The organism is Thalassovita sp. ABM4_323 (assembly GCF_056158665.1).
The window spans coordinates 845148-956988 of the sequence record NZ_JBSWTS010000007.1 but is presented as its reverse complement, the minus strand read 5'-3'; the positions used below and the strand labels follow the sequence as shown (position 1 = coordinate 956988).

The following is a 111841-nucleotide window of genomic DNA, read 5'->3' as shown; positions in this document are numbered from 1 at the left end:
GCAAAAGACTGACGAATTTGTCATAGGGAATGCGCCCCAGGAAATGCACGTTGTCCCAAAGAGGGGTCGGGATGCGCCCCCGGACCTCGTCGATGAAGATCTGCTTCCACGTCTTGCCCTTGGGGGCCCGAGCGCCATAGCTGACCTCGTCCCCGCCCACGATCAGCACCTTGGCCTTGGGCCGTTCTTTCAACAGCCGGGGCAGCGCACGCATGAAGATATGATAGCCCCGGTAGGGTTCGAGGTTGCGGTTCACAAAAGTGATCACCTCATCGTCGCGTGTCACCACCGAGCCATCGGGCAGCTCGAATCGGGCGGCGTCGTTGCGCACCAACATATTGGTGTTGATGCCGTCATGAATGACGCTGATTTTCTTGCGCCATTCGGGCGGGAAAGTCCCCGCCTGGAACTGCGTTGGCGACAGGCCCATATCGCCCACCGGGAAATGCACCAGGTTGTTGAGGTTTTTCAACCGGATGCGCAAAGCCTCGGCTTCGCCGGTCTTGGGCTGAAACTCGGGGTCAAAGCCAACATGATTGGGGCCGGACAGATGATACAGCTCGCAATACAGCCCGATCCTGGCCGAGGGCCACACATCGCGCAGGAACATCAATTCCCCCAGCCGGGATGCGCGACAATGATATCAGGGGTAAACCCCTGAGCCCGCAGCTTAAGTGCGGCGGCAAAGCACGCCTCGGCGCGGATCACCTTGGTGTCGAAATCCTGCACCCAGGGGTGGATGCCTTGGCCTTGTCGGCGCTGAATGCCATAGGGCAATACACGCACGCCCTGCCAGGTGGTTGGCTTTTTCACTCGTAGCGTCAGGGCAACGCAATGATGACCCTGTGCAGCCAGAGCCGGGGCCAGATTCTTGTACTGCCCTGGAAAGTTCTGATGAATAAAAAGGATTTTCATTAACAATACCGCCTCACTGATAGCGAGTATAAACGTGAGTTTTCCGGGGATACAGACCCGGTTTTCCTGACTACCCCCTAGACCACAAGCCCGCGTGGGCCTATCACCCCTTCCGACACAGCGAATTCACGCTTTAGGAAAGGTCCGCCCGATATGACGCGCTATTCTGCCGGCGAAATCGAAGCCAAATGGCAAGAAGCCTGGGACAAGGCTGAAACCTTCAAGGCCGTCCGCAGCGACGACAAGCCGAAATACTATGTGCTAGAGATGTTCCCCTACCCCTCGGGACGCATCCATATCGGGCACGTGCGCAACTACACCATGGGCGACGTGATCGCGCGCTATAAGATGTCCACCGGGCACAACGTGCTGCACCCGATGGGCTTTGATGCCTTCGGGATGCCTGCGGAAAACGCGGCCATGGCCAGCGGTGGGCACCCCAAGGATTGGACGTACGACAATATCGACACCATGGTCGGCCAGATGAAGCCGCTGGGCTTTGCGCTGGATTGGACCCGGATGTTCGCGACCTGTGACCCGGAATACTATGGCCAGCAGCAATCGATGTTCATCGACTTCATCGAAAAGGGTCTGGTGTATCGCAAAAACGCCGTGGTGAACTGGGACCCGGTCGACATGACCGTTCTGGCCAACGAACAGGTGATCGACGGCAAGGGCTGGCGCTCGGGCGCCGAGGTAGAGCGCCGCGAGCTGACCCAATGGTTCTTCAAGATCTCTGATTTCTCTGAAGAGCTGCTGGACGCGCTGGACGGACTGGATGACTGGCCCGCCAAGGTGAAACTGATGCAGGCCAACTGGATCGGTAGATCGCGCGGGCTGCAATTCAGCTTTGAACGCACGGATGGGGGCGAGATCGAGGTCTATACCACCCGTCCCGACACGCTGATGGGCGCGTCCTTCGTGGGCATCTCGCCCGATCACCCGCTGGCCAAGGAACTGGAGGCCCAGCGCGCCGAGGTCGCGGAATTCTGCGCCGAGGCCCGCAAAGGCGGCACCACCGCCGAGGCGATTGAAACCGCTGAAAAGCTGGGCTTTGACACAGGGCTGACTGTCAAACACCCGCTGGACCCGAACTGGGAACTGCCGGTGTGGATCGCCAACTTCATCCTGATGGATTACGGCACCGGCGCGATTTTCGCCTGCCCGGCGCATGACGAACGCGACTTTGAATTCGCCACCAAATACGATCTGCCGATCATCCCGACCTTTGAACCCATCGAGGGCGACTATCCCGAAAACGCCGCCTTTGTGCCGGTGAAAACCGACAAAGTCCGCTATGTCAAAGGTTTCGCCGGGGCCGAGCTGCAAACCGGGGACGAGGCCGTGATTGCCGCCGTGGACCACTGCGAGGCGAACGGCATCGGTCAGGGCGTGACGAAATTCCGCCTGCGCGACTGGGGCCTGTCGCGTCAGCGCTATTGGGGCTGCCCCATCCCTGTTGTCCATTGTGATGACTGTGGCGTGGTGCCCGAGAAAAAGGAAAACCTGCCGGTTCGCCTGCCCGATGACGTCAGCTTTGACATCCCCGGGAACCCGCTGGACCGTCACCCGACGTGGCGCGATTGCACCTGCCCCAAATGCGGTAAGCCTGCGCAGCGCGAAACCGACACGATGGACACGTTTGTGGACTCCAGCTGGTATTTCGCCCGCTTCACTGCCCCGCGTGCCGACACGCCCACCGATCTGGCGGATGCGGAATACTGGATGAACGTCGATCAGTATATCGGCGGTATTGAACACGCGATTCTGCACCTGCTGTACTCGCGCTTCTTTGCCCGCGCGATGAGCATCTGCGGCCACCTGCCCGAGAAATCCAAAGAGCCGTTCAACGCCCTGTTCACCCAAGGCATGGTGACCCACGCGATTTACAAGACCACCGGCGCCGATGGCCGCCCCGTGTATCACTATCCCGAAGAGGTGACGCTGCGCGAGGGCAAGGGCTATCTGGAGGACGGGACCGAGGTGTCCATCGTGCCCTCGGCCAAGATGTCCAAGTCGAAAAACAACGTCGTGGACCCGGTGCAGATCATCCAGCAATACGGCGCCGATACCGCGCGCTGGTTCGTGCTGAGCGACTCGCCCCCCGAGCGTGACGTGGAATGGACCGCCGCAGGGGCCGAGGCTGCGGCCAAGCACCTGGCGCGTGTTTTCCGGATCGCCAATGACGTCGCGGGCATGGACGCCGCCGACAACGCCAAAGAAGACGAGGCCCTGCTGCGCGCGATGCACAAATGCATCCACGATGTGACTGGCGGGATCGAAAGCTTTGGCTTCAACGCCTCGATCGCGAAGCTCTATGGCTTCACCAACACCTTGGCGAAATCCAAGGCGGGCAAGGGCGCGAAAACCCAGGCTGCGCGGGTTCTGGCGCAGCTGATGTCGCCCATGACCCCCCACCTGTCCGAGGAAATCTGGCAGCTTTTGGGGGGTGAGGGCCTGATCGCCACCGCCGCGTGGCCCGTCGCGGATGAAAAGATGCTGGTCGATGATGCAGTCACCCTGCCGATCCAGATCAACGGCAAACGCCGCGCGGAAATCAGCGTGCCCAAGGATATGCCCAAGGAAGAGGTTGAAAAGCTGGCGCTGGCGCAGGATGCTGTGGTCAAGGCTCTGGATGGGGCCACACCGAAAAAGCTGATTGTTGTGCCCGGACGCATCGTGAATGTGGTTGTCTAAACGCCTTGCCTTGTTGATCTGCGCTGCGGCCGTTGCGGGCTGCGGCTTTGCCCCGGCCTATGGGCCCTCGGGTGCGGCCAGCAAACTGCAATCGCAAATCACCGTGGATGCGCCCAGCGACCGCGATCAGCAACTGCTGGTGCAAGAGTTGGAAAACCGGCTGGGGCGCGCGGCCTCGGGGCAGTATCAGCTGAGCTATGATTTGACCTATGATCAGGAACGCATGGCCGTGTCTGCGGACAACACCACCACGCGGTTCAACATCGTGGGTCAGGCCGACTATGCGCTGCGCGACGGGTACAGCCAGCAGGTGCTGACCCAGGGTACGGTTACGGGCTTTACCGGCTATTCCACCACGTCCAGCACCGTGGCGACGCGGGCCTCGGAACAAGACGCGCGGGAACGGCTGGCGGTGATGTTGGCTGATCGGATCGTGACCCGGTTGATCGCCGCCTCGCCGGAGATCGCGGAATGAAACTGTCGGGCCGCGAGGCCGCGCGGTATTTCTCGGCCCCTGACGCGGGCAAAACCGGGCTGTTGATCTATGGCGGTGATGCCATGCGAGTGGCCCTGAAACGCCAAGAAGTCATCGCCGCCCTGATTGGCCCGGCTGGCGAAGAGGAAATGCGCCTGACCCGTATCCCCGCTGGTGATCTGCGCAAAGATCCGGCCCTGTTGCTGGATGCGGTCAAAGAGATCAGTTTTTTCCCCGGGCCCCGTGTCGCCTTTGTCGAGGATGCCACGGACGTCAACGCCGCCAAGGCGATCCTGCAAGCGCTAGAGGACTGGGCCGAAGGCGACGCCCAGATCATCGTCAGTGCGGGCGCGCTGAAACCGGCCTCGAAAATCCGTAAGGCCTTCGAGGGGCACCCGAACGCTTTTGCCGCTGCCCTGTATGACGATCCTCCCACCCGCGAGGAAATCGAGGCCGACCTGGCGCGCGCCGGGCTGACCAAACTGGACAATGGCGTGATGCAGGATCTGACTGCTCTGGCCCGAGATCTGCCGCCCGGGGATTTCCGCCAGACACTGGAAAAACTGGCGCTCTACAAACGCGGCGATGATACGCCCGTGTCACCCGAGGATGTCAGTGCCTGCGCCCCTGCCTCGACCGAGGCCGCGCTGGATGACGTTTTGAACATCGTCGCCGAGGGCCGCACGGCCGAGCTGGACCCGGTGCTGAAAAAGATGCAGGCGCAGGGGGCCAACCCGGTGTCCTTGTGCATCGGCGCCACCCGGCATTTCCGCACGCTTTATGCCGTCGCCGCCAACCCCGGCGGCCGCGTGTTCATTCCCGGCAGCTTCAAACAAAAGGAACGGATGCAGCGCCAGGCGCAGGGCTGGGGCGCGGCCAAGCTGGAAAACGCGCTGACCATCCTGACGGACACCGATCTGAAACTGCGCTCGGCCGGGCAAACGGCACCGGCTATGGCGCTGGTAGAACGCATGTTGATCCGTTTGGCGATGCTAAGCCGACGTTAGGTTATTCTGGATATTTTCCGCCACTTTACCTTTCCTAGGGGGCGGAGAACGCGACAGCAGGGAGAACTCAATGTACCAAGTCATCGGCGAAACCTACAGCCGCGCCGCACGTGTCATGTGGATGCTCGAAGAACTGGGCCAGCCATATGAACAGATCAAGGTGGCGCCCCACTCTGAAGAAGCCTATGACCACAACCCCTCGGGCAAAATCCCGGCGCTGATCGACGGGGGAGAGGTGCTGACGGATTCAACCGCGATCCTGACCTATCTGGCCGACAAACATGGCGGTATGACCTATCCTGCTGGTACAATCGAACGGGCGCGCCAGGACGGCCTGACCAACATGATCCTGGACGAGCTGGATGCCGTGCTGTGGACCGGCGCGCGCCACAGCTTTGTCCTGCCCAAGGACAAGCGCCTGCCCGAGGTCAAAGAGAGCCTGAAATGGGAATATGCCCGCAACTGTGACCGGCTGGCGACCTATCTGAAGGGGCCGTTCCTGATGGGCGACAAGATGACGATCCCCGATATCATCGCGGTACATTGCCTGAACTGGGCGTTCTCGGCCAAGTTCCCGATGGAGAATGAAAAGCTGCTGGCCTATGCCAAGCAGTTGCGCGGGCGCGAGACGTTCCGGCGCGCGATGGGCAAGGCCTGAGTTGGAGGGGGGCGCTGCCCCCCGTCGCCTGCGGCGCCGTCCCCCGGAGTATTGTCAGAGCAAAGAAGGGCTTTGTGCAAGGGCATTTGCGGCGTGATCGCCCGCCCATTTTCCCGTGGCCAGGCAAGCGGTCAGCAGGTAGCCGCCCGTCGGGGCCTCCCAGTTCAGCATTTCGCCAGCCGCGAAGACGCCGGGGTGGGATTTGAGCATCAACTGAGGGGTAAGCGCGTCGAGGCGCAGGCCGCCGGCGGTGGAAATGGCCTCGTCCATTGGATAGGCGACCGACACAGGCAGGGGCAGGTTTTTCAGGGTCGGCGCCGGGTCCTTGGGCAGAGGGCGTGCGCATTCCATCACCAGCGCGCGTTTGACCGGGTCATGCAGAAGTTTGCGCAACCGGTTCGAGGTGCTTTGCTTGGGGTTGATTGCTGCGAATTTCCTGCGGATCTGATCCTCGGTCAGGTCGGGCATCAGGTCCAGCGTCAGCGCTGCGCCCTCTCGGATTGGTCGCGATACGGCATAGATCCCGCCGCCTTCGACACCACGCGATGACAGCACGAATTCAGCGCGGATATGGGTCTTGCCCGCCTTCAGGATCACGTTCTTCACGGGCTGTCCGAATTGCGGGATCATATGGTTTGACCAGTCCACATGAAATCCCATATTCGCCGGTTGAAAGGGGCTTAGAGTATCCGCGGGCAAGTGTTCGGACCATACCCCATCAGAGCCTAACCTTGCCCAACTCGCCCCGCCGCAGGCCAGGATCAGCACGTCGGGCCGTAGGGTTCGCGGGCCCTCAGGGGTGTCGAAAACGGGGCGTTCCAGCCCACTGACCCAGCGCCACCGCGTATGCAACACGACCCCTTGCGCGTCCAGGCGCCCCAGCCAATTGCGCAAAAGCGGCGAGGCTTTCATCACCTTTGGAAACACCCGGCCGGATGAGCCGGTGAAAACCTCTTGATCCAGCGCTTTGGCCCAGCGCCTCACGGCCTCGGGTGGGAAATCCCCAAGCATCGGGCGCAAGAACGGTGCGGCCTCGGCATAGGCGCTGAGAAACGTTTCAAAGGGTTCGTCCTTGGTCAGGTTCAACCCGGATTTCCCTGCCATCAGGAACTTGCGCGCCGGGCTGGGTTTGGCCTCGGCGACGGTCACGCGATGCCCGGCACGCGACAGCCGATCCGCCGCCATCAACCCCGCCGGCCCGGCCCCGATGACCAACGCTTGGCTCATTCCGGCAGGCCGTTTTTGAATTCGACCACACGATGCGGATAGGGAATTTCGATCCCGTTTTCTTTCAGCGCATTCCAGATCGCGAACAGCACTTTCGAGGTGTATTTGTTGCGCCCGTCATCAATGCCGTTCACCCAGAATTCCAGACAGAAATCCACACCGCTGTCGCCGAATCCGCGCAGCTCGCAATCGGGTTTTTCGGGGTCCGTCAGCACGAAGGGCAGCTTGGCCACCGCCGTTTCAATGATATCAGGAATGGAATTGATATCAGTGTCATAGCTGACGGAAAACGCTGCCTCATAGCGGTTGGCACTGCCCTGATCCGAGTAATTCACGACGCGGGTGGTGATGAAATCCTCGTTCGGGACAACAATCCAACGGCCATCAAAGGTTTCCAGAATCGCGGCGCGGGCGGTCATTTTGACGATGGTTCCGGCCTCGCCCCCGTCCAGTTCAACGTAGTCGCCAACCGTGGCCTGGCCCTCCAGCAACAGGATCACGCCCGAAATGAAGTTCGACGCGATTTTTTGCAGACCGAAGCCCAGACCAACGCCCACCGCACCGGTCAGCACCGCCAAAGAGGTCAGCGGGATGCCCATGATGTTCAGGAAAATCAGGAAGGCGACGCCGAAAATCCCGATCTCGGCCGCTTTCACCGCCAATTGTCGGGTCGCGGGGCGCATGGCCTCTTGTTTCTGGATCAGATTGACGGATTGGTCGTTCGACCACCGCCCCAGCCAGAAAATCACGCCCCCGACGACGACGAACCGGATCAGATCAAGCAGCGAAAACGATAGATTGCCAAGTGGCACCACTGCCCCGTCCAGCTTGGTCGTCGCCACCTCCAGCAGGCCCAGCGTATAGACCGCCGCAATCGGCAGCATCACATAGCGCCCCAGCAGCTTAAAGAACGCATCCTGAATGATCTCGCGTACCAGCAGACGCACCGCGATGAACAGAAAGACCCGTTTGCCAAAGGCAATCACAGCACCGCTGTCGAAAATCGACCGGACGACGCTTTCACCAATCCCGGTGAAAATCCACGCCAGCAGCGGCAGCAACAAGGGCAGGAACTGATGCAAAAACAGACGCGCCTTGGCAGTATAGCCCCCCTCGGCCGACGGGCTCAGGAACCGCGACAGGATCGGCTGCAAGCGCTTGTTGGCAAAACGCGCGGCAAACCAAGCCACCAGCAACAGGCCGAATTGCGACCATGCCTCGGGGCTCAACAACCAGCTTTGCGCCAGATCCCACAGCTGCAAGGCGTAGCCCGCAATCTCTTGCACGATCTCAGGCTGGTCCGACAGATCAAATTCCATACCGCCTAACTCCTTGAAATCCGGTACACTCGGTTCAAACCGTCATGCCGTGACATCCCACGCAACACAAGTGTTCCCATGAATTCAGCGCCCACCTGCCCGTTTTGCAACCGCCCAATCCCGCCAGGAGCGAAACAAAGCCTGCATCACCTCATCCCCAAGCTGAAAGGTGGCAAAGGCGGGCCCACGGTCCTGTTGCACCAGATTTGCCACAACGAGATCCACGCAGCCCTGACAGAAACAGAACTCGCGCGCGACTATTGCACGATCGAGGCGCTCAAATCGCATCCGCGCCTGGCCCGGTTCATCAACTGGGTCCAAAAACGTCCACCCGATTTCCATTCCAAAACCCCCGGCCCGCGCAGGGCCAAACGCAATCGCTAATTCTTCTTTTTCTAAATATCCCGGGGAGTTGCGCAGCGACGGGGGCAGAGCCCCCACTCACGCTCAACCTGCGAACCTTCTGGCCAAATACCCAAGAACTGATCAGCGGCACAACTCTTTGATCCCGGCTGCAATCTCGGGCTTGGCCGCCAGCGTATCTGCGGCAATCTCGCGCGCGGCGGCCACCACATCCCCCTCGATCACCCGATCCACCAGGCCAAAGCTCAGCGCTTCCTCGGCCAGGATCTTCTGCCCGCCCATCAGGATCAGCTTTGTGCGCGACGGCCCGATCAGCGCCGACATGCGTTTTGGATCCGAGGGCTGGGGCAGATATCCCAGCTTCATCACGGGATAGAAAAACTTGGCACCCGGCACGGCCAGCCGGATATCGCAGGCCAGCGCCATGCCGTTGGCCCCCCCTGCCAACGTGCCGTTCAGCGCCGCGATGGTCAGCCCCGGCAGAGCAGCCACGGCACCCGACAGACGCTCCCACAAAGGCGAGACCGCCAGCCCGGCGCGTGCCTCATCCAGATCCGCCCCGGCGCTGAACACCTTTCCAGCCCCGGTCAGGATCACCACGCGGGCCTCCTGCGCCTCCTCAAAGATCTCACACAGGCGTTCCAGCATCGCACCGGTCAGCGAGTTCGCCTTTTCCGGCCGGTTGATCGTCACGATCCACAGCCCGTCGTCCTTGGTCAGATCGATCATATCAGCCCCACCTCGCGTCGCACGTTCTCATCCCGCAATGAAACCTCTTGCCCGCACAGCTTGTCCCCTGCCGGGCCAGACATCCACAGCAGGCATTTGGCGACCCATTCGGGGGGGATGTGATCCTCCCACTCCAGTTGCGCCACCGGGCCCACGCCGCTGGCCTTGATTTCGCGTTGCATCTGGGTGGCCACGGTGCCGGGCGACAGGCCCATGATGCGCATGCCCTTATCCTGCATCTCGCGATCACCGCAGCGGGTCAGCATCGCCGCCCCGGCCTTGGAACTACAATAGTGGCTCCACCCGACCAGCGCGTTGTGCGCCGCGCCCGAGGAAATGGTGATTACCGTGCCGCCGCCATTCGCCATCATCGCCGGGGCCGCCGCGCGCATGCCGTAATACGGCCCCTTGAGGTTCACGTCGATCACGGCACCCCAGGCCTCGGGGTCTGACTCGGCCAGATCGGCCACGGGTTCGATCACTCCGGCATTGTTGATCAGGATATCCAGCCCGCCAAAGGTTTCGACCGCTGTTTGCACAGCGCGTTCAACATCTGCATAGACCGCCACATCACCCACGACTGCAGCACCCCCGATTTCCGAGGCAATCGCCTGGATCCGCTGACCCGAGCGCGCCATCAGCACCACATTTGCCCCGGCATGGGCGAAATCCCGCGCAGCCATCTCTCCGATTCCGCGGCTGGCGCCGGTGATCAGAACCGTCTTCCCTTTAAAATCGGCCATGTGCCCTCCATCTGTTGAACATGTGGTAAACTGCTGATCTGCAAGGGTCCAGCCGCTTGGGCCTTGACCCCCGGCGGCAATACTCAGAAGCTAGGCGCAATTTGATAAAGAGGAGGTTCAGTATGAAACATTGGACTGTTTTGAAATCCGGCACAGCTCTGGCAATTTGCATGACCGGATCGGCAGCTTTTGCCGATGTCACAGCCCAGGATGTCTGGAGCGCCTGGAAACAACAGATGACACAAGCGGGCTATGCCCTGTCCGCAAATGAATCCCTGTCGGGCGGCACACTGTCCGTGTCCGACATTTCCATGGACATCACCCTGCCCGAGGACGACGGCACCGTCAAAGTTACCCTGGATCGGTTCGAGTTTGTCGAAAACGGAGATGGCACCGTCAGCGTCAACCTGCCCAGCGTGATGCCGATTGGCGTGAATGTCGACTCCAAGGCCGATGGGAACGTGATCGCCAAGGCTGAGTATCGTTCGACCGGGATGACCTGGACCGTTGCCGGGAACCCGGACGCGATGACCCATATGCAAATGGCGCCCGGCGTCACCATTGCTTTTACCGGGTTGGAGGTCGACGGAGAATCCATTGACCTGGGTCAGCTGGAAATGACCCTGAACGACGTCAGCTTTCAATCCACCATGGCGATGGCCGGGACCATCACCCAAACCCAGATCGGTTCTGCCAGCGGGTTGACCTATGTGATCGACATGGAGGACCCCGAAGGCTCGGGCGACCGCATCAACCTGAGCGGTGGGATGAAAGACCTGGCGTTCAACGCCACATCCCAGACCCCCGAAGGCGTAGACATGCAGGACTTCGCGGGTGCCTTGGCAGCGGGCTTTGGCTTTGACGGCTCGTTTTCGCATGGCGGTGGCAACACCCATATCGAGGTGATGGGCGAAGGCGATGAATTCCGCGCGGACACGTCCTCGACCGGGGGCTCGGGCCGCGTGGCCATGGACTCGGGTAAACTGGTCTACGACATCAACGGCAGCGGGCTGAAAGTGGATGCCTTTACCTCGGAAATGCCGTTGCCGATCTCGTTTGAAATGGTCGAAAGCGCCTTCCGCCTGGTGATGCCTCTGGCAAAATCCGATGCCATCCAGGGTGTCGAGCTGGCGTTGAAACTGGGCGAATTCACCATGGCGGATATGCTGTGGGGTATTTTTTGACCCGACCGGCCAATTGCCCCGTGATCCGGCCACGATCGAGCTGGACCTGACCGGCGAGGTCAAGCTGACTCAGGACCTGATGGACGAAAAAGCCATGGCGCAGATGGGCGACACCCCCCCGGGCGAGCTGCATTCGGCCAAGGTCAACACCCTGACCGTGCGCGCTGCCGGGGCCGAGCTGACGGGCGATGGCGCCTTTACCTTTGATAACACTGACCTGACCAGCTTTGATGGGTTGCCCCGGCCTCAGGGCGTGCTGAACCTGATGCTGGTCGGCGGCAATGGCCTGCTGGATAAGCTGGTCGCCATGGGCTTTGTCCCCGAGGATGACGCCATGGGGGCCCGCATGATGATGGGCCTGTTTGCCGTGCCTGCGGGCGACGACGTGCTGACCTCGACCATCGAGGTGAACGAACAGGGTCACGTGCTGGCCAACGGGCAGCGGCTGAAGTAAGCTGCCCCCCAAGTGAATGCGACCGCGGGTCCCGGTGGCCCGCGGTTGTTTTTTGTCCCGTTGCTTGCACAGTGGTCCTGCGCGGATTACCTGAATGGCGCAGGAAAGAAAGAGCCCGAATGACCGACACGCTGGACATGTTGACCCAATCCTTGCTGGACGCCGCCAAAAAGGCTGGCGCTGATTCAGCCGACGCCATGGCCTTGTCCGGGACATCCCTGTCCATCGACGTGCGCGGGGGCGTGTTAGAGCAGGCAGAACGCTCCGAAGCGACGGATATCGGGCTGCGCGTTTTCATCGGGCAGCGCCAGGCAAATGTGTCGGCCTCGGACACGCGACCAGACACGATTGCAGCGATGGCCGAACGCGCGGTGGCCATGGCACGCGAAGCCCCCGAGGACCCACATATCGGCCTTGCAACACCCGATCAGCTGGCCGAAAACTGGGATCTGGACGCGCTGGAACTGTGCGACCCGACCCCCGAGCCTGAACCCGCAGATCTGCAATCGGATGCGCAAGCGGCCGAGGCTGCAGCCCTGTCCACGGACGGTGTAACCCAGGTCAGCGGTGCCAGCGCGGCCTATGGCAAACGGTTGATTCACCTGGCCACGTCGAACGGATTTTCGGGCGGCTATGCGCGCACGGATCGGGCGACCAGCTGTGTCGCCATCGCAGGCCAGGGCACGGGAATGGAGCGTGACTATGACGGCGATTCCCGCATTTTTCAGGCTGATCTGCGCGCCGCTGCCGATATCGGCCAGTCAGCCGGCCAGCGGGCCGTCGAACGGCTGAACGCCCGCAAACCGCAAACCGGCACCTATCCGGTTCTGTTTGATGAACGCATTTCTTCGTCGTTGATCGGCCACCTGCTGTCGGCCATCAATGGCAGCGCGATTGCGCGGGGCTCGTCCTGGCTGATGGACGCGATGGACCAGCAGGTTCTGCCTGCGCATCTGTCCGTGACCGAGGACCCCCACCGCGCCCGAGTACCGGCCTCGCGCCCGTTTGATGCCGAGGGCCTGCCAACCCAGAAACGCCAGATTGTCGAAAACGGCGTCCTGACCGGCTGGACACTGGACTTGGCCACTGCGCGCAAGCTGGGGCTGCAATCCACCGGGAACGCCGCGCGCGGGGTCTCGGCGCCGCCCTCGCCCTCGGTCTGGAATATCGCGCTGACGCAAGGCGACCAGACCCGCGCCGATCTGATCCGCGATATGGGCACCGGGCTGATCGTGACCTCGATGATTGGAGCGACGATCAACCCAAACACCGGCGATTATTCCCGCGGAGCCGCCGGGTTCTGGGTGGAAAACGGCGAGATCCAGCACCCCGTCAACGAATGCACCATTGCGGGCAACCTGCGCGATATGCTGCTGCGGATCATTCCTGCGAATGACGCCCGTTTGCACCTGTCCCGCGTCGTCCCCTCGCTGTTGATCGAAGGAATGACACTTGCCGGAGACTGATCTGGATCTGCTGACCGCTGCCGCGAAAGAGGCCGGGCGTATCGCCACGCGCTATTCCGGGAAGACGGCCAAGACCTGGCACAAGCCCGATGACCTGGGCCCTGTGACCGAGGCCGATCTGGCGGTCAACGACATGCTGCACGCCACGCTGGGCGGTGCGCGTCCGGACTACGGCTGGCTTTCCGAAGAAAGCGAAGACAACGAGACCCGCCTGACCCAAAACAAGGTGTTCATTATCGACCCGATTGACGGCACCCGCAGCTTTATCGAAGGCGCGGACACCTGGGCGCATTCTCTGGCCATTGCCGAAAACGGTGTGGTGACGGCGGCAGCGGTCTATCTGCCCTTGAAGGGCAAGCTGTACAGCGCGGCGGCGGGGCGGGGCGCGTTCCTGAATGGCGCGCCGATCAAGGCCTCGGATCGCAGCGACCTAAGCGGCGCCACCATGATCGCCGCCAAGCCCAACTTCCACCCAACCAACTGGCGTGGCCAGAAAGTGCCTGACGTGAAACGGGCCTATCGACCCTCGCTGGCCTATCGCCTGTCACTGGTGGCCGAGGGGCGCTTTGACGCGATGCTGACCCTGCGCGACAGCTGGGAATGGGACATCGCGGCCGGAGATCTGATCCTGCGCGAGGCCGGGGCAATCACCAGCGACAAACGCGGCGCTGCCTTGCGGTTCAACAACCCCTTTCCGCAGGTCAAAGGCGTGGTCGCGGCGGCCCCGGCCCTGCACGCGGATCTGGCCGGACGCCTGGCGCAATGGCCCGATTGATCCATATGGGGGCATAGATCATGGCTCGTTCGCTTAGCCTGACGGCCTATCTGGCGCTCAGTCGACGCGCCGCCCGCGCCCCGGCCAGATACCACGATCACCGCCCGGACGGCCCGGTCATTTGGGGGCATGCGAATTCGGCCTCCAAGGCGGCCTCATTGGTGCAGCTGGTGCGGCGTTTGCGGGCGCAGGGCACGTCCGTGTCGTTGATCCTGACCACCCCTGCGGATGTGCCTCGGCCTGACCATCTGAAATCCTATGTGATCTGGCAACACGCCCCCGAGGAGGTCAGCAGCGAAATCCGCCGTTTCCTGACCCATTGGGCGCCGGATCTGATGATCTGGTCCGGAGGCGGATTGCGCCCGGCGCTGCTCAACGCGGCCCATCGGCGCGAGATCCCGATGTTCCTAGTCGATGTGCGCGCCGATGCGTTCGAAAATGCTCGGTTTCAATGGTTGCCCGATGTGACCCGCACGGTTCTGGCCATGTTCGGTCAGATCATGGCCGTGGATGAACCCGCCCGCCGCAGATTGGGGCGCCTGGGTGTCCCCGGGGCCAAGGTCCTGGTCACCGGGCACCTGCAAGAGGCCGCCACAGCGCTGGACTGCGATGAACAAACCCGCGATGATCTGGCCGAGATGCTGGCGGGTCGCCCGATCTGGCTGGCGGCAATGGTGCAACCCGAAGAGCTGGACACCGTCCTGCAAGCACATCGCGCCACCCTGCGATACGCCCACCGACAGCTGTTGATTCTGGTGCCCGACGACGAAACGCGCGGTCCTAACTTTGAGGCCCGACTAGAGGCCGACGGCTGGCGCACCGCGATCTGGTCGCATGGGGACGAACCCGACGAAAACACGCAAATCCTTTTGGCCGATACACGCGGTGAGATGGGCCTGTGGTATCGAATGGCCCCCATCACCTTTATGGGCTCATCCCTGATTGCGGGCCATGGGGGGCGCGACCCGTTTGAACCGGCGGCCTTGGGCTCGGCCGTACTGTATGGCCCGAATGTCAGCCGCTATCTGCATGCCTATTCCCGCCTGGCCGAGGCCGGCGCCGCGCGGATCGTACGTGACGGAGAAACCCTGACAGGGGCCATTACCCGCTTGTCCGCCCCCGATCAGGCGGCCATCATGGCCCATGCTGCCTGGCAGGTCTGTTCAGACGGGGCCGAGGCGACAGATGAGTTGATGGCGCAGATCCAGGACATCCTGGATGAACAAGGGACGATGTGATGCAGCCTCCGCAGTTCTGGTACAGCCCGCCGGATCGCCCCAAATGGCAGGCGCGCCTGCTTGCGCCTTTGGGTCAGCTGTATGGGTATCTGACTCGGCGACGGCTGGCCAAGGGCACACCATATCGGGCGGGTATCCCCGTCATTTGCGTAGGCAATCTGAACGCAGGCGGCACGGGCAAGACCCCGACCACGATCGAGATCGTGCAGCGTTTGCAGGCCATGGGCGCGGTGCCCTGCGTCGTGTCGCGCGGCTATGGTGGCACGTTTGAGGGTCCGGTCGAGGTCAACCCCAATCAACACGGCGCCGGGGATGTTGGCGACGAGCCGCTGCTGATGGCGGCTTTTGGCCCGGTGATCGTCGCCAAGGACCGTGCAGCAGGCGCGCGTTTGGCCGAGGAAAAAGGCGCGGACGTGATCGTGATGGATGACGGGTTTCAAAACCCCGCGTTGGCAAAGGATCTGTCGATCATCGTGGTGGATGCCCATAAAGGGTTCGGGAATGGCCGTTGCATGCCAGCGGGCCCGTTGCGCGAGGGTGTCGCCGAGGGCTTGAAGCGGGCCGATCTGGTCTTGTCGATTGGCGACAGCGCTGCGCAGGACGGTTTTAGCAAGACCTGGTCCGATGCAATAATCGACCTGCCACATGTAACCGGCCATCTGGCGCCATTGGAAACCGGCATGGATTGGACGGATACGCCGTTTCTGGCCTTCGCCGGTATCGGCCATCCGGAAAAGTTCTTTCGGACCTTGCGCGCCTTGGGTGCGAATGTGATCCGCGCCGAGGCGCTGGATGATCATCAGGCCCTGACACCGGCCCTGATGGCGCGGTTGGAGAACGAGGCGATGCTGCGTGGGGCTCAGTTGGTGACGACCGAAAAGGACGCGGTGCGTCTGCCTGCGGATTTTCAGCAGAAGGTGATCACGCTGCCGGTGCGATTGCAGGTGGCGCAAGGGGATGCGTTGGACGCGGCTTTGCGGGCGCTGTTGTAGGGGGCGCTGCCCCCGGCCTGCGGCCTCCCCCGGAGTATTTTGCGAGCAAAGAAGCGGGTCAGCGGATGATCAGGCGGCTGGTCGTGCGCAGATTTTGGGTGATGAAGTGCAGGTGGGCGCGGCTGAAGGCGACGCAGCCAGCCGTGGGCCAGCCGGGGCGGCGCCATTGGTGCAGGAAGATGGCCGAGCCTTTGTAGGGCGTTGCGCTTGGGTAATTCCAGCCGGTCACGAGGATGAGATCATACATCGGGTCTGCGCGGCGCATCTGTTCGTGGCTATGGGGATAGGGCGCGCGGATTTGGCTGTTATAGGCCGGATCTGTGGGCGCATCGGACCACAGATCGCGCGGGCCTATGGGTTTCGCCTGCGGGGTCGGAGCGCTGAGGCGGTCCGCGCGATAGTAGATGTCGACGATGCGGTGGGTGCCGCGGGGGGTGGCACCGTCGCCCTCGGCCTTGGTGCTGGTCAGGCCGGCGCGCCCGATCGTGCAGGGAAAGCGGCGGTTCAGGAACCGGACATGGGTGGGCGTCAGGACAAGATCGTAGGCGTTCATCTGGGTCAGAGCAGGTGGCCGGACTTGGCGGCCTTGGTGGCCAGGTAGCCGCGATTGAAATGGGTTTCGCCGACCTTTAGCGGGACGCGGTCGGCGACGGTGATACCGTTTTTCTCCATCATCGCGATCTTGCGGGGGTTGTTGGTCAGCAGGCGGACGGTGCTGAAGCCCATGGATTTCAGGATTTGCGCGCCCAGTTTGAAATCGCGCTCGTCATCCTCGAAGCCCAGGCGATGATTGGCCTCGACGGTGTCAAAGCCCTGGTCCTGCAGAGAGTAGGCGCGCATTTTGTTGGCCAGGCCGATGCCACGGCCCTCTTGGTTCAGGTACAGCAATACGCCGGCGCCCTCGGTGCCCATCTGATCCAGAGCGGCGTGCAGCTGGGGGCCGCAATCGCATTTCAGGCTCCCCATCACATCACCGGTAAAGCAGGCCGAGTGCAGACGGGCCAGAACGGGTTTGTCCCGCGCGGGGGCACCGATTTCAAAGGCGTAGTGTTCCTCGCTGCCGTCCTCGGGGCGGAAGATATGCAGGCGGCCTTTTTCATGCGCCTCGACCGGCAAGCGGGCGCTGACCACAGGGTTGGGCAAGGGCGAGGCCGCAAGCAAGGGCTCGGCCAATGCGGTCTGCACCACCGTCAGCGCGTTCTGCCCGGCGAACCCTTCTGGATCTGACAAGGGCAGCATCACCACGGCGGGCAGCAAAAGCGCCGATTTGGCGAGGTTGATGGCCAAACGATGCGCCGAGACATCGCCCCCGCGTTGGGTGAACAAAGGCCCCTTCATCGGGGTTTTCAGATCATCCGCCGGGTCGGCCACGCCGTTGATCCACGACAGCGACACATCGGGTGGCAGGATCACGCGGGCCAGATCCACGTCATAACAGCGCGCCTTGAGCGTTTCAGCGCGGCGCGCGGTGATAGCCAGAACGGGCTCGCCGCCCAGCGCACGCAAATCGGCCAGGCGCTGCGCGGTCAGGGTTTCGGCCGCAATCACCAGCATTCCTTGCGCGCCAGACAGCACAACAGGCACCCCCATCCGCAGATCAGCGCGGGCGCGGGCCAGGATTTCTGTTACATCGGGCGCAAAGCTCATGTCGTGTTTCCGTCAATTTCCCCGAACATGTACGTCTTTTTCATGTGATTTGAAACATTTCCCGGGCGATAAACACGAGGCCGTGAGAGTTTTGCAGCATAACTTGTCGGAACAATTGTGTGACCTCATCTTTTTGTCATGAACCAAGGAGGGTCCGAACATGGGACAACTCAAGAAAATCCTGCTCGTCGATGATGACGAGGATCTGCGCGAGGCGCTGAGCGAGCAACTGGTCATGACCGAGGACTTTGACGTCTTCGAAGCCGGCGACGGCACCGGGGCCATGCAGAAAACCAAGGAAGGCCTGTATGACCTGATCATTCTGGACGTCGGCCTGCCCGATACGGACGGTCGCGAGCTGTGCCGCCTGATGCGCAAACAAGGAGTGAAAGCTCCTGTCTTGATGCTGACCGGCCATGATAGTGACGCCGATACCATTCTGGGGCTGGACGCGGGGGCGAATGATTACGTCACCAAACCGTTCAAATTCCCTGTCCTTCTGGCCCGCATCCGCGCCCAGCTGCGCCAGCACGAACAATCCGAGGACGCCGTGTTCCAGCTGGGGCCGTACAGCTTCCGCCCGTCGATGAAACTGCTGGTGACGGATGACGAAAAGAAGATCCGCCTGACCGAGAAGGAAACCAATATCCTCAAGTTCCTGTACCGGTCGACCGAGGGCGTCGTGCCCCGTGATGTGCTGCTGCACGAGGTCTGGGGCTATAACGCAGGTGTCACCACCCACACGCTGGAAACCCATATCTATCGCCTGCGCCAAAAGATCGAGCCCGATCCCTCGAATGCGCGACTTCTGGTCACCGAATCCGGGGGCTACAAACTGGTCGCCTGACGATTTGAGCCAGATCAAAGAAGCGCTTTTCGCGATTACGGTATAGATCATGCAACCCGTCGCATATGCGGGACATCATGTGCACCTCCCTGTTGGACTGACCCGGGTCATCGCCCGGGTCTTTTTTTGTTTTCAGCCGCGATCTGGATTGATCTAATGGTCCAAGCGAACAACAGGGCGGAACGGGCATGTTTGACACGGCCGAGTATGTGAAACTGATTGTGGCTTTGGTCGCGATCATTGATGTGCCGGGGAATGTACCGGTGTATCTGCAGCAAACCGGGCAGCTTTCCCCTGCGGGACGGCGATTGACGGCGGTGGTCGCGTCTGTCGCTACGGCTGCGATCCTTTTGTGTTTTGCATTGGTCGGCGAACAAATTCTGCAAAGCTTTGGCATCTCGATCGCGGCCTTCAAGATGTTGGGGGGCATCGTTGTTTTGCTGATTGCCCTGGACATGTTGGGGCTGACCGGCAGCGAGACTCCCGAAAACACCCGAGCAGTCGGTGACAATCCCGTCACAATTGGCGTCTTTCCCTTGGCTGTTCCCCTGTTCGCTGGACCGGGTGCGATCACGGCGGTAATGGTCTACGCACACGAGGATTTTCACACGCAGGCGGGGATGCATGACGTGCTGGTCGTTGCCGTGATCCTGACGGCGGCGGTTGTCATGCTGGTAGGGCTGTTGATGGCCTCGGCCCTGGGGCGCTTGATTGGTCCCGTGACGCAGGTCGTGCTGAACCGCCTGCTGGGCATGATCGTTGGCGCGCTGGGGGTCGAGTTCATCCTAGAGGGCGTGGCCGAGTTCTTTCCCACGCTTGCTGGTGCTGGATAGCAGCCTGTGCTAGGCCCAAATTGAAACAACCGGAGTCCCCAAATGCCCTTCACGCTTGCCACTTGGAACATCAACTCGGTCCGTCTGCGCGAACCGATCGTTTGCAAGCTGTTGGCCGAGGAAGGCCCCGATATCCTGTGCCTGCAGGAATGCAAAAGCCCGGTGGAAAAGATCCCGCTCGAACAGTTCCACGCGCTAGGCTACACCCACATGGTGGCGCGCGGGCAGAAGGGATATAACGGCGTCGCGATCCTGTCCAAACTGCCGATCGAGGATGCCGGCGATCAGGATTTCGCCTCTCTGGGCCATGCCCGTCACGTTGCCGGACGGCTGGAAAACGGGGTGACGATCCACAATTTCTATGTCCCTGCAGGCGGCGATAAACCCGACCGTGAAATCAACGAGAAATTCGGCCAGAAACTGGACTACCTGACCGAGATGCGCGACTGGTTTCATTCAGACGCACCGGAAAAATCCATCCTGGTCGGGGATCTGAACATCGCCCCGCGCGAGGATGACGTGTGGTCGCATAAACAGCTGCTGAAAATCGTCAGCCACACCCCGATCGAGGTGGACCACCTGACCGATGTGATGGAGGCCGGAAAATGGGTCGATATCACCCGGCAAGACATCCCCTCGGGGCAGCTGTATTCGTGGTGGTCCTACCGCGCCAAAGACTGGAGCGCCGCCGACAAGGGCCGCCGTCTGGATCATGTCTGGGCCACGCCCGACATTTCCAACGCCGCCCACGGCAGCCGCATCCTGCGCGACGCCCGTGGCTGGGAAAAACCCAGCGACCACGCCCCGGTCTTTGCCACGTTCGATCTGTAACTGACGGGTTGTTCCCGGCCCGTGCAGGCCTCATATATGTCCCAACTCAATCCGTAAGGACGATCTGACATGCTGGAACTTGGACAAAACGCTGCCCCTGCGGGCGATCTGATCAAGGACGTGACCGAAGAAAACTTCATGGCCGATGTTATCGAGGCCTCGAAAGACGTACCGGTGATCGTCGATTTCTGGGCCACCTGGTGTGGGCCCTGCAAAACCCTGGGCCCGATGCTGGAGGAGGCGGTCACCCGCGCCAAAGGCGCCGTGAAAATGGCCAAGATCGACGTGGACCAGAACCAACGGCTGGCGCAGGCGTTGGCTCAGCAGGGTCTGCCTTTGCAATCGATCCCGACCGTCGTGGCCTTTGTGAAGGGGCAGCCGACTGATATGTTCCAGGGCGCTGTTCCGGCCTCGGAAATTGAGGCCTTTATCAAACGCGCCATCGAGGCCGCAGGCGGGGATGCCAGCGGTGGTCTGGATGATGCGCTGGCCGCAGCCGAAGAAATGCTGGCCGAAGGCGCTGTGGAAGACGCCGCGCAGGTTTTTGCCGCCGTGCTGCAAGAGGATCTGGAAAACGCCGAAGCCTATTCCGGTCTGGTCCGCTGCCACTTGGCCGCCGGAGATCTGGATCAGGCCGAGGTCGCACTGAACGGTGTGCCTGCCACTCTGGCCAATGCGGCCCCGATCGAGGCCGCCCGCGCCCAGCTGGAGCTGGCCCGTCAGGCCGCAAACTCCGGCCCGCTGGACGAATTGCGCGCCGCGCTGGAGGCAGACGCCGCAAACCATCAAGCCCGGTTCGATCTGGCGCAGGCCCTGCACGCTGATGGTCAGATCGAAGAAGCCGTCAACGAACTGCTGGAGCTGTTCCGCCGCGATCGTGAATGGAATGACGGCGCGGCCAAGGCCCAGCTGTTCACGATCTTTGATGCGCTGCCGGCGAACGACCCTGTGGTCTTGAACGGTCGGCGCAAGCTGAGCTCTTTGATATTTGCCTGATCCGCTTGGCGGGCTAATTATGGCGTCATGGCTCTGAATTTCGACCTTCCCGCGATCCTGCCGGTCTTTCCCTTGTCCGGGGCGCTGCTGCTGCCCCGGTCACGCTTGCCGCTGCACATCTTTGAACCGCGTTACCTGGCGATGCTGGATGACGCGCTGAAAACACCCGAGCGGCTGATCGGCATGATCCAGCCTTGTATTGATTGCGGACCGGGCGAGCGTCTGCACCAGATCGGCTGTGCGGGCCGGGTCACCCAGTTTTCCGAAACCGAGGACGGGCGGTATATGATCACCCTGTCTGGCATCTCGCGCTTTCGCGTCATCGAAGAGCTGGAGGGCTTTACCCCCTATCGCCGGTGCCGCGTGATTTGGGATGATTTCTCCCGCGATCTGGGCCCCGAGGAAAAGGATACCGCCTTTGATCGGCCCGTTTTTCTGGAGTCACTGTGCCGGTATTTCACCAAACAAGGATTGGAAACCGACTGGGACACGCTGGAAAACGCGGATGACGAGCTGCTGATCAACTCGTTGTCCATGCTGCTGGACCTGGACGCCGAGGACAAGCAAGCCCTGCTGGAAGCCCCGTGTTTGGAAACCCGTCGTGAAACTCTTGTCACGCTGATTGAATACGCGCTACGTGGCGGTGACGGAGAGGAAATTATGCAATGACCGACACCCCCTTTGACCGCCGTATGCTCGAGGCGCTGATCTGCCCGGTGACCCACGCCAAACTGACTTATGACGTCGAGGCGCAGGAATTGATCAGCAAGTCCGCCAATCTGGCCTTTCCGATCCGCAATGGCATCCCCGTGATGCTGGTCGACGAGGCCCGCGCGCTGGACTGATCCGTCTGAACTTCATGTAAAATCGTCTGCTGCCCCCTTGTCTGGGCGGTTTTGTCTCGGTGGCTCTTTTCCAACCGCGCGACTTTGGGTAAGGAACCACCAAAGGAGCGCCCCATGAGCATGAATTCTTTCGGTCATCTTTTCCGCGTCACCACCTGGGGCGAAAGCCACGGGCCTGCCTTGGGCGCAACCGTGGACGGGTGCCCTCCGGGGGTCGCACTGACACCCGAGATGCTGCAACACTGGCTGGACCAGCGCAAACCGGGCACCAGCAAATACACCACCCAACGACGCGAGCCCGACCAGGTGAAAATCCTGTCCGGCATGTTCGAAGGCCAGACCACGGGCACGCCCATTCAGCTGATGATCGAAAACACCGATCAGCGCTCGAAGGACTACGGCGATATCGCCGAAAAATTCCGCCCTGGCCACGCTGACATCACCTATTGGCAGAAATACGGCATTCGGGACTATCGCGGTGGCGGGCGCTCGTCTGCTCGTGAAACCGCGGCCCGCGTGGCCGCCGGTGGTGTCGCGCGCGAGGCGATCAAGGCCATGGTGCCGGGTGTGGAAATCAAAGGCTACATGACCCAGATCGGCCCGCATGGCATTGATCGCGACCGTTTCGATTGGGATCAGATCGATCAGAACCCGTTCTGGTGCCCCGACGCCACTACCGCCGGTGACTGGGCCGATTACATGGACGCGCTGCGCAAATCCGGCAATTCCGTCGGCGCCGTGGTCGAGGTTGTCGCCAAAGGCGTGCCCGCCGGTCTGGGTGCGCCGGTCTATGGCAAAATCGACACCGATCTGGCCGCCGCGATGATGTCGATCAACGCTGTGAAGGGCGTTGAGATCGGCGAGGGCATGAACGCCGCCTGCCTGACTGGTGAAGAAAACGCTGACGAGATCTTCATGGGCAATGACGGTCAGCCGGTTTACTCGTCCAACCATGCGGGTGGCATCCTGGGCGGTATCTCGACCGGGCAGGACCTGGTGGTGCGCTTTGCGGTGAAACCAACCAGCTCGATCCTGAAAACCCGCCAGACCATTACCAAATCGGGTGAAGCCGCCGAGATCATCACCAAGGGTCGCCACGATCCTTGCGTCGGTATACGCGCCGTTCCCGTGGGCGAGGCGATGATGGCCTGCGTGATCCTGGATCATTTGCTGCTGCATCGCGGACAGATCGGCGAAAACCGGGGCAAAATCGGGTGAGCGAGCCCCTGCGCCAACAGCTCCGCCATATTGCGGCGGCGGAGATGGCGCAGGACGCAGCGCATGATCTGGCGCATCTGGATCGGGTCTGGCTGACCTGCATGGAAATCGCAGACACCATGGATGTTGACGAGGTGCCGCTGATGGCCGCCGCCTATCTGCACGACCTGATTAACCTGCCCAAGGACGCGCCGAACCGGGCGCAGGCCTCTACCCTGTCCGCACAGGCCGCCGCGCCGCATATGCGCGCCTTGGGGCTGACGGACGCTCAGATCCTAAGCGCCCAGCACGCCATCGCCGCACATAGCTTTTCCGCTGGAATAGAGCCTAAATCAGACACTGCGCGCATCCTGCGAGATGCGGATCGGCTGGACGCCCTGGGCGCGATCGGCATCGCGCGCACCTTTGCCGTTTCGGGGCAGTTGGGGCGCAGCTTCTATGACCCCGAAGACCCGTTCGCCACAGCGCGCGATCTGGATGACGGTCAATTTGCGCTGGACCATTGGCCAGCCAAGCTTCTGCGGTTACCCCAAGACATGCTGACCAAGCGCGGTCGACAAATTGCCCAGGCGCGCGCGTCGACCATGCTGGATTTCATTTCACATCTCGCGGCAGAAATTGGCGCCGCGCCGCCGTCTCGTTGGAGCTGACATGCTGGACATCCTAACCATCACCTTTCCCATTTTCGCGGCCATCGGGCTGGGCTTTGCTGGTGTGAAATACCAGCTGTTTGCGCAGTCCGAAATGCGCACCCTTGGGAAATACGTGATGAATATCGCGCTGCCTGCGCTGCTGTTCAGCGCCGTCGGGCGCCGGGACCTGTCCGAAGTGCTGAACTTCAGCTATATGACCGCCTTTCTGGCCGGTGGGGTGGTGACAATTGCCGTAATCTATTCGGTGCTATGGGTGCAGGGCGTAGGGCCGGCGCGGCGCGGCATCGGGGCCCTGGGCGCGTCGAGCCCGAACTCGGGCTATGTGGGATATCCGGTCATGTTGCTGCTGTTCCCGGATCAGGCTGGCGTGATCCTGGCGCTGAACTTCGTGATCGAGAATTTCTTTATCATCCCCATCTGTCTGGTCCTTATGGAACTGTCGCGCAAAGAGGAGCACGCCTCTTTGGGGCGGATGCTGGGCAACCTGTTCCTGTCGGTGATCAAACGCCCGATGGTGCTGGGTCTGTTGGGGGGTTTTGCGCTGATGCTGTCGGGGATCGAGCTGCCCTCGGGGGCGGATCGCTTGCTGGATATGCTGGCGGCGTCGGCCTCGGCGCTGGCGCTGTTCGTAATCGGTGGCACGCTGGTGGGGCTGCCCATTCGCGGGAACACCGGGCTGGCCGCTCAGATCATGGTGGGCAAGCTGATCCTGCATCCCGCGATGGTTTTTGCGGCCGCTGCTTTGGTTCCGCTTTTGGGGCTGCCCGCGCTTGGGGCCGACATGCACAGTGCGGTCGTCCTGTCCGCAGCCATGCCGATGTTTGGGATCTACACCGTTCTGGCGCAGGAATACGGGCACGAGGGCGTGGCCTCGATTGCCTTGCTGGGGGCGACATTCGGCGCGTTCTTTACCCTGTCGGCGCTGCTGGCGATCCTCTAGGCCGTCTGCTGCTTGGACAGCTGCACCGCCAGGATGCCCAGCGCAATGGCAGCAACGCCGACCACATCCAGCAGACCCAGGCTTTCCCCAAGCAGCACCGCTGCGACGGCCACCCCGAAGAACGGGTTCAGAAAGTGGAAGGTCGAGGCTTTGACTGCGCCAATCCGGTTCACCAGCCAGAACCACACCCAGGTGGCCGTCAGGCCGGGCACCAGCGTCGTATAGATAAAGGCGACACCCAGCTGCCAGGTCAGATCAAACGACAGGTCCTCCATCAGCGCAGCCGGGACCGCCAGGATCACCGAACCGACCAGCATTTGCAGACCGACGATCATCATCACATTGCCGCCCGAGGACGCACCGCGCACCGACAAAGTCGCCACGGTCAGCGCGATTGCCGCGATAAAGCAAAGCGCCAGCCCGACGCGATCCACCTCGCCCTCGAGCCGCGCGCCCATGATCACGATCACCCCGACCACACCAAGCACCAACCCGGCGACACCCATCTTGGGCAGCCGATCCTGAAAGATGATCCACCCGGCCAGCGCGACCATCAACGGCATCGTCGAAGCCACAATCGAGGCCAGGCTGGCCTCGATCGTCTGCATAGCCACAAAGTTCAGACCCAAATACAGCGCGTTCTGACAGATGCCGAACAGGATCGTCGCCTTCCATTGCGCGCGGGTCAGGCGAAATCTTTGGCCCAGCGCCAAGGCGATCCCAACACCAATCAGACCCGAGATCAGGAACCGCAGTGACAGCGACCCCATGGGCGGGGCATATTGCACGATCACCCGCGCCGAGGTGAACGCCGAGGACCACATGAACGCAAAGGCCATGCCCAAACCGATTGCTCTGATATCCACCCGTGTTCTCCTGAAATTGAAAAGGGCCGCCCCATCAGGACGACCCTTTCCGAAACTTTGATCAAATGCAAGATCAGGCGTTCACGCTGTCCTTCAGCGCTTTGGCGATGGTCATCTTGACCACCTTGTCGGCCTCTTTCTTGATTTGCTCGTTGGTGGCGGGGTTGCGCACCATGCGCTCGGGGCGTTCGCGGCAATAGATTTTGCCAACGCCGGGCAGGGTCACCGCACCACCGCCGGAAACTTCACGGGTGATGATGGTGGTCACGGCTTCAAGCGCGGCACCAGCGGCCTTTTTGTCCACGCCCATTTCTTCGGCCAGTGCAGCAACCAGCTGAGTTTTGGTCAAAGGTTTGGTCATTCTTGTTGTTCTCCTTCATTTGCCCGATTTCTAGGGCCTCATTGCGCGGCATTTAACTGTATGTCGTGGGCGAACACAACGAATTGTGTCTTTGAACCCTATAAAAACATACGTTTTGTGGCATCTGACGCGAAGTCACAGGAAGGCGGTCTCGTCGAAACTGCGCAGCTTCCGGCTGTGAATACGCTCCAGCGGCATGTCTCTTAACCGCTCCATCGCCCGAATGCCAATCAGCAAATGGCGCGAAACCTGCGTTTTGTAGAAATCACTGGCCATTCCCGGCAGTTTCAGCTCTCCGTGCAGCGGTTTATCGCTGATGCAAAGCAAAGTGCCGTAGGGCACGCGGAACCGGAACCCATTTGCGGCAATCGTTGCGCTTTCCATGTCCAGAGCAACGGCGCGCGATTGCGACAGGCGCTGGACCGGGCCGGTATGATCGCGCAGCTCCCAGTTTCGGTTGTCCAGGCTGGCGACGGTGCCGGTACGCATCACGCGTTTCAGATCATAGCCCTCGAGCGTGGTTTCATCCTCGACCGCTTGTTCCAGGGCGATCTGGATCTCGGCCAGCGCGGGCACGGGCACCCAGACAGGCAGGTCATCATCCAGCACCTTGTCCTCGCGCAGATAGGCATGCGCCAGCACGAAATCCCCAAGGCTCTGGCTGGAGCGCAGCCCCGCGCAATGCCCCACCATGATCCACGCATGTGGCCGCAGCACCGCGATATGGTCGGTCGCCGTTTTCGCGTTAGACGGACCCACCCCGATATTCACCAATGTGATCCCGGCGCCATGTTTGCGTTTTAAATGATAGGCCGGCATCTGGGGCATCTTGTCGGTCGCGGGCAACGGATCATCCGGGCCGGTGATCTGGACATTCCCGGTGCTGACAAACGCGGAATAGCCGCTGTCCGGATCGGCTAGCATCCGGCGGGCATAGGCCTCGAATTCGGACACATAGAACTGGTAGTTGGTGAACAGCACGTGGTTCTGAAAGTGATCCGGGTCGGTGGCGGTGTAGTGCGACAGCCGCGCCAGCGAATAATCTACCCGCTGCGCCGTAAACGGGGCTAAGGGGCGCGTGCCATCGGGTGGCACCGAATAGGTGCCATTCACGATGTCATCATTGGTGGTCCCCAGATCCGGCACATCGAACACATCGCGCAGGGTAAAGGCCGCCGCGCCTTCCTGCGGCACGGTCGCGCCTCCGACGGCCATCGCGAAATGCACCGGCATCGGGGTGGTTGACACGCCAATCACCACCGGCACCCCATGGTTTTCAATCAGCAGACCGATCTGCTGTTCTAGGTAATGGGAAAACAAATCAGGTCGGGTGATCGTTGTCGCATAAGTCCCTGGTTCCGCAACGTGACCAAAGCTGAGACGCGAATCAATCTGGGCAAAGCTGGTCGTGGTGATCCGAACCTCGGGATAGAACGCCCGAAAGCGCACTGTCGCATTCCCATCGCGCATGGCTTGGGCGAACCTCTCTTGAAGAAAGTCCACCGCGCCTTGGTACAGCTCTTGCAGGCGCGTCACAGCGGCCTTGGGGTCGTCAAAGACCTGCGCAATCGGCAAATCAGGGGTTTCGATCATGGGGTCCTGTGCGGTCGGGGTCATGTGCGCCTCTCTTTTCGAGGACGTTGACACGACCACGACCCACGTTCAAGCCGCGTGGCGCCTTGGAGGCAGCCGCAAAACCACCCCCAAGCCTGCCTGCAGCGAAACTCAGGCTGCGTCGAAGTCCAGCACCAGTTTTTCACTGGTCGGGCGCGCCTGACAGCCCAGCGTGAACCCGGCCTTCAGCTCCCAGTCTTCCAGTGAATAGTTCACGGCCATTTCTGCGCTGCCTTCTTCGACTTTGCAGCGGCAGGTGCAGCACATGCCGCCCTTGCAGGAATAGGGCAATTCCAGCCCCTGACGGGCGGCGGCATCCAGGATCGTGTCATCCTGCGCATCGAATTCGAACACCCGGCGCGTGCCATCCAGAATGACCTCGACCGTGACCCCCTGCTCGGCTGCGGCCTGAGCAGCGGCCGAGGCCGGGGCCTTGGGCGCTTCGCCTTCGTAAAAGCGTTCGAAATGAATTGTGTCCTTGGCCACGCCCTCGGTTTCCAATGTGGCCGCGACATCGTCGATCATGTCGCCAGGCCCGCACAGATACACGCCATCCGCCTGCAGATCGATCGCACCGGCACGCCCCAACGCAGCGATTTTTTCTCCGGTGATGCGGCCATTCAGCAAATCCACGTCTTGCGGTTCCCGGCTGAGGATATGGATCAGGGTGAAACGATCGGTATAGCGGTCCTTCAGCGCATCCAGCGCCTGGCGGAACATGATGCTGTCGGTCCGGCGGTTGCCATAGACCAGCGTGACCTCGTGGCCCTGCGCCAGCTGGTCCGCGGCGATGGACACCATTGGGGTGATGCCCGACCCGGCCGCGATCAGGATCAGTTGCTTTTCACCATTGGGCGTAAACCGTCCCTCGGGGGGCATGACCTGGATCGTGTCACCCGCTTGCAGGCCCTGCGCAAAGGTCGAGAATTTGCCCTCTTCAACCCGTTTCACCCCAACCGTCAGCGGTCTGCCGGGCAGGCTGGCAATGGAATACGAGCGGCGCAGGTCCTCGCCTTCGATCTCGGTGCGCAGGGTCAGGTATTGGCCCGGTTTCCAGTCAAAGGCACCGTCCAGATCACTAGGCACATCAAAGGTGATCGCCACGGCATCGGGCGTTTCATGGGTCACAGTCTGGATCGTCAGCTGGTGGAACATCTTGCTGGTCCTCTCAGATACATTTGAAATAGTCGAAGGGTTCGGCACAGGCGGTGCAGCGGTATTGCGCCTTGCACGCGGTCGAGCCGAACTCGGATAGTCGTTCTGTTTGCGTCGAGCCGCAGCGCGGGCAGGTCACCGTGGTCTCACCGAACAGCATCAGGCCTTTGCCGGTCGCCTCTTCGGGCGGTGCGATGCCATAGTCCCGCAGTTTCTCACGCCCTTCGGCGCTGATCCAATCGGTGGTCCAGGCAGGCGATAGGATGCGTTCGATTTGTACCTTGTCAAACCCGGCCTCGCGGATCGCGGTTTCGATGGCCAGCTCGATGGCCAAGGTCGCCGGACAGCCCGAATAGGTGGGCGTGACCCCGGCCTTTACGACACTGTTTTCGACCCGAACCCAGCGCAAAATGCCCAGATCCGCGACGGTGACGCAGGGCACCTCGGGATCAGGCACTTGCGCTGCGGCGTCCCAGGCGCGCGCCTCCTCTTGCGCGGCCCGGGACATTACCAGCTGGCCCCAGGATGGGCGCGATACAGCGATTGCATCTCGGCCAACAGATGGCCAAGGTCCTCGCCATGCAGGCCCTCACGGCCGCCGGTGTGGGGATAGTCGACGCTGGGCATATCCAGCACCGCCTGTTCGAAAATCTGGGCAATCACCACACCAAACGCAGCCCGCATATCAGCGCGTTTGGGCAGAATGCCCGCCGCTTCGGCCTCTTGCGCGGCCTCGGAACTGACGAACAGCTCATCGACATAGATCGAGAGCGCCTCAACAGCCTCCTGCATCCGGGAGGCACTTTCCTCGGTGCCATCACCCAGGCGGACCACCCACTCACCCGCATGACGGATGTGATAGGCCATCTCTTTCACAGCCTTACCAGCGACCCCACGGATCACCTCGTCGGTGCTGCGAGCCGCGGCGTCCCAATAGGGCTTCATGAAAGCCGCGAAATACAGCTGGCGCAGCATGGTATGGGCGAAATCTTCGTTGCGACGCTCGACCAGCAGACAGTTGCGATACTCGCGCTCCCCGCGCAAATAGGCCATGTCGTCCTCGGATTGGCCTTTGCCCTCCAGGTTTGCGGCATGTTCGTACAGCGTCCGCGCCGTCCCGATCATGTCCAATGCCATGTTCGGCATCGCCAGATCTTCCTCTAGCAAGGGCGCATGTCCGCACCATTCCGACACCCGATGCCCCAGCACCAGATTGTCATCCGCCAGCTCCAGAATTGCCTGATAGATGGCCATCACATATGCCCCACTTCTTCGGGGATGTCATAGAAGGTCGGATGACGGTAAATCTTATCCGCTGTCGGCTCGAAATTCTCACCGGCCTGATCAGGATCGCTGGCCACGATGTCGGCCGAACGCACCACCCAGATCGAGGTCCCCTCCCCCCGGCGCGTATACACATCACGGGCGGCCTGCACGGCCATCACCTCGTCTGCGGCGTGGATCGAGCCCACATGCTTATGCGACAGCCCGTTTCGCGGGCGAATGAAAACTTCCCAAAGCGGCGTGGTGCTTCCCATCTCGCTCTCCTCTCAATTCTCGTGAATCCCCAAAAGGGACGGTGGGCGGGGCGATGTTGCCAACGGCAACGAGCGTCGTCCCGCCGGTCCAAAACCTCAGCCCGAATTACTCCGCAGCCATCTTGCGTGCCTGGCGCTTCTCGGCATGAGCCAGCGCAGCCTCGCGCACCCAGGCCCCATCATCCCAGGCCTTCTTACGGTCGCGAATGCGATCCCGCGCCATCGGGCCATGCCCTTTCACCACGCGCCAGAATTCGCTCCAGTCGATCTCGCCATGGTCGTAGCCGCCTTTCTCCTCGTTCCATTTCAGATCAGGATCCGGGATTTTCAGGCCCAGGTATTCTGCCTGCGGCACGGTCGCGTCGATGAATTTCTGGCGCAGCTCGTCATTGCTGAACCGCTTAATCTTCCACGCCATCGACTGGTCCGAGTGCTGGCTGTCCGCGTCATGCGGCCCAAACATCATGATCGAGGGCCACCACCACCGGTTCAGACTGTCTTGCGCCATTTCCTTCTGTTCGGGCATGCCCTGGGCCAGCGTCATCACGATCTCATAGCCTTGACGCTGGTGAAAGCTCTCTTCCTTGCAAACACGGATCATCGCGCGGGCATAAGGCCCAAAGGAACAGCGGCACAGCGGGATCTGGTTCATGATCGCAGCGCCATCCACCAGCCAGCCGATGGTGCCGATATCGGCCCAGCTGAGCGTGGGATAGTTGAAGATCGAAGAATACTTGGCCTTACCCGAATGCAGCTCTTCGGTCATTTCCTCGCGGCTGACCCCTAGCGTTTCGGCAGCTGAATACAGGTACAGCCCATGCCCGCCTTCGTCCTGCACTTTGGCCAGCAGCGCAGCCTTGCGGCGCAGCGTGGGCGCGCGGGTGATCCAGTTGCCCTCGGGCAGCATCCCCACGATTTCCGAATGCGCGTGCTGACCGATCTGACGCACCAGGGTGCGGCGATAGCCTTCGGGCATCTCATCCGTCGGCTCGATTTTTTGTTCGGCATCAATACGCGCCTGGAACCTGTCCAGAAACTCCTGAGTCTCCTGGGTGCTGCCATCAGCCCCAATCAAACCTTGCGAATACATGGCTGGGTCTCCTCCTGTCGCTTAACGCGTTATATGTTACAAAAATCCTAAAAGAAACATTTTTCGTAACACTTGTGGTCAGAAAAGTTTCAGCGCAGGGTAATCTTATGACTAAGACATTGATCTCATTCGGGCATGGCTACTCTGCTGCTGCCTTGGCTCAGCGACTGATCGCCCAGGATTGGCAGGTTTTTGGCACGACCCGCAGCCCCGACAAGGCCAATGCGATTCGGGAAACCGGCGTCATGCCGATCGTTCTCGACGATACGGATACAGAGATTGAGAACGCCTTGGCAAAGGCGACGCACCTGTTGATCTCGGCCGGTCCGGACACGGACGGAGACCCCACCCTGCGCCGCTTTGGCGCCCAGATCGCCGCTGCTAAGCATCTGCAATGGGTCGGCTATCTGTCCACCACCGGGGTATACGGCGATCATCAAGGCGGCTGGGTGGACGAAACCACACCGCTGACCCCCTCGACGAAACGCGGTCAATGGCGAGTCGCAGCCGAACGGGACTGGCAGTCGCTCGACCTGCCTTTGCATATCTTTCGTCTGGCCGGAATCTATGGCCCCGGTCGCGGACCCTTTGCCAAGGTGCGCAACGGCACCGCGCGGCGGATCATCAAGGAAAACCAGGTGTTCAGCCGCATTCATGTCGAGGATATCGCGCAGGTCCTGCACGCCTCGATCCAGCGTCCAAATCCCGGAGCGATCTACAATGTCTGTGACGATCTGGCCGCCCCGCCCGAAGACGTGATCGCCTATGCGGCTGGGTTGCTGGACCTTCCGGTGCCCCCAGCCATTCCAATCGAAGAGGCCGAGATGACTCCGATGGCCCGCAGCTTCTATGCGGAATCCAAACGCGTTCGCAACGACCGGATCAAGGATGAATTGGGGGTCAGACTGCGTTACCCGGACTATCGGACCGGGTTGCTGGCGCTGTTAAACAGCGCGATGTAAGTGGCCCATGGCTCAGGCCACCCACAATTTTTTCGGGAAATCCCAGATTACTGGATGCCCAGTGCGATCAGCACGCTCATCAACAGAAAAACCGCATAGTCTGCACCGCCCGAGCTGGTGGCCTCGGCGGCGATAACAGCGGGTTCCATGGCAGCCGACCCGGCACTACCGGCCAGGGCGGGGGCTGCGGTCAACATCAGAACCAGCGGGAATGCGATAATTTTTTTCATGCTCTTTTTTCTCCGATTTGGGATATTCCCAGAATATCCAGTACTTTTGCCTGTATTTTGGGCGCGTTCAAGCCTGCGACCTCATACATATCGGCTGGACTTGCCTGATCAATGAAAATATCGGGCAAAACCATGGATCGGAACTTTAAACCGCAGTCAAAAACACCCTCTTCGGCCAGCAATTGGGCGACATGGCTGCCAAAACCTCCGATTGCACCCTCTTCAATGGTGATCAGGGCCTCGTGATCGGCGGCGAGTTGGAGAATCAGGTCACGATCCAGAGGTTTGGCGAATCGGGCATCGGCCACGGTGGGGGTAATCCCCTGCGCCTGAAGCAATTCACAGGCGGCCATGACCTCGGACAGGCGCGTACCAAAAGACAGGATCGCGACTCGGCTGCCCTCTTGGATCATACGGCCTTTGCCGATTTCAATCGGTTCGCCACGTTCGGGCATATCCACGCCAACCCCTTCGCCGCGCGGATAGCGGAAGGCGATCGGGCCCTCGTCATGGGCCGCAGCGGTGGCGACCATGTGGACCAGCTCGGCCTCGTCTGCGGCGGCCATCACCACGATACCGGGCAGATTGGCCAGGAACGCTGTGTCAAAACTGCCCGCATGGGTGGCGCCGTCAGCCCCGACCAATCCGGCGCGATCAATCGCAAAGCGCACGGGCAGGCGCTGGATCGCCACGTCGTGCACCACCTGATCATAGCCCCGCTGAAGGAAGGTGGAATACAGCGCGCAGAACGGTTTCAATCCACCCGCAGCCAGCCCGGCCGCAAAGGTCACCGCATGCTGTTCGGCAATACCCACGTCAAAACACCGGCTGGGATAGCGTTCGGCCATCAGGTTCAGCCCTGTGCCGTCCGGCATCGCGGCGGTCACCGCGCAAATCTTGTCGTCCTGGGCGGCCATGTCCACCAAGGTCTTGCCAAATACACTGGTATAGCTGGGCGCGTTCGAGGGCGCCTTTTGCTGCTTGCCGGTGATCACATCGAATTTTGCGGTGGCGTGTCCACGGTCGATGGCCTGTTCGGCGGGGGCGTATCCTTTGCCCTTTTTCGTGATCACGTGGATTAGGATGGGGCTGTTTGCCCGCGCCTTGACGGTGCGCAGAACCGGCAGCAGCTGATCCAGATCGTGGCCGTCAATCGGGCCGATATAGGAAAAGCCCATCTCTTCGAACAACGTCCCACCAACGGTCATGCCCTTCAGCATTTCCTTGGCGCGCTTGGCGCCTTCGCGGAAAGGTTCGGGCAGCAGGCTGACCGCACCCTTAGCGGCGGCTTTGAATTCCTGGAACGGCTCGCCCGCATACAAACGGCTGAGATAGGAGGACAGCGCGCCAACCGGCGGCGCAATCGACATATCGTTGTCGTTCAGGATGACAATCAGGCGTTTCTTCAGATGGCCCGCGTTGTTCATCGCCTCGAACGCCATGCCCGCGCTCATGGACCCGTCGCCGATCACGGCGATCGCGTCACCCAGCCCGCCCTCGGCAGTGCCACCCAGATCACGGGCTACGGCGAAACCCAAAGCAGCGGAGATTGAGGTCGAGCTATGCGCTGCGCCGAACGGATCAAACGGGCTTTCCGAGCGTTTGGTGAAGCCCGACAGCCCATCCTTTTGCCGCAGGGTGCGGATACGGTCGCGCCGGCCGGTCAGGATCTTGTGCGGATAGCATTGGTGCGACACATCCCAGATCACCTTGTCCTTGGGCGTGTCAAACACCGCATGCAGGGCGACGGTCAGTTCAACCACGCCCAGACCGGCGCCCAAATGCCCCCCGGTTTCGGACACGGCGCTTACGGTTTCGGTGCGCAGTTCGTTGGCCACTTGATGCAGTTGCGCGTCGCTGAGCCCTTTCAGGTCAGCGGGGACATTGACTTGGTCCAGCAATGGCGTGTGCGGTCGGTCCGACATGGGCCCTCCGGGCGGCTGTTAGCTTGCACGCGAAATAACGAAGCGAGCGGCCTCTCGCAAGGTGTCCGCCTGATTACCGTACACAGCTAGGGCGTCGCAGGCCTGTGTCACCAGCCCTGATGCGCGAGCTTTCGCCGCATCCAGGCCCAAAAGGGACACGAACGTGGCCTTACCCGCATCTGCGTCCTTGCCCACGGCCTTGCCCACGGTTTCGGCGTCGCCTTCGATATCCAGCACATCGTCCCAGATCTGAAAGGCGAGGCCCAACGCTTGTGAATACGCCGTCAGAGGGGCGGCATCCGCCCCCGCCATGATCGCGCCAGCCGTGGCGGACCATTCGATCAGGGCACCGGTTTTGCCCGCCTGCAATTCGGTGATCTGGTCCAGCGTCAGCGGTTGAGCCGCCGTTTCAGCGGCGATGTCCATTTCCTGACCGCCCACCATACCAGCGATCCCGGCAGACTGCGCAAAGCCATGGATCAACGCAACTTTGTATTCGGGGGCGCATTCAGTCTGACACAGCGCCTGAAACGCCAAGGATTGCAACGCGTCCCCGGCCAGAACTGCGGTGACCTCGTCCCATTTCACATGCACAGTGGGTTGGCCGCGTCGCAGCTGGTCATTGTCCATGCAGGGCATGTCATCATGAACCAACGAATAGGCGTGCATGCACTCGATCGCCGCCGCTGCCGGAATGGCAGATTGCTGCGAAATCCCATGCAGGCGGGCGCTATCCAGCACCAGAAACGCGCGCAGCCCCTTGCCGCCGATACAGGCATATTCCATCGCTTGGGCGACGGGGCTGTTTTGCCCGGCCAAAGCCTGACGCACCCATCCTTCGGCAGCGTCGCGGGCCCCTGCCAGCGCGCCCTGCAAATCGACTTGGCTCATGGGTGCCTCTACAGACCTTCGACCGGCTTCAGCCCGGCAGCGTTGCCATCCCCATCCAGAGTGATGGCGGCAACCTTTTCCTCGGCCTCTTTCAACTTGGTCTCGCAGCGCTTTTTCAGCTCGGCTCCGCGTTCATACAGCTTGATGGAATCATCCAGCGCCACGTCGCCGCGTTCCAGCTGGCCGACAACCTGTTCCAGCTCGGCCATGGCTTCTTCGAAACTCATTTCGGATACGGGGCGGTCGGTCATCGGGGGCTCCTATCAGGGCAGTTGCGGCGCCACCTTATCCGCGCCCGAACGAAGGTTCAATTCAGTTGACGCTTACCGGGCGCTGACAGATAGTACCGCAAATGAGTGTCGTCACCTCCAGCAATATCATGCTTTATCCGGCCCAAGCTGTGGCCGCGCATGAACATGCTTTGGAACTCGCCAGTACTGCGGGCTTACAGGTTACCGACGGCGAGACTCTGCGCTTTGTACCCGATATGCGGATCATTGTACGCGCGACGCTTGAGGGCCGAGACGTGGTGTTGCGCGCGCCACTTTCTGAGGCGGGACAGGAACCGATGGCGAAGGAATGGGCCGAGCTGAAACGCACCCACGCCTATATGTCCGAAGGCCCCAATCAGGTGGTTGAACCAATCTATTTTGACGAGGAAACCGGCCTGACCGTCATTGCCTTCGTGCCCGGTCGTCCCTTGATGTCACATCTGTCCAGGCTTCCAAGGGAAACACGCGCGCAAACCTACGCGCTGGCCGGGACCTGGCTGGAGGCCTATCTGGCCCCCACTTTGACCATGCAGCCCGCCAACACGCGGCGCTGGCTGCGCAGAGCCAAAGAGGCCATGGCCACGCAGCCGCATGAGAAACTGCGCGAGGTCGAACAGCGTGTTTTTCGCAAGATGCGGCATCTGTCCGAGCAAATCGGTACCGAGCCCTGGCCCGTGGCGATCACGCACAGCGATTTCCACCCCAACAACCTGATCCTGACCGAACAGGGCTTGACCGGAATCGATTGCGGTGGATCTGGCCGCGCGCCTGTGGCCAAGGATCTGGCGCGCTCGCTCACCCATATGGCCCGGCGGGGCATTCTGTTTGGCAAAGAGCGTCATTTTGGAGTGGACGCGGCGGCCTTTCACGCCTTGCAATCGCACATGGATTTTGCGCCCGAAATGTGGACCCGGCACCTGCCCTTCATGCTGTGTTTCGAGACTCTGATCCGGGTCGAGCATCCTGAAATGCCTGCCGACAGGGTGGATCATGCGTTCAACATGACGCGCGGTTTGTTGCGGGGTCTGCGCAAGATCACCTAGGCCATGTGTTTGGCTGATGCGTTGCAGTGAGTATTTGCAGGAGCAAAGAAAGAACGGTCAGGCGCCTGCCAGAGACGACACATGCGCGGCGGTGCTGGCGGCGAGGGCTGTGAGATCATACCCGCCCTCGAGCGTCGAGACGATGCGCCCGTCACAATGCTGATCAGCCAGGTGCATCAGCTGTTGGGTGAGCCATGTGAAATCCTCGGTGCCCCAGTTCAGCTGCGCCAGCGGGTCGGCCATATGGGCATCGAATCCGGCCGAGATCAGGATCAGTTCGGGCTTGTAGGCGTCAATCATCGGAAAGACGCGGGCCTGATAGGTTTGGCGCATTGTGCGGCCGTCCGAATGGGGCGGCAGAGGCAGATTGACGATCTGGTCATGGGCGCCGCGTTCGTTTTCGGATCCAGACCCAGGCCAGAGTGGGGATTGGTGGGACGAGAAGAACAGGATGCCGGGTTCGTCCCACAGCAGGTCTTGGGTGCCGTTCCCGTGATGGACATCGAAATCGACGATGGCGATGCGTTCGAGCCCCTTGGACAGCGCGTGTTTCGCCGCAATCGCCACATTTCCAAAGAGGCAAAACCCCATCTGGGTATCCGTTTGGGCATGGTGGCCAGGTGGACGGGTGGCAACAAAGGCGTTTTGAACCGCACCCGCAAGAACAGCGTCGACCGCGGCGATATTGGCTCCGACGGCGCGACGGGCGGCCTGCAACGAGCCCGGGGACATATGCGTATCGGCATCCAAGGCGACAGTGCCTGAGGACGGGACGCTTGCGGTGATCTTGTCCAGATAGGGCTGCGGATGGCACAGCAGGATATCGCGATCTTCACATAGCGGGGCCTGGTGGCGGGCAAGCTGGAGCGGGGCGAGCGCGCTTGAGATTGCCTCGAGCCGGGCGACTTGCTCGGGGTGACCGGGCGGGGTGATGTGATCCAGGCAGTCGTCGTGCATATACAAGGCCGTGGTCATACAACACCCCTTTTTCAATGTTTGGTCCGATGTCTGGCTAGCCTTGTTCCTCTTGGCAGGTCAGGGCAGTGTCCAGCGCCACCATCGTGCCCGTCAGGTCAATGGCCATGACTTCTCCGTACTCATTGAATAGCGTCATGGTCTGCCGCGCGGCAATATCGAACAGGAAATCGGGGTTATCGAAATAGATATCTGCCCCTGGAACGTCGGCCAGGTACAATCCACGGGCGACGCCCTCGTAGGTTTGGCCATCCAGATCGAACAGGATGTCATAGCTGGCGCCTTCTTCGATATCGCCCCAATTGTCGTGGAAGGCCGTGACATAGCCTCCGCCTTCGATCCGGTCAAAGCCGACCCGGACAACAACGCCATTGGTGAACTCGGCCTGGATCAGGCAGCCATTGCCCAAGCTCGGATCAACAAGGATATCCCATCCCCCGGCGCCGTCCCAATAGACCAGTTCCTGCGCCATTGCAGCAGGTGCGAAACAGGCGGCGCACAGGGCCGCATACAGAATTTTCATGATGTCCTCCCCAGTCGGGCAGTGGGTGCCCTGGGGTCAGGCTAACACGTGAAGCAAAAAATTCCACTTGTTTTCTGAGACTTAAGAATCGCTCGACGCGTATACTCAATCCGGGGCCAGCATATACCCCGCCCCGCGCACCGTTTGCAGATAGCGCGGCTGCTTGGGGTCAGCCTCGATCTTGCGGCGCAGACGAGTGATCTGCACATCCACTGCGCGTTCTTGCGCCTGCCCCCGATCGCGGCCCAGATCCTCGACCAGTTTGCTGCGCGAGATGGCTTCGTGTGGCAGCCCCGAGAAGATCTTCATCAGCTGGCTTTCGGTCGCGGTCAGCCGGACCAGTTCGTCGCCATGCCACAGCTCTCCGCGTTCCGTGTCATACCGGATATCCCCCAAGGACAGCACCTTGGGGGCTGTGTCCACGGCTGTGGTTTCGGGCATACGCCGCAGGATGGCGTTGATCCGCAGCAACAGCTCTTTGGGCTCGAACGGTTTGGTCAGATAGTCATCCGCCCCGGCCTCAAGTCCCGCAATCCGGTGTTCGGTTTCCCCCCGCGCTGTCAGCAAAAGGATCGGGGTCGCAATGTCCTGGCGCAGTGATTTCGTGAGGCTGATCCCATCCTCGCCCGGCATCATCACGTCCATCACGATCAGATCGAACTCTAGCCCCGACAGCAACCGCCGTGCATGGGCCGCGTCACGCGCGGCCGACACCAGGAATCCGTTCTTCATCAGGTATTTCTGCAACAGCCCGCGGATGCGCTCATCATCATCGATGATCAGCAGATGGGGATCGACGTCGCTCATGCGCCATTCTCCTTCAGCGCGTGGTAGCGCCGGCGCATTTCAGGGTCCATCATCGCCTCGAGCACCTGACGAAAGCCCGCCACTGCCTGCGGCCCGGCCGCGCGATAGGCCGCGCGCATCCGGGCACGCTGGGCATCAGACAGTTTGCGTTCCAGCGCCGCGCCATCCTCGGTCAGGTACAGATGACGTTCGCGTTTGTCGGCCACGCCCACGCGGCTTTCGACAAGGCCATCCTCGATCAGAGTCCGCAAGACGCGGTTCAGGGACTGCTTGGTCACACCCAGCAGGATCAGCAGGTTGTTCACAGTCGTGCCCGGCGCCCGATTGATGAAGTGAATCGCCCGGTGATGCGCCCGCCCATAGGCCATACCTGCCAGAATGCGGTCAGGATCAGCGGTAAACCCCCGATATGCAAAGAACATTGCCTCGATCCCTTGGCGCAGCTGTTCATCGGTCAGGAACAGCAGGTTCTCTCCGGTCGTCACGTCAGACATGTCATCCCCTTACAAATCGTTATCAAAATGCCCGCTATTGCAGCAGCTTAAGTCAGTCTTATTGACATTCCAAGGGCGAACTGATACCGAATCGCAGCTTTCACGCAAGAAAATGTCCGCACCGGACCAATTTGGCGCAATTTTTGCAAAACGGCAACGCGCAGGAGGATACGAATGGCTGGGTATGATGACCGCGACGGTAAAATTTGGATGGATGGAGAATTGGTGGATTGGCGCGACGCCAATGTCCACATTCTGACTCACGCCCTGCACTATGCCTCGTCCGTGTTCGAGGGCGAGCGTTGCTATGAGGGCAAGATCTTCCTGTCTCGCAAACACTCGGAACGCCTGATCAAATCCGGCGAGATGATGGACATGCCGATCCCCTACTCGGTGGACGAAATTGAAGCCGCCAAACAGGCCGTTCTGGACGCCAACAACCTGACCGATGCTTACGTCCGTGTGGTTGCCTGGCGTGGCGCTGGCGAAGACATGGGCGTTTCAGCCGCCCGCAACCCCGTCCGCATGGCCGTGACCGCGTGGGAATGGGGCAGCTACTATGGTGATGCGAAATACCAGGGTGCGAAACTGGACGTGGCCAAGTGGAAACGCCCCTCGCCCGAAACCATCCCGACTTCGGCCAAGGCGGCGGGTCTTTATATGATCTGCACCATGTCCAAACACGCGGCCGAGGCCAAGGGCTGCTCGGACGCGCTGTTCATGGATTACCGCGGCTACGTCGCCGAAGCGACCGGCGCCAACATCTTTTTCGTCAAGGACGGCGAGGTGCACACACCCCTGCCCGACGCCATCCTGAACGGCCTGACCCGTCAGACCGTGATCGGCATGCTGAAGGATCGCGGCATCACCGTGCACGAACGCCACATCATGCCCGAAGAGCTGGACGAGATGGAACAATGCTGGCTGACCGGTTCCGCCGCCGAGGTCACCCCCGTGGGCCAGATCGGCGACTGGACTTTCGAGGTGGGCGATCTGTGCCGCGAAATCTCGGAGGCCTACGAGGCCCTGGTCCGCGCCTGATCGCATCCCTATCTAACGCAGAACGCCGGCCCCAGAGGCCGGCGTTTTTTGTTTCTGGCGCTTAGAAATCCACCCCGCGCTGCGCCTTTATCCCGGCAGCGTAGGGGTGTTTGACCTCGGTCATTTCAGTCACCAGATCGGCATATTCACACAGCAATTTCGGCGCATCGCGGCCGGTCAGGATCGCGCTGGTGCGGTCCGAGCGGCGTTTCAGTCCCTCCAGCACCTGCTCCGCCGACAGATAGTCATAGCGCAGGGCGATGTTGATCTCGTCCAGCACGATCAGGTCATACTCGCCGCTTTCCATCATCTCGCAGCCGCGATTGAAGGCGGCCGTCGCGGCGGCGACATCGCGGTCGCGATCTTGCGTGTCCCAGGTGAATCCCTCGCCCATCGTGTGCCAATCGACCCCGCCCAGACGGTCGAAAAACTGACGCTCGCCGGTAATCCACTTGCCCTTGATGAATTGCACGACGCCCACGGTTTTCTTCCACCCCAGCGCGCGGACAATCACGCCAAACGCGGACGAGGATTTGCCTTTGCCGTTGCCGGTATGGATCAGGACCAGCCCGCGATCTGGGTCAGTCGCCTCGGCCACCTTGTCCTGATGGGCCTTTTGCATTTTCTGCATTTTCTGCTTGTGGCTGTCGCTCATGTCCGCCTCCTGTTTGCGCCCTGTTGGCATACAGAAAAGGCCGGAGGTTTGCACCCCCGGCCCATTGGATTTCTCTGTCAGGCAGATCAGCCGGGGCTCATCCCGCGCAGGCGTTCCGAGCGACGGCGCAGCAGTTCGACCGTGGTCAGCAGCGCGATCGAGATCAGAACCAGGATCGTTGCCACCGACAGGATTGCCGGGCTGATTTGCTCGCGGATACCGTTCCACATCTGGCGCGGGATGGTTTGTTCATCCAGGCCACCCACGAACAGCACCACCACGACCTCGTCAAACGAGGTGACGAAGGCGAACAGCGCCCCCGAGATCACGCCGGGCAGGATCAACGGCATCTGCACCCGGCGGAAGGTTGTCACCGGATCGGCGCCCATATTGGCCGCCGCGCGGGTCAGCGAGTGATCAAAACCCACCAGCGTTGCCGTCACGGTGATGATCACAAAGGGAATGCCCAAGGTCGCGTGCGCCAGGATCACACCCAGATAGGGAATGCCCCAATCCTGGATCGAAATGGCCGAGTAGAAGAAGAATAGACCCGTCGCCACGATGATGATCGGAACGATCATGGGCGAGATCAGGATCGCCATGATCACCCGGCGATAGGGCATCTCGGGGCGGGACAGACCCAGCGCCGCGACAGTGCCCAGACCGGTGGCCAGGATGGTCGAAAAGAAACCGATGATGACCGAGTTCTTCGCCGCGTTGATCCAGGCCGCGTTGGACCAGGTATCGGCCCACCAGCTGAAATCACGCGGGGCCTCGGGGGCCAGCATGCCGAAGGTAAGCAGCAGATCGTACCAGCGGGTGGAATACCCGGTCGGATCGAACTTCAGCATCTTCTCGGTAAAGGTAAAGTACGGCTCGGCGTTAAAGCTGAGCGGGATCACAACCAGGATCGGCGCGATCAGGAACAGAAAGATCAGCGCGCAGATCACCAGATAGGTGTAATACCAGGCTTTCTCCAGCGGGTCGGCGTAGGACGGAAGTGCCATTGTCGTCTCTCCTTAGCCCAGTTTCAGATTGTCGATGCCGATCAGGCGATCATACAGCCAGTATAGGATCATCACCCCGCCCAGCAGCATCGCAGCCAGCGCCGCGGCCAAGGACCAGTTCAGCGATTTCTGCATGTGGAACGCGATCAGGTTGGAAATCAGCTGACCATCGGCACCACCCACAAGAGCGGGCGTGATGTAGTAGCCAACTGCCAGGATGAACACCAACAGCGCGCCAGCACCGATCCCCGGTACGGTCTGCGGGAAATAGATCCGGCGGAACGCGGTCCAGCTGGTAGCACCCAGACTGCGCGCGGCGCGTACATAGGACGGGTTGATTGGGCGCATCACCGAGTACAGCGGCAACACCATGAACGGCAGCAGGATATGCGTCATCGCGATCACAGTCCCCAGCTGGTTGTACATCATCTGCAATCGGTTCTCGTCATCCAGCAGGCCGGTTCCAACCAAGGCATCGTTCACCACGCCTTGTGATTGCAATAGCACCATCCAACTGGTCGTTCGCACCAGAAGCGACGTCCAAAAGGGCAGCAAAACAAGGATCATCAGCAGGTTCGAATGGCGCAGCGGCAGCGTCGCCAGCAGATGCGCAATCGGGTAGGCCAGAACAAAGGTCAGAAAGGTGATCAGCAGCGACAGGAACAGCGTACGCTGGAACAGCTTGACATAGACCTGCCGGTTTTCGTTCACCATAACGATCTCGCCATCGGCGTTCTTGGTGCGGTCGGCAGCGGCCAGATAGAAGTTAAAGGTATAGGACGAGGACGCATCGCGCATCACGCGCCACAGCGCGGGATCACCCCAATCTTCGTCCAGATCCAGGATCGCGGCCTTATACGGAGGCTCCAGTTTATTGGCTTTTCTTGCGGCCTTTGTGAACATCGAGCGCGAGCCCGACAGTTCATAGTTGATCCGGGTTCCTGCCTGACCGGCGGCGCGTAGCTCTTTTAGAACCACAAGGTCCGCCGCCAGCGCGGCAAAGGCCGCCTCGTCCGGTTCAGTCCCCAGCGGATTGTCGCCAAACCACGCTTTCAAATTCGTCATGATCGGGGTGCGGACACCGGTCCCGATTTCTTCGTGCACCGTAAACCCTTCGTTATGAACGGATTTCTTCAGCATCTGGCCGATCGGCATCACGAAGGTGATCAGAATGAAAGCCAAGAGCGGCAGAACCAGAAAAAATGCGCGGCGTTTGGCGTGGGACTGCGCCCTGGCCAAGGCCTGCTTCAGCGGTTTGCCGTCCGCCGTTGTCAGCATCTCTCCGTTCGCACTTGCGTCGGTCATGTGGATGGTACCTTTCCCCGTCATGGGCCGGGCCTTTGGTGGCCCTTACCCTGTATTGGTTGGATCACCCCCGGCACGGCGCCGGGGGCATTCCTGTGGACTGGATTAGTTGGCCAGCCAGGCGTTGAAACGCTCGTTCAGCTCGGCGTCTTTATCGACCCAGAACTCGAAGTTGTTGACCAGAGCGTTGCCCAGGTTCGCCGAAGCGGTCGGCATATGCGGACCCATTTCGGTCACGCCATCCGAGTATTTGCCAACCAGAGCACCCGACGATTTACGCGCAGGACCGTAGGAAATCCACGAAGCCTGATCGGCCAGACGCTGGGTGTCGGTTGCAAATGCGATGAACTCCATCGCGGCGTCTTTGTTGGGGGCACCTTTGGGAACCACGAACAGGTCGAAGTCCATGATCTGACCGTCCCAGACGACTTCCAGCGGCTGTTTTTCAGCAACGGCAGCGTTGAAGATACGGCCGTTATACGCGGTCGACATTACGACCTCGCCATCGGCCAGCAGCTGCGGAGGCTGAGCGCCGGCTTCCCACCAGACGATGTCGCCTTTGATGCTGTCCAGCTTGGCGAATGCGCGATCAACGCCTTCGTCGGTGTCCAGGACGTCATAGACCTCGGCTGCGGGCACGCCGTCTGCCATCAGAGCCATTTCCAGGGTCGCTTTGGCCGATTTACGCAGGCCGCGCTTGCCGGGGATCTTGGCGGTATCAAAGAAATCGCCGATGGTCGCAGGCGCCATCGAAACATTGTCTTTGTTATAGGCGAAAACGGTCGACCACACGATGTTTGCAACCGCGCAATCCTGAATCGCACCTTCGATGAAGTCGTCAGCAGCGGGGGTGCCATCGGGGGCGGCGGGCAGCATCGAGGCGTCGATTTCTTCCAGCAGGCCTTCGTCACACAGACGCACGGCATCCGAGAATTCCACGTCAGCGACGTCGATCGAAACGTTGCCGGCTTCAACCTGCGCCTTGATCGGAGTTGCGGGGTTGTCCGCGTCGATCGAGTTGATTTTCACACCGGTCATCGCGGTGAAAGGCTTGTGGTAGGCCTCGACCTGCGACTTGGTATAGGCCCCACCCCAGGACATCACCGTCACTTCGCCACCACCGTGGCTGCCAGCCTGAGCGGCAAATGCTGCAGTGGTCAGCGCCGATGCCAGAAGAGCTGTTTTGAGTTTCATTGTCATAACTCCCATTGATACCCGTTATTAAATGAGCCGAGAGGACAGAACGGGTTGTACTTCCGCCTCTCGTTACGAACGCGGGCCCGAACAGGCCGGGCCAGCGGGTTTTAGGCGTCCAACGCGTGACAGTCGGATGGCAGCCAGCCGATTTCCAACTGCGCACCGGGGATCAGACGATCCTGGTCGGGTGCGTTTCGCGTTTTGACGACAAAGTCCTCGTTTCCGGCGACCCGCAGGCGGGTGCGGAAAATGTCACCCATATAGATGAATTCCAGCACTTCAGCCTTCAGGGTGTGGGCCCCTTCTTGCAGACGTGCCTTGTTGAACTCGACACGTTCGGGTCGGATCGAGACCTTGGTGCGCTCTCCCGCCTTCGAGACATTCACAGCCTTGGCGTCGATCAGCTCGCCGTCGTCAAGTTTGACGACGCACAGGCCATCGCCCTTCATCTCGGTGACGGTGCCTTCCAGCGTGTTATTCTCGCCGATGAACTGAGCAACAAAGCTGTTCTGCGGCGCCTCATACAACTGATCCGGCGGGGCCAGCTGTTGGATGCGGCCATCGTCGAATACGGCGACGCGGTCCGACATGGTCAGGGCCTCGGTCTGGTCGTGGGTCACGTATACGGTCGTGATCCCCAGCTCGTGCGCCAGACGGGTGATTTCGAACTGCATGTGTTCGCGCAGCTGTTTGTCCAGGGCGCCCAGCGGTTCGTCCATCAAAACCAGCTCGGGTTCGAACACCAGCGCACGGGCCAGCGCGATACGCTGTTGCTGGCCACCGGACAACTGAGCCGGACGGCGCCCACCAAAGGCCCCCATCTGCACCATATCCAGCGCGCGCTTGATTTTCTCTTCTCGCGTGGACTTGTCCATGCCGCGGACTTCAAGCGGGAACGAAAGGTTCTCGGCCACAGTCATGTGCGGGAACAAGGCGTAGTTCTGAAACACCATCCCGATACCACGTTTGTGCGGTGGGATGTTGTTGATGGGTTTTCCGTCCAGAAGAATTTCGCCGTGCGTGGCCGTTTCAAAGCCGGCCAACATCATCAGGCAAGTGGTTTTGCCCGAACCTGACGGGCCAAGCATTGTTAGGAACTCGCCCTTGGGCATGTCCAGGTTCAGATCTTTGACGACCAGAGTTTCACCATCATAGCTTTTCTGGACACGATCAAATTTTACGAAACTGTCGTTCGTTGTAGCGTCAAGCAAGTGACCCCCCCGTGGGTTCTATGTTTTTATCTGAACTCAGCCAACTACATACGAACCCATTTTACAACATCCAAAACGACCGAAATCGCCGCATGGGCGGGACGATTGCCTTAAATATCGTCAAAGAGCAGTTCCATCGAACTGCGCGGTCACAAATATCGACTCTATTGACCCAAGGACAACAAAGCGCGGCGCAATAAGTAGGCTGGTTTCGCTCATTACAATGTCATCGCATCCAAACCGGCGCTGGATGTAGACGACCTATTTTTTCCATTTACGACAATTTGGCGGACTCAATGCCGAACAGGCAGCGGTATTTCGCCGCTAATGTCGCAAAACGCCTAGTTTTCGCTCGGTTAGCGACGCAACATAGATCATTCCGTTCGGCGCACTGACCGCACCAGTGGTTAAAGCATAGGCACCTGCTGGATCTTGCAGCGTTTCAATCACTGTGCCGTCGGCTCTCATGCGCAAAATGAACCCGTACCGAGTTGGCGCAGGCTTCATCTTTTCTGGCAGTCGCAAAACTGCGCGGCGTATCTCGGGGCTTTGATCAAGCTGGTCCATCAGGTCATTGCGCGGACTGACCAGCCCCAGCCACAATGTCCCGTCCGGCGCATCATTGATGTTGTCGGGGAATCCCGGCAGGTTTTCCAGCACGACCTCGCGCTCGGCGCCGTCCGGCGACAGGCGCCACACCCGATAGGCCCCGGTTTCGACCACAAACACCGATCCGTCCGGTCCGATTGCGACACCATTCGGAAAAGTCATCCCGTTCGTGAACAGACTGGTTTGGCCACTACGAGGATCATATTTCAGCACCCGCCCGTTATTCGAATGCTCTACCAGATCCAGAATCGAGGCGGACAAGGTCCCACCATGGGCCTTGGCCCCGAACCGGGTCGAGGCATCGCTAAAAAAGACCGTACCGTCCGCGGCAATATCCAGATCGTTGGCATATAGAATGGGGCGCCCGTCTGCTTCGGTCGCCAGTTCCTGCACGACCCCTTTGCCATCCACAGAAAGCAGCCCCCGATAGGCGTCAGCCACATAGAGCGTCCCATCCGGAGCAAACTCTAGCCCCAGAGGGCGGCCACCGGTAATCGCAAAAACTTCGGCTGTGTCCTCTGGGTCGGTCGAGCGCCGGATAATCTCGCCATTCTGTGTGGCGACATAGATCAGCCCATCAGGCCCGATCGCCACGTCCTCGGGGCCGTGACGACCATCAAGATCCAGAAAGTCCAGCTGGCTCAGCCGCGAATTGGGCGCGAAGTCACCGGAATACCCCGGGTTCGGCGGGGCATTCCAAGCTTTGGGTTCAACCGGAACTGGCCAGATTGCCAGGTAGACAACGCATATGACAAAAATCAGTCCGAATAGCCCAAAGAATGAACGCATTTTTTCCCCTGCGCTGGCGCGGGGAAATCCCGCTCTGCCGCCTAATTCGCAGCCTCCCACAGACCCTCATCTTTAACGCGAACCATCCCCTCGTCAAGCGACTTAACCGCGCGCTCGATTAAAGTGTCGACTTCGTCACGAGAGATCACCAAAGGCGGGCTGATGATCATACGGTCGCCGACGTGACGCATCACCAGATTATTGGCGAAGCAGCGCTCGCGACAGATAAAGCCCACAGTCCCTGCATCCGATGCAAAGGCAGCACGGCTTTCCTTGTGCGGGGTCAGAGCGATTGAGCCCATCATGCCGTCAATTTTGGCCTCGCCTACCATGGGGTGATCCACCAAGGCTTCCCATTTTTCCTTCAGATAGGGCGCAATATCGTCGCGCACGTATTCGACGATCTTCTCTTCTTGCATGATGTTCAGGTTTTCCAGCGCCACCGCAGCGGCCACGGGATGCGCATTGTAGGTATAGCCGTGGTTAAACTCGCAATTGCCGATCACCTCGGCCACTTCGTCGCTAACGATGGACCCGCCGATTGGTTGGTACCCCGAGCTCAGCCCCTTGGCGACGGTCATAATATCCGGCGTCCAGCCCACGGTTTCACTGCCGAACCAATTGCCCGTCCGACCAAAACCACAGATAACCTCGTCCGCGATCAGCAGGATTTCGTACTTGTCGCAGATGCGTTTGATCTCGGGCCAATAGGTCGCCGGAGGGACGATCACCCCGCCAGCGCCCTGGATCGGCTCGGCGATAAAGGCGGCAACGTTATCTTCGCCCAGATCCTGGATCGCTTGTTCCAGCTGTTGTGCGCGCTCCAACCCGAAGTCTTCGGGCGAGGTATCCCCACCCTCGGACCACCAGTTGGGTTGATCAATGTGATAGATATCGGGGATCGGCAGCCCACCTTGCGCATGCATTCCGGTCATTCCGCCCAAAGACGCGGCCCCCACGGTCGAGCCATGATAGGCGTTTTTGCGGCTGATGACGGTTTTCTTGGTAGGCTTGCCCTTTTGCGCCCAATACGTCCGCACCATCCGCAGGTTGGTGTCGTTCGCCTCGGACCCTGATCCGGCATAGAAGACATGGTTCAGATCCCCGGGCGCCAGCTCGGCCAGTTTCTGACTAAGCGCAATCGCGGGCACGTGGGTCGTCATGAAAAAGGTGTTGTAATATGGCAGTTCCGACATTTGACGGGCGGCCACCTCGGCCAGGCGTTCGCGGCCATAGCCGATATTCACGCACCACAAGCCCGCCATCGCGTCCAGGATTTGATTACCCTCGCTATCATGGATCCACGACCCATTCGCACGGGTGATGACACGCGCGCCTTTCTCGGCCAGTTCCGACTGGGTCGAAAAGGGATGCATATGATGAGCCGCGTCCAGCGCCTGAAGCTCTTCGGTGGGCAGGTGGTTGGTGATCATGTTCATTTCTGACCTCATAGAACAGGACAAAACTAGGCGCCCGAAGGGATCGATGCGCGTTTTGACCAGAATATGATCAAATTATCAATTGTCAATCGAATCAGCTCGCCGTCAGCAGATCGCGAACTTGCTCCATCCCTTGCAGCATATCCTCGCGACAGGCGCGCGCTGCGCCTTCGGCATCGCGGGTGCGCATACAGGCCAACAGGTCCTTGTGCCTGTCGGGCAAATTCTGCGTTCCGACCCGCCCACAGACAACACGCAAGGACGGTCCGAATCGCAGCCACAGTCCCTCGGCCATAGCCGCCAGTATCGGAGCATCAGCCAATTCATAAATTTTCGCGTGGAACCGATAGTTATTTTCCAGATACCCCTGAAGATCCCCCTTGGCGATGGCGGCATCCAGATCATCATCCAGCTGGGTCAGTTCGGCCAGGTCTTCGGGCTTGGCGCGCTCGGTAGCACGCAATCCCAGATGAGACTCAAGCCACTGACGCGCATACGTAATTTCCGCAATATTCTCGGCCGTCAACAGCGGGACGATCACCCGACGATTGCCCTGGAATTCCAATGCGCCCTCGGCGGTCAGGCGGCGGATGGCCTCGCGCACGGGGGTCATACCTGCATCCAATCGGTCCGTGAGGCCCTGAATGGTGACGGGCTGACCCGGCGCGATTTCACCAAACAAGATCTGTTCGCGTAACTTGCGATAAATCACCTCGTGCGCCGGAAGGCGGGCCTTACCTGTTTCTTTCCCGGTCACTTTCTGGGCGCTTCCGTCCATTCTGCCTCATTTCCCCGCAGTCAACTAAATCCAATTCTTGCGAGTTTACTGGACCCGTGAAAACATTTCCATATTGCCTTGATTGGAAACTTTTGATCAAATTAAGATCAACGGGAAGTTAATCCCGAAACCCATGGGGAGATATGCAATGGTGAAACGTTTTCTGACCATGACAGCCGTAGCTGCACTGTGTGCCGGTACCGCTGTCGCTGACGAAGTCCGGGTCTATAACTGGTCCGACTATATCGACGAAGGTCTTCTGACCAAGTTCGAGGAAGAAACTGGTATCAAGCTGATCTACGACGTGTTCGACAGCAACGAGGTGCTGGAAACCAAGCTGCTGGCGGGTGGCTCGGGCTACGACGTCGTGGTGCCGACCGGTTCGTTCCTGCAACGCCAGATACAGGCGGGTGTGTTCCAGAAACTGGACACCAGCAAGCTGCCCAATATTGGCAACCTGTGGGACACGATCCAGGATCGCACCGCGCGGTTTGACCCCGACAACGCCTACTCGATCAACTATATGTGGGGCACCACCGGGATCGGCGTGAATGTCGGCAAGGTCAAAGAGGTTCTGGGCGAAGACGCTCCGATCGACTCGCTGGCGCTGGTGTTTGACCCGGCCAATATGGAAAAGCTAAGCGCTTGTGGCGTGCATTTCCTGGACGCGCCCGATGAAATGGTCCCCGCTGCGCTGACCTATCTGGGGGAAGATCCCAACAGCCACGACAAGGCCGTCATCGGCAAGGTCGAAGCGCTGTTCGCGGGCGTGCGCCCCTATGTGCAGAAGTTCCACAGCTCGGAATACATCAACGCGCTGGCCAATGGCGACATTTGCGTGGCCGTGGGTTGGTCGGGTGACATCCTGCAAGCACGCGACCGTGCCGACGAGGCCGAAAACGGCGTTGAAATCGCCTATAACGCCCCGTCCGAAGGCGCCCTGATGTGGTTTGACCAGATGGCCATTCCCGCGGACGCTCCCAACCCCGAGGCAGCGCATACCTTCCTGAACTTCATTCTGGATGCCAACAACATGGCAACGGCGTCGAACTATGTCTACTACGCCAACGGCAACAAGGCCTCGCAAGAGTTCCTGGAGGAAGACGTGATCGGTGATCCGGCGATCTATCCCAGCGCCGAGGCCATGGCGAACACCTATATCAAGGGTCCCTACCCGCAGAAGGTCCAACGCATCGTGACCCGCCTGTGGACCAAGATCAAATCGGGCACCTAAAATACCTGTATCGGCCCGCGCCTCGTTTGCGCGGGCCGTCTTTTGTGGGGATTGAAATGACTGAAACTGAATTTGCTCCTTGGAATGACCCGACAGAAACGCCTCTGATTCAGTTCAAAGGCGTGACCAAACGGTTTGGTGACTTCACCGCCATCGATAACCTGACCCAGGATATCTATGAGCGCGAGTTCTTCGCCCTTCTGGGGCCGTCTGGCTGTGGCAAAACCACGATGATGCGGATGCTGGCAGGTTTTGAAACCCCGACCGAGGGGCAGATCATCATTGCCGGGCAAGACATGGCCCAAGTGCCGCCCAATGATCGGGCGGTGAACATGATGTTCCAATCCTACGCGCTGTTCCCGCATCTTTCGATCTGGGAGAATATTGCCTTCGGCCTGAAGCGGCAGAAAATGCCCAAGGATCAGATTTCCGAACGGGTCGAAGAGATGCTGCGCCTGACCCGCCTGTCCAAATTTGCCAAGCGCAAACCGCACCAAATCTCGGGCGGGCAACGTCAGCGGGTGGCCTTGGCACGATCCCTGGCGCGAGCACCAAAACTGCTGTTGCTTGACGAACCCCTGGGCGCGCTGGACCGCAAACTGCGCGAAGAAACCCAGTTCGAACTGATGGACATCCAGGAAAAGACCGGCACCACCTTTGTGATCGTCACCCACGACCAAGAAGAGGCCATGACCGTGGCCAGCCGCGTCGCCGTGATGGACGAAGGCCGCATCATGCAGGTCGCCACCCCTGCAAATATCTATGAAGAGCCAAACTCGGTCTATGTGGCTGATTTCATTGGGGATGTGAACATTATTCAAGGCACGGCCAGCCAATCTGGCCCGGATGGCTATGATATCAAATGGCACGCCGATCAGGCCCCTATCCATGCCCAGACCAGCCGCGCGCTGACGGATGGCCAAACCACATTCGTGGCCATTCGCCCCGAGAAAATCAACATCTCGGCGGACAAGCCCGAAGGTGCCGCAAATGCCGTCAAGGGCAAGATCATCGACATCGGGTATCTGGGCAATATCTCGACCTATCACGTTGAAATCCCCGGCGGTCTGATGGTCAAGGCACAAGCCACGAACACGCGCCGCCTGTCGCGTCGCGGCTTTACCTGGGAAGACGAGGTCTGGCTGAGCTGGACGCTGACCGCTGGCTCGGTATTGGAGCAATAAGATGCGGCGCCTGTTCCTGATCTCTGTCCCGTATCTATGGCTGCTGGCGCTATTCCTGATCCCCTTTGTGATCGTGCTGAAAATCGCGCTTAGCGACGCAGCTTTGGCCATTCCTCCGTATATGCCGACGCTGGACCTGTCCGGCGGATGGGCGGCAATCAAGGGCTTCTTCAGCCAGCTGGATCTGGAAAACTTCGTGTGGCTGACCGAGGATGACCTGTATTGGAAGGCCTACCTGTCCAGCCTGCAAATCGCGCTGGTGTCCACGCTGCTGACGTTGCTGGTGGGCTATCCCATTGCTTATGGCATGGCGATGGCGCCGGATGAATGGCGGCCCACGCTGATGATGCTGGTAATCCTGCCATTCTGGACCAGCTGTCTGATCCGTGTCTATTCCTGGATGGGCATCCTGTCGAACGAGGGCTTTTTGAACCAGTTCCTGATGTGGACCGGGCTGATCTCGGAGCCGCTGACCATCCTGAACACAAATTCGGCCGTCTATATCGGCATCGTTTATACCTATCTGCCCTTCATGATCCTGCCCATCTATGCCGCGCTGGAAAAGCTGGACGGATCCCTGCTGGAGGCCGCCGAGGATCTGGGATGTTCGCGCATGTCGGCCTTTTGGCTGGTGACGATCCCTCTGTCCAAAAGCGGTATCATCGCGGGCTGTTTCCTGGTGTTCATCCCCACGATTGGCGAGTTCGTGATCCCCTCGTTGCTAGGCGGGTCGGGCACGCTGATGATCGGCAAAGTGCTGTGGGAAGAGTTCTTTAGCAACCGCGACTGGCCCGTCGCCAGCGCCGTGGCTGTGGTGCTGCTGTTGATCCTGATCATTCCCATCATCCTGTTCCAGCGCAACGAGCAAAAAGAGAGGGAGAAGGGCTGATGAGACGTTTCACCTGGTTCAATGCCACCTCTTTGACGCTTGGCTTTGTGTTCTTGTACCTGCCGATGGTCATCCTGGTGATCTACAGCTTCAATGCCAGCAAACTGGTGACGGTTTGGGCGGGTTTCAGTACCAAATGGTATGGCGAGCTGTTGCAGAATGACGCCTTCCTCGAGGCCGCATGGGTCACAGTGCAAGTCGCTGTTGCCAGTTCGACCATCGCGACGGTTCTGGGCACCATGGCGGCCTATGTTCTGGTGCGGGCGGGGCGGTTTTACGGGCGGACTTTGTTTTCCGGCATGATCTATGCGCCGCTGGTGATGCCCGAGGTGATCACCGGCCTGTCGCTGCTGCTGTTGTTCATTGGGATCGGGCTGGATCGCGGGATTTTCACCATCATCCTGGCGCATACGACGTTTTCCATGTGCTATGTGTCGGTGGTCGTGTCCTCGCGGCTGGTCAGTTTCGACAAATCCCTGGAAGAGGCCGCGCTGGATCTGGGCTGCACGCCGCTGGAATCCTTCCGGCTGGTGACACTGCCGATCATCGCGCCGGCCGTAATCTCGGGCTGGTTGCTGGCCTTTACCCTGTCGCTGGATGATCTGGTGATCGCGTCGTTCACCGCCGGTCCGTCGGCCACGACCTTGCCGATCAAAATCTTCTCGGCCGTTCGATTGGGCGTCAGCCCCGAGATCAACGCCCTGTCGACCATCATGATTGGGATCGTTGCGGTGGGGGTCATCACGGCCTCGTTGGTGACCAAGCGCGCCGCTGTCCGGGCCAAACAAGAAGAGCAATCCGCCGCGCAGCCATGACCCGAATCCTGTCCGATTTCGCCTATGGCGACGGGCCAGTGCAGGCCTGTTTCTGGGGGCCGTCAACGATCTCGGCCAGCAAGGCCCAGGGCGACATTCATGCGCAGGTGGCCATCGTGGGGGCGGGCTTTACCGGCCTGTCTGCCGCTCTTCATCTGGCCCAGAACGGCGTGGATGTTGTGGTGCTGGACGCGCAATCCCCCGGTTGGGGGGCCTCGGGGCGCAATGGCGGGTTCTGCTGTTTAGGGGGCACCGCGCTGCCTGAACACCTGCTGGCCAAGCGCTATGGCGAAGACGGCGAACGCCACTGGTACGCAACCGAGGTTGCCGCGATCCATCTGGTCCGCGAATTATTGGCCACGCACAACATTCAGGCCGACACCCATTCCCAGGGTGAAACGATCCTGGCGCACTCTGCCCGCGCGATGAAAGCCTTGCGCAAGGAAAAGCCCCAGGCCGATGCTGTCTATGGTGCAACGTCGACCCTGCACGAGGCCGAAGAGCTGCCCGCCCTGGGAATGAAGGGCGCGTATTTTGGTGCGCTGACCCTGCCGCATGGCTTTGGCCTGAACCCGCGCAAATTTGCAGATGGGCTGGCAGAGGCGGCGATGGCGGCAGGGGCCCGGCTTCATGCGCTTAGCCCCGTGCGGTCGGTGTCGCGTCAGAATGGCAGTTTTACCCTGACAACCCCGGCCGCTCGGATCCGCGCGGACAAGGTGATTTTTGCCACCAATGGTTATTCTTCCGAGGACGTCCCCCCGTGGATGCGCGGGCGGTTCCTGCCGTTGCAGTCGAACGTGCTGGTCACACGTCCGCTGACCCCGGACGAGATCGCAAATGGGTGGAGCAGCCCCCAGATGGCCTATACCCATCAGACCTTGCTGCATTACTTCCGGCTTATGCCGACTGGGCAGTTCCTGTTCGGGATGCGAGGAGGACTGTTTTCCGGCCCAAAAGCGTTCAAATCGCTGCAACACCGCACCCGCGACCAGTTTGAACGCGCCTTTCCCTTCTGGAAACATGTGGAGACGCCCCACAGCTGGAATGGAGCCTTGGCTTTTGCCAGCGATCTGACACCCTATGTGGGCCCTGTGCCGGAAATGCCCGGGGCTTTTGCAGCCTTTGCCTATCACGGCAACGGCGTGGCCATGGCAACCCATTCGGGCGCGATCCTTGCCCGGTTGGCCGTGGAACAGGATGCGGGCGATCACTACCCGCAACTGATGCAGGATGTTCCCAAAAGATTTCCCTTGGGGCGCTACCGAAGGATGCTGATGGCCCCCGCCTATGTCGCAGCGGCGCTTAGCGGGCGCTAGCCCTGTGGCGTCATGCCGGATCGTGCCTTAGAGCGCTTCAGCCCCAGCACCTGTTCGCGCCAGATGATGACCACCCCAGCGATGATCACGATTCCGGCCCCGAGCAGCATTTGCACGGTGGGCACCTCGTCAAAGATGAAGAACCCGATCACCAGCGCGAACAACATCGAGGCATAGTCAAACGGCGCCACGACCGAGGCTCCGGCGAAACGATAGGCAGAGGTCAGCAGTATCTGCCCCACGCCTCCGATCAGACCGGCGGCAACCAGCAGCGCCGCTTCGGTTGCGCTGGGAATGACCCAGCCAAAGGGCAATGTCAGCAAGGCCAGCCCCGAGGAGGTCAGCGAAAAGTAGAACACGATGGCGGATGTTTGTTCGGTTTGTACCAGCTTGCGAATATAGATCTGCGCCAACGCCATGCACACCGCCGCCATAAGCGCGACCATGGTGCCGATGGCTTGGGTCATCTCGACCACGTCCGCAGACAGTAATGTCAGGCGCGGAGCCATAATGATGACAACCCCCACCAGCCCCAACCCAACCGAAGCCAGACGGAATACCCCGACAGGTTCGCCCAGGAACATCGCGGCGAAAATCACGATCAACAGCGGGGCCGCGAAACCGATCGCTGTGACCTCGGGCAAGGGCAAAAGGCCGAGGCTGGCAAAGAACAACCCCATCGCGGCGGTGCCAATGAAGCCCCGCCAGAAATGCGACATCTTGGATTCTACCGTGAGCCCGGTTTTCAGATCACCCCGAACGGCCAGCCAGCCCAGAATGATCGGCACCGCGAAAATCGACCGGAAAAACACCGCCTGCCCAGGAGGCACGTGCTCGGATGTGGCCTTGATCAACGAGGCCATCGTGATGAACATCAGGACCGAGCACAGTTTCAGTGCGATACCAGTTAGCGGCTGCATGGGATTTCCTTCGCATGTTAACCGAATGCTGCACCCATAGACGGCAAAGGTCAATGCGGGCAAGCCCCTTGAACTTGGCGAAATCCATGCGAAAACAGTGTCGCTTGGCATGTTGATCACAGAAAGGCCCGTCCATGTACCGCTCGAACTATCTTGTCAGCCGTTTGTCCCATGCCGCAGACAGCACTCCGGACAAGGTATTCGCCACCCGCCCGGGGCAAAGCGATGTGACCTATGCACAGCTGTTCCAGGGCGCCCAGCAATTGGCGCAAAAACTGCAAGCACTGGGATTGGAGCCCGGTGATCGCGTGGCCGTGCAGGTGGAAAAAACGCTGGAGGCCGTGCAGCTGTATTTGGGCACCGTGCTGGCGGGCGGAATATTCCTGCCGCTGAACACCGCCTATACGGGCCCCGAGGTCGCCTATTTCATCAACGACGCCACCCCGCGCGTTCTGGTCTGCGATCCTGCACGCCTGAACGAGCTTTCGCCGCTGGCAGGGGACGCCGCGGTGCTGACGCTTGATAAGGATGGCTTGGGGACGTTGACCGCCGACTTGCCCGCGCTGGACCCTGCGTTCGAACCCGCCCCGCGCGGTGCCGATGATCTGGCCGCGATCCTCTATACCTCGGGCACCACGGGCCGGTCCAAAGGCGCGATGCTGAGCCACAAGAACCTTGCCTCGAATTCAGAACTCTCTGCGGCAGCTGTGGCGCTTTACCCCCGATGACGTGCTGATCCACGCGCTGCCGATTTTCCACACCCATGGCCTGTTCGTGGCGACCAACGTGGCGCTCTTGTCCGGGGCCTCGGTCGTGTTCCTGCCGAAATTCGACGCGCAAGCCATTCTGGACGCCATGCCCACCGCCACCAGCCTGATGGGAGTGCCCACCTTCTATACCCGTTTGCTGGATGACCCGCGCCTGACGCCCGAACATGCCCGGAATATGCGCCTGTTCATCTCGGGCTCGGCGCCGTTGCTGGTGGACACACATGAACAGTGGGAACAGCGCACCGGTCACCGCATTCTAGAACGCTATGGGATGACGGAAACGAACATGTCCACCTCGAACCCTTATGATGCTGAACGGCGCGCGGGCACCGTGGGATTCCCCCTGCCCGGCGTCGAGTTGCGCATCATGGACGAGGGCCAAGAGGTCGCCCAAGGCGATATCGGCGTGATCGAGGTACGCGGCGACAACGTGTTCCAGGGCTACTGGCAGATGCCTGAAAAAACGGCCGAAGAGCTGCGCCCCGACGGCTGGTTCATCACCGGCGATCTGGCCACGCAAGACAGCGAGGGTTACGTCACCATCGTCGGCCGCGCCAAGGATCTGATCATAACGGGTGGCTTCAACGTTTATCCCAAAGAGCTGGAAAGCCTGATCGACGACATCCCCGGCGTGCTGGAAAGCGCTGTGATCGGGGTGCCGCATCGGGACTTTGGCGAGGCCGTGGTGGCGGTTGTCGTCCCATCAGACCCCGCGCTGACCATTGACCAGATCGAGGCCACCACCAGTACCCAGCTGGCCAAGTTCAAACAGCCTAAACAGACCCTGTTCCTGCCTGAACTGCCTCGAAACACCATGGGAAAGGTCCAAAAGAAGGCCCTGCGCGAGGAATATGCCGGGTTGTTTGCCTGACCTCGCGATGATGTGATTTTAAACCTCTTGGATCGGCCAGTCTTTGCCGCGCTTCCCTAGCGTGATCAGCCAGGCTTTGCCGACATTTCCGCCCCCTGATGCACCGCTGCGACGGAACCCTTATGTGGCCCGTTACAGAAATGACGGCCCGCGCGGTGCGGTGCCGGAGGCAGAAGGAAAACACATCATGAGCATCAAAACTGTCCTGTTGGGCGCGGCCGGCGCGTCGCTGATTGCAGCCCCTGTATTGGCGGGTTCGCCCGAACCCGCCCCGACCGAGCCGGTGATCAACGCGCCCGTCGTGGTGCCCGTCGGCAATGACTGGACCGGTGGCTATATCGGTGGTCAACTGGGCTGGGGTGACCTGAACGCTGGTGGCTCGGGCAATGACGTGATCGGTGGCCTGACCATGGGGTATGACCACGATTTCGGGGATTGGGTGCTGGGCGCCGGGATCGACCATGACTTTGCCGACATCACGGCGGGCGGCAACACGCTGGAGAACATGACTCGCCTGAAACTGCGCGCCGGTTACGACATGGGGGCCGGTCTGGCTTATGTCACCACGGGTGCGGCACGCGCCGATATCGACACGCTGGGCACGGACGAAGGCTATTTCGCGGGGGTTGGGTATGAGCATATGCTGACCGACACGATCTCGGTCGGCGGTGAAGTCCTGTACCACGATTTCGGCAACTTCAACGGGTCGGGTACCAATGTGGACGCGACCACCGCTCAGCTGCGCGCGACCTTCCGGTTCTAAACACAAAAGGGCGCCCGGAATTCTGGGCGCCCTTGTCTATATCAGTCTCTATTCCAGCTGAACTCAGCGTTTTGGCAGAACCCAATCGGCGCGCGGGAAATGGCAGGTATAGCCATGCGGGATCCGTTGCAGATAGTCCTGATGTTCAGGCTCCGCGTCCCAGAAATCGCCCACAGGTTCCACCTCGGTCACCACTTTTCCGGGCCACAACCCGCTGGCCTCGACGTCCTTGATCGTGTCGATGGCGCAGGCTTTTTGCGCCTCGTCAACGTAATAGATCGCGGACCGATACGACATCCCCAGATCATTTCCCTGCCGGTTCAGCGTGGTCGGGTCGTGGATCTGGAAAAAGAACTCCAACAGCGCCCGATAGGACGTTTTTGCGGGGTCAAAGATGATCTCGATCCCCTCGGCATGGGTGCCATGATTGCGGTAAGTCGCGTTCGGCACATCCCCACCGGTATAGCCCACACGAGTGCGCAACACACCGGGCAGATGCCGGATCAGCTCTTGCATCCCCCAGAAACATCCGCCTGCCAGAACGGCACGTTCTTCCGCCATCATACGTCCTCCACCTGATCCAGATAGGCGCCATAGCCCTCGGCCTCCATGTCGTCGCGATGGACGAACCGCAGGCTGGCCGAGTTGATACAATAGCGCAGCCCGCCGCGATCCGGGGGCCCGTCAGGAAACACATGGCCCAGATGGCTATCGCCATGGGTCGAGCGTACCTCGGTCCGGATCATGCCATGTGTGGTGTCGCGCAGCTCGGCAATATGCGCGGGCTCAATCGGCTTGGTGAAACTGGGCCAACCACAACCGGATTCGTATTTGTCCCCCGAGGCAAATAGCGGCTCGCCACTGACAATATCCACGTAAATTCCAGGGGCCTTGTTCCCCAGCAACGCGCCGGTGCCTGGCCGCTCGGTTCCGTTTTCCTGAGTCACCCAGTGCTGTTCGGGCGACAAAGCCGCGATCACGTCCGGGTTCCGCTCGTATTTTGGCATGGTGTCCTCCGTCTTGTTCACGCGTATTAGATGGCATCTTTGACAAAATAGGAAAGAGCCGCGCCGCTCATCTTTGCGTGTCCAATTGTGTCAGGGCCCAACGCGCGGCGTCTGCCACGGTTGGATCCGGGTCCGCGCACAAGGCCTGCGCCACCTCGCGCAGGCGATCAGACCCGGAATTCCCAATCGCATACAATACATTGCGGACAAACCGATCCCGACCGATCCGCTTGATCGGAGACCCGCTGAAAAAGGCGCGGAACCCAGCATCGTCCAATTTCGCCAGTTCGGCCAAATCCGGGGCCAGCAATTCGGGCCGCGCCCGGTAACGGATCTCGCGCGCTTCAACCGCGAATTTGTTCCATGGACATGCAGCCAGACAATCATCGCAGCCATAAATGCGATTTCCCAGCAAGCCGCGCAACTCTTCTTCGACCGGGCCGTGATGTTCGATGGTCAGATAGGAAATGCAGCGCCGCGCATCCAATTGATAGGGCGCGGGAAACGCGTTGGTCGGGCAGATGTCCTGGCACGCTGTACAGGACCCGCAATGATCGGCTTCGGGCGCATCCACCGGTAAATCCAGCGTGGTAAAGATCGAGCCGATGAAAAACCAGCTGCCCAGATCGCGGCTGACCAGATTGGTGTGTTTGCCCTGCCAGCCCAAACCCGCAGCCTGGCCCAAAGGCTTTTCGGCCACAGGTGCTGTATCCACAAACACCTTCAATTCGCCCCCCGCCTGCGCAGTCAGCCACCGAGCCAGACGCTTCAGACGCTTCTTCACCAGATCATGATAGTCACGGTTTTGCGCATAGACCGAAATGGCCGCCTGCTCTGGCTGTTCCAGAGTGGTCAGAGGATCATGTTCAGGCGTATAGCTTTCGGCCAGAACAATAACTGATCTGGCCTCGGGCCACAGCGCCGCAGGATTCCCCCGCCATTCGATCCGGCGCTCCATCCAATCCATTTGCCCGTGATGGCCAGCCTCCAGGAAAGCCCCCAAACGCGCGGGCACCCGCGGAATGCTGTCCGGGCGGCACACGCGGCACAGATCAAAGCCCTCTGACAGGGCCTGCTGAACCAGGGCCTCTTTCAGCACGGCCCCGCCCCCCACAGCTTTGCCTCGGCACACCGGGAAAAGATGGCCAAGGGCTGCTGCGCCGGCGCGGGATCAGAAATCCAGATCAGCATAATGTGCAGGCTGCGGAAACCCGGCGATCTGATCCGCTAGAATTGACCGAAACGCCGGGCGAGATTTGATCTTGGCGTACCAATCCTTGACCACCTCGTGCCGGTTCCAATCCACGTCGCTGATGTAATCCAATGACGACAGATGCGCGGCGGCCGCGAAATCGGCCAAGGTCATCACATCCCCGGCCAGCCAACGCCGCTGATCCAGCAGCCAGGCCATATAGTCCAGATGATATTTGATCGCTTTGGCCCCCGATTTGACATTCCCGCTGTCGGGAAAGCCGCGGCTCATCACCTTTTTGTTCACCCGTTCGTACAGCAATTTCGAGGTGACCTCGTTGTGAAACTTGTCGTCAAACCAGCTGACCAGGCGGCGCACCTCGTATCGACCTTCGGCATCGCGCGGCATCAGTGAGGGATCGGGGTACTTCTCCTCCAGGTACTCGCAGATCGCGCTGCTTTCCGACATCATCATGCCATCGATGCGCAGAACCGGGACCTTGCCCGCCGGGTTACGACGCAGGAAATCGGGGTCTTGTTCCCAATAGCGTTCGTCATGCAATTCGACCTCGATCCGCTTCTCGGCAAGGCTTAGGCGGACTTTGCGACAGAAGGGGGACAGGGGGAAATGGTACAGCTTCGCCATGAATTGTCGTCCGAATACGTGGGGGTTCTTTCCTCAATGCCTGCTTGGCGAGGGATTTTCAATCCTCGAAACAATGCGCACGGCCATCCGCCTTGATCGTGGCGGCCCCGTCCAGAATGCGGGCACTGCGCGACAGGCCCAGATCCCCCGGTTTGCTGGCAGACCGGGGTTTGGGCGCGGGCAATACCATGGCCAGTCGGGCGGCCTGCACCGCGCTCAGCTCGTCCGGTCCCACCCCGAAATAGTGCCGCGCGGCGGGTTCGACGCCAAACACACCTTCGTCAAACTCGGCCAGGTTCAGATAGACCTCAAGGATGCGTTCCTTGGACCAGACCAGTTCAACCATGGGGGTCATCAGCGCCTCGATGGCTTTGCGCAGCCAGCTGCGCCCGTGCCAGAGAAAGGCGTTTTTCACCACTTGCTGAGTCAGGGTCGAGGCTCCGCGTGCGCCGCCATCCTCGATCGCGGCACGGATCGCTGCGATGTCAAACCCGCTGTGCTGACAAAAATTCGCGTCCTCGGCCGCAACGACGGATCGTTTCAACACCGGCGCGATTTCATCCATCTCGGCCCATTGGCGATCAACCCCGCCAAGCCGTTGAGATTCCTGCCAGATATAGACCGTCAGCGGTGGATTCACGACGGAATAGACAACGACCCACAGGAACAAGAGCACCAGAAAACTGATAAATCCCCGCCCGCACCAACGCAGGAACCGCAATGTTGGGCGCACCGGCAGGACCTCGCGCTCGGGCACGGGTTTGCGCGCGGGTTTGCGCGCCGGAGCCTTCTTGGCTGGGGGTTTCTTCGTCTTGGCCACGGCCCAGCTATAGGCGTCAGGCGCGGCGCTGAAAAGGGATTTGCTTGGCCAGGCCCGCAAAAGCGAAAATGTGCGCGTGCTCTGGTGGTCTTGGCTAAACCGACACCAATCTCTGGGCCGCATCCCCGATGACGCTGCCTTGGTTGATCGCGCAATAGATCGGTTTGGGCGGGCGCGCCTGCACGTCGACGGTTCTGGCGACCCAATCCACGGCCTCCAACCGTTTGAGCGACTGCGAAAGCGCGCGATCCGTGATACCAGGCAGTGCGCGGCGCACCGAGCTGAATTGCGCAGGCTGGCTTAGGCAGGTCAGGATCGGAACCGACCAGTTTTTGCGCACCAATGCGGGGGCCACAGGGTCGCCGGCATCCAGAATCCGACGCGCCATCGGGGCGGCCCGTCGGCCTGTCTGCGTCAACCGGTATTCAGGTCGCAAAGGGTGACCATGACCCGGATTGCGCTCTAGAACGCCGATCTCCAACAGGTGATGCAGGCTTTGCGCAAAGGCCGTCCGCCCCGCCCCGCTGGCCTTCATCAACGGAGCCTGTCGCGCCGGAACGCCATCATGCAAGGCGCCCAGAATCGGCAGGCACCAAGCACGAGACGTGATATTGACAACCAAACTAATGTCCATAATGTATAGTTAGTATATTTTATATGGATAGGAAAGCCGATGCCTCTTGTTGATCTGGAAAATACCATCACGCTTGCGCTCTCGGTCAGCGATCGCCACGCCAGCGCCGCCTGGTACACGCAAACCCTGGGGTTTGAACTGCTGTATCATGCGGACGAGGCTGGCTGGTCCGAGCTCAGCACCCTGACCCCCGGCGTCACCATCGGCTTGGGCGAGCAAGCCGCGCCAGCACCGGGCAACTCGGTGCCCGTGTTCGGAATTCAGGATTTGGACGCGGCCCGCGCCAAGATGGAGGCCTCAGGCATCAAATTCGACGGCGAGACCGTGACCGAGGAAGGCATGGTCAAAATCGCCACCTTCTTTGATCCGGATGGGAATGCGCTGATGCTGGCGCAGGATCTGACAGGGGCCTAGCCCTGAACGCAAAAGGCCGAGGTTTTCACCCCGGCCTTTCGTGTCAATTTCAATCAGGTCACTCGGCCGGAACGGCGGTTTCCTCGACGCTCAGCGGGTGCGGGATATGCACCAGCATCTCTTTGGGGCAGACCTGCATAAAGTTGCCCTTCTCGATGTCCCAGTGCTGCAGGATATCCGCGGCCTTGCGGCTGCCGGTTTCCGCAGCGTGGCGTTCGATCAGGCCTTTCAGCTCGGCTTCCCAATAGTCTACGGTCACGGGGCAGGTCACCAGCGTTTCCATGTTCATCATGTCCGCTGCTTCGCCGTTCGGGTCGTACAGATAGGCCATACCGCCCGTCATACCGGCCCCGAAGTTGGCCCCGATCGAGCCCAGGATCACCGCGATACCACCGGTCATGTATTCACAACCGTTGGAGCCACAGCCCTCGATCACCACCTTGGCGCCCGAGTTACGGACAGCGAAACGCTCGCCCGCGCGACCGGCTGCAAACAGGTAGCCATCAGTCGCACCGTACAGAACCGTGTTGCCGATGATCGTGTTGTCATCTGCCACCAGCGGCGAGTGCATCGGCGGACGCACCACCACGGTGCCGCCCGACAGACCCTTGCCGACATAGTCGTTGGCATCACCCGACACCTCGATCTTCAGACCGGGGGCCGCGAACGCACCCAGCGACTGACCCGCCGAACCGGTCAGTTTAACGGTCAGGTGATCAGGCTGCAGCGCGTTGCGCATGCCGAAGTTCTGGACGATATGCGAGGACGTGCGAGTGCCAACGGTGCGGTGCGTGTTCTGCACGGCATAGGACAGCTGCATTTTCTCGCCATCTTCCAGGAACCGGTGCGCATCTCGCACGATTTCGGCGTCCAGCGTATCGGGCACAGCGTTACGATCCTTGTAGCGGTCGTAAACGATGTCCTTGGCTCCATCCACAGTCAGCAGCAGCGGGTTCAGGTCCAGATCGTCCAGGTGCGCGTTGCCACGGCTGACCTGGCTCAGCAGGTCGGCACGGCCGATCACCTCGTCCAGCGAACGGGCCCCAATCGAGGCCAGGATCTCGCGCACTTCCTGCGCGTAGAAGGTGATCAAGTTGACCACCTTGTCCGCCGTACCGGTGAACTTGGCGCGCAGGTCGTCATCTTGCGTACACACGCCGACCGGGCAGGTGTTCGACTGGCACTGACGCACCATGATACAGCCCATCGCGATCAGAGCGGCGGTGCCGATGCCGTATTCCTCGGCGCCCATCATGGCGGCCATAACGATGTCGCGGCCCGTGCGCAAACCACCATCGGTCCGCAGGGTCACACGGTCGCGCAGCTTGTTCATCGCCAAAACCTGGTGCGCTTCGGTCAGGCCCATTTCCCAGGGCAGACCGGCGAACTTGATCGAGGTCGCGGGCGACGCACCCGTCCCCCCGTTGTGGCCCGAGATCAGGATGATATCCGCCTCGGCCTTGGCCACACCGGCCGCGATCGTGCCAACGCCCGAGGACGCCACCAGCTTCACCGTCACTTTACAGCGCGGGTTGATCTGTTTCAGGTCATAGATCAGCTGCGCCAGATCCTCGATCGAGTAGATATCGTGGTGCGGCGGCGGCGAGATCAGCGTCACACCCTTGGTCGAGTGGCGCAGCTTGGCGATCAGGTCAGTGACCTTCATGCCGGGCAGCTGTCCGCCCTCGCCGGGTTTCGCACCCTGGGCGACTTTGATCTCCAGCTCTTCACAATGCAGCAGGTATTCGGCGGTCACACCGAAACGACCCGAGGCCACCTGCTTGATCTTCGCGCTGGCGTTATCGCCATTGGGTTCGGGGGTGAAATCATCGGGGCTTTCGCCGCCTTCACCCGAATCCGACTTGGCGCCGATGCGGTTCATCGCGATGGACAGCGTCCGGTGCGATTCCGGGCTAAGCGCACCCAAAGACATGCCAGGCGTCACGAAACGCTTGCGGATTGCGGTGATGCTTTCGACCTCTTCAATCGGCACCGGGTTGCCCAGCGGTTTGATTGCCAGCAGGTCACGCAGATGGATCGGCGGCATCGACTGCATCTTGGCCGAGTACTGTTTCCACAGCTCGAACGAGGCACGGTTACACGCCTGCTGCATCAGGTGCATGGATTGAGCTTCCCACGCGTGGGTTTCACCCGATTTCCGCGCTTTGTAGAAGCCACCAATCGGCAGCACGTCGCGGCCACCCAGCCAACCTTTGGCGTGGACCTCTTCGACCTTTTTCTGGATGCCGTGCACACCGATGCCGGAAATGCGGCTGGTCATGCCGGGGAAGTATTCGGCACACATGGCACGGCTCAGACCCACAGCTTCGAAGTTCAGACCACCGCGATAGGACGAGATCACCGAGATCCCCATCTTGGCCATGATCTTCAGCAGACCTTGGTCAATCGAGTCGCGATACCGGCGCACGTTTTCCGTCAGCGTGCCGTCCAGCAGGCCACGTTCGATACGCTCGGCCAGGCTGTCTTCGGCCAGATAGGCGTTTACCACGGTCGCACCACAGCCGATCAGCACCGCAAAGTAATGCGGGTCGATACATTCGGCCGAGCGCACGTTCAGCGAGCAGAAAGTCCGCAGACCTTTGTTGGTCAGGTGCGAGTGCACGGCGCTGGTGGCCAGGATCATCGGCATGCCGACTTTTTCTTCGCCCTGATGTTCGTCGGTCAGCACGATGTGACCAGCACCCGAGCGCACAGCGTCCTCGGCCTCGGCGCGGATACGCTCCAGGCCGACATGCAGCGCTTCTTCGTCAGCGCCCGCAGGGAAGGTACAGTCGATGGTCACCAGATCGGCGTTGAACTGACGGGTCAGCTCGTCGAACTGAGCGTTGCCGACAAAGGGGCTTTCCAGAACCAGGATCTCGGTCTGGGCGCTGCTTTCGTCCAGCACGTTCTTCAGGTTGCCGAAGCGCGTTTTCAGGCTCATCACGCGGTATTCACGCAACGAGTTGATCGGCGGGTTGGTCACCTGGCTGAAGTTCTGACGGAAGAAATGGCTGAGCGGGCGATACTTGTTCGACAGCACGGCCGACGGGGTGTCGTCCCCCATCGAGGCCAGCAATTCTTTGCCATCCTCGGCCATCGGAGCCAGGATTTGTTCCAGCTCTTCAATGGTATAGCCAGCGGCGATCTGACGACGGCGCAGCTCGGCACCGGTGAACACGGGCTGTTCGGTCAAGCCGGACAGGGCCTCGTCCAGATCGTTGATCTTGCCGACCCATTCACCAAACGGCTGGCTGGCGGCCAGCTTATTCTTGATCTCTTCGTCGTGGTACAGCTTGCCTTCGGCCATATCGACCGCCAACAGCTGACCCGGGCCCAGCGCGCCTTTTTCCACCACGGTGGATTCGTCGGTCGGGACCATGCCCACCTCGGACCCGGCGATCAACAGGCCGTCACCCGTCACAACATAGCGCATCGGGCGCAGACCGTTGCGGTCCAGACCACCGCAAACCCAGCGACCGTCGGTCATGGCCAGGGCGGCGGGGCCATCCCAAGGTTCCATCACGCTGTTGCAATAGGAATACATATCGCGCCACGCTTGGGGCAGCTCGACCGCCTGCTTGGACCAGGATTCCGGCACCAGCATGGTTTTCGCCATCGGCGCGTTGCGGCCGGCACGAACCAGAACCTCGAACACCGCGTCCAGCGCCGCCGAGTCGGACGAGCCCGATGGGATGATCGGCTTGATATCTTCTGCCAGATCACCGAATGCGCCCGAGGCCATGCGGATCTCGTGGCTCTTCATCCAGTTGACGTTACCCTTCAGCGTGTTGATCTCGCCGTTATGGGCCAGCATGCGGAACGGCTGAGCCAGCCACCACTGCGGGAACGTATTGGTCGAGTACCGCTGGTGATAGATCGCGAAGGCCGATTCAAACCGGTCGTCCAGCAGATCGGGATAGAATTCGGCGACCTGCTCGGCCAGCATCATGCCCTTGTAGATGATCGAGCGGCAGGACAGCGAACAGATATACAGCTGGCCAACACCGGCGGCAGCAGCCGATTTTTCGATGCGGCGACGGATCACGTACAGCTCGCGCTCGAAGGCTTCTTCGTCAATGTCTTTGCCGTTCGAGATCAGGATTTGTTCGATCTCGGGGCGGGTCGCATTGGCCTTTTCACCCAGGCAGGACACGTCCACAGGCACGTGACGCCAGCCATAGATCGTGTGGCCCATGCGCAGAACTTCGGTTTCGACGATGGTCCGGCATTTTTCCTGGGCGCCAAAATCGGTGCGCGGCAGGAATACCTGCCCCACAGCCATCAGGCTGTTGGGATCGGGCTCGTGTCCGGTGCGCTTGATCTGGTCATAGAAGAACGGCACGGGGATCTGCACGTGGATGCCTGCGCCATCACCGGTTTTGCCATCCGCGTCAACGGCGCCACGGTGCCAGATGGCCTTGAGCGCGGTGATGCCGCTATCGACAACCTGACGGCTGGGTTTGCCATCCAGGCTGACCACCAGGCCTACACCACACGAGGAATGCTCTTCCTCGAACGAATAGAGACCGTTTTCGGCCATGTACTGGCGCTTGGCTTCTTCGGCGGCGACCCAGTTTTCGTCGTAGACAGTCATTGTCTTCTCCTTCTCGCGGACCTGACACTCCTCGCATGGCGGGTCGGTTGGTCAGGTCGTATCCTTGCCCGTTTTTTTTGGGCTGGGGTAATTCCTTAGGGGCGTGCGGCCCCGAAACTCATTCGGCAGCGACGGCTTTAGCGTCGTTCAGATAGTCCAGAACCGCATCGGCGCAGTCACGGCCATCCTTGATCGCCCAAACCACCAGGCTGGCACCGCGCACGATGTCACCCACCGCGAACACGCCGTCCAGGCTGGTCTGACCGGTCTTGAAATCGGCCTTCACGGTGCCCCAACGGGTCACTTCCAGACCGTCAACACCCCAGAGTTTCGGCAGATCCTCGGGTTCGAAACCCAGCGCCTTGATCACGATGTCGGCGTCTTCGACATAATCCGCACCTTCGATCACTTCGGGCGACTGACGGCCCGAGGCATCGGGGGCACCCAGACGCATTTTCTGTACCATCACGCCGCTGACAGGATCACCGGCAAAGCCCTTGGGCGCCGCCAGCCAGACGAATTCCACGCCTTCCTCTTCGGCGTTTTGCACTTCGCGTTGCGAGCCGGGCATGTTGGCGCGGTCACGGCGGTACAGACATTTGACGCTTTCAGCACCCTGGCGCACAGCCGTCCGCACACAGTCCATCGCGGTGTCACCACCACCGATCACAACAACCTTTTTACCAGCTGCGTTCAGGGTGCCGTCTTCGTATTCTTCAACGGTATCGCCAAAGGACAATTTGTTGGACACGGTCAGGTAATCAATCGCGCGAACGATCCCATCGGCGCCCGAGCCGGGGCCTTCCAGATCGCGGGTTTTGTAAACGCCGGTGGCGATGATGACCGAGTCATGCTTGCCACGGATCGCGTCAAACGACAGGTCCTCGCCGACATTGCAGTTCATCACGAATTCAACGCCCGACTGCTCCAGCTGGTCGATGCGGCGCATCACGACATCCTTTTCCAGCTTAAAGCCGGGGATACCATAGGTCAGCAACCCGCCCGCGCGGTCATAGCGGTCATAGACAGTAACCTGAACACCGGCACGGCGCAGCATGTCAGCAGCGGCCAAACCACCGGGGCCCGCACCGATGATGCCGACCGACTGGTCACGCTCGGCTGCCGGAGTGATCGGCTGCACCCAACCATTTTCCCAGGCGGTGTCGGTGATGTATTTTTCAACCGAGCCAATGGTCACGGTGCCGTGGCCCGACTGTTCGATCACGCAGTTGCCTTCGCACAGACGGTCCTGCGGGCAGATGCGGCCACAGATTTCCGGGAAAGTGTTGGTGGCCTGGCTGATGCCATAGGCCTCTTCCAGACGGCCCATCGCGGTCATGCGCAGCCAGTCGGGGATGTTGTTGTGCAGCGGGCAATGCGCCTGGCAATAGGGCACACCGCACTGGCTGCAGCGGCTGGATTGCTCTTTCGCCTTTTCATCCGCATATTCGGCATAGATTTCGTTGAAATCCTTGTTACGCTGATCTGCGTCCCGCTTGGACGGCATGTCACGCGAAATGTTTACGAATTTCAGCATCGGTTGCTTAGCCACGGCGCTGCCTTTCTGCTAGATATATCTCGGTCGGAACTCTTTAATTCAGGTCGGCGGGAAATAAAAGTCAATTGTACTGACCTATATTAAGATTTATTGCGGGATTTTTTGGTCGATTTCAAGTTTTTCGCGAAAACTTAGGTCCGATTCGGATATAAATGATCTCTTTATGAATAGTTTCAATAAGTTATAAAGGGCCATCGCAACGCCAACCGCAGAGCACCATGACACTCCTTCACCTGTTCATCATCGCTGTTATTCAGGGCATTACCGAATTTTTGCCCATTTCCTCATCGGGTCACCTGATTCTCTTGCCGAATCTTACGGGGATGCAGGACCAGGGTCAGGTTATCGATGTGGCCGTCCATGTCGGGACATTGGCCGCTGTGGTTCTGTATTTCTGGGCGGATGTCCGGGTGGGCCTGGCCGGAATTCCGCGGATACTGACGGGCCGGATCGACACGCCCGGGGCCAAGCTGGCCTTTTTGCTGATGATCGCCACCATCCCCGTGATCCTGTTCGGGCTGGCGCTGAAGCTGACCGGATTGGATGATCTGATGCGCGGGATCGAGGTGATCGGCTGGACCATGCTTCTGTTCGGCTTGTTGCTGTATTGGGTCGATCAAAAGGGCCCGACTGACCGGTCCGAGGCCGACTGGAACACCTGGGACGCGCTGATCATGGGGCTGTGGCAGGCGGTGGCGCTGATCCCCGGCACGTCACGCTCAGGCATCACGATCACAGCCGCGCGGCAGCTGGGGTATAACCGGCATGACGCCGCCAAACTGGCGATGCTGATGTCGATCCCAACGATCTTTGCCAGTGGCGCCTTGCTGTCGGTCGAGGTGATCGCCGAGGCGGATACTGCACTGGCACTTGATGGGGCCATCGCCGCAGGGTTTGCCTTTGTGGCGGCGTTGCTGGCGCTAAGCCTGATGATGCGGCTGTTGCGCTCGGTCAGTTTCACGCCTTACGTCATCTACCGCGTGATCCTGGGACTTATCCTGCTGACCATCGCCTATACGTAAAAGGGCGCGCCACCGGCACGCCCTTTGAATTCGTCTGCAACTGCTTAGCCGTGGCGCAAATTCTTGGCCGAATCCTTGATCGCCGCATACTGCCCCGACGGGCGGAAGCGCCACAGGTATTCGGGCAGAACCGCCTCCATCGAGGTGGGCTTGATCCCCAGATCGGCCAGGCCTTTGGCACCCTCGGAGACCACATTGTCCACGGCCAGCGATTTAACCTGATCCTTGGTCAGCGCACTTTTGATCAGCCCGCCGGTCAGCTTCTGGCCCAGATCAAAGAAGAACGCCATGATGTTGCCGACAAAGAACGGCAGGTTCACGATCAGCTTGCGGCGCTGAATCACGGTCAGCATGTCGCTCAGCAGCTCGCGGAAGGTTTTTACCTCGGTGCCACCCAGCTCATAGACGCCAGCAGGCGCAGCGCCGGTCGCACCCATCACAGCCGCTTGGGCCACATCATCGACATAGACCGGCTGGAATTTGGTGCCCGCGCCGACGACCGGCAGAACCGGGCCGAACATGCCGGCAAAGCGGTTAAAGAACTGGTCCTCGGTCCCGAAAATGATCGAAGGCCGCAGGATCACGGCGCCGGGGAAGTGTTCCAGAACGGCAGCCTCGCCCGCGGCTTTGGTCTGCGAATATTCGCTTTCCGCGTCGGCATCTGCACCGATGGCCGAGATATGCACCAGGTTGCCGACACCATTTTCGGCAGCGATCCGAGCAATACGGCCAGCGCCTTCGGCCTGAACAGCATCAAAGGTGTTCTTGCCCTGCTGGTTCAGAATACCAACGCAGTTCACCACCGCATCTGCGCCATTCATCACCGTAGCCACGCTGGCATCATCACGGATGTTGCAAAACACGGGCTCGACCTGACCGGGAACACCGTAAGGTTTCACATGCATCGCTTCGTTGGGATGGCGCACGGCCACGCGAACACGCCAGCCATCCTTGGCCAGACGCCGAGCGATGTAGCGGCCGACGAATCCTGCGCCGCCATAAATGGTCACGAGTTTCGACATAAGTAGCTCCGGCTTGAAAATTCTCTTCTGTTCCTACCGCTGCGGGGGGTTTTCCACAAGAAGATATGGCGTCGCAGAAAAAAGTTGAAAAACCTCGTTGACACCACCCGACCCCACCTATAAATCGCCCCTCACGACACCTGCCCAGGTGGCGGAATTGGTAGACGCGCTAGCTTCAGGTGCTAGTGTCCGTATGGACGTGGAGGTTCGAGTCCTCTCCTGGGCACCATTCCCTCCACAGAGGGAATGAGATGACTAACTACCTATACCAAAATGATATTCCGGCTGATCTGGACCTTGGTCCGGTTGTGGCGATTGATTGCGAAACTATGGGCTTGAACCCTCATCGGGATCGTTTGTGCGTGATTCAGATGTCCAGCGGAGACGGAAATGCGCATCTGGTTCAGGTCGCAAAAGGCCAGACCCAAGCGCCGAATCTGTGTGCAATGCTTGAGAATCCAGAGGTTCTGAAGCTGTTCCATTTCGGGCGGTTCGACATCGCCGCGATGTACAACGCCTTTGGCGCGCTGACAGCGCCGGTGTATTGCACCAAGATCGCCAGCAAGCTGGTGCGCACATACACGGATCGGCACGGGCTGAAAAATCTGCTGCAAGAATTGCTGAGCACCGATATTTCGAAACAACAGCAAAGCAGCGACTGGGGCGCCCACAAGCTGACCAAGGCACAGTTGGACTACGCAGCCTCGGACGTCTTGTATCTACACGAGCTAAAGGCCGAGCTGGACCGTATGTTGGAACGCGAAGGTCGCGCCGAGTTCGCGCAGGCGTGTTTTGACTTCTTGCCGACGCGCGCCAAACTGGACCTTGCTGGCTGGCCCGAGGTCGACATTTTCTCGCACTAGGGCCCAGCGACACCACGCTCAGGAGGCGCTGGCGAATGGCGATACACAACTCGTTCTACTCGCGACTGATACGCGGGCTGAAGATCATCCTGCCATTGGCGGCGCTGGTCCTGCTGTCGACGGTTTTCCTGCTGTCACGCGGACGGGATACGGCGAACTCGATTCCCTATGCGCGCATCGACCTGCAAGAACGCATCAAGGAAGGTGTGGTCAATCGTCCGCATTTTTCCGGAGCAACGAAAAACGGCGACTTGATTACCTTTGTCGCCGAGACCGCCAAACCTGACCCGGATGACAATGCCCGCGCCGTGGCAAACAACCTGGCCGCCCGGATTGATCTGGTATCCGGTACACGAATCACATTCGCCGCCGACACGGCCTTGTTGGATTCTGAACTGGGAAACGCCCATTTGACCGGAGGTGTTATCGTCAGCAGCTCGACCGGATATAACATCAAGACCGAAAGCCTGCGCACGTCGTTGCAAGAGATCGCGGCCGAAACCGACGGTCCCGTATCGGGCACTGGTCCGGGGGGTGATATTGACGCTGGAAAAATGATCCTTACGTCAGATAGCGAAACAGGCGACGCCCATTTGCTTTTCACAAACCGGGCAAAGCTGGTATACCAGCCGCAGAATTAGGAACGTTCAGATGTTTATGCTGCGTCACATTGTTTTTTGTTTGCCTTTGATTGCCACGCCTCTTTGGGCCGAAGATGTTGCCTTTGGTTCTGGCCGCGACACCGCAGATCAGCCCGTTCAGGTCGAGGCCGACAGCCTGTCGGTGAACCAGAAAGACGGGAAAGCGACCTTCCTTGGGAATGTCGCGATCTCGCAAGGTGAAATGCTGCTGTCCGCCGACAAGGTTTTCGTCACTTACAACGAGGATGGCGAGGGCATCAAAAGCCTACAAGCCAGCGGCGGGGTGACTTTGGTCAATGGCCCCGACGCAGCCGAAGCCCAGCACGCCGACTATGACATCGACAAGGCCACGGTTGTGTTGACCGGCGGCGTGCTGATGACCCAGGGAACCAACGTGATCTCGGGCGAAAAGGTCACGATCAACCTGGATACCGGCACCGCGCAGGTCGGCGGACGCGTCCGCACGACCCTGGAAACCAAGGAATAACCATGACGCAGCCTGAATTGAACGTGACCGAGGGCAGCTCGGGCCTGCGCGTCACGCATCTGCGCAAAAGCTATAAAAAGCGCGTGGTGATCCGGGATTTCAGCATGGAGCTGAATCGGGGCGAGGTTGTCGCCCTGCTGGGTCCGAATGGGTGCGGGAAATCGACCACATTCTATTCGATTGCCGGGCTGGTCTACCCCGAGGGGGGGCAGGTCACGATTGACGGTCGCGATGTCACCGGCCTGCCGATGTATCGTCGCGCCAAGCTGGGGATCGGCTATCTGCCGCAGGAAATGTCCATTTTCCGCGGTCTGAATGTCGAGGATAACATCACCGCGATTTTGGATATATCCGAGAAGAATTGCCACAAACGCCGCGAGCGTTTGGAAGAGTTACTAAGCGAATTCTCCATCGAACACCTGCGCCGCGCCCCTGCTTTGGCCCTGTCGGGCGGGGAACGACGCCGCGTCGAAATCGCCCGTTGTTTGGCCGCAAACCCCAAGTATCTGCTGCTGGACGAACCCTTTGCTGGCGTTGATCCGATCAGCGTGGGCGACATCCGCCATCTGGTCGCCGATCTGAAAAAACGCGGCATCGGCGTGCTGATCACCGATCACAACGTGCGGGAAACATTGGAAATCGTCGATCGAGCCTACATCCTGCATGACGGCAAGGTGTTGATGTCGGGTACGCCCTCGGATGTTGTGGAAAACGAAAACGTCCGGCGTGTCTACCTTGGGGATAACTTCCGTATTTCGTAAGAATCCTGCGGTTTTCCGCCGAATGCTTCGCAAATATTTTCCCAAGTCCAATTGACACGGACCCTGATCCTGACCTCAAATGGGATCATGACATTTCTGGATTTTGCACCGCTGATGCTTCTGGTCTTCTTGCCAAGACCTGCGCGCGGCCAAGCCCAGGAAATGTCGATTACCAGCATTTGGGCATAAAATAACCGGCCGCAGAACGTGCGCCGGACAGCCCCGATGTGTCGAATAAAAGAGGAGACAGGATGCGCTATCAAATCAGTGGAAAGCAGATCGATATCGGTGAAGCACTGCAAACCCATGTCAAAGACGGGCTTGGGGCCGCCGTCCAGAAATATGCGGAACGTCCGACGGACGCGAACGTGATTTTCTCGAAATCCGCGAATGAATTTGTCTGCGAAGCCACTGTGCACCTATCCACCGGGCTGACCGCTCAGGCCAAGGCCCATGCGCATGAAATCTATGCCGCGTTCGAAAGCTGCTGCGAAAAAATGGAGAAGCAGCTGCGCCGCTATAAACGTCGCCTGAAGGACCACCATCGCGATCGGGCCGAGCCGGTTGAACTTGCCGGGGCTTCGTCCTATATCCTCGCCTCGGAAGGCACCGAAGGGGATTCGGAGCCGGAAAGCCTACAGCCCATTATCGTGGCCGAGATGGAAACCAAGATCCCATCCCTGTCCGTTGGTGAGGCCGTGATGCAAATGGAATTGGCAGGCGCTCCGGTTTTGATATTCCGCAACGAGACAAAGGATGGGTTGAACGTCGTCTATCGTCGCGATGATGGTAACATCGGATGGATCGACCCAGCGCAATGATGTGATCGGGGACAAAACCCCGAAATCGGAGAACCGTACCGAGCATGGAACTGTCTAACCTCCTCAAGCCTGAGGCCGTAAGAGTCATTTCTTCGGCGTCCAGTAAGAAACGCCTGCTGCAAGAGCTTGGGGGTCTTGCGTTCTCTGCCTACGGTCTTAGCGCGCCCGCCACTGTCGAGGCGCTGCTGGAACGCGAAAGCCTTGGCCCCACTGGTGTGGGCCAAGGTGTTGCTCTGCCGCATGCGCGGATGCCTGACCTTGAGTCAGTGCAGGGCGCCTTTGTTCTGTTGGAAAAACCGGTGGATTTTGACTCGGTTGACCGGCAACCCGTGGACATTGTGTTTGCTCTGTTCGCCCCAGAAGAAGCAGGGGTCGAGCACCTGAAAGCCCTGGCGCTGGTGTCGCGCACCCTGCGAGAGCCGTCCTTGTGCGCAAAACTGCGCGCCAATACGGATGCGGCGACTCTGTATACCATCCTGACCGAGAATCACTCGGTTCAGGCGGCCTGATCGCCCCAATCCCCAAACCCGAAATTCAGATAGTCCCGCTTATAGATGGCACGGACCTTTTGTTCGATCTCGGCATCATAGATGTCTGACAGCGGGATCGGTATGTCCGGCTGCGCGGGCTGATAGGGTGCGTCCTTCCCAACCATCTGCCCCAACAGCGGCAGCATTTTCGCCAGCTCGTCCTCGCGCAACACGAAATCAGGGGACGCCACTGCCGTAAAACCCTTGAGCACTTCAACCTGGCTGGCCCAGTTCGGATCCAACCGAATACTGGTTTGCCCGGTCAGATTGTCGCCCACAAAGTTCAGGAACACCATGAACGCGGCCCGATGCGCGGGGATGTCGTAATCCTGCGGCACCCCGGATTTGGGAAGCGGTAGTTTATAGATCTGACGCAGGGATTTGCGAATGCGGGCAAAGTTCCCCGGCCCATCGTTCAGAATACGTTGGCAAAAGGCATGATGCGCCCGCGCGACCGGATGGCGCAGCACGGTAAAGCTGCGCTGGCCCGGATGTGCCTGCCGCCATTTCCGCAGCGTTCTTTGTGAAAAACCTGTCTGCACCGCCGCCAGATCCGCCCCATCCAGATCCGCCAGCCATTGCACCACCTGTGCCTCGGGGCCGCTGGGGACAGGCAAATAGATCAACGCCGATGACGGCGCAGCCACATATCCGGGGACAGCCGCACCGCGACGGGGCTCGAAATTTGGTGTCCGGGTCAGGTTGAAGCGATCCAGCCCCTCGAGGCTGGTTTCCATGTCTTCAAAGTTTTCGACCTTGGCGGACAGAGGCTGCGGATTCTGCTTCTTCAGCTTGGAATCCAGCGCTTCGAGCTGATGATCGACACCCAACCAGCGCGCCAGACCGTTGATCACCTCCAGGTTTTGCAGATCTTCGTAATCCACGTAAAACCCGGTCTGTCCCGACACCTGCAGGGCATTCAACACCTTGATCTGGAACTGTTGCAGCGCCGAAAGATGCTGTTCGAACTCGGCCGAGGAAAAAACAGCCGAGCCATCCTTGCGCCGCTTCATATTTGTCAGCTTCCACTGCCCGGTGGACTGCGCGATTTTCCAGCTGACATAGCTTTCAGCTGGATTGCGGGTCAGGATGATCTTGGCGCATCGCGGATCGCTAAGCAGGCGATCAATCACGCGCGGATCGTGGTCGTGGAAGTACCGAAATCCGCCCAAAACACCCTGTTGATCACGGATCGTCTGCACCAACAGGTCGGGGTCCGCCTCGCGTTGGGCACGAGTCACGCCCAGGATATCGTCGCTGTTGGGATAGCCGATAAAGGCCGGGTTGAAGGCCTCGCCATGGCAGGTGATGCCGTCAAAGGCATTCAGGTTCAATTCCAGAAAATTCGAGCCCGTGCGCATTTCGGCCAGAACAACGAAGTAATCAAAATTTCCACTCATGGGGCCTCAGCGAACTAAATAGGGCTTACGTTTTTGCGGGTTGGGGCGAGTCAGGTCCTGTTCGACCGGGAAATCACCCATCAAATAGGGATGCATCCCCTGATTTTTTAGGTTTTGCAGGAATTGCCCGAATCCGTCCAGATCCGCCATGCGCGGCGCCTCGGTCAGGCGGGTCAGACGTTTCAGGCCGATCTCATCGACGATGCTTTGCAAGGCTTCCATCGGCGCGTCGATGAATTCGGCCATGGTCCAGATGCGAATCCGCGCCTTGGTATAGGGCGAGCGTAAAACGTTCAGGAATTCGGCCTCGGCCTTTTGCAGATGCGCGGCCTCTTTGCGTAGTTCGGAGAAATCGCGGTTCGAGTTGAACAAAGGCACGGCCCAGGCCCCCGAAATCACCGAGATCTGGGCATTCGGGTCCTTCGCGATGAACCAGCTGATGCTCTGATTGTCGCTGGGACCGTATTGGAAACACTGCCGCTCTCCTCGGGTGTTCCAGATCAGGTTGCGCAAAAAGCCTTCGGTGTCGTTGTCCCGGATCGCCGCGCTGTCGGACAAGGCACCGTTCATTGTTGTCTGCCCTTCAGCGAACTGCGCGCGGTCAGGTGCATATAAATGACCATGGACCCGTGCCTCGGTGGCTTTGGCCAGCCAGGGATCAAAGTCTTCGAACAGGTCCGAGAACCCCTGGAATACCGAATATTTACCTGAGGTCACGCCATTTTCCCAACCTTCGCGCGGGAAGCGGCTTTGCATGACCAAGCCCGAACGACCGCGCGTCCGCCTGTCCACCGCCTTAGAGAAAATCCGATCGATCTTGCTTGGCTGCGGTTCGGCCATTTGGCCGCTGCCCGGCCCATCGCTTAGAAAGGCACGATACAGACGATCCGCATGGGGCCAGATTTTACGCGCGACAAAACAGTCCGAGCGACGCAGCAATTGTAGGTGATCATCATAAAAAATATGCGGCTTGCCCTGAAAATCGAACTTGGACAGGGTCAAAGACCGGCTTTCGATATTGGTGGAGTACAGCCGCGCCAGCGTTTGAAAATAGCTTTCATCCGGAATCCAGACCTTTTCGAAATAGCGGTCATAATCGGGGCGATCCGGGTCCTCCAGAATGGCGGACAGCGTCTGCCGTGTCAGGCACCACCATTGGCTGCCCATATGCGGGACAATCCCGTTGGGAATGCGACGCTTTACGCCCAGGCGGCGCTGCAGGCGGACATAGCCATCAAACAGCGCGCGCCTCTTTTTCCACGAGAACGGAAACCGCAGGGTAAAACGTTCATGATCCAGCCCGCCCACGGTCCAGGGAACATCGGCGGTGGTGGCGCTTTCGATAAAGTCCGTCTTGGGGCGCGCATCCAGGTACTCGATCAGGTCCGCCACGGGGCGCAGAGGCAGGCACGAGCCCGAGGTCAGATACACATGGCGGACACCTGGATAGCGCCCCAGGATCAGACCCGCCGCCGATTGCGAGGCCGCAACGATCCCCCAAGTGCCCCATTCGCAGGTGTGGCGCGGGCTGAAACTGACATCGGGCAGGTCCCTGAGCGATTTGACAAAGCGATTATACGTCCGCCGTCCCACCTTGGCATCGACATGGATCACCACCGGACAGCCAGCTGCCGCCCAATGACGCGCTACCTGTTCGGCCCGGCCCAGCGCATTGTGAACCAACATGACGATACCCAGCGTGCTCATGCCCAGTTTCCTTTGGACATGAGGCCAAGAATCTCCAGCTGGCGCCAGTTGATGTATTTCTCGGACCAGCGGCACCACAGATCAGGGTTGGCGCGCAGACGTTCGGCATAGGCCTTGTATTCCACGCTTCCGGCGTAGTGTTGACCGCGATCCAGCTCTTCCTCGGCCTTGGTCGCGAACGTGTCCAGGAACTTGGTATGGAGCAACATCCCACTGGCCATTTCCCCGCCCCATTCCTCGTAGACTTTGTTCAAGCCGCGCGGCAGCAGCATATGGGTCGAGCTGATATAGGCGTATTTGCGGTTCCATTTCACCAACGGAATCTTGTTCAGCGCTGGGGCCTTGAACGGATCGTCGGCGAAGAACATGCGCTGACGCGGTCCGCCCTGAATCCACAGATTTCCAAAATAGTCGTTCTTTTTAAAGCTGTAGTTGCCCGAGTCAAACCACGAGGCAATTTCCAACGGATTCTGCCCCTCGGCGTAGGGTTGCTTGTCGATCCGACCCTTAGGGTACATATCCAGCAACATCGCTGAAAACTGCCGGATCGAGGAATTGTCCAGCCAGTCGGTCAGCGCGCGGATTGGGCGGGTATCGCAGAACGGATAGATAAAGAACTCGTCCGGGTCGACCACCAGCACCCAATGACCATGCGCGTATGTGCGTTTCAGGTGGTTCATCCAATCGACGCCGAACGTCGCGCGTTTATAGCTGGATTCGGTATACCAGACGGACACATCGGGCATGTCATGCAGGTATTTCGCCGTTCCATCCGTCGATCCATTGTCGACGAACAGGAAATGATTGATCCCCATTTTGCGATAGTAATCCAGGAAGTAGGGTAGCCGGATTTTTTCGTTCCGCATCGTGCAGACCAACAGGATATCCCCGCGTCTGATCCGTTGCGTATTGTCCTGGATGGCGCGCAGCTCGCGCGATTTTCGGAGCGATCGGATGATCGCCCGCTTGCGCCGCAACCGCAGCCGATATGAATCCCGCAGGCCCAACTTGCTCTACCTCAAATTCCAGGTCACTGGCACTTCCACAAGGTCGATTGCCGCTAACCGCCTTGTTTTGATCAATATGTCACGAACCCAAAGCGGTGCCAACATATATGGAATCAGTTGCTGGATGGTTTCTGAATTCGGGGGCGTGTTGCTCAATCGGTCCAATTCAAGGCGGGCATCAACCCCAGATCAACCAGCTGCTGCGTCCCTTGGTAAGGCTCCGACCGGGGGCCCCACAGATTGGGCGCCTTGGTCAGGGTGTCGTAATAGCCGCTAAACTCTTGCGGGCGAGAGAAATGCTCGCCGCGCGCCTTTTCAATTGCCGATTTGGAAACAATCTCGGGTAAAAACTTGGTATGGAGCAAAACCCCGGACGGTGCTGACTCTCCGGGGCCATTATATTGCGCGTTCAGCGTTGGCGGCAGCGCGGAATGGGTCGAGTTCACATAGGCAAACCGCCGGTCCCACTTGATCAGGGGCAATTTGTTCAGCGTTGGCGATTTTTCGGGCTGATCCGGAAAAAACACCCGCTCGCGTACACCGCCCTGAACCCACAGATTGCCCAAAGGGGCCTGGCGCACTGCACGATACGGCCCGGGGTCGAACCATGGCAACAGTGCGATCGGGTCCTGTCCCGCACGATAGGCGGACTGATCCAGCGCGCCTTTGGGATAAGGCTCTACCATCAAAGCACCAAACGCGACGCGTCCCTGTTGGCCCAATAACGCGGTCAGGTCTCGTAGATCATGCGAGTCCATGCCGTCATACACCAACAGCTCATCCGCATCCGCCACAAGCGTCCAATGTCCATGGCAATACCGGATTTGCAGCCATGTCAGCCAATCCAGCCCGAACCGCGACGCGCGATAGCTGTGATCGGTCCGCCAAAGCGAGACATCCCCCTGATCGGCCAGAAACTGGGCGCTTCCATCATCACTGTTGTTGTCGACGAACAGAAAATGCGACACACCAAGATCGCGGTAATACTGCAAGAAATACGGGAGCCGGGTGGCCTCGTTCCGCTGCACGGACACAAGCAACAGATCGTCTGGCCGGATGCCAGACGTCCGATCACTCACGCCCTGCAACTGATGGCGCGCCCGAAACGACCGCCATAACAAGCGCCGCCGTTTCAGACGCAGACGGTAGGCCTGCCACGGGGACAAGACAGGCATCGCCAGATCGGGGCCGTTTTGCCTGTCTGATCCCGTCATTTTCCCACAGAAAAGCCCCCAAAGCCTGCGCTATGGGGGCCACCTTGCGGGGGGTTTCCCACAAATTCAAGCGTTTAGATCAGGCGCCTTTCAGCTCTACGCTGGGTGAATAGGCGATAAAAAACGGGTTCGCGTATTCGTCTTTGCCATAGACCAGCGGGCTGTGGTCATCAAAACGTACGACCTTGCCACCCGCGCCATGCAGAACGGCGTGACCGGCGGCGGTGTCCCACTCCATGGTGCGGCCAACGCGGGGATAGATATCCGCCTCGCCGGTAGCGACCAGACAGAACTTCAGCGACGAACCGGCGCTTTTGGAATCGGCCACAGCGTATTTGTTGATGTAGTCATCCGTCGCCTGATCCCGGTGCGATTTCGAGGCCACAACCAGCAGCGCCGAGTTGTCTGCGTCAGAAACCTTGATCTCGGTGGTGGCACCCATCGCGTCCTTGGCGAAATCGCCGGTTTCCTCGACCGAGGACCCATCGGCCAAAGTCAGGAACATGCGATCCTTGGCAGGGGCGTAGACAACGCCACGGGTGGGGACACCGTTTTCGACATAAGCGATGTTCACGGTGAAATCTCCGCGACGGTGAACGAATTCCTTGGTGCCATCCAGTGGGTCAACGATCAGGAAAGTGTCGGCCTTTTCGCTGTGGCTGTCGGCTTGCTCTTCGGTGATCAGGGTCACGCCAGGGAATTCAGCGCGCAGCCCGGCCGAAATCAGGGCGTCAGCCGCTTCGTCGGCCTCGGTGACCGGGCTGTCGTCAGACTTGGATTTCACCTCGAAATCGTCCGAGTTATAGATTTCCATGATCTTGTCGCCTGCTTCCAGGGCTAGGCGGCGCATCACTGTGGTAAGTTTTTCGTAATCCAAGGTCTTGTTCCTATGCAAAATCCGACGGAAATGTCGGCGAGTTGATTGGTTCTGCGGTTACACTTATGATGCTGACGTAACGGGACGGCAAGATTTCCATGCAAAGAATCCTTTGAATTGGCAGGACGGCGCAGAAATGTTCCAATTAAACAGGCGAAGCTCGAGTATTGGGTCGGCAATCACGATTGCCGAGCTAACCTATCATTCGATTGCACGCAGTATCCGCAAAACCCATCGCAACGCCTTTATGTCGATTGCGATGAACATGCTGCAGGTCGTCATTTTCGTGATGACCTTCTATGTGATGTTCTCGGTTTTGGGGCTGCGTAGCACGGCGTTGCGCGGGGATTTTCTGCTGTATCTGATGTCAGGCGTGTTCCTGTACATGACCCAGATTAAGACCATCGGGGCTGTTGTTGGCTCCGAGGGGCCGACCTCGCCGATGATGAAACACGCGCCGATGAACACGGTGATCGCCATCGCCTCGGCTGCGCTGAGCGCGCTGTATATTCAGGTGCTATCGCTGGTGGTGATTCTGTTTGTCTACTATGTGGGGTTCAAGCATTTCACCATCGATCAGCCGGTGAATGCATTTGGCATGATTCTTTTGGCCTGGTTCTCTGGCTTGGGAATCGGCATGGTTTTGTTGGCTGCGAAACCCTGGTTTCCGACGCCGGTGCGGATCATTACCATGGTGTATCAGCGGGCGAATATGATCGCCTCGGGCAAGATGTTCGTCGCCAATACGCTACCGCCTTTCATGCTGAAACTGTTCGATTGGAACCCGCTGTTCCACTGTATCGATCAGTCGCGCGGGTTTGCTTTCATCAACTATGTGCCGCGCAATACCTCGGCGATGTATCCGCTGTATTTCGGGTTGGTGTTTTTGATGATCGGCCTGATGGGCGAATTCTACACCCGCCGCCACAGCAGCGCCAGCTGGGGTGCGCGGCGCTGATCAGGTCACCACGCGGCAAGTCAGATTGATCCGCCCACCCTTGGCCAGCAACGTGCTGGAGCCAGGCCGGATGCGATCAACCCCATGATAAACCAGCCGTGCCGAGCCGCCGATCACGGCTACATCGCCAGATTTTAGCCAGATGCTTTCCGTTTTACCGCCGCGGGTCAGATTGCCGATGCGAAACAACGCATCATCCCCCAGTGAAATCGACAATACGGGCCAGGTGAAATCTGCCTCGTCCCGGTCCTGATGCATCCCCATACGGGCGTTTTCATTGTAGAAATTGATCAGGCAACAATCAGGGTTCCGATCGGGGCTAACCAGCCGCCGCCACAGGTCCAAAACCATATCGGGAATCGCCGGCCATGCGGCGCCATTCGGATGGTGATCCCGATAGCGATAGCCCGACCGGTCCGAATACCAACCAAACCGCCCGGCCGAGGTCATCTGCACGCTCATCGGTTTGCCATAGGGCGTCATGGGGGAAAACAGCGGGGCTTTCCGCGTCACCCGGCGCAGATCAGCGACCAAACCCTGCTGCTGCTCAGGGTCCAAAGCCCCCTGCAGAATCCGCACCCCGCGTATGGAAATTTCCTGCATCCTGCCTCTCATCAACTCAATTCTAACCGCTTTGACGGAAATTCACGCGGAATCACGGATTCCACCGCGTTCAGACGCTTGCAGGGGTCAAAGCCCCTCCTTATATACGCCGAGAAGCGCGGTGAACCACTGTGGAACGCCGCAAAACAGGATCGGGGCTGGATGCCGTAACGGGTCCACGTCTCGTGTCATCGCCTTGAATATGAAGGGATCGAAAACATGGCTAAAGTCATTGGTATTGACCTTGGTACCACCAACAGCTGCGTCGCAATCATGGACGGTTCGCAGCCCAAAGTGATCGAAAACTCCGAGGGTGCGCGCACCACCCCGTCGATCGTTGCTTTCACGGATAACGAGCGCCTGGTCGGCCAGCCTGCGAAACGCCAGGCCGTCACCAACGCCACCAACACCGTTTTCGGTGTGAAACGCCTGATCGGTCGTCGCGCAGATGATCCGTATCTGGCAAAAGACAAGAAAAACATGCCGTTCAACGTCATCGATGGCGGCAACGGCGACGCTTGGGTCGAGGCTCAGGGTGAGAAATACTCCCCCAGCCAGATTTCGGCGTTCATCCTGGGCAAAATGAAAGAAACGGCAGAATCCTACCTGGGTGAAGACGTCACTCAGGCGGTGATCACCGTTCCTGCCTATTTCAACGATGCACAGCGTCAGGCCACCAAAGACGCCGGTAAAATCGCCGGTCTTGAGGTCCTGCGGATCATCAACGAACCGACCGCGGCCGCGCTGGCCTATGGTCTGGACAAAGAAGACACCCACACCATCGCGGTTTATGACCTGGGTGGCGGTACCTTCGACGTGACCATCCTGGAAATCGACGACGGCCTGTTCGAGGTGAAATCGACCAACGGCGACACCTTCCTGGGTGGTGAAGACTTTGACATGCGCATCGTCAACTACCTGGCGGACGAGTTCAAAAAAGAGCACGGCGCCGATCTGACCAAGGACAAGATGGCCCTGCAGCGTCTGAAAGAGGCCGCTGAAAAAGCCAAGATCGAGCTGTCCTCGAGCCAGCAAACCGAGATCAACCAGCCGTTCATCGCGATGGACCCGAACTCGGGCACGCCGCTGCACATGGTGATGAAGCTGACCCGCTCCAAGCTGGAATCGCTGGTGAATGACCTGATCAAAGCCTCGATCAAGCCTTGCCAGGCCGCCCTGAAAGACGCAGGCCTGACCACCGGCGACATCGACGAGGTTGTTCTGGTCGGCGGTATGACCCGTATGCCCAAAGTGATCGCCGAAGTGACCAAGTTCTTCGGTAAAGAGCCCCACAAAGGCGTGAACCCCGACGAAGTGGTCGCCATGGGCGCCGCCATTCAGGCCGGTGTTCTGCAAGGCGACGTCAAAGACGTGGTTCTGCTGGACGTGACCCCGCTGTCGCTGGGCATCGAAACACTGGGTGGCGTGTTCACCCGCCTGATCGACCGCAACACCACGATCCCGACCAAGAAGTCTCAGGTCTTCTCGACCGCCGAAGACAACCAGTCGGCCGTGACCCTGCGCGTGTTCCAGGGCGAGCGCGAAATGGCCGCCGACAACAAGCTGCTGGGCCAGTTCAACCTGGAAGACATCCCGCCGGCACCGCGCGGTTTGCCCCAGATCGAAGTGACCTTTGACATCGACGCCAACGGCATCGTGTCCGTGGCCGCTAAGGACAAAGGCACCGGCAAAGAGCAGTCGATCACCATCCAGGCCTCGGGTGGTCTGTCGGACGACGACATCGAAGCCATGGTCAAGGACGCCGAAGCCAACGCCGAAGCGGACAAAGAGCGCAAGGAACTGGTCGAAGCCCGCAACCAGGCCGAAAGCCTGATCCACTCGACCGAAAAGTCGATGGAAGAGCACAGCGACAAGGTGGACCCGACCACGATCGAAGCGATCGAACTGGCCATCGCCGCGCTGAAGGACGACCTGGAAAAAGACGATGCCTCGGCTGAGAAGATCAAGTCCGGCGTCCAGAACGTGACCGAAGCGGCCATGAAACTGGGCGAGGCGATCTATAAGGCCAGCCAGGACGAACCCGTTGACGAGCCCGCCGCAGCTGACGAAGCAGGTGGCCCGGATGACGACATCGTCGATGCTGACTTCGAAGACCTGGGCGACGACAAGCGTTCGTAAGAATCCGTCGGAACCATATGGGGCCGGTCCTGACCGGGCCGGCCCTTTTCGTTCCTGAAAGGGGAATACCCAATGTCAAAACGTGATTACTACGATGTGCTTGGCGCATCCAAGGGTGCCTCTGCCGACGAACTGAAAAAGGCCTATCGCAAGAAGGCCAAAGAGCTGCACCCAGATCGGAACGCAGACAATCCCAACGCCGAGGCCCAGTTCAAAGAGGTCAACGAGGCCTATGACTGCCTGAAGGACGCCGAGAAAAAGGCCGCCTATGACCGCTATGGTCATGCGGCTTTCGAGGGCGGCATGGGCGGTGGACCGCGCGGCGGGCATCCTGGTGGGCAGGGTGATTTCGGCAGCGCGTTCTCGGACGTGTTCGACGACCTGTTTGGCGACTTTATGGGGGGCCGTGGTGGCGGGGGCGGTCGCAATCGCGCCGCGCGTGGCGCCGACTTGCGCTATAACCTGCGCGTCTCTCTGGAAGAGGCCTATGCCGGCGTTCAGAAAACCATCAACGTCCCCAGCACCGTGGCCTGTGGCGAATGTGATGGCTCGGGTGCCGAGGGCGGGGCCGAACCGACCACCTGCCCAACCTGTTCGGGCATGGGGAAGGTCCGCGCTCAGCAGGGGTTCTTTACCGTGGAACGCACCTGCCCGACATGTTCGGGCATGGGGCAGATCATTCAGAACCCGTGCAAGGCCTGTGGCGGTCATGGTCGCGTGCAAAAAGACCGCGCGCTCAGCGTCAACATCCCTGCCGGCGTTGAAACCGGCACCCGCATCCGCCTGTCTGGCGAAGGCGAGGCCGGGATGCGCGGTGGGCCCTCGGGCGATCTGTACATCTTTATCGATGTCGCTCGGCATGACCTGTTCGAACGCGAGGACGTGAACCTGTTCTGCCGCGTCCCGGTCAGCATGACGACCGCCGCGATGGGGGGCGATATCGAGGTTCCGACCATCGATGGTGGCCGCAGCCGCGTTAAGATCCCGTCAGGCAGTCAATCCGGACGCCAGATGCGCCTGCGTGGCAAGGGCATGCCTGCCCTGCGTGGCGCTGGTACTGGCGACATGTTCATCGAATTGGCCGTGGAAACACCTGTGAACCTTAGCTCGCGTCAAAAGGAACTGCTGCGCGAATTTGAGGAGCTAGGCAAGGATAACAACCCGGAAAGTCACAGCTTTTTCAATAAGGTCAAGGGCTTCTGGGACAGCATGAAAAGCTGAGCTTAGGCTGGCGTTAACCAATCTGTAAGCGAATCGGCGGAGCTTTGACATATGTCTCAGCTCCGCTCTTCTTTTCAGGAAATGCCTGGCTTGTTCTCGTTCGATCCGGCCGAGGATGACGTCGTTGTGCCGTCCAAGGCCAAGCACCCCAGCTATATCCGGGATCACCGCAAACGTCTGCGTGACCGATTTATGCAGGGTGGCGCCGGTGCCCTGCCCGATTACGAGCTGCTGGAACTGGTGCTGTTCCGCGCCATCCCGCGCCGCGATGTGAAGCCCCTGGCGCGCGCCTTGTTGGACAAGTTCGGCGATTTCAACGGTGTTCTGTCGGCCCCAAATGCGCGTTTGCAAGACGTCCATGGCGTGGGCGAGGCCGTGATTTGTGAACTCAAGGTGATCGAAGCTGCGGCGCAACGCCTGTCTCGCGCACGCATTCTGCGCAAACAGGTGATCTCCAGCTGGGATGCGCTGCTGGATTACTGCCACACCACCATGGCGCATCGCGAAACCGAACAATTCCGCATCCTGTTTTTAGACCGAAAGAACGTCCTGATCGCCGACGAAGACCAAGCACGTGGCACGGTCGACCATGTCCCGGTTTACCCGCGCGAGGTGGTGAAACGAACGCTGGAACTGAACGCCTCGGCCTTAATCCTGGTCCACAATCACCCATCCGGGGATCCAACCCCCTCGGACGCGGACATCGCCATGACGGAACAGATCAACCAAGCCTGCCAGACCATGGGGATCACCCTGCACGACCACCTGATCATCGGCCGCTCGCGCGAGCTCAGCTTTAGGTCAGAAGGGTTGTTGTGATTACTGCACCCAAACCTCGACCCTGCGATTGACCTGACGCCCCCATGCGCTGTCATCACAGGCCATCGGCATCGCCTCACCAAAGGCATCAACGTCCAGTTTCAACCGATCAAAGCTCGCTGTTTCGGCAGCGGTCTGAACCGCGGCTCGGGCAACCTCGGCCCGGCGCGCCGCGATGCCAAGATTGGCCGAGGCTGCCCCCTCGCCGTCACTGAAACCAACAAACAACAGCCGACGCCCGTCATATTGCCCAGCCTCGATCGCGTGGGCCAGTTGCGCCACATTGGACTGCGATTGCGCGTCCAGCCGGGCCGAACCCGTTTCAAACCGGAAGGTCGTTGTCAGGCGTTTCATGGGCATCACCACCTGAACCAGGCGTTGCAGATCCTCCAGCGCAACCTCGTCTCCAGCCTGCGCGATGGCATTCGCAAAGCGATTCCCCTGCATGTCGACGGGCACCAGCTCTGGCGCCTGATCGGTATATCCGGCCCTGCGGATCACCAGCTGAGCAGACAAACTGCGGGTAAAAGTCAGAAAATTCCGCGCCAACTTGGGCAAGCGTCGCGCCGGAACATACAAGAAAACCGGCGCCGTCAGCGGGTAATCCTCGGTCTTGACCGAGCTTCGCTCTGCCGGCACCAGAAACCCGCATTTTCCGCTAAGCGGCACCGTCTTCACCCCGCGCGTGCCCGAGTTACTGGCCAATCCCAGACCAAACGGATCCCGCGACACCGCCCGGGTCAGCGTCAGATTGTTCGGATGGCGCTTCGCTTGTGCCGAAACTTTAGCTCCGACCGGGGCCAGCAACTGATCCACCGCCGCCTGGCCCAGGCCTGACTTTTCATCCAGCATATGCACGTTGATCGGAGCGTCAGGCCCGCCAAGTTCTTGCCAGTTCGTGATTTTTCCGGCAACGACCCGCGACAACATCCCGGTTGTGATGCTGGTCAAGGGATTGTCCGTCGCCACGATCGGCACAAAGGCGTCGAGCGCCAGAACACGGCTCCGCCCGGGCGCGTTCAAATTGCCCAGTCCGGCCTCTTGCGCCAGCTTCGCTTCATTTCTGCGTACTTCTCGCTGAGACATGACAATATCGGCCTGATCGGCAAGCAGCTCGGCAAAGCCGTCATCCGTGTTCGTAGACCGGACCGCAAAGACCCCGACCACTTTTTCGGTCTCGCGGTTGGCAAAGATGAACACGCGTTCTGTCGGCGAGGTGTCTTCATACGTAAGCTTCAACCGGGCGCTTTGAGCAAAGGTTTCGATCAGCGCGGGCAGCAACACCCGCCCAACCGAGGCCTCGCCCGAGAGGGTAAGTTCGGCGATATAATCTTCGAGATTCGGACAGCCCGGCCCCTCGCAGCGCACGCTGGACCCATCGACCGTGAGTTCGCCATAGATCGTGTCCAATCGATAATATTCACCGTCAAAACCCAGCAGAACACCGCTGATTTCAACCTTTCCGTCCGGCGAAATCAGGGTGACATCCTGCGCCTTTGCGACAGGTGCGGCAATGAAAACAAAAAGTGCGGTGAAAACCACCGCACGGACCCAGCTCATGGTTACGCATCCTGAATCAACAAATCACTTGGCAGCGACTTTCAGGTCTTCCAGCACGTTTTTCAACACCAGAAAGTCACCAACAGCATCACAATCCGGCATTGTCAGCTGCAGCTCCTGTACCCGGGGAACGCCTGCCTCGGAAATCTGCAGGGATTGCGCCGAGATTTCGCGACCGCACGTGTCAGTGGTCACTTCTGCCTCGATCTCAAGCAGAATGTCGCCAACGCGCGACGTCGTACCAGAGGGGAAGGTATAGACCTGGGCCTGCATTCCTTCGGCAAGATCGGGATCCCCGATCAGGCTTAGAAAGCCGCTTTCGCCATGAATGGTTTTTTCCAGATCGCCAGTCTGTTCATCCCAGATATGGCCGTCCTGACCGAACTGCGCCCCAAATTCGAGCGCATGCAGATGCAGGCTGGCCGCGCCCTGCCATTGCACGACGGCGCGATCGTAGAACCGCAACGACGGCACGGAGACGGTGGTGATCGCGCTGTGATCTTGCCCGAAATCTGCAATAAACACGGCGGTTTCGGACAGCGCGGGCATGGTCAGGAACAGCTCGCCCTGATCATCCGTCATCTCGGAAATCATCAGCCCGTTGTGGTGCAAAGTGACGCGCGTGTCGGGCATACAAGTCGAGCGAATTTCGATATTCACCATGGCGGCGATGGTCGCATCGGCCGTCATTTCGATCGAGCAGCTGAACCCGCCCTGCACGTCAACTGTTTCGGGAACGATGATCTCTTCTTCGGTCACAGCAACGCGCTGAGCCCCGTGCGACGGCATGTTCAGTTCCTGAAAAATATCCGCCGGAATTTCTGGCAGCGGAGAGGCCGTCAGCACAATCTGGCTCAGATCCGCCTGGGCAGCGGTCGCCGGGGGCAGCTCGGCCACGTGCACCGGGGCAGGTTTAACATTGGGGGACACGGTCGGGGCGCTGTTTTCCATGAAATAGCCCGAGCCAAGCGCAACGCCCACGGCGCCGACACTAAGTGCGATACTGGATGCTCGTTTGTTCATGTTTGCCTCCAACCCAAGTTAGGTCAGAGGCAAATTTCGCCCTCAAAAGTGGCGTGTATAAGGCGCAGCAAGGGAACCATTCGGGCCATTTTCGGCCCGAATCAGGTTACGCCAGGCGACCATGGCAGTGCTTGAACTTCTTGCCAGACCCACAGGGGCACAGCTCGTTCCGGCCAGGATTGCCCCAGGTCGAGGGATCGTTTTCATCGAACCCTTCCTTGGCCTCGCCGGTCGGTTCGTCGGGCTGAGCCTGGGGCTGCATGGCCTGCTGTTGCGCCGCCATCTGCGCAACCATCGCCTGCTGTTCCTCTTCGGTCAGCGGACGGATCTGGCCCAGTTTCTGGCTGACATCTTCGCGCAGGCTGTCCAGCATGGATTCGAACAGCTGGAAGGCTTCGTTCTTGTACTCGTTCAGCGGATCACGCTGCGCGTAGCCACGAAAGCCAACAACCGAGCGCAGATGCTCCAGTGTCAGCAGGTGCTCGCGCCATTTCGCGTCAATCGTTTGCAGCAGCAGCTGCTTTTCGATCATCCGCATGTTTTCAGCGCCGAATTTTTCGGTCTTTTCGGCCATCTGAGCGTCGGCGGCCTCGGCCAGACGTTCGATGATTTCCTCGCCGTCCACACCTTCTTCGGCGGCCCACTCGATCACCTTGGTTTCGAGGTTCAGCTTTTCCAGAGCGGCGGCGTACAGACCTTCGACATCCCATTGATCTGCATAGGTTTTCGGCGGCATGTACTGATCCACCAGATCGCCGATCACCTCGTGACGCATGTCGCCGATGATCTCGGACAGGTCGGCGCTTTCCATGATCTCCATACGTTGTTTGAAGATCACTTTGCGCTGCTCGTTCATCACATCGTCGAACTTCAGCAGCTGTTTACGCATGTCAAAGTTACGGCCCTCGACCTTACCCTGCGCGCGTTCCAGCGATTTGTTGACCCAGGGGTGAACGATGGCCTCGCCCTCTTTCATGCCCAGGGTGGACAGCACACGATCCAGCTTTTCCGAGCCGAAAATGCGCATCAGGTCGTCTTCGAGCGACAGGAAGAAGGACGAGCGCCCCGGATCCCCCTGACGGCCAGAACGGCCCCGCAGCTGGTTGTCGATCCGACGGGATTCGTGACGTTCGGTCGCCAGAACGAACAGACCACCGGCATCCTTGACCGCTTGTTCATCGGCTTCGTGCGCGGCTTCGATGGTCTCGCGAATTTCGTCGGGGTTGCCCTCGGGATCGGCGGCGATGGCCTCCATCACCTTGAACTCGACGTTGCCGCCCAATTTGATGTCGGTGCCCCGGCCGGCCATGTTCGTGGCGATGGTCACAGCGCCCAGCTTGCCCGCATCTGCCACAATCTGGGCTTCTTTTTCGTGCTGGCGCGCGTTCAGAACGTTGTGTGGCACACCGCCCTGCGTCAGCATCTGGCTGAGGAATTCGGATTTCTCGATCGAGGTGGTGCCCACAAGGATCGGCTGACCCTTTTCGTGTGCTTCCTTGATGGTTTCGACGATGGCCTCGAATTTTTCTTTGGCGGTGCGATAGACTGCATCGTCTTCGTCCAAACGCGCGATCGGGCGGTTGGTGGGCACTTCGACCACGCCCAGACCATAGATTTCCGCGAATTCGTCGGCCTCGGTGGCGGCGGTCCCGGTCATGCCACCCAGCTTGTCATAGAGCCGGAAGTAGTTCTGGAAGGTCACCTGCGCCAGCGTCACGTTTTCGGGCTGGATCGGGCAGCCCTCTTTGGCCTCGATCGCTTGGTGCAGACCATCGGACAGGCGGCGGCCCGCCATCATACGGCCGGTGAATTCGTCAATCAGCACGATCTGACCATCGCGGACAATGTAGTCCTTGTCCTTGGTGAACAGTTTATGGGCGCGCAGGCCCTGGTTCACATGGTGGACGATGGTCGTGGATTCCGGATCGTACAGCGTTTGGCCTTCGGGCAGCAGATCCATCTGGTGCAAACGTTCCTCGAGGAACTCGTTGCCCTCGTCGGTATAGGTCACGTTGCGGGTTTTTTCGTCCAGCTCGTAGTGATCCTCGGTCAGCTCGGGGATCAGCTTGTCCAAAGCGACGTACAGGTCCGACCGATCCTGCGCAGGGCCCGAGATGATCAGAGGCGTCCGCGCTTCATCGATCAGGATGCTGTCAACCTCGTCCACAATCGCAAAATTGTGGTGCTTTTGGTTGATGTCCGACAGTTCGGATTTCATGTTGTCGCGCAGATAGTCAAAACCCAGCTCGTTATTGGTCGAGTAGGTAACATCGCTGGCGTAGGCTTGTTTCTTTTCGTCCTCGGGCTGCTGGGGATAGACCACGCCAGTGGTCATACCCAGGGCGCCGTAGACCTTGCTCATCCATTCAGCGTCACGTTTGGCCAGGTAATCGTTGACCGTAACGATATGCACGCCCTTGCCACCCAGCGCGTTCAGATAGGCCGGAAAGGTCGCCACAAGGGTTTTACCCTCGCCGGTTTTCATTTCCGAGATATTGCCCTGATGCAGGAAGATCCCGCCCATCAGCTGCGTATCAAAGGCCCGCAGTCCCAGGGCGCGCTTGGCGGCCTCGCGGCAGTTTGCAAAGGCCTCGGGCAGCAGGCTGTCCAGATCTTCGCCATCGGCCAAACGCTTGCGGAATTCCTCGGTCTTTTCGATCAGGCCGTCATCGGTCAGCTTTTCGAACTCGGGCTCCAGGGCGTTGATCTTTTCAACCAACGGGCGCGTCGCCTTGATTTTGCGGTCATTCGGTGTGCCGAAAACCTTTTTGGCGAGAGTTCCGAAACCCAGCATGTTTTTTCCGATCCGGTCATTGACAATATCGTGCGCGGCATCTGCTTGCCCGCCGAAACCACACCGCCTACAACGTGATGGAAATCAAACGTTCCAAATGCCTCAAGGCGATGTAAGGGGCGGCTGGTGCAGTGTCAACGTCAGCGCCCCAAGCGCAGCAAACAAAGGACGAAACTCATGTCAAAACGGCTCACTTTTCTGTCGGGTGCGGTACTTTCGCTGTGTATGGCCCTGCCTGCCGCTGCGAAAGATTTGCCGAGCGCGGACACTGTGATCGCCTCGGTGAACGGCACCGAGATCACCCTGGGCCACATGATCCTAGTGCAGCAGAACCTGCCGCAACAATACCAGACCCTGCCCAGCGACGTTCTGTTCAACGGTATTCTGGACCAAATCATCCAGCAAACCGTTCTGGCCCAAGCCGCCCCCGCCGGGGACTCGCGCTTGGTGCGCCTGTCGCTGGACAATGAGCGTCGCGCCTTGAAAGCCGGTGAGGTGCTGCAAGTCGCCGTCGACGGGGCAATCAACGATGTCACCGTGCAAGAGCTGTTCGATGCCAAATATGCCGACGGCACCGGTGGCACGGAATACAATGCCTCGCATATCCTGGTGGAAACCGAAGAAAAGGCACTGGAGCTGATCGCCCTGCTAGACAGCGGCGCAGATTTCGCCGAGCTGGCCAAGGAACATTCGACTGGCCCCTCTGGCCCCAATGGCGGGCAGCTGGGCTGGTTTGGCGAAGGCATGATGGTGCCTCCGTTTGAAAAGGCCGTGATGGGCATGACGGTCGGGGCGGTCTCGGCCCCGGTGAAAACCCAATTTGGCTGGCATGTGATCAAGCTGAACGAGTCCCGCACCAAGGCCGCCCCAACGCTGGACGAGGTCCGCGCCGAGATCGAATCCGAACTGGAAAGCACCGCAATTGACGCCCGGATTCAAGAACTGACCGACGCCGCCAAGATTGTGAAGGACGGTGCCAATATCGACCCCGCGCTGGTCAAGCGCGCCGATCTGCTGACGGAGTAAACCATGGGAAAAGACCTGCCCGTATCGCCCTTGGCTCCGGCCAGCTTTCCTGAACTGCCCGTGATCGACGGGGTCACGTTCGCCACGGCCATGGCTGGCGTCAAATATGCCGATCGTGACGACGTGATGCTGGCACTGTTGGCCCCCGGGTCTGCGATCGCGGGCACGTTCACACGCTCGGCCACCCGGTCGGCTGCGGTGCTGGATTGCCAGGAAAAAATCGGGCAACCCGCCGATGGCGCCGCTGCGATCATCGTGAATTCGGGCAACGCCAACGCCTTTACCGGCAAGAACGGGATCGAATTGACCCATGCCGTGACCTCGGCCGTTGCTCAGACGCTGGAGATCGAAGAAAACCGGGTGTTCTCGTCCTCGACCGGTGTGATCGGCGAAGCCCTGCCGCATGACCGCATCACCGCCAAGTTGGCCGAGATGCGCGGAACTCTGTCCGCCCAGGCGATCAAGGCCGCCGCTGGCGCCATCATGACCACAGACACCTTCCCGAAAGGGGCCTGCGCAGAGATTGAGATTGACGGAAAGCCAGTAAAAATTGCTGGAATCGCAAAAGGTTCCGGGATGATCGCCCCGGATATGGCAACGATGTTGGTGTATATTTTTACTGACGCCGTTGCCGATCAATCCAAGCTGCAAAAACTGCTGAGCAAGCTGACGGATGTGACCTTCAATTGCATCACCGTGGACAGCGATACCTCGACCTCGGACACTCTGTTGCTGGGGGCCACAGGGGCGTCGGGCGTGAACGTGGATGGCAGTGCCGCGTTTGAAACGGCCCTGCATAAGGTGATGCTGGATCTGGCCCATCAGGTGGTCAAAGACGGCGAGGGTGCCTCGAAATTTGTTGAGGTCCAGGTCACCGGCGCTGCCTCGGACGCGGATGCGCGCACGCACGCCTTGGCCATCGCGAACTCGCCTCTGATCAAGACCGCCATCGCGGGCGAAGACCCAAACTGGGGCCGCGTTGTGATGGCCATCGGCAAATCCGGCGCTGCTGCGGACCGCGACCTGCTCAGCATTCGTTTCGGCGACATTCTGGTCGCTGAAAACGGCTGGGTCGCCGAGGGGTATAACGAGGAGTCCGGGGCATCCTATATGAAACAAGACGAGCTGAAAATCAGCGTCGATCTTGGCCTTGGCAAAGGTGAAACAACGGTGTGGACCTGCGATCTGACGCATGGCTATATCTCGATCAACGCAGATTACCGATCCTGAGGCAGGCATGAAAATCATTCTGGTCTCTGCCGTCGCCTTGATCGACACGGATGGGCGGGTGTTGCTGGCGCAGCGCCCCGAGGGCAAATCCATGGCCGGCCTGTGGGAATTCCCGGGCGGCAAAGTCGAACCGGGTGAAACGCCCGAGCACGCCCTGGTGCGTGAACTCGAGGAAGAGCTGGGCATCAACACCTGGTCCAGCTGCCTGTCCCCGCTCAGCTTTGCCTCGCACAGCTATGATGATTTCCACCTGCTGATGCCACTGTTTGCCTGCCGGAAATGGGAAGGAATCCCCAGCCCGAAAGAAGGCCAGACCCTGAAATGGGTGCATGCGCGGGACATGACGAACTATCCGATGCCCCCCGCCGACATTCCTTTGATTCCCATTCTAAGGGATCTGCTCTGAGTGCATTTGCACAATCATTGGACAAAGGTCGAATTTTTCGAGTCAAATCGGCGAAACGCGCCGGTTTGAAGTAACTCATTCGTATATAATTCGTGTAAAATGAAACTTTATTGTATGTTTTGTTAACTTCCTTTGACTATATTAAGACTATGTCAACATCGTTTTGGGGAGGATTTGACTTGCTGAGAACTATCGTGATTGGAAGCTGTGTTTCCGTTCAAGGTACGTTCGTCCGTGGACTTCCGGATGGGAAGATCCTTGTGCGTGTCGGCGACCGAGAATTTGCCGGCAAGCCTGTTCCAAGTAGGGCAGCGTAACCTATCAAGCAACCAGAAGAAAAAAGGGGATGGTTTCCACCATCCCCTTTTTTCTTTGTCTATCCGATCGCGGATCAGTCGAGCTGGCGCTCGACCTCCTCGCGTTCGAAAATCTCGATCACATCCTGCGGGCGGATGTCGTCGTAGTTTTCAAAGGCCATACCACATTCCTGACCGGACTGGACTTCTTTGACCTCGTCCTTGAAGCGTTTCAGCGTCTTCAGCGTGCCTTCGTGGATCACCACGTTGTCGCGCAGAAGGCGAACACCGGCCGAGCGGCGGGCCACACCTTCGGTGACGATACAACCGGCCACCTTGCCAACACCGGACACCTTGAAGACCTCTTTGATCTCGGCGTAACCGATGAAGTTTTCGCGGATTTCGGCGCTCAGCAGGCCGCTTGCGGCAGCTTTCACGTCGTCCACCAGGTCATAGATCACCGAGTAGTACCGGATCTCAACACCCTTCTGGTTGGCCGAGTTCCGCGCCGAGGCGTTCGCACGGACGTTAAAGCCCATGACCGGCGCACCCGAGGCTTCGGCCAGACCGATATCCGTATCCGTGATCGCACCCACACCATAGTGCAGCACGCGCACGCGGACCTCATCGTTGCCGATTTTTTCCATCGCCTGAACGATGGCCTCGGCCGAGCCCTGCACGTCAGCTTTGACCAGGATCGGCAGCTCGGCGACGTTCTGGTCGTCCTTGGCCTTCTGCATCAGCTGTTCCAGGGTGGTCGCGGCACCGGCAGCGGCGCGTTTTTCCTTGGCGACGCCGATACGGTAATCCGCGATCTCGCGCGCTTGCGCTTCGGTATCGACCACGTTCAGCACGTCACCCGCTTCGGGGGTGCCGTTCAGACCCAGAACCTCGACCGGAACGGACGGACCGGCCTCTTTCACGCGGTCGCCTTTGTCGTCGACCAACGCGCGGACTTTACCCCACTGCTCGCCCACGACGAAGATATCGCCTTGGCGCAGCGTGCCTTTTTGAACCAGAACGGTGGCAACGGGGCCACGACCCACATCCAGCTGAGCCTCGATCACGGCACCTTCGGCGGCGCGGTCGGGGTTGGCTTTCAGTTCCAGAATCTCGGCCTGCAGCGCGATGGCTTCCAGCAGTTCTTCCAGGCCCTGGCCGGTCTTGGCGGACACTTCAACGTCCTGAACCTCACCGGACATGGCTTCGACGACCACTTCGTGTTGCAGCAGCTCGGTGCGGACCTTCATCGGGTCAGCCTCGGGGCGGTCACATTTGTTGATCGCGACGATCATCGGAACGCCAGCGGCCTTGGAGTGGTTAATCGCCTCGATCGTCTGCGGCATGACCGAGTCATCCGCCGCAACAACCAGAACCACGATATCCGTCACCTGAGCCCCGCGCGAACGCATCGAGGTAAAGGCCGCGTGGCCGGGCGTATCCAGGAAGCTCAGCACAGCGCCGGATTCGGTGGTCACCTGATAGGCACCGATGTGCTGGGTGATGCCGCCAGCCTCGCCCGCGGTCACGTTCGCGTTGCGAATCGCATCCAGCAGCGAGGTTTTACCGTGGTCCACGTGACCCATGATGGTGATCACGGGCGGGCGCGACTTCAGATCGTCTTCTTTGTCTTCGACGGTGTCGATCACGTCCTCGACGTCAGCATCCGACACACGCACGATCTTGTGGCCGAACTCTTCGACGATCAGTTCCGCAGTATCCACGTCAATCGATTGGTTCTGCGTGACCATCATGCCCATTTTCATGAGCTCTTTGACCACGTCAGCCACGCGTTCGGCCATACGGTTCGCCAGTTCCGAAACCACGATGGTTTCGGGAACCTGCACGTCGCGTACGATCTTTTCGCGCTCTTGCTGGCCCATGGCTTTCTGGCGCAGACGTTCCTGTTTCCGCTTCATCGCGGCCATGGATTTCTGGCGCCCACCTTCCCCACCGGACAGAGCCTGGTTCAGGGTCAGTTTACCCGAGCGGCGACCATCATCGCGACCTTTGCGGCCACGCTGGTCTTCGCGTTCCTTGCGGGGACGCGCAGGTTGGACCGGAGCCCCCTCTTTGGGCTTGCGGGCCGCGGGTTTCTTGTCATCCGCAGCCGGAGCCGGGGCGCTGGCCGCAGCAGCAGCTTCGGCAGCGGCGCGTTTGGCGGCTTCTTCGGCTTCGCGTTTCTTGCGGGCTTCTTCTTCGGCCTTGGCTTTCAGCGCTTCTTCACGCTCACGTTCTTCGCGCTCTTTGGCCTCGGCCTCGGCGCGCCGGCGTTCGCGGGCTTCCTCGCGGGCTTTTTCTTCGGCTTCGCGCTTGGCGGCCTCTTCGACTTCGCGCGCCTTGGCGGCTTGCAATGCTTTCAGGCGGCGCTCCATTTCCGCATCGGAAATGCCAGCAGGCCGTTTCTTGGGATCACCCAGTGCCGGATTGCCCGAGCCGCCAGACTTGGCCGCACCAGGCTTGGGCACCACAACGCGTTTGCGCTTGGTTTCCACCACGACGTTCTTGGTCCGGCCATGGCTGAAGCTTTGCTTCACATTGCCCGCGCGGGGGCCTCCACCACGGACACCCAAAGTCTTTTTACCGTCGTTCTCGCTCATGTGGCTCTTTATCCTTTCCGGCGGTCGGATCCGCCGTCCGAAGCTCGCAAACCTTTAAGTCTTGCGGCTTCATCTACAACACGTCGCGTCAAACCTCCAGCGCCTAGCGCAACGTGAATTACAGTTTGTCGCCCGAAGGCCTGTCCCAATTCGTCTGCCGTCAGCCATCCAATGAACGACCCGTAATGCGGGGTGCTCAATTTGGACTTGCCGCGACCTGATCCATCAGAGGCCTAAATCAGCACTTCGGCTTCTTCTTTGACCAGCCAATCTTTGACCTTTTCGAACCCGGCCACGGCACTGCCGCCTTTGCGCGCCAGGCTGATCAGGTCGATCACACGCCGAGTCAGCAGCGCTTCGGTCTGATCAATCAGATCGGCGGCGGCTTGCACCTGCTGTTTGGCCGAACGCGAGAACATCTTCTTCGCGATGGCCGTTTCCAGCGCCTTGCGATCGGCCGAAACCCAAATCCCGCGACCGGGCAGTTTCTCAGCCAGGTCCGGCACGACCTGCCCTTCGGGGCCCACGACGAAGCGGATCAGCCCATGTTTGGGCTGAACCTCGCCAGTGGCGATGCATTTGCGTTCGGGACCATCATCCCGATGCTTGGTTTTTCCACCACGCGTCATGCGTTTAGGCCCCTAGGTTTGGGTTCAGTCTTCGGCGCCTTCCTCGGCGTCGATGGCTTCTTCGGTTTCTTCTTCGTCAGCTTCCAGCTCGGCCGGATCGACCCAGCCCAGCGCGATGCGGGCGGTCATGATCAGGCTTTGGGCTTCTTCCAGCGAAACGTCATAGGGTTCCAGCAGACCGTCATCCTTGACGCGCTCGCCCTCGACCGTGGTCCAGCCGCCGGCCAATTCCCAGTCGGCGCAGGTGGCGAAGTCTTCCAGCGTTTTCACGCCATCTTCGGCCAGGGCTGCAATCATCTGGGGTGTCAGGCCGTCAAAGTCAACCAGGCTGTCCTCGACACCCAGTTCGCGTGCGCGTTCCAGCGCGGCGCGGGCTTCGGCCTCCAGCACGTCCCGGGCGCGAGCCTGCAGTTCACCTGCGGTGCCTTCGTCCACGCCGTCGATGTTCAGCAGCTCGTCGATTTCAACATAAGCGACTTCTTCGAGGTTGGTGAAGCCTTCGGCCACCAGCAGCTGGGCAAAGAATTCGTCCACGTCCAGCGCGTTCATGAACAGCTTGGTGCGTTCTTCGAACTCTTTCTGGCGTTTGATGCTGTCCTCGGATTCGGTCATGATGTCGATGTCCAGCGCAGTCAGCTGGCTGGCCAGACGCACGTTCTGACCACGGCGACCGATGGCCAGCGACAGCTGTTCGTCGGGAACCACAACTTCGATCCGCTCGGCATCTTCGTCCAGAACCACCTTGGAAACCTCGGCCGGTTGCAGCGCGTTCACCAGGAAGGTGGGGGTGTCCTCGTTCCACGGGATGATGTCGATTTTCTCGCCCTGCAGCTCGTTCACGACGGCCTGAACGCGGCTGCCGCGCATACCCACACAGGCACCAACCGGGTCGATCGAGCCATCATAGCTGATCACAGCGATCTTCGCGCGCGAGCCGGGATCACGGGCCACAGCTTTGATCTCGATGATGCCATCGTAAATCTCGGGCACTTCCATCTTGAACAGCTCGGCCATGAATTCGGGCGCGGTGCGGCTGAGGAAGATCTGCGGGCCACGGGTTTCGCGGCGCACGTCCTTGATATAGCAGCGAATACGGTCGTTGGGGCGGTAGGCCTCGCGGCCGATCTTTTCGTTGCGGCGCAGGATGGCCTCGCCACGGCCCACATCGACGATCACGTTGCCGTACTCTTCGCGCTTCACGGTGCCGTTGATGATGGTGCCGACGCGGTCTTCGAATTCAGCGAACTGGCGATCACGCTCGGCTTCGCGGACTTTCTGCAGGATCACCTGTTTCGCGGACTGAGCCGCAATCCGGCCCAGTTCAACCGGGGGGATTTCTTCGACATAGGTGTCGCCGACGGCAGGTTCAGACATGTATTGCTTGGCCTGCTCGACGGTCAGCTCGGCCTGGTAGTTTTCCAGCTCTTCATCCTCGACCACGGTGCGGACGCGGGTAAAGGTGGCCTTACCGGTCTTGCGGTCGATGGACACGCGGATGTCCATTTCGCTGCCGTAGCGAGATTTCGCGGCGCGGGCCAGCGACTTTTCCATTGCTTCGACGACCAGACCGGGGTCGATCATCTTTTCGCGGGCGACGGCCTCGGCGGTTTGCAGCAGTTCCAACTGGTTTGCAGAAGTGATTGCCATGGGTTTCAGTCCTCCTGGGAACCGGTATCGGTTTCGATTTCGTCAAAATTGTCTTCGTTCAGAGTGCCCGCCGCCTTGCGCTGGCGCAGCATTTCCTTGATCAGGTCGTCGGTCAGAACCAGCTTGGCATCGGCCAGCCAGTCGAATTTCAGGCCCACGGTGACGGTTTCGCCGTGTTCCTCGATGTTGATCAGAACCTCGTCATCCTCGGTGCCGGCCAGCTCGCCCTTAAAGCGTTTGCGCCCAGCGACCATGTCGGCGGTTTCCAGCTTGGCCTCGTAGCCCTCGAAGGTCTCAAAGTCCTTCATCCGGGTCAGCGGGCGGTCGATGCCGGGGCTGGACACCTCTAGCACATATTGGTCCACCAAGGGGTCTTCGACATCCAGAATGGCGGAAATGGCAGTGCTGATATCGGCGCACTGGTCCACTTCGATCCCGCCTTCGGGGCGTTCGGCCATGATTTGCAGCGTGTTGGTCTTGCCGCCCATCAGGCGCACGCGCACCAGTTCAAAGCCCATGTCCTCGATCACGGGTCCGACAATTTCGGCCATCCGGCGATCAATCGCGGTTTTGGCTATCAGGTCGTTGTTCATACTTCATCCACGCCTTGTTCATTCAGGCACAAAAAAACGGGCCAGCGGCCCGTCGAATTTTCCGATGGAGCGTCAGGACCAAGGCCCCAGCGCACCGCTGTTGAAGCCCATATAGGCCCCTGATCCCGAATCTGCAAGCAAAAGCTGACGTCAGCCGTGGCTGCTGTCTTCGGCGATACGGTCCATGGTGCGGACCAGCTCGGCGCTGATGCCCGGTTCGCTCAGAGCGTGGCCTGCGTGTTTGACCATCCGCAGCTCGGCATTGGGCCAGGCACGGGCCAGTTTCCAGGCGTTTTCCGGCGGGCAGATCATATCATACCGGCCCTGCACGATCACGCCGGGGATATGGGCGATCCTGTCGATTCGATCCAGGATCTGGCCGTCATAATCCAGGAACGCACCGTGGGTGAAATAGTGGTTTTCCAGCCGCGCAAAGGCCCGCGCGTATTCGCCCGGTGCCTCGCCCCCGTGGCCTGACGACTGGATCGAGGCCAGCGCATTTTCCCACTGCGCCCAAGCGCGCGCGTATTTGATCTCGGTCGGGATGTGCCCGCTGAACAGACGCTTGTTATAGGCCGCGATCATGTCGTGCTGTTCACCCTCGGGGATCAGATCAGCAAAGCGCGCCCAGGTTTCGGGCCAGAATTTGCCCGCGCCACCACCATAGAACCAGTCCAGCTCGGCCAGAGTGGCCAGGAACACCCCCCGCAGAATCAGCGCCAGCACCGGTTCGGGATGCGCCTGGGCATAGATCAGCGCCAGGGTCGCCCCCCAGCTGCCGCCAAACACGATCCATTGCGAGATCTCCAACGTTTCACGGATCAGCTCGATGTCCTGCACCAGATGCCAGGTCGTGTTTTCCGAGACCGAGGCATGGGGCCGCGATCGCCCGCACCCGCGCTGATCAAACAGGATGATTCGGTACACATTCGGGTCAAAATAGCGCCGCATCGCCGGGCTGCACCCGCCACCCGGGCCGCCATGGAACACCACCACGGGGATGCCATCGGGGTTTCCCGATTGCTCCAGATAGATCTTGTGCCCGTCGCCAACATCCAGCATCCGCTGATCAAAAGGATCAATCGGCGGGTACAGATATTGAACTGCGCTTTTTTGGCCCGAGAATTTGTCCATAATCATCCTATATAGGGATCTAAGACCAAAAGAGCATATGGAGAGCAGAATGCAAACCGCTCAGACCACCGTTGATCCGTCCGAAGTGGCGAAATTCGAGGCAATGGCCGCCGAATGGTGGGACCCCAAGGGCAAGTTCAAGCCGCTGCACCTGATGAATCCCTGCCGTCTGGATTACATCACCCGCCAGATCGCGGGCGAATTCGGACGGGATCTGACCCAGCCGGAACCGTTCAGGGGTCTGCGCCTGCTGGATATTGGCTGCGGTGGCGGGCTGCTAAGCGAGCCCATGGCGCGTCTGGGCGCTACGGTCATTGGGGCGGATGCGGCGGCCGGGAACATCCCCGTCGCACAGGTTCACGCGGAACAATCGGGGCTGACGATCGATTATCGCAACATCACGGCCGAGGAACTGGCCGCAAACGGTGAACAATTCGACGTGGTCCTGAACATGGAGGTGGTCGAGCATGTCGCCGATCCGCTGGCCTATCTGACCGCCTGTCATGACCTGCTGAAACCGGGCGGGTTGATGCTGTGCTCGACCATCAACCGCAATCCCAAATCCTTTGCCATGGCGATTGTCGGTGCCGAATACGTAATGCGCTGGCTGCCCAAGGGCACGCATGAATGGAACAAGTTCATCACTCCGGACGAGCTGTACTCCCTGATCCAGAATGCGGGCCTGACCCCGGTGGATCGCAAGGGATTCGTGTTCAACCCGATCTCGTGGCAGTGGTCGATTTCTGATCGTGACCTGTCCGTGAACTACGTCACCGCCAGCACCAAGGACCAAGCATGAGCGTTGTCCCCGAAGGTCACTCTCTGTTCATCGTCGATCTGGAATACACCGTCCCGATGGAGCAAATTCAGCCCGTGTTAGAGCCGCATCTGGATTTCGTGCGCGCCGCTTATGATCAGGGTCGGTTCCTGGCGTCGGGCGCCAAGGTGCCGCGCACGGGTGGGGTGATTGTGATGCATGCCGAAAGCCTGCAAGCTGCGCAGGACTATCTGGCCGATGATCCTTTCGTCAGCGCCAAGGTGGCCACTTACAGCTATACGGAATTCCTGCCCAGCAACCTGCATTCGGCTCTGAAATAGAGCCTATTGCTCCTCAAGCCGCAGACGCAGCTCTCGTAGAATTGGTAGGGCAGCGCGCACCTTGGCATCGCCCAGATCGCCCACCAACTCGGAGATCATGGGCGAGATTGCCGCCAACGCCGCATCCCGCGCCTGCCGTCCCGCAGGGCTGATCGCCACCATCTTGCGCCGCGCATCATCCCAATCGGGGCGGATATGGATGTACCCGGCCCATTCCAGTTTCGACAGCGTATTGGTCATCGCCCCGCGCGTAACGTGAAAGCTTTTGGCCAACTGGGCCGGGCTGCGTTCATCCGACATGCCCGCCAGATGGTTCAGCACCGAGAAATGCGAAATTTCCATCCCTTTGGGCAGCACCTTGCTCAGACGGTTGCGCACCAATTGGTCGGCCGTCAGAAGCTCGCTGAACAGGGTGATGGCTAAGGCGTTGGTCGCGTCGTTCATTTGGGTCCGTCAAACTTTCGGTCATGTGTCAGCGCAGGGACACGTGCGCGTGCTTGTGCCACGTCTGACACGTCAATATCAACGAATGTTACGCCGGGTTCCGTACCGGCATCTGCCAGAATCTCGCCCCAAGGCGCAATTACCATGCTGTGCCCATAGGTTTTGCGGATCTTGCCGCGATGGTTCTCGTGGGTGCCGGTCTGCGCCGGGGCAAGCACGAAGCACCCCGTTTCAATGGCACGAGCGCGCAGAAGGACCTCCCAATGAGCGGCGCCAGTCACCGGTGAAAACGCGGCCGGAATTGTCAGGATCTCGGCACCCGCCTGCGCCAGCGCGCGATACAGATAGGCAAATCGCAGGTCATAACAGATGCTTTGCCCCACAGTGCCAAACGGAGTTCTGACCACACTGGCCTGCGTGCCGGGCCGATAACCATCGGATTCGCGATAGGTTTCCTCGGGCGAGACCGCAACATCGAACATGTGGATCTTGTCATATTGCCCGGCGATCTGACCATCCGGGTCGATCATGAACGACCGGTTGGCGAATCGCCCATCCGCATCCCCGGTTTTCAACGCCAAAGAGCCAATCAACAACCACATGCCCAGCGCCTTGGCGTCCTCGCACAGAGCGGCCAGCGTCAGATCATCCTGTTGCAACTGCAAGACCTGCTCCTGCCAGCTGCGACTGGCGGACAGGCAATTCGTGACCTCGGGCGTCAGCGCAAAATCCGCTCCACCAGCGGCGGCCTCGGCCAGATAGGCGCGGGTCACCTCCAGATTGGCGACCGGGTCATCGCTGACGTTCAATTGCAGCAGGGCCAGACGCATCAGGCCAGCAACGCGTCCAGTTTCCCAGCGCCTTCCAGTTCATACAGGTCGTCGCATCCGCCCACATGGGTCTCGCCCACGAAAATCTGAGGCACGGTTCGCCCGCCATTCGCGCGCTGGATCATCTCGGGCTTGCGCTCGGGCGCGGCCCAGACGTCAATCTCGGTGAAGTCCACGCCCTTCTTGGTCAGCAAGCGCTTGGCCGCGTGGCAGAACCCACACATGGGCGAGGTATAAATCTCGACAGGTTTCATTCGGACAGTTCCTTTTGGAATGCTTTGTCCGAAATCTAGGGCGTCATGGCAACGCGCGCCAGTACCAGCGCCGAAACATCGCAGGCGCCTGCCGCCAAACATGCATCCGCAGCGGCTGTTAAAGTGGCACCTGTGGTCATAACATCATCAACCAGCACAATGTTTTTTCCAGCGATCAACGCGCGGCGCGAGGGTGGAATCAGGATCGAGTCCTGCATCTGCGCGAACCTGTCATCGCGGCTCATACCTTGGGTCGAAACGGTTTTGCGGGTGCGATGCAGCAGGTCAGGACAGGTTTCCAACCCCGAAAGGCGCGCCACAGACTGGGCCAGCAAAGCCGCCTGATTGTATCGCCGACTGACCATACGGGTCCAATGCAGCGGGATCGGCGCCAGAATCGCGCCCTCTTGCAGCAGGTCCCGGCCGGCATTCATCATCCATTGCCCAGCGCCGCGCGCGATTTCGTGCCTGTCCCCGTGTTTCAGGGCCAGAATCATTTTTCGTGCGTTTCCATCGTACAGAAACGCTGCGCGCCCCCGCGACCAGGGGCGCGGAGTGGTCAGGCACTCGTCACAAAACTCGACATCGTCTGAGTCACCCATCAACGGCGTGCCGCATCCCTCGCAGGTCAGACCGGTGATAAAGGGCAAATCCCGCCAACACGGACCACATAGGCCAAACTCGCTCTCGACCATTTCGCCACAGCACAGGCAGCGCGGGGGATAGACCAGACGCAAGGCGGTTTGAAACTTTTCCTTTACCCCATTATCAGACCTTTCATGACTGACGCGCCCAAACTGACAGACCCGATCGCCATGACCCGCAATCGTATGCGGGCCCTGCAAGATCCCGCGATGTTCCTGCAAGAAACCGCTGTCGAGGAATTTCAGGATCGCCTCTCTTTGGTTAACAAAACCTTTCAATCACCCGCCATCGTGACCGGTTTTCCCGATTTCTGGGCGCAAGCCTTTCCGGCGGCCAAGATCGTTGCGGATACCGAGGTGCTGGAACTGGACCCCCAGGCGCATGATCTGGTGATTCATGCCATGGCGCTGCATTGGGCGAATGATCCGGTTGGTCAGATGATCCAATGCCACCGTGCGCTGCGCCCCGACGGGTTGTTCCTGGCGGGGATGTTTGGCGGGCAAACCTTGCAAGAACTGCGCGCCTGTCTGGCCGAAGCGGAATCCCAGATCACCGGAGGCCTGTCCCCCCGCGTCGCTCCAATGGCCGAGATTCGCGATCTTGGCGGGCTATTGCAGCGCTCTGGGCTGGCCCTGCCTGTCGCTGACAGCATTCCGCTGACCGTCAGCTATCAAAGCATGTTCCACCTGATGCGCGATCTGCGAGCGATGGGGGAAAACAACGCGCTCGAGACCCGCCTGAGGCGCCCCACCCGGCGGGCGGTCTTCGACAAAGCGGCCGAGATCTATGCTCGGACCTATGGCGACGATCAAGGCCGGATCAACGCCACGTTCGAGCTGATCTTCCTGCTTGGATGGGCCCCGGACGACAGCCAACCGCAACCGCTGCGCCCCGGATCGGCCTCGGCACGGCTGGCGGATGCCCTGGGCACAAAAGAGACCAAATTGTCCGATTGACCTGAGGCCTGAGGCGCTTATGTCCTGTGTCAGCCCGCAAGACAGGATTATTCGCGCCAATGACTGATACCGCCCGCTGCCCGGCTCATGCCCCGGACGACCACCCGAAAATTCCCGCTGAAAAGGTGGGCATTCTGTTCGCCAATCTGGGCACGCCGGATGACACAGATTACTGGTCGATGCGGCGCTATCTGAACGAATTTCTGTCGGATAAACGGGTGATCGACTATCCGTCGTGGAAATGGCAACCACTGTTGCAGCTGATCATCCTGACAAAACGCCCCTTTTCCAGCGGGGCGGCGTATCGGTCGATCTGGAATACGGACAAAAATGAATCCCCGCTGATGACGATCACCAAGGATCAAACAGCCGCCCTGGATGCGGCGCTGAGCGATCTTTATGGCGATCAGGTGATGGTGGATTTCTGTATGCGCTATGGCAATCCGTCGACCCCGTCAAAAGTACGCGAGATGGTCGCCGCGGGCTGCACCAAGATCCTGTTCGTGCCGCTGTATCCGCAATATGCCGGCGCAACCTCGGGCACGGCGAATGACCAGTTTTTTCGCGCTTTGATGGCCGAGAAACGCCAACCCGCCGCCCGCACGATCGAGCCCTATTTCGATAGCCCGGCCTATATCGATGCGCTGGCTCAATCCGTTGAAACGGCCTATGCGCAGCTGGACACGCGCCCCGATATTCTGGTCGTGTCCTATCACGGGATGCCCAAACGCTATTTGATGGAAGGCGATCCTTATCACTGCCAGTGTCAGAAAACCTCTCGTCTGTTGAAAGAGCGGCTCGGCTGGGCCGACACCGATCTGACCACGACCTTTCAATCGGTTTTCGGCCCCGAGGAATGGCTGAAACCTTATACCGTGGACCACGTGGCCGATCTGGCACGCGAAGGGAAAAAGAACATTGCCGTGATCGCCCCCGCCTTTTCCGCCGATTGCATCGAGACCCTGGAAGAGATCAACGAGGAAATCCGCGAAAGCTTTGAACACGCTGGTGGCGAGACCTTTACCTATATTCCCTGTCTGAATGATGATCCGGCGCATATATCGGCGCTGGTTGATGTGGTGAAAACCAACCTGAAAGGCTGGCTGGATTAAGATCCACCAGTCATTTTCCGACAAAGAAAAAAGGCGGTGGAACGAACCACCGCCTTTTTTGATTTTATGACCTAACTAATAGGATTAGTCGGCTGCGATAGCTGCAACAACTGCCAGGATGATCAGCGGAACCAGAACGCCACCGGTGGACGAGCTGGAAGCTTCTTCAACGATAACCGGAGCTTCGATGACAGGCTCTGCCATGTTGCCAGCGAAAGCGGTCGAAGCGGCGGCGGTCAGAGCAGCAGCGAGAACGAGTTTCTTCATAGTATCCTCCAGATATAAGCCCACCGCGCACAAATACACGGCAAGCACCCAAGACTTACCTCGTAGCTTTGTCTAACCAGCAAACTAAGGCAAATGCAATTAGAACTTGGACTTAGTTCCGTGGCGAGAGCCAAAATGTCGTCAAATTAGCAACACCTGCGTGCCCACTTTGGCCAATGCGAACAGTTCGGAAATATGTTCGTTGTATAGGCCAATACACCCATTGGATGAGCGACGCCCAATCTTGCGCGTGTCATGCGTGCCGTGAATCCGATAATAGGTCCAGCTGAGGTACAACGCGTGGGTTCCAAGCGGATTGTTGGGCCCCGGAGGCACATAATCAGGCCATTCGGGGTTGCGTTTCTTCATCGATGGGGTCGGGCGCCAGCTGGGGCCATCGACCTTGCGAGTCACCTTGGTTCGGCCGCGGCGCGTCAAATCGTCCGTCAGCGGCACGCTGGAGGGGTAGAGTTTATAGGTCCCACCATCAGCCGACCAGTAATGCAGCGCCCGCGAATCAATATCGACCAGGATCGCTCCGTTCTTCAGGTCCTCAAAATACGGCTGCCAGTCCAGCGATCGGAAACTGGAAATGTTGCGCCGTACGGCTTGGCTGATGTCGCGCTCGACCTCAACGGTTTCAGCGCGCTGGAAGGCCTCGGCGGCGGATTCATCTGTGCTTTGCGCCAATGCCGGGGTTCCCAAAAGGGCGGTACTACCGGCCAAGAACTCTCTGCGTTTCATGTATTCCACTCCTGTAGGTGTATCCAAACGACGGAACACAACCTCGATCCTTTTGATTTCCTGCATATTATGGCGCAGAAGCCTCAGTCGCAAATCAAACAGGCGTCATCTGGCCGGGTCACGCGGAAGTGGGTTTGAAAGGCAACGCTGTTGCCGTTAGACCGGGTAGGCAAGAAATTGGAAGGTTCTCATGCTGCGACTGTCGGGTTTGTTTCTTATCGCGTCCTTAGGGCTTGCGGCCTGTACCACCACGACCGAGCCCCAACTGGGCCCAGACGGCAAGCCCCTGCCCCGCCTGTATCGCATCACCGAACGCCAAAGCCCGCAGATCCAATTCCGTATGCTGGATTCGATCAATGCGCTGCGCAGTGCCTCGGGGGCTGTGGCGCTGGAAATGGACGCGCAGCTGAACGCCGCCGCTGCCACGCATTCGCGCGATATGTCGGTGCAGAACCGGCCGTGGCATTTCGGTTCTGACGGGTCCTCGCCGCTGGATCGCGTTGTGCGCGTCGGATATCTGGGCCAGTTCCTGGGAGAAAACATCTCGGAAACCTATGAAACCGAGCTGGAAACCCTGAGCGCCTGGATGGAACAAGAAGACACCCGCCGCGTGATCCTGAACCCGAACGCCACAAAAATGGGGTTCAGCTGGTTCCAAGAGGATAACGGCAAAATCTGGTGGACGCTGGTGACCGGCAACTAAGCCTTATTGATAGATCGAGATCGGCGTGCCGTTCTTGACCATCGCATAGACTTGCTCCATCTGCCGGTTTGTCACGGCAATGCAGCCAGCTGTCCAATCCTGCGGCGCATCCTTGTATTTCTTGGGCTTGCCGTGGATGAAAATCTCGCCGCCCGGGTCCTGGCCCAGCGCCGCCGCGCGCGCGACATCATTGGCGTTGGGGTAGGAAATCCCGATCGACAGGTGGAATTCGCTGTTGGGATTGCGCCGGTCGATGATGTAATGCCCCTCGGGCGTTTTGCCGTCACCTTCGACCCGTTTGTGGCCAAGTGGCTCGAACCCAAGACCCACATCATAGGATTTCAGCACCTTGTCGTGGTGCAACAGGTGCATGCGGCGATCTTCTTTGAAGACAACCACGCGTGTGACCTCGGGGCCATGATAGGTTTTAAACTTCGACGAACAGCCCGCCGCCGCGCTTAGGAAAAGTCCCAGAACCAGAAATTTGAGAACCTGCATCATGTCACTGCCCATTTTGCGGGTAGGGATAGCCGATCACGCGCGGCGTGAATAGCTTTGGTTCGCCCCTCACGCGGATGTGAGTGTGAAGCTGCCCACCAATTCAACATGGCTGGACCAGCGGAACTGATCCACGACCTGCACCCAATCCAACCCATAGCCCGCTTCAATCAGTGTTTTCGCATCCCGCGCAAAGGTCACCGGGTTGCAGGACACAAAGGCGATCACAGGAATTCCCGATTGAGCCAGTTCACGTGTCTGCGCCTCGGCCCCGGCGCGCGGCGGATCGATGACAGCGGCCCGGAACGGCGACAGCTCGTCCGGCAACAAGGGACGGCGGAACAGGTCTCGTGCCTGCGAGGTGACTCGTTTCAGACGCGTTGCCTCACGCCAACCCTTGTCCAGGGCCTCGATCATATCTGCAGAGCCTTCAACGGCATGAACCTCGGCGCTTCGGGCGGCAGGCAGGGCAAACGTGCCGCTGCCAGCAAACAAATCGACCACCGGATCACAGCCCTGGATGATTTCAGCCACCGCATCGCGCAGCGCCTGTTCTCCGTCTTTCGTCGCTTGCAGAAACGCCCCGGCAGGCGGCACCACCTGTACACCGTCGAAATCCTGAATTGGGGATTGCCGGGTGGCGACGACCTCGTCCTGCCACGCCAACCGGGCCAAATTGTGTTTCTCTGTCATCCCCGCCAACGCGATCCGCAACTGCCCGTCCAGCGGTTTACCCCCTGTGACCGCCAAATCCAGCCCGGATTCGGACAGAGTGGCCAGAACCGAAAGCTCGCCCTTGCGGCTGCCGCCGATGATGGCCAGATCCTCGGCCACGGCAAAGGCCTGCATCACCCCAGGATCCAACAACTGGCACCCCGGATTGGGAATGATCGTTCCCGAGGCGCGGGCGTGAAACCCCGCCGTTGCGCCTTTTTTCGTGCGTCTGGCGGAAATGCTGGCCCGGCGCCGGGTTTGCGGGCCCGAGGTCAGAATCGGGCGAAACGAGGTCTCGATCCCCTGCGCGTTCAGCGCGTGTCGCACCACATCGGTTTTCCAATCGGCGACAAACTGATCCTGCGCGTGCTGCAACTGACAGCCACCACAGGATTTAAAGTGCCGACACGGTGCAGCAACGCGCTGATCCGAGGGCTGGACGATGCGGATATCGGTCAGTTTCTGCCCGTCCAACTGGCCGGTCACGACCTCGCCGGGCAGGGTCAGGGGCGCAAAAACGGGGCCATCCGCTATGCCATCACCCTGATGGCCCAGGCGTTTGATCGAATATTCAGTCATAGCGTCTGATAGCGCGGGCGCGCCCGCACCAAAAGCCCATTTCCGCTAGCGCCGCGCCAGCAATTGCGCACGTGACAGCGCAAACCCGGATGCGATCCAGTCTGATTCGAGCTCTTTCAGCCGCTTGCCCAGCGCCGGACCCGTCAAATCCGGCATCAAATCACGCCCAGTCAGGGGAAATTGCGCGGCCTCGGCCTGTATCCAAGCAGCCTGATCCATAACGACGGGCGTTTCAAACATTGCAGCGCGCAACACGGCAAGGTCACGCGCTGTCTCGGCCCCGTGACGATAGGCGATCTCGGGCAGCGGGTGCATATCGCCAATCCCATCCCTTAGGATCTTCAGCGTTTTGATTTGCGCATTGGACAGGCGTAGCGCCGTGTCTGCTTGAACCTCGCCCAAAACGGCCAGGCGCCGCAACGAGAACGGGGCGATCCCGGCCTCTTGTTCCAGATGGACAAGAACGGCCAGTTTGTCAGCCTCGGCCCCCGGCAGAATACGCATCAACA

Annotated in this window: 111 protein-coding genes, 1 tRNA gene and 3 pseudogenes (2 of these 115 only partly in view); 51 read left to right on the top strand and 64 right to left on the bottom strand. The window is 59.9% G+C overall.

Annotated elements, in window-relative coordinates; translation table 11 throughout:
* Positions 1-915 (bottom strand): annotated as a pseudogene (locus ACXADQ_RS07015) (glycosyltransferase); it reaches 344 nt to the left of the window's first position.
* A 153-nt stretch (positions 916-1068) separates the two neighbouring features.
* Here ACXADQ_RS07015 and leuS point away from each other — a divergent pair.
* From leuS to ACXADQ_RS06995, 4 genes are all read left to right on the top strand, one after another.
* On the top strand, positions 1069-3612 hold the full coding sequence (leuS, locus tag ACXADQ_RS07010; protein WP_475317589.1) for a leucine--tRNA ligase: 2544 nt from the start codon (positions 1069-1071) through the stop codon (positions 3610-3612).
* The gene (gene lptE, locus ACXADQ_RS07005) at positions 3599-4087 is read left to right on the top strand and encodes an LPS assembly lipoprotein LptE (RefSeq protein WP_475317584.1); all 489 of its coding nucleotides are present in this window, start codon (positions 3599-3601) and stop codon (positions 4085-4087) included. Before leuS ends, lptE begins: the two co-directional genes overlap by 14 nt.
* Positions 4084-5094, top strand: coding sequence for a DNA polymerase III subunit delta (gene holA / locus ACXADQ_RS07000; protein WP_475317578.1), 1011 nt, complete (start codon positions 4084-4086; stop codon positions 5092-5094). Before lptE ends, holA begins: the two co-directional genes overlap by 4 nt.
* 70 nt (positions 5095-5164) lie before the next feature.
* A complete protein-coding gene (locus ACXADQ_RS06995) occupies positions 5165-5752 on the top strand; it encodes a glutathione S-transferase family protein (protein WP_475317571.1) in 588 nt (195 codons plus the stop codon).
* 54 nt (positions 5753-5806) lie between these two features.
* Here the strand turns inward: ACXADQ_RS06995 and ACXADQ_RS06990 are convergent, their stop codons facing one another.
* Both ACXADQ_RS06990 and ACXADQ_RS06985 read right to left on the bottom strand, forming a co-directional pair.
* Positions 5807-6979, bottom strand: coding sequence for a TIGR03862 family flavoprotein (locus ACXADQ_RS06990; RefSeq protein WP_475317568.1), 1173 nt, complete (start codon positions 6977-6979; stop codon positions 5807-5809).
* Entirely contained in the window at positions 6976-7662 is a 687-nt protein-coding gene (locus ACXADQ_RS06985) for a mechanosensitive ion channel family protein (RefSeq protein WP_475326042.1), read from the bottom strand. Before ACXADQ_RS06985 ends, ACXADQ_RS06990 begins: the two co-directional genes overlap by 4 nt.
* A 714-nt stretch (positions 7663-8376) precedes the next feature.
* Between ACXADQ_RS06985 and ACXADQ_RS06980 the strand changes: the two genes are divergently transcribed.
* Positions 8377-8682, top strand: coding sequence for an HNH endonuclease family protein (locus ACXADQ_RS06980; RefSeq protein ID WP_475317566.1), 306 nt, complete (start codon positions 8377-8379; stop codon positions 8680-8682).
* 102 nt (positions 8683-8784) lie between these two features.
* On the opposite strand, the gene ACXADQ_RS06975 is transcribed toward ACXADQ_RS06980, so the two are convergent.
* Positions 8785-9390, bottom strand: a complete 606-nt coding sequence (locus ACXADQ_RS06975; protein WP_475317558.1) for an enoyl-CoA hydratase/isomerase family protein — start codon at positions 9388-9390, stop codon at positions 8785-8787.
* The gene (locus ACXADQ_RS06970) at positions 9387-10133 is read right to left on the bottom strand and encodes an SDR family oxidoreductase (protein WP_475317551.1); all 747 of its coding nucleotides are present in this window, start codon (positions 10131-10133) and stop codon (positions 9387-9389) included. The genes ACXADQ_RS06975 and ACXADQ_RS06970 overlap by 4 nt, the downstream gene beginning before the upstream one ends.
* A 122-nt stretch (positions 10134-10255) precedes the next feature.
* Here ACXADQ_RS06970 and ACXADQ_RS06965 point away from each other — a divergent pair, with 122 nt between their 5' ends.
* The 6 genes from ACXADQ_RS06965 (at position 10256) to lpxK (ending at position 16242) form a co-directional block, all read left to right on the top strand.
* The gene (locus ACXADQ_RS06965) at positions 10256-11317 is read left to right on the top strand and encodes a hypothetical protein (protein WP_475317546.1); all 1062 of its coding nucleotides are present in this window, start codon (positions 10256-10258) and stop codon (positions 11315-11317) included.
* Positions 11318-11330: 13 nt separating this feature from the next.
* Positions 11331-11771, top strand: a complete 441-nt coding sequence (locus ACXADQ_RS06960) for a hypothetical protein (protein WP_475317540.1) — start codon at positions 11331-11333, stop codon at positions 11769-11771.
* Between the two features lie 119 nt (positions 11772-11890).
* On the top strand, positions 11891-13237 hold the full coding sequence (locus ACXADQ_RS06955; protein WP_475317534.1) for a TldD/PmbA family protein: 1347 nt from the start codon (positions 11891-11893) through the stop codon (positions 13235-13237).
* Positions 13224-14012 (top strand): inositol monophosphatase family protein, encoded by a 789-nt coding sequence (locus tag ACXADQ_RS06950; RefSeq protein ID WP_475317529.1) that lies wholly within the window; start codon positions 13224-13226, stop codon positions 14010-14012. Before ACXADQ_RS06955 ends, ACXADQ_RS06950 begins: the two co-directional genes overlap by 14 nt.
* 20 nt (positions 14013-14032) lie before the next feature.
* The gene (locus ACXADQ_RS06945) at positions 14033-15250 is read left to right on the top strand and encodes a 3-deoxy-D-manno-octulosonic acid transferase (RefSeq protein WP_475317523.1); all 1218 of its coding nucleotides are present in this window, start codon (positions 14033-14035) and stop codon (positions 15248-15250) included.
* Positions 15250-16242 (top strand): tetraacyldisaccharide 4'-kinase, encoded by a 993-nt coding sequence (gene lpxK, locus ACXADQ_RS06940; protein WP_475317517.1) that lies wholly within the window; start codon positions 15250-15252, stop codon positions 16240-16242. Before ACXADQ_RS06945 ends, lpxK begins: the two co-directional genes overlap by 1 nt.
* A gap of 58 nt (positions 16243-16300) precedes the next feature.
* Here lpxK and ACXADQ_RS06935 read toward each other — a convergent pair whose 3' ends face one another.
* Together ACXADQ_RS06935 and ribA are read right to left on the bottom strand one after the other, a co-directional pair.
* Entirely contained in the window at positions 16301-16795 is a 495-nt protein-coding gene (locus ACXADQ_RS06935) for a L,D-transpeptidase family protein (protein ID WP_475317512.1), read from the bottom strand.
* Between the two features lie 5 nt (positions 16796-16800).
* Positions 16801-17889, bottom strand: a complete 1089-nt coding sequence (ribA, locus tag ACXADQ_RS06930) for a GTP cyclohydrolase II (RefSeq protein WP_475317507.1) — start codon at positions 17887-17889, stop codon at positions 16801-16803.
* A 160-nt stretch (positions 17890-18049) separates the two neighbouring features.
* On the opposite strand from ribA, the gene ACXADQ_RS06925 reads away from it, so the two are divergent.
* From ACXADQ_RS06925 to ACXADQ_RS06885, 9 genes are all read left to right on the top strand, one after another.
* Positions 18050-18736, top strand: coding sequence for a response regulator transcription factor (locus ACXADQ_RS06925; protein ID WP_475317501.1), 687 nt, complete (start codon positions 18050-18052; stop codon positions 18734-18736).
* 188 nt (positions 18737-18924) lie between these two features.
* Positions 18925-19569 carry a MarC family protein gene (locus ACXADQ_RS06920; RefSeq protein ID WP_475317495.1) on the top strand — a complete coding sequence of 215 codons (645 nt, stop codon included), beginning with the start codon at positions 18925-18927 and terminating at the stop codon, positions 19567-19569.
* A gap of 42 nt (positions 19570-19611) precedes the next feature.
* Positions 19612-20400 carry an exodeoxyribonuclease III gene (locus tag ACXADQ_RS06915; RefSeq protein ID WP_475317491.1) on the top strand — a complete coding sequence of 263 codons (789 nt, stop codon included), beginning with the start codon at positions 19612-19614 and terminating at the stop codon, positions 20398-20400.
* A gap of 69 nt (positions 20401-20469) precedes the next feature.
* On the top strand, positions 20470-21396 hold the full coding sequence (locus ACXADQ_RS06910) for a tetratricopeptide repeat protein (protein ID WP_475317487.1): 927 nt from the start codon (positions 20470-20472) through the stop codon (positions 21394-21396).
* 27 nt (positions 21397-21423) lie between these two features.
* Positions 21424-22065: an LON peptidase substrate-binding domain-containing protein gene (locus tag ACXADQ_RS06905; RefSeq protein WP_475317484.1), complete on the top strand. Its 642-nt coding sequence runs from the start codon at positions 21424-21426 to the stop codon at positions 22063-22065.
* The gene (locus tag ACXADQ_RS06900) at positions 22062-22241 is read left to right on the top strand and encodes a Trm112 family protein (RefSeq protein ID WP_475317480.1); all 180 of its coding nucleotides are present in this window, start codon (positions 22062-22064) and stop codon (positions 22239-22241) included. Before ACXADQ_RS06905 ends, ACXADQ_RS06900 begins: the two co-directional genes overlap by 4 nt.
* Before the next feature lie 114 nt (positions 22242-22355).
* Positions 22356-23459 (top strand): chorismate synthase, encoded by a 1104-nt coding sequence (aroC, locus tag ACXADQ_RS06895; protein WP_475317476.1) that lies wholly within the window; start codon positions 22356-22358, stop codon positions 23457-23459.
* The gene (locus ACXADQ_RS06890) at positions 23456-24109 is read left to right on the top strand and encodes an HD domain-containing protein (RefSeq protein WP_475317474.1); all 654 of its coding nucleotides are present in this window, start codon (positions 23456-23458) and stop codon (positions 24107-24109) included. Before aroC ends, ACXADQ_RS06890 begins: the two co-directional genes overlap by 4 nt.
* A gap of 1 nt (position 24110) precedes the next feature.
* Entirely contained in the window at positions 24111-25052 is a 942-nt protein-coding gene (locus tag ACXADQ_RS06885) for an AEC family transporter (protein WP_475317472.1), read from the top strand.
* Here ACXADQ_RS06885 and ACXADQ_RS06880 read toward each other — a convergent pair.
* The 8 genes from ACXADQ_RS06880 to paaA form a co-directional block, all read right to left on the bottom strand.
* Positions 25049-25918 carry a DMT family transporter gene (locus ACXADQ_RS06880; protein ID WP_475317469.1) on the bottom strand — a complete coding sequence of 290 codons (870 nt, stop codon included), beginning with the start codon at positions 25916-25918 and terminating at the stop codon, positions 25049-25051. The two genes, ACXADQ_RS06885 and ACXADQ_RS06880, sit on opposite strands and share 4 nt — an antisense overlap.
* 73 nt (positions 25919-25991) lie before the next feature.
* Entirely contained in the window at positions 25992-26279 is a 288-nt protein-coding gene (locus tag ACXADQ_RS06875) for an HU family DNA-binding protein (RefSeq protein ID WP_420568866.1), read from the bottom strand.
* Between the two features lie 135 nt (positions 26280-26414).
* Positions 26415-27872 carry an AMP nucleosidase gene (locus ACXADQ_RS06870; protein WP_475326041.1) on the bottom strand — a complete coding sequence of 486 codons (1458 nt, stop codon included), beginning with the start codon at positions 27870-27872 and terminating at the stop codon, positions 26415-26417.
* Positions 27873-28004: 132 nt separating this feature from the next.
* Positions 28005-29048: a 2Fe-2S iron-sulfur cluster-binding protein gene (locus ACXADQ_RS06865; RefSeq protein WP_475317460.1), complete on the bottom strand. Its 1044-nt coding sequence runs from the start codon at positions 29046-29048 to the stop codon at positions 28005-28007.
* Positions 29049-29061: 13 nt separating this feature from the next.
* Positions 29062-29556, bottom strand: a complete 495-nt coding sequence (paaD, locus tag ACXADQ_RS06860) for a 1,2-phenylacetyl-CoA epoxidase subunit PaaD (RefSeq protein ID WP_475317454.1) — start codon at positions 29554-29556, stop codon at positions 29062-29064.
* On the bottom strand, positions 29556-30302 hold the full coding sequence (paaC, locus tag ACXADQ_RS06855) for a 1,2-phenylacetyl-CoA epoxidase subunit PaaC (RefSeq protein WP_475317451.1): 747 nt from the start codon (positions 30300-30302) through the stop codon (positions 29556-29558). The genes paaD and paaC overlap by 1 nt, the downstream gene beginning before the upstream one ends.
* Complete coding sequence (gene paaB, locus ACXADQ_RS06850) at positions 30302-30586, bottom strand: 1,2-phenylacetyl-CoA epoxidase subunit PaaB (RefSeq protein ID WP_475317447.1); 285 nt, start codon at positions 30584-30586, stop codon at positions 30302-30304. The genes paaC and paaB overlap by 1 nt, the downstream gene beginning before the upstream one ends.
* 106 nt (positions 30587-30692) lie before the next feature.
* Positions 30693-31676 carry a 1,2-phenylacetyl-CoA epoxidase subunit PaaA gene (gene paaA, locus ACXADQ_RS06845; RefSeq protein ID WP_475317441.1) on the bottom strand — a complete coding sequence of 328 codons (984 nt, stop codon included), beginning with the start codon at positions 31674-31676 and terminating at the stop codon, positions 30693-30695.
* A gap of 107 nt (positions 31677-31783) precedes the next feature.
* Here paaA and ACXADQ_RS06840 point away from each other — a divergent pair, with 107 nt between their 5' ends.
* Positions 31784-32638, top strand: coding sequence for an SDR family oxidoreductase (locus ACXADQ_RS06840; protein ID WP_475317436.1), 855 nt, complete (start codon positions 31784-31786; stop codon positions 32636-32638).
* Between the two features lie 47 nt (positions 32639-32685).
* Here the strand turns inward: ACXADQ_RS06840 and ACXADQ_RS06835 are convergent, their stop codons facing one another.
* From ACXADQ_RS06835 to ACXADQ_RS06820, 4 genes are read right to left on the bottom strand one after another with little or no spacing between them, the layout of a single operon-like run.
* Positions 32686-32868: a hypothetical protein gene (locus ACXADQ_RS06835; RefSeq protein ID WP_475317430.1), complete on the bottom strand. Its 183-nt coding sequence runs from the start codon at positions 32866-32868 to the stop codon at positions 32686-32688.
* Positions 32865-34793 carry a 1-deoxy-D-xylulose-5-phosphate synthase gene (dxs, locus tag ACXADQ_RS06830; RefSeq protein ID WP_475317423.1) on the bottom strand — a complete coding sequence of 643 codons (1929 nt, stop codon included), beginning with the start codon at positions 34791-34793 and terminating at the stop codon, positions 32865-32867. Before dxs ends, ACXADQ_RS06835 begins: the two co-directional genes overlap by 4 nt.
* An 18-nt stretch (positions 34794-34811) precedes the next feature.
* Positions 34812-35684, bottom strand: a complete 873-nt coding sequence (locus ACXADQ_RS06825) for a polyprenyl synthetase family protein (protein ID WP_475317419.1) — start codon at positions 35682-35684, stop codon at positions 34812-34814.
* Between the two features lie 8 nt (positions 35685-35692).
* Entirely contained in the window at positions 35693-35935 is a 243-nt protein-coding gene (locus ACXADQ_RS06820) for an exodeoxyribonuclease VII small subunit (RefSeq protein WP_475317415.1), read from the bottom strand.
* Between the two features lie 101 nt (positions 35936-36036).
* Between ACXADQ_RS06820 and ACXADQ_RS06815 the strand changes: the two genes are divergently transcribed.
* Positions 36037-36999 carry a phosphotransferase family protein gene (locus ACXADQ_RS06815; protein WP_475317409.1) on the top strand — a complete coding sequence of 321 codons (963 nt, stop codon included), beginning with the start codon at positions 36037-36039 and terminating at the stop codon, positions 36997-36999.
* A 57-nt stretch (positions 37000-37056) separates the two neighbouring features.
* Here the strand turns inward: ACXADQ_RS06815 and ACXADQ_RS06810 are convergent, their stop codons facing one another.
* The 4 genes from ACXADQ_RS06810 to ACXADQ_RS06795 all read right to left on the bottom strand — a co-directional run bounded on the left by ACXADQ_RS06810 (position 37057) and on the right by ACXADQ_RS06795 (position 39798).
* Complete coding sequence (locus tag ACXADQ_RS06810) at positions 37057-37974, bottom strand: histone deacetylase family protein (RefSeq protein ID WP_475317405.1); 918 nt, start codon at positions 37972-37974, stop codon at positions 37057-37059.
* A 37-nt stretch (positions 37975-38011) separates the two neighbouring features.
* Complete coding sequence (locus tag ACXADQ_RS06805) at positions 38012-38497, bottom strand: hypothetical protein (RefSeq protein WP_475317399.1); 486 nt, start codon at positions 38495-38497, stop codon at positions 38012-38014.
* A gap of 105 nt (positions 38498-38602) precedes the next feature.
* The gene (locus ACXADQ_RS06800) at positions 38603-39304 is read right to left on the bottom strand and encodes a response regulator (RefSeq protein ID WP_475317393.1); all 702 of its coding nucleotides are present in this window, start codon (positions 39302-39304) and stop codon (positions 38603-38605) included.
* The gene (locus tag ACXADQ_RS06795) at positions 39301-39798 is read right to left on the bottom strand and encodes a MarR family winged helix-turn-helix transcriptional regulator (protein ID WP_475317388.1); all 498 of its coding nucleotides are present in this window, start codon (positions 39796-39798) and stop codon (positions 39301-39303) included. The genes ACXADQ_RS06800 and ACXADQ_RS06795 overlap by 4 nt, the downstream gene beginning before the upstream one ends.
* A 174-nt stretch (positions 39799-39972) precedes the next feature.
* Here ACXADQ_RS06795 and ACXADQ_RS06790 point away from each other — a divergent pair, with 174 nt between their 5' ends.
* On the top strand, positions 39973-40839 hold the full coding sequence (locus ACXADQ_RS06790; RefSeq protein ID WP_475317386.1) for a branched-chain amino acid aminotransferase: 867 nt from the start codon (positions 39973-39975) through the stop codon (positions 40837-40839).
* Positions 40840-40900: 61 nt separating this feature from the next.
* Here the strand turns inward: ACXADQ_RS06790 and cobO are convergent, their stop codons facing one another.
* The 8 genes from cobO to ACXADQ_RS06750 all read right to left on the bottom strand — a co-directional run bounded on the left by cobO (position 40901) and on the right by ACXADQ_RS06750 (position 49829).
* On the bottom strand, positions 40901-41494 hold the full coding sequence (cobO, locus tag ACXADQ_RS06785) for a cob(I)yrinic acid a,c-diamide adenosyltransferase (protein WP_475317383.1): 594 nt from the start codon (positions 41492-41494) through the stop codon (positions 40901-40903).
* A gap of 86 nt (positions 41495-41580) precedes the next feature.
* Positions 41581-42501, bottom strand: a complete 921-nt coding sequence (locus tag ACXADQ_RS06780) for an ABC transporter permease (RefSeq protein ID WP_475317378.1) — start codon at positions 42499-42501, stop codon at positions 41581-41583.
* Positions 42502-42513: 12 nt separating this feature from the next.
* Positions 42514-43806, bottom strand: a complete 1293-nt coding sequence (locus ACXADQ_RS06775) for an ABC transporter permease (protein ID WP_475317375.1) — start codon at positions 43804-43806, stop codon at positions 42514-42516.
* A gap of 105 nt (positions 43807-43911) precedes the next feature.
* Positions 43912-45000, bottom strand: a complete 1089-nt coding sequence (locus ACXADQ_RS06770) for an ABC transporter substrate-binding protein (RefSeq protein ID WP_475317372.1) — start codon at positions 44998-45000, stop codon at positions 43912-43914.
* A 110-nt stretch (positions 45001-45110) separates the two neighbouring features.
* A complete protein-coding gene (locus ACXADQ_RS06765; protein ID WP_475317370.1) occupies positions 45111-46214 on the bottom strand; it encodes an ABC transporter ATP-binding protein in 1104 nt (367 codons plus the stop codon).
* A gap of 324 nt (positions 46215-46538) precedes the next feature.
* Complete coding sequence (locus ACXADQ_RS06760) at positions 46539-47612, bottom strand: SMP-30/gluconolactonase/LRE family protein (protein ID WP_475317365.1); 1074 nt, start codon at positions 47610-47612, stop codon at positions 46539-46541.
* A gap of 41 nt (positions 47613-47653) precedes the next feature.
* Positions 47654-49051 carry an aspartate aminotransferase family protein gene (locus ACXADQ_RS06755; protein ID WP_475317357.1) on the bottom strand — a complete coding sequence of 466 codons (1398 nt, stop codon included), beginning with the start codon at positions 49049-49051 and terminating at the stop codon, positions 47654-47656.
* 94 nt (positions 49052-49145) lie between these two features.
* Positions 49146-49829 (bottom strand): GntR family transcriptional regulator, encoded by a 684-nt coding sequence (locus ACXADQ_RS06750; RefSeq protein WP_475317354.1) that lies wholly within the window; start codon positions 49827-49829, stop codon positions 49146-49148.
* A 148-nt stretch (positions 49830-49977) separates the two neighbouring features.
* Here ACXADQ_RS06750 and ACXADQ_RS06745 point away from each other — a divergent pair, with 148 nt between their 5' ends.
* Genes ACXADQ_RS06745 through ACXADQ_RS06725 form a run of 5 tightly spaced genes read left to right on the top strand, consistent with a single transcriptional unit; the run spans position 49978 to position 55267 of the window.
* Positions 49978-51063 carry a polyamine ABC transporter substrate-binding protein gene (locus ACXADQ_RS06745; protein ID WP_475317347.1) on the top strand — a complete coding sequence of 362 codons (1086 nt, stop codon included), beginning with the start codon at positions 49978-49980 and terminating at the stop codon, positions 51061-51063.
* A 56-nt stretch (positions 51064-51119) separates the two neighbouring features.
* Positions 51120-52247, top strand: a complete 1128-nt coding sequence (locus tag ACXADQ_RS06740; protein WP_475317342.1) for an ABC transporter ATP-binding protein — start codon at positions 51120-51122, stop codon at positions 52245-52247.
* A 1-nt stretch (position 52248) separates the two neighbouring features.
* Positions 52249-53136 carry an ABC transporter permease subunit gene (locus tag ACXADQ_RS06735; RefSeq protein ID WP_475317339.1) on the top strand — a complete coding sequence of 296 codons (888 nt, stop codon included), beginning with the start codon at positions 52249-52251 and terminating at the stop codon, positions 53134-53136.
* A complete protein-coding gene (locus ACXADQ_RS06730; protein ID WP_475317334.1) occupies positions 53136-53951 on the top strand; it encodes an ABC transporter permease in 816 nt (271 codons plus the stop codon). The genes ACXADQ_RS06735 and ACXADQ_RS06730 overlap by 1 nt, the downstream gene beginning before the upstream one ends.
* Positions 53948-55267, top strand: coding sequence for an NAD(P)/FAD-dependent oxidoreductase (locus ACXADQ_RS06725; RefSeq protein WP_475317328.1), 1320 nt, complete (start codon positions 53948-53950; stop codon positions 55265-55267). Before ACXADQ_RS06730 ends, ACXADQ_RS06725 begins: the two co-directional genes overlap by 4 nt.
* Here ACXADQ_RS06725 and ACXADQ_RS06720 read toward each other — a convergent pair.
* Complete coding sequence (locus ACXADQ_RS06720; protein ID WP_475317323.1) at positions 55264-56187, bottom strand: DMT family transporter; 924 nt, start codon at positions 56185-56187, stop codon at positions 55264-55266. The two genes, ACXADQ_RS06725 and ACXADQ_RS06720, sit on opposite strands and share 4 nt — an antisense overlap.
* Before the next feature lie 134 nt (positions 56188-56321).
* On the opposite strand from ACXADQ_RS06720, the pseudogene ACXADQ_RS06715 reads away from it, so the two are divergent.
* Positions 56322-57828 (top strand): annotated as a pseudogene (locus ACXADQ_RS06715) (malonate--CoA ligase).
* Between the two features lie 187 nt (positions 57829-58015).
* Complete coding sequence (locus ACXADQ_RS06710) at positions 58016-58591, top strand: outer membrane protein (RefSeq protein WP_475317319.1); 576 nt, start codon at positions 58016-58018, stop codon at positions 58589-58591.
* Positions 58592-58654: 63 nt separating this feature from the next.
* Here the strand turns inward: ACXADQ_RS06710 and msrA are convergent, their stop codons facing one another.
* The 6 genes from msrA to ACXADQ_RS06680 form a co-directional block, all read right to left on the bottom strand.
* Positions 58655-59155, bottom strand: a complete 501-nt coding sequence (gene msrA / locus ACXADQ_RS06705) for a peptide-methionine (S)-S-oxide reductase MsrA (RefSeq protein ID WP_475317313.1) — start codon at positions 59153-59155, stop codon at positions 58655-58657.
* Positions 59152-59598 carry a peptide-methionine (R)-S-oxide reductase MsrB gene (gene msrB / locus ACXADQ_RS06700; protein WP_475317307.1) on the bottom strand — a complete coding sequence of 149 codons (447 nt, stop codon included), beginning with the start codon at positions 59596-59598 and terminating at the stop codon, positions 59152-59154. The genes msrA and msrB overlap by 4 nt, the downstream gene beginning before the upstream one ends.
* 67 nt (positions 59599-59665) lie before the next feature.
* Positions 59666-60697: a tRNA epoxyqueuosine(34) reductase QueG gene (queG, locus tag ACXADQ_RS06695; RefSeq protein ID WP_475317303.1), complete on the bottom strand. Its 1032-nt coding sequence runs from the start codon at positions 60695-60697 to the stop codon at positions 59666-59668.
* Positions 60698-60769: 72 nt separating this feature from the next.
* A complete protein-coding gene (fzlA, locus tag ACXADQ_RS06690; RefSeq protein ID WP_475317300.1) occupies positions 60770-61435 on the bottom strand; it encodes an FtsZ-binding protein FzlA in 666 nt (221 codons plus the stop codon).
* 58 nt (positions 61436-61493) lie between these two features.
* A complete protein-coding gene (gene mtgA, locus ACXADQ_RS06685) occupies positions 61494-62255 on the bottom strand; it encodes a monofunctional biosynthetic peptidoglycan transglycosylase (RefSeq protein WP_475317296.1) in 762 nt (253 codons plus the stop codon).
* A gap of 94 nt (positions 62256-62349) precedes the next feature.
* Positions 62350-62877: a winged helix-turn-helix transcriptional regulator gene (locus ACXADQ_RS06680; RefSeq protein ID WP_475317293.1), complete on the bottom strand. Its 528-nt coding sequence runs from the start codon at positions 62875-62877 to the stop codon at positions 62350-62352.
* Positions 62878-62928: 51 nt separating this feature from the next.
* Between ACXADQ_RS06680 and ACXADQ_RS06675 the strand changes: the two genes are divergently transcribed.
* The gene (locus ACXADQ_RS06675) at positions 62929-63303 is read left to right on the top strand and encodes a VOC family protein (RefSeq protein ID WP_475317290.1); all 375 of its coding nucleotides are present in this window, start codon (positions 62929-62931) and stop codon (positions 63301-63303) included.
* A gap of 58 nt (positions 63304-63361) precedes the next feature.
* Here the strand turns inward: ACXADQ_RS06675 and gltB are convergent, their stop codons facing one another.
* Together gltB and ACXADQ_RS06665 are read right to left on the bottom strand one after the other, a co-directional pair.
* Entirely contained in the window at positions 63362-67900 is a 4539-nt protein-coding gene (gltB, locus tag ACXADQ_RS06670; protein WP_475317287.1) for a glutamate synthase large subunit, read from the bottom strand.
* Between the two features lie 118 nt (positions 67901-68018).
* Positions 68019-69452: an NAD(P)-dependent oxidoreductase gene (locus ACXADQ_RS06665; protein ID WP_475317284.1), complete on the bottom strand. Its 1434-nt coding sequence runs from the start codon at positions 69450-69452 to the stop codon at positions 68019-68021.
* Positions 69453-69676: 224 nt separating this feature from the next.
* On the opposite strand from ACXADQ_RS06665, the gene ACXADQ_RS06660 reads away from it, so the two are divergent.
* A complete protein-coding gene (locus ACXADQ_RS06660) occupies positions 69677-70480 on the top strand; it encodes an undecaprenyl-diphosphate phosphatase (protein WP_475317279.1) in 804 nt (267 codons plus the stop codon).
* Between the two features lie 44 nt (positions 70481-70524).
* Here the strand turns inward: ACXADQ_RS06660 and ACXADQ_RS06655 are convergent, their stop codons facing one another.
* Positions 70525-71502 (bottom strand): complex I NDUFA9 subunit family protein, encoded by a 978-nt coding sequence (locus ACXADQ_RS06655; RefSeq protein ID WP_475317274.1) that lies wholly within the window; start codon positions 71500-71502, stop codon positions 70525-70527.
* A gap of 142 nt (positions 71503-71644) precedes the next feature.
* Here ACXADQ_RS06655 and ACXADQ_RS06650 point away from each other — a divergent pair.
* The 7 genes from ACXADQ_RS06650 (at position 71645) to ACXADQ_RS06620 (ending at position 75584) form a co-directional block, all read left to right on the top strand.
* A tRNA-Leu gene (locus ACXADQ_RS06650) sits at positions 71645-71731 on the top strand.
* A gap of 22 nt (positions 71732-71753) precedes the next feature.
* On the top strand, positions 71754-72365 hold the full coding sequence (locus ACXADQ_RS06645; RefSeq protein ID WP_475317270.1) for a ribonuclease D: 612 nt from the start codon (positions 71754-71756) through the stop codon (positions 72363-72365).
* Positions 72366-72400: 35 nt separating this feature from the next.
* Complete coding sequence (lptC, locus tag ACXADQ_RS06640; RefSeq protein ID WP_475317264.1) at positions 72401-73006, top strand: LPS export ABC transporter periplasmic protein LptC; 606 nt, start codon at positions 72401-72403, stop codon at positions 73004-73006.
* Between the two features lie 10 nt (positions 73007-73016).
* The gene (lptA, locus tag ACXADQ_RS06635; protein WP_475317258.1) at positions 73017-73493 is read left to right on the top strand and encodes a lipopolysaccharide transport periplasmic protein LptA; all 477 of its coding nucleotides are present in this window, start codon (positions 73017-73019) and stop codon (positions 73491-73493) included.
* A 2-nt stretch (positions 73494-73495) separates the two neighbouring features.
* Positions 73496-74254 (top strand): LPS export ABC transporter ATP-binding protein, encoded by a 759-nt coding sequence (gene lptB / locus ACXADQ_RS06630; RefSeq protein WP_475317252.1) that lies wholly within the window; start codon positions 73496-73498, stop codon positions 74252-74254.
* Positions 74255-74505: 251 nt separating this feature from the next.
* Positions 74506-75075 (top strand): ribosome hibernation-promoting factor, HPF/YfiA family, encoded by a 570-nt coding sequence (gene hpf, locus ACXADQ_RS06625; RefSeq protein ID WP_475317247.1) that lies wholly within the window; start codon positions 74506-74508, stop codon positions 75073-75075.
* A gap of 44 nt (positions 75076-75119) precedes the next feature.
* On the top strand, positions 75120-75584 hold the full coding sequence (locus tag ACXADQ_RS06620) for a PTS sugar transporter subunit IIA (protein WP_475317240.1): 465 nt from the start codon (positions 75120-75122) through the stop codon (positions 75582-75584).
* On the opposite strand, the gene ACXADQ_RS06615 is transcribed toward ACXADQ_RS06620, so the two are convergent.
* From ACXADQ_RS06615 to cysQ, 5 genes are all read right to left on the bottom strand, one after another.
* Positions 75572-77005, bottom strand: a complete 1434-nt coding sequence (locus tag ACXADQ_RS06615) for a nodulation protein NodH (protein ID WP_475317234.1) — start codon at positions 77003-77005, stop codon at positions 75572-75574. The genes ACXADQ_RS06620 and ACXADQ_RS06615 overlap by 13 nt on opposite strands.
* A 6-nt stretch (positions 77006-77011) precedes the next feature.
* Positions 77012-78712, bottom strand: coding sequence for a DUF5927 domain-containing protein (locus ACXADQ_RS06610; protein WP_475317228.1), 1701 nt, complete (start codon positions 78710-78712; stop codon positions 77012-77014).
* The gene (locus ACXADQ_RS06605; protein WP_475326040.1) at positions 78709-79695 is read right to left on the bottom strand and encodes a glycosyltransferase family 2 protein; all 987 of its coding nucleotides are present in this window, start codon (positions 79693-79695) and stop codon (positions 78709-78711) included. The genes ACXADQ_RS06610 and ACXADQ_RS06605 overlap by 4 nt, the downstream gene beginning before the upstream one ends.
* 176 nt (positions 79696-79871) lie before the next feature.
* Entirely contained in the window at positions 79872-80933 is a 1062-nt protein-coding gene (locus tag ACXADQ_RS06600) for a glycosyltransferase family 2 protein (protein WP_475317223.1), read from the bottom strand.
* Positions 80934-81012: 79 nt separating this feature from the next.
* Complete coding sequence (gene cysQ, locus ACXADQ_RS06595; RefSeq protein ID WP_475317216.1) at positions 81013-81810, bottom strand: 3'(2'),5'-bisphosphate nucleotidase CysQ; 798 nt, start codon at positions 81808-81810, stop codon at positions 81013-81015.
* A 136-nt stretch (positions 81811-81946) separates the two neighbouring features.
* Between cysQ and ACXADQ_RS06590 the strand changes: the two genes are divergently transcribed.
* Positions 81947-82768 carry an ABC transporter permease gene (locus ACXADQ_RS06590; RefSeq protein WP_475317212.1) on the top strand — a complete coding sequence of 274 codons (822 nt, stop codon included), beginning with the start codon at positions 81947-81949 and terminating at the stop codon, positions 82766-82768.
* Here ACXADQ_RS06590 and ACXADQ_RS06585 read toward each other — a convergent pair whose 3' ends face one another.
* Positions 82769-83371 (bottom strand): alpha-ketoglutarate-dependent dioxygenase AlkB family protein, encoded by a 603-nt coding sequence (locus ACXADQ_RS06585; RefSeq protein WP_475317207.1) that lies wholly within the window; start codon positions 83369-83371, stop codon positions 82769-82771. It lies immediately after the preceding gene.
* Between the two features lie 219 nt (positions 83372-83590).
* Between ACXADQ_RS06585 and dnaK the strand changes: the two genes are divergently transcribed.
* From dnaK to radC, 3 genes are all read left to right on the top strand, one after another.
* Positions 83591-85510: a molecular chaperone DnaK gene (gene dnaK, locus ACXADQ_RS06580; protein WP_475317204.1), complete on the top strand. Its 1920-nt coding sequence runs from the start codon at positions 83591-83593 to the stop codon at positions 85508-85510.
* Positions 85511-85582: 72 nt separating this feature from the next.
* Positions 85583-86731 (top strand): molecular chaperone DnaJ, encoded by a 1149-nt coding sequence (gene dnaJ / locus ACXADQ_RS06575; protein WP_475317202.1) that lies wholly within the window; start codon positions 85583-85585, stop codon positions 86729-86731.
* A gap of 51 nt (positions 86732-86782) precedes the next feature.
* Complete coding sequence (gene radC / locus ACXADQ_RS06570) at positions 86783-87550, top strand: RadC family protein (RefSeq protein WP_475317197.1); 768 nt, start codon at positions 86783-86785, stop codon at positions 87548-87550.
* On the opposite strand, the gene ACXADQ_RS06565 is transcribed toward radC, so the two are convergent.
* The 3 genes from ACXADQ_RS06565 to secA form a co-directional block, all read right to left on the bottom strand.
* The gene (locus ACXADQ_RS06565) at positions 87551-89110 is read right to left on the bottom strand and encodes a substrate-binding domain-containing protein (protein ID WP_475317191.1); all 1560 of its coding nucleotides are present in this window, start codon (positions 89108-89110) and stop codon (positions 87551-87553) included.
* Positions 89111-89134: 24 nt separating this feature from the next.
* Positions 89135-90133 (bottom strand): hypothetical protein, encoded by a 999-nt coding sequence (locus ACXADQ_RS06560; protein WP_475317188.1) that lies wholly within the window; start codon positions 90131-90133, stop codon positions 89135-89137.
* 106 nt (positions 90134-90239) lie between these two features.
* A complete protein-coding gene (secA, locus tag ACXADQ_RS06555) occupies positions 90240-92927 on the bottom strand; it encodes a preprotein translocase subunit SecA (protein WP_475317183.1) in 2688 nt (895 codons plus the stop codon).
* A gap of 177 nt (positions 92928-93104) precedes the next feature.
* On the opposite strand from secA, the gene ACXADQ_RS06550 reads away from it, so the two are divergent.
* From ACXADQ_RS06550 to mutT, 3 genes are read left to right on the top strand one after another with little or no spacing between them, the layout of a single operon-like run.
* Positions 93105-93953, top strand: a complete 849-nt coding sequence (locus tag ACXADQ_RS06550) for a peptidylprolyl isomerase (protein WP_475317178.1) — start codon at positions 93105-93107, stop codon at positions 93951-93953.
* 3 nt (positions 93954-93956) lie between these two features.
* Complete coding sequence (gene argJ / locus ACXADQ_RS06545) at positions 93957-95183, top strand: bifunctional glutamate N-acetyltransferase/amino-acid acetyltransferase ArgJ (RefSeq protein ID WP_475317173.1); 1227 nt, start codon at positions 93957-93959, stop codon at positions 95181-95183.
* Between the two features lie 7 nt (positions 95184-95190).
* Positions 95191-95589, top strand: a complete 399-nt coding sequence (gene mutT, locus ACXADQ_RS06540) for an 8-oxo-dGTP diphosphatase MutT (RefSeq protein ID WP_475317169.1) — start codon at positions 95191-95193, stop codon at positions 95587-95589.
* A gap of 391 nt (positions 95590-95980) precedes the next feature.
* On the opposite strand, the gene infB is transcribed toward mutT, so the two are convergent.
* The 5 genes and pseudogenes from infB to pip form a co-directional block, all read right to left on the bottom strand.
* A complete protein-coding gene (gene infB / locus ACXADQ_RS06535) occupies positions 95981-98485 on the bottom strand; it encodes a translation initiation factor IF-2 (RefSeq protein ID WP_475317166.1) in 2505 nt (834 codons plus the stop codon).
* Between the two features lie 8 nt (positions 98486-98493).
* Positions 98494-99114: pseudogene (locus ACXADQ_RS06530) on the bottom strand (RNA-binding protein).
* Between the two features lie 24 nt (positions 99115-99138).
* Positions 99139-100761 carry a transcription termination factor NusA gene (nusA, locus tag ACXADQ_RS06525; protein WP_475317162.1) on the bottom strand — a complete coding sequence of 541 codons (1623 nt, stop codon included), beginning with the start codon at positions 100759-100761 and terminating at the stop codon, positions 99139-99141.
* A gap of 5 nt (positions 100762-100766) precedes the next feature.
* Positions 100767-101354, bottom strand: coding sequence for a ribosome maturation factor RimP (gene rimP, locus ACXADQ_RS06520; protein ID WP_475317156.1), 588 nt, complete (start codon positions 101352-101354; stop codon positions 100767-100769).
* A 150-nt stretch (positions 101355-101504) separates the two neighbouring features.
* The gene (pip, locus tag ACXADQ_RS06515; RefSeq protein WP_475317151.1) at positions 101505-102488 is read right to left on the bottom strand and encodes a prolyl aminopeptidase; all 984 of its coding nucleotides are present in this window, start codon (positions 102486-102488) and stop codon (positions 101505-101507) included.
* A gap of 49 nt (positions 102489-102537) precedes the next feature.
* Between pip and ubiG the strand changes: the two genes are divergently transcribed.
* A complete protein-coding gene (gene ubiG / locus ACXADQ_RS06510) occupies positions 102538-103287 on the top strand; it encodes a bifunctional 2-polyprenyl-6-hydroxyphenol methylase/3-demethylubiquinol 3-O-methyltransferase UbiG (RefSeq protein ID WP_475317146.1) in 750 nt (249 codons plus the stop codon).
* Positions 103284-103586: a YciI family protein gene (locus ACXADQ_RS06505; protein WP_475317140.1), complete on the top strand. Its 303-nt coding sequence runs from the start codon at positions 103284-103286 to the stop codon at positions 103584-103586. The genes ubiG and ACXADQ_RS06505 overlap by 4 nt, the downstream gene beginning before the upstream one ends.
* A gap of 3 nt (positions 103587-103589) precedes the next feature.
* Here ACXADQ_RS06505 and ACXADQ_RS06500 read toward each other — a convergent pair whose 3' ends face one another.
* Genes ACXADQ_RS06500 through ACXADQ_RS06485 form a run of 4 tightly spaced genes read right to left on the bottom strand, consistent with a single transcriptional unit; the run spans position 103590 to position 105851 of the window.
* Positions 103590-104030: a MarR family winged helix-turn-helix transcriptional regulator gene (locus ACXADQ_RS06500; RefSeq protein ID WP_475317134.1), complete on the bottom strand. Its 441-nt coding sequence runs from the start codon at positions 104028-104030 to the stop codon at positions 103590-103592.
* The gene (locus ACXADQ_RS06495; RefSeq protein ID WP_475317129.1) at positions 104027-104860 is read right to left on the bottom strand and encodes a carbon-nitrogen hydrolase family protein; all 834 of its coding nucleotides are present in this window, start codon (positions 104858-104860) and stop codon (positions 104027-104029) included. Before ACXADQ_RS06495 ends, ACXADQ_RS06500 begins: the two co-directional genes overlap by 4 nt.
* Positions 104860-105114: a glutaredoxin 3 gene (grxC, locus tag ACXADQ_RS06490; RefSeq protein ID WP_475317123.1), complete on the bottom strand. Its 255-nt coding sequence runs from the start codon at positions 105112-105114 to the stop codon at positions 104860-104862. Before grxC ends, ACXADQ_RS06495 begins: the two co-directional genes overlap by 1 nt.
* A 35-nt stretch (positions 105115-105149) precedes the next feature.
* Complete coding sequence (locus ACXADQ_RS06485; RefSeq protein WP_475317116.1) at positions 105150-105851, bottom strand: double zinc ribbon domain-containing protein; 702 nt, start codon at positions 105849-105851, stop codon at positions 105150-105152.
* Between the two features lie 42 nt (positions 105852-105893).
* Here ACXADQ_RS06485 and ACXADQ_RS06480 point away from each other — a divergent pair, with 42 nt between their 5' ends.
* Complete coding sequence (locus tag ACXADQ_RS06480) at positions 105894-106715, top strand: methyltransferase domain-containing protein (protein WP_475317114.1); 822 nt, start codon at positions 105894-105896, stop codon at positions 106713-106715.
* A 59-nt stretch (positions 106716-106774) separates the two neighbouring features.
* On the top strand, positions 106775-107827 hold the full coding sequence (gene hemH / locus ACXADQ_RS06475) for a ferrochelatase (protein WP_475317112.1): 1053 nt from the start codon (positions 106775-106777) through the stop codon (positions 107825-107827).
* Between the two features lie 84 nt (positions 107828-107911).
* Here the strand turns inward: hemH and ACXADQ_RS06470 are convergent, their stop codons facing one another.
* On the bottom strand, positions 107912-108094 hold the full coding sequence (locus tag ACXADQ_RS06470) for a hypothetical protein (RefSeq protein ID WP_475317108.1): 183 nt from the start codon (positions 108092-108094) through the stop codon (positions 107912-107914).
* 141 nt (positions 108095-108235) lie between these two features.
* Positions 108236-108838, bottom strand: a complete 603-nt coding sequence (locus ACXADQ_RS06465; protein WP_475317106.1) for a L,D-transpeptidase — start codon at positions 108836-108838, stop codon at positions 108236-108238.
* Positions 108839-109028: 190 nt separating this feature from the next.
* On the opposite strand from ACXADQ_RS06465, the gene dalA reads away from it, so the two are divergent.
* Complete coding sequence (dalA, locus tag ACXADQ_RS06460; RefSeq protein WP_475317103.1) at positions 109029-109541, top strand: divisome-associated lipoprotein DalA; 513 nt, start codon at positions 109029-109031, stop codon at positions 109539-109541.
* Positions 109542-109544: 3 nt separating this feature from the next.
* Here dalA and ACXADQ_RS06455 read toward each other — a convergent pair whose 3' ends face one another.
* From ACXADQ_RS06455 to ACXADQ_RS06445, 3 genes are all read right to left on the bottom strand, one after another.
* Entirely contained in the window at positions 109545-110039 is a 495-nt protein-coding gene (locus tag ACXADQ_RS06455; RefSeq protein WP_475326039.1) for a L,D-transpeptidase family protein, read from the bottom strand.
* Between the two features lie 69 nt (positions 110040-110108).
* Positions 110109-111332, bottom strand: a complete 1224-nt coding sequence (locus ACXADQ_RS06450; RefSeq protein ID WP_475317100.1) for a class I SAM-dependent RNA methyltransferase — start codon at positions 111330-111332, stop codon at positions 110109-110111.
* Between the two features lie 45 nt (positions 111333-111377).
* Positions 111378-111841, bottom strand: partial view of a CCA tRNA nucleotidyltransferase gene (locus ACXADQ_RS06445; protein WP_475317096.1) — the end only. The gene runs 688 nt beyond the window's last position; the window shows 464 of its 1152 coding nt (coding positions 689-1152); its start codon lies off the right edge, out of view; it ends in the stop codon at positions 111378-111380.

What these genes read in the sequence shown, in the direction of transcription:
- ubiG (WP_475317146.1), top strand. Translation starts at nt 102,538, where the DNA reads ATGCAAACCGCTCAGACCACCGTTGATCCGTCCGAAGTGGCGAAATTC.
- gltB (WP_475317287.1), bottom strand. Translation starts at nt 67,900, where the DNA reads ATGACTGTCTACGACGAAAACTGGGTCGCCGCCGAAGAAGCCAAGCGC.
- ACXADQ_RS06725 (WP_475317328.1), top strand. Translation starts at nt 53,948, where the DNA reads ATGACCCGAATCCTGTCCGATTTCGCCTATGGCGACGGGCCAGTGCAG.
- ACXADQ_RS06730 (WP_475317334.1), top strand. Translation starts at nt 53,136, where the DNA reads ATGAGACGTTTCACCTGGTTCAATGCCACCTCTTTGACGCTTGGCTTT.
- holA (WP_475317578.1), top strand. Translation starts at nt 4,084, where the DNA reads ATGAAACTGTCGGGCCGCGAGGCCGCGCGGTATTTCTCGGCCCCTGAC.
- ACXADQ_RS06825 (WP_475317419.1), bottom strand. Translation starts at nt 35,684, where the DNA reads ATGAGCCAAGTCGATTTGCAGGGCGCGCTGGCAGGGGCCCGCGACGCT.
- ACXADQ_RS06995 (WP_475317571.1), top strand. Translation starts at nt 5,165, where the DNA reads ATGTACCAAGTCATCGGCGAAACCTACAGCCGCGCCGCACGTGTCATG.
- ACXADQ_RS06795 (WP_475317388.1), bottom strand. Translation starts at nt 39,798, where the DNA reads ATGTCTGACGTGACGACCGGAGAGAACCTGCTGTTCCTGACCGATGAA.
- ACXADQ_RS06840 (WP_475317436.1), top strand. Translation starts at nt 31,784, where the DNA reads ATGACTAAGACATTGATCTCATTCGGGCATGGCTACTCTGCTGCTGCC.
- ACXADQ_RS06805 (WP_475317399.1), bottom strand. Translation starts at nt 38,497, where the DNA reads ATGAAAATTCTGTATGCGGCCCTGTGCGCCGCCTGTTTCGCACCTGCT.
- ACXADQ_RS06925 (WP_475317501.1), top strand. Translation starts at nt 18,050, where the DNA reads ATGGGACAACTCAAGAAAATCCTGCTCGTCGATGATGACGAGGATCTG.
- paaA (WP_475317441.1), bottom strand. Translation starts at nt 31,676, where the DNA reads ATGTATTCGCAAGGTTTGATTGGGGCTGATGGCAGCACCCAGGAGACT.
- cobO (WP_475317383.1), bottom strand. Translation starts at nt 41,494, where the DNA reads ATGAGCGACAGCCACAAGCAGAAAATGCAGAAAATGCAAAAGGCCCAT.
- argJ (WP_475317173.1), top strand. Translation starts at nt 93,957, where the DNA reads ATGGGAAAAGACCTGCCCGTATCGCCCTTGGCTCCGGCCAGCTTTCCT.
- lpxK (WP_475317517.1), top strand. Translation starts at nt 15,250, where the DNA reads ATGCAGCCTCCGCAGTTCTGGTACAGCCCGCCGGATCGCCCCAAATGG.
- ACXADQ_RS06750 (WP_475317354.1), bottom strand. Translation starts at nt 49,829, where the DNA reads ATGGACGGAAGCGCCCAGAAAGTGACCGGGAAAGAAACAGGTAAGGCC.
- ACXADQ_RS06645 (WP_475317270.1), top strand. Translation starts at nt 71,754, where the DNA reads ATGACTAACTACCTATACCAAAATGATATTCCGGCTGATCTGGACCTT.
- ACXADQ_RS06675 (WP_475317290.1), top strand. Translation starts at nt 62,929, where the DNA reads ATGCCTCTTGTTGATCTGGAAAATACCATCACGCTTGCGCTCTCGGTC.
- paaD (WP_475317454.1), bottom strand. Translation starts at nt 29,556, where the DNA reads ATGTCCCGGGCCGCGCAAGAGGAGGCGCGCGCCTGGGACGCCGCAGCG.
- ACXADQ_RS06610 (WP_475317228.1), bottom strand. Translation starts at nt 78,712, where the DNA reads ATGAGCACGCTGGGTATCGTCATGTTGGTTCACAATGCGCTGGGCCGG.
- ACXADQ_RS06885 (WP_475317472.1), top strand. Translation starts at nt 24,111, where the DNA reads ATGCTGGACATCCTAACCATCACCTTTCCCATTTTCGCGGCCATCGGG.
- ACXADQ_RS06465 (WP_475317106.1), bottom strand. Translation starts at nt 108,838, where the DNA reads ATGAAACGCAGAGAGTTCTTGGCCGGTAGTACCGCCCTTTTGGGAACC.
- dnaJ (WP_475317202.1), top strand. Translation starts at nt 85,583, where the DNA reads ATGTCAAAACGTGATTACTACGATGTGCTTGGCGCATCCAAGGGTGCC.
- msrA (WP_475317313.1), bottom strand. Translation starts at nt 59,155, where the DNA reads ATGATGGCGGAAGAACGTGCCGTTCTGGCAGGCGGATGTTTCTGGGGG.
- ACXADQ_RS06985 (WP_475326042.1), bottom strand. Translation starts at nt 7,662, where the DNA reads ATGCGCCCCGCGACCCGACAATTGGCGGTGAAAGCGGCCGAGATCGGG.
- ACXADQ_RS06810 (WP_475317405.1), bottom strand. Translation starts at nt 37,974, where the DNA reads ATGACCACGGCCTTGTATATGCACGACGACTGCCTGGATCACATCACC.
- radC (WP_475317197.1), top strand. Translation starts at nt 86,783, where the DNA reads ATGTCTCAGCTCCGCTCTTCTTTTCAGGAAATGCCTGGCTTGTTCTCG.
- ACXADQ_RS06450 (WP_475317100.1), bottom strand. Translation starts at nt 111,332, where the DNA reads ATGACTGAATATTCGATCAAACGCCTGGGCCATCAGGGTGATGGCATA.
- lptB (WP_475317252.1), top strand. Translation starts at nt 73,496, where the DNA reads ATGACGCAGCCTGAATTGAACGTGACCGAGGGCAGCTCGGGCCTGCGC.
- ACXADQ_RS06615 (WP_475317234.1), bottom strand. Translation starts at nt 77,005, where the DNA reads ATGAGTGGAAATTTTGATTACTTCGTTGTTCTGGCCGAAATGCGCACG.
- ACXADQ_RS06910 (WP_475317487.1), top strand. Translation starts at nt 20,470, where the DNA reads ATGCTGGAACTTGGACAAAACGCTGCCCCTGCGGGCGATCTGATCAAG.
- ACXADQ_RS06815 (WP_475317409.1), top strand. Translation starts at nt 36,037, where the DNA reads ATGAGTGTCGTCACCTCCAGCAATATCATGCTTTATCCGGCCCAAGCT.
- ACXADQ_RS06760 (WP_475317365.1), bottom strand. Translation starts at nt 47,612, where the DNA reads ATGCGTTCATTCTTTGGGCTATTCGGACTGATTTTTGTCATATGCGTT.
- msrB (WP_475317307.1), bottom strand. Translation starts at nt 59,598, where the DNA reads ATGCCAAAATACGAGCGGAACCCGGACGTGATCGCGGCTTTGTCGCCC.
- ACXADQ_RS06505 (WP_475317140.1), top strand. Translation starts at nt 103,284, where the DNA reads ATGAGCGTTGTCCCCGAAGGTCACTCTCTGTTCATCGTCGATCTGGAA.
- ACXADQ_RS06565 (WP_475317191.1), bottom strand. Translation starts at nt 89,110, where the DNA reads ATGAGCTGGGTCCGTGCGGTGGTTTTCACCGCACTTTTTGTTTTCATT.
- dnaK (WP_475317204.1), top strand. Translation starts at nt 83,591, where the DNA reads ATGGCTAAAGTCATTGGTATTGACCTTGGTACCACCAACAGCTGCGTC.
- ACXADQ_RS06560 (WP_475317188.1), bottom strand. Translation starts at nt 90,133, where the DNA reads ATGAACAAACGAGCATCCAGTATCGCACTTAGTGTCGGCGCCGTGGGC.
- ACXADQ_RS06945 (WP_475317523.1), top strand. Translation starts at nt 14,033, where the DNA reads ATGGCTCGTTCGCTTAGCCTGACGGCCTATCTGGCGCTCAGTCGACGC.
- pip (WP_475317151.1), bottom strand. Translation starts at nt 102,488, where the DNA reads ATGGACAAATTCTCGGGCCAAAAAAGCGCAGTTCAATATCTGTACCCG.
- rimP (WP_475317156.1), bottom strand. Translation starts at nt 101,354, where the DNA reads ATGAACAACGACCTGATAGCCAAAACCGCGATTGATCGCCGGATGGCC.
- ACXADQ_RS06975 (WP_475317558.1), bottom strand. Translation starts at nt 9,390, where the DNA reads ATGATCGATCTGACCAAGGACGACGGGCTGTGGATCGTGACGATCAAC.
- paaB (WP_475317447.1), bottom strand. Translation starts at nt 30,586, where the DNA reads ATGGGAAGCACCACGCCGCTTTGGGAAGTTTTCATTCGCCCGCGAAAC.
- ACXADQ_RS06720 (WP_475317323.1), bottom strand. Translation starts at nt 56,187, where the DNA reads ATGCAGCCGCTAACTGGTATCGCACTGAAACTGTGCTCGGTCCTGATG.
- ACXADQ_RS06660 (WP_475317279.1), top strand. Translation starts at nt 69,677, where the DNA reads ATGACACTCCTTCACCTGTTCATCATCGCTGTTATTCAGGGCATTACC.
- ACXADQ_RS06875 (WP_420568866.1), bottom strand. Translation starts at nt 26,279, where the DNA reads ATGACCAAACCTTTGACCAAAACTCAGCTGGTTGCTGCACTGGCCGAA.
- infB (WP_475317166.1), bottom strand. Translation starts at nt 98,485, where the DNA reads ATGAGCGAGAACGACGGTAAAAAGACTTTGGGTGTCCGTGGTGGAGGC.
- ACXADQ_RS06755 (WP_475317357.1), bottom strand. Translation starts at nt 49,051, where the DNA reads ATGAACATGATCACCAACCACCTGCCCACCGAAGAGCTTCAGGCGCTG.
- ACXADQ_RS06770 (WP_475317372.1), bottom strand. Translation starts at nt 45,000, where the DNA reads ATGAAACTCAAAACAGCTCTTCTGGCATCGGCGCTGACCACTGCAGCA.
- ACXADQ_RS06590 (WP_475317212.1), top strand. Translation starts at nt 81,947, where the DNA reads ATGTTCCAATTAAACAGGCGAAGCTCGAGTATTGGGTCGGCAATCACG.
- ACXADQ_RS06740 (WP_475317342.1), top strand. Translation starts at nt 51,120, where the DNA reads ATGACTGAAACTGAATTTGCTCCTTGGAATGACCCGACAGAAACGCCT.
- paaC (WP_475317451.1), bottom strand. Translation starts at nt 30,302, where the DNA reads ATGGCCATCTATCAGGCAATTCTGGAGCTGGCGGATGACAATCTGGTG.
- lptE (WP_475317584.1), top strand. Translation starts at nt 3,599, where the DNA reads ATGTGGTTGTCTAAACGCCTTGCCTTGTTGATCTGCGCTGCGGCCGTT.
- ACXADQ_RS06905 (WP_475317484.1), top strand. Translation starts at nt 21,424, where the DNA reads ATGGCTCTGAATTTCGACCTTCCCGCGATCCTGCCGGTCTTTCCCTTG.
- ACXADQ_RS06550 (WP_475317178.1), top strand. Translation starts at nt 93,105, where the DNA reads ATGTCAAAACGGCTCACTTTTCTGTCGGGTGCGGTACTTTCGCTGTGT.
- aroC (WP_475317476.1), top strand. Translation starts at nt 22,356, where the DNA reads ATGAGCATGAATTCTTTCGGTCATCTTTTCCGCGTCACCACCTGGGGC.
- ACXADQ_RS06900 (WP_475317480.1), top strand. Translation starts at nt 22,062, where the DNA reads ATGACCGACACCCCCTTTGACCGCCGTATGCTCGAGGCGCTGATCTGC.
- ACXADQ_RS06865 (WP_475317460.1), bottom strand. Translation starts at nt 29,048, where the DNA reads ATGTTCCACCAGCTGACGATCCAGACTGTGACCCATGAAACGCCCGAT.
- ACXADQ_RS06790 (WP_475317386.1), top strand. Translation starts at nt 39,973, where the DNA reads ATGGCTGGGTATGATGACCGCGACGGTAAAATTTGGATGGATGGAGAA.
- hpf (WP_475317247.1), top strand. Translation starts at nt 74,506, where the DNA reads ATGCGCTATCAAATCAGTGGAAAGCAGATCGATATCGGTGAAGCACTG.
- ACXADQ_RS06620 (WP_475317240.1), top strand. Translation starts at nt 75,120, where the DNA reads ATGGAACTGTCTAACCTCCTCAAGCCTGAGGCCGTAAGAGTCATTTCT.
- ribA (WP_475317507.1), bottom strand. Translation starts at nt 17,889, where the DNA reads ATGAGCTTTGCGCCCGATGTAACAGAAATCCTGGCCCGCGCCCGCGCT.
- ACXADQ_RS06735 (WP_475317339.1), top strand. Translation starts at nt 52,249, where the DNA reads ATGCGGCGCCTGTTCCTGATCTCTGTCCCGTATCTATGGCTGCTGGCG.
- ACXADQ_RS06955 (WP_475317534.1), top strand. Translation starts at nt 11,891, where the DNA reads ATGACCGACACGCTGGACATGTTGACCCAATCCTTGCTGGACGCCGCC.
- ACXADQ_RS06980 (WP_475317566.1), top strand. Translation starts at nt 8,377, where the DNA reads ATGAATTCAGCGCCCACCTGCCCGTTTTGCAACCGCCCAATCCCGCCA.
- ACXADQ_RS06915 (WP_475317491.1), top strand. Translation starts at nt 19,612, where the DNA reads ATGCCCTTCACGCTTGCCACTTGGAACATCAACTCGGTCCGTCTGCGC.
- ACXADQ_RS06920 (WP_475317495.1), top strand. Translation starts at nt 18,925, where the DNA reads ATGTTTGACACGGCCGAGTATGTGAAACTGATTGTGGCTTTGGTCGCG.
- lptC (WP_475317264.1), top strand. Translation starts at nt 72,401, where the DNA reads ATGGCGATACACAACTCGTTCTACTCGCGACTGATACGCGGGCTGAAG.
- ACXADQ_RS06745 (WP_475317347.1), top strand. Translation starts at nt 49,978, where the DNA reads ATGGTGAAACGTTTTCTGACCATGACAGCCGTAGCTGCACTGTGTGCC.
- ACXADQ_RS06965 (WP_475317546.1), top strand. Translation starts at nt 10,256, where the DNA reads ATGAAACATTGGACTGTTTTGAAATCCGGCACAGCTCTGGCAATTTGC.
- ACXADQ_RS06655 (WP_475317274.1), bottom strand. Translation starts at nt 71,502, where the DNA reads ATGTCGAAACTCGTGACCATTTATGGCGGCGCAGGATTCGTCGGCCGC.
- mutT (WP_475317169.1), top strand. Translation starts at nt 95,191, where the DNA reads ATGAAAATCATTCTGGTCTCTGCCGTCGCCTTGATCGACACGGATGGG.
- hemH (WP_475317112.1), top strand. Translation starts at nt 106,775, where the DNA reads ATGACTGATACCGCCCGCTGCCCGGCTCATGCCCCGGACGACCACCCG.
- ACXADQ_RS06775 (WP_475317375.1), bottom strand. Translation starts at nt 43,806, where the DNA reads ATGACCGACGCAAGTGCGAACGGAGAGATGCTGACAACGGCGGACGGC.
- dxs (WP_475317423.1), bottom strand. Translation starts at nt 34,793, where the DNA reads ATGTCGGACCGACCGCACACGCCATTGCTGGACCAAGTCAATGTCCCC.
- leuS (WP_475317589.1), top strand. Translation starts at nt 1,069, where the DNA reads ATGACGCGCTATTCTGCCGGCGAAATCGAAGCCAAATGGCAAGAAGCC.
- lptA (WP_475317258.1), top strand. Translation starts at nt 73,017, where the DNA reads ATGTTTATGCTGCGTCACATTGTTTTTTGTTTGCCTTTGATTGCCACG.
- ACXADQ_RS06600 (WP_475317223.1), bottom strand. Translation starts at nt 80,933, where the DNA reads ATGACGGGATCAGACAGGCAAAACGGCCCCGATCTGGCGATGCCTGTC.
- ACXADQ_RS06990 (WP_475317568.1), bottom strand. Translation starts at nt 6,979, where the DNA reads ATGAGCCAAGCGTTGGTCATCGGGGCCGGGCCGGCGGGGTTGATGGCG.
- ACXADQ_RS06835 (WP_475317430.1), bottom strand. Translation starts at nt 32,868, where the DNA reads ATGAAAAAAATTATCGCATTCCCGCTGGTTCTGATGTTGACCGCAGCC.
- ACXADQ_RS06820 (WP_475317415.1), bottom strand. Translation starts at nt 35,935, where the DNA reads ATGACCGACCGCCCCGTATCCGAAATGAGTTTCGAAGAAGCCATGGCC.
- ACXADQ_RS06585 (WP_475317207.1), bottom strand. Translation starts at nt 83,371, where the DNA reads ATGCAGGAAATTTCCATACGCGGGGTGCGGATTCTGCAGGGGGCTTTG.
- ACXADQ_RS06480 (WP_475317114.1), top strand. Translation starts at nt 105,894, where the DNA reads ATGACTGACGCGCCCAAACTGACAGACCCGATCGCCATGACCCGCAAT.
- ACXADQ_RS06470 (WP_475317108.1), bottom strand. Translation starts at nt 108,094, where the DNA reads ATGAAGAAACTCGTTCTCGCTGCTGCTCTGACCGCCGCCGCTTCGACC.
- secA (WP_475317183.1), bottom strand. Translation starts at nt 92,927, where the DNA reads ATGCTGGGTTTCGGAACTCTCGCCAAAAAGGTTTTCGGCACACCGAAT.
- ACXADQ_RS06870 (WP_475326041.1), bottom strand. Translation starts at nt 27,872, where the DNA reads ATGATCGAAACCCCTGATTTGCCGATTGCGCAGGTCTTTGACGACCCC.
- fzlA (WP_475317300.1), bottom strand. Translation starts at nt 61,435, where the DNA reads ATGGCGAAGCTGTACCATTTCCCCCTGTCCCCCTTCTGTCGCAAAGTC.
- nusA (WP_475317162.1), bottom strand. Translation starts at nt 100,761, where the DNA reads ATGGCAATCACTTCTGCAAACCAGTTGGAACTGCTGCAAACCGCCGAG.
- ACXADQ_RS06800 (WP_475317393.1), bottom strand. Translation starts at nt 39,304, where the DNA reads ATGAGCGACGTCGATCCCCATCTGCTGATCATCGATGATGATGAGCGC.
- ACXADQ_RS06970 (WP_475317551.1), bottom strand. Translation starts at nt 10,133, where the DNA reads ATGGCCGATTTTAAAGGGAAGACGGTTCTGATCACCGGCGCCAGCCGC.
- ACXADQ_RS06780 (WP_475317378.1), bottom strand. Translation starts at nt 42,501, where the DNA reads ATGGCACTTCCGTCCTACGCCGACCCGCTGGAGAAAGCCTGGTATTAC.
- dalA (WP_475317103.1), top strand. Translation starts at nt 109,029, where the DNA reads ATGCTGCGACTGTCGGGTTTGTTTCTTATCGCGTCCTTAGGGCTTGCG.
- ACXADQ_RS06710 (WP_475317319.1), top strand. Translation starts at nt 58,016, where the DNA reads ATGAGCATCAAAACTGTCCTGTTGGGCGCGGCCGGCGCGTCGCTGATT.
- ACXADQ_RS06455 (WP_475326039.1), bottom strand. Translation starts at nt 110,039, where the DNA reads ATGCAGGTTCTCAAATTTCTGGTTCTGGGACTTTTCCTAAGCGCGGCG.
- ACXADQ_RS06935 (WP_475317512.1), bottom strand. Translation starts at nt 16,795, where the DNA reads ATGAACGCCTACGATCTTGTCCTGACGCCCACCCATGTCCGGTTCCTG.
- ACXADQ_RS06500 (WP_475317134.1), bottom strand. Translation starts at nt 104,030, where the DNA reads ATGAACGACGCGACCAACGCCTTAGCCATCACCCTGTTCAGCGAGCTT.
- grxC (WP_475317123.1), bottom strand. Translation starts at nt 105,114, where the DNA reads ATGAAACCTGTCGAGATTTATACCTCGCCCATGTGTGGGTTCTGCCAC.
- ACXADQ_RS06495 (WP_475317129.1), bottom strand. Translation starts at nt 104,860, where the DNA reads ATGCGTCTGGCCCTGCTGCAATTGAACGTCAGCGATGACCCGGTCGCC.